Origin of the sequence: Roseovarius sp. (assembly GCF_965228755.1) — a bacterium.
GTDB lineage: Bacteria > Pseudomonadota > Alphaproteobacteria > Rhodobacterales > Rhodobacteraceae > Roseovarius.
In genome coordinates, this window is the sequence record NZ_CBDDIG010000005.1 from 1336999 (window position 1) to 1452341 (window position 115343).

Sequence of the window (115343 nt, forward strand, 5' to 3'; positions counted from 1 at the left end):
TGCGATCACGACGGCGGGCCAGCAGGGTCAGCGGGGTTTCCGTTGGCTGGCAGCGTGGGCGAGACGCCGGATGCACGGCGTAACTCCGGTGTCGTGACAGGCCGGCGTGGTCGAACGTCGCCGGGGCCTCGCTGAACCCCAGGGCGCGATTCTCGGCATCCGCCACCATCCGCTTGAGCGCGTCGCGCCCTGTCGGGGTAATGCGGTACCGCGACACGCGGCCGGGGTCATCGCAGGCGATCCAGCCCGCCAGCGCCATCGCCTCGGCCGCGGCGTGGTCGACGACAAGACGGCGCACGGTGCCGCCATCGTCGCTCTCGGCCACGACCACCGCCTTGTCCATTTCCGCGGCCACCGCCAGAACCGCGCCCGGTTCGCACAGCAACCGCAGAACCCGGCGCGCCTCCTGCGACAGCTCGTCCATCGAGGGGACGACCGGATCGGCCTGCGCCGCCCTCGCCTCGGCGGCCAGAACACGACGGCCCAGGCGACTGAGACCTTGATCGACGAGGATATCCTCGCGCCGTGCTTCCAGGGCCCGCACCTGCCGCAGCACGGTCGAGGCATGAACGCCGGCTTCCCGTGCCAGCGCACGGATCGGCTGACCTGTTTCCGTGTGAAGAAGATAGGCGAGCGCCTCTTTCGGCACCCAGCACGGCAACTGTTCCGCGATGTCGGCGGAAGGCGAGACATGTGGCATGCCGTCTCCTCCTGATATCTGTCGGCAACACCTGGCCCATGCCTGCGGTCATCCGCAGAACCGGCCCGAGTAAAGGCGCCATGTGTTACCGGTTGGTTAACTAAGAACGGTTCGGTCATGTTTGTTGCGAATTGGTAAACAAACGGAAACGCAACCGTTCGGTGATCAACTCGCCGGCGCAACACCAGTTTGGGTTGTGCCAGATTGCTCCGTCCAAACGTCAACCTGCCTGGACCGGAGACCGCCATGACCAGTTTCGTACCCGACCTCGCCCACCTGCGGCGCCCTGCCCTTCTGATCGAGGCCGCACGCGTCGGCGTGGTCACCTATTCTCGCGAACGCACCCTTCGGCGCCACCTTGGCGACCTGCACCACCCTGCCAGCGAGGCGGTGCTCGAAACCCTGCTCGAGATCGAGAACGAGTTGAACCAGATGCGCAGAATCGGCAGCGCCGGCTATTCGCCGGCGCGCCATGTCGATGTGGTGATCGCGATCCTGGGCGAGGTGCGCCTGATGCACGCCGCCGCCCGGAAAGATCAGGAGAAGGCGTCGGGCATCGAGGCCTTCTTCTCGGTCACGAAGGCGTCGAGCGCTTCCGAGATCGCCGGGTCGAGCGCCGGCTGCTGATAGTTCGAAAGCGTCTGCTTCACCTTGATGTTGGCCAGCGCCATCGTGTCCCGCTCGCCTTCTTCGGCCCATTGCTCGAACGGCTTGTAGTCGAGCAGGTCCGAACGCCAGAAGGATCTCTTGAAATTGGCCTGGGTGTGGGCGCAACCAAGGTAATGGCCGCCGGGTCCGACCTCGCGGATCGCGTCCATCGCCTGGCCGTTCTCGGTCATGTCGACGCCGCGCGCCATGTTCTGCAACGCGCCAAGCTGGTCGGCATCCATCACGAACTTCTCGAAGCTGGAGACAAGCCCCCCTTCCAGCCAGCCGCAGGAGTGCAGCATGAAGTTGACGCCCGACAGAAGCCCGAGGTTGAGGCTGTTGGCCGACTCGTAGGCCGCCTGTGCATCGGGCAGTTTCGAGCCGTTGAACGACCCGGCCGAGCGGAACGGCAGGCCGTAGCGCCGCGCCAGTTGCCCTGCACCATAGGTGATGAGCGAGGCCTCGGGCGTGCCGAAGGTGGGCGCGCCGCTGTTCATGTCGATCGAGGTCACGAAGGCGCCGAAGATGACCGGCGCGCCGGGGCGGATGATCTGCGAATAGGCGATCCCGGCCAGCACCTCGGCCAGAACCTGGGTCAGCGTACCGGCCACCGACACCGGCGCCATCGCACCGCCGACGATGAACGGCGAGATGATGCAGGCCTGGTTGTTGCGCGCATAGACTTCCAGCGCGCCCATCATCACCTCGTCGAAGGTCATCGGCGAGTTGATGTTGATCAGCGAGGTCATGACCGTGTTGTCGCGCACGAAATCCTCACCGAAGAGGATGCCGCACATGTCCACGCTGTCCTGCGCGCGGCTCGGGTCGGTGACCGAGCCCATGAAGGGCTTGTCCGACAGGGTCATGTGCGCCTTGAGCATGTCGAGGTGGCGCTTGTTCACCGGAATGTCGGTGGGTTCGCACACGGTGCCGCCCGAATGGTGCAGCCAGCGGGACATGTAGCCCAGCTTCACGAACTTCTCGAAATCCTCCATCGTCGCATAGCGGCGGCCGTGGTCCATGTCGCGCACGAAGGGCGGGCCGTAGACCGGGGCGCAGACAAGGTTGCGCCCGCCGACGACGACACTGCGCTCGGGGTTGCGGGCGTGCTGGGTGTATTCGCCGGGGGCGGTCTTGATCAGATCCCGCGCCAGGCCGCGCGGAATGCGCACCCGTTCGCCGTCGACATCCGCGCCCGCCTCGCGCCAGCGCTCCAGCGCCTTGGGATTCTCGACGAAGTTGACGCCGATCTCCTCGAGCACGGTCTCGGCATTCTGTTCGATGATGTCGAGCGCTTCTTCGTTCAGCACCTCGAACAGGGGAATGTTGCGCTCGATATACTTGGCGGTTTCGATACTGACCGCCGTGCGTTCCGCGCGGCGGGCGGCACCGCCGCCACCGCGGCCTCGTCTGCGGGCTGCTGCTTCGCTCATTGAACAGGTCTCCTTGGTCCCGACTCCGGCACGCGACGGCGCCGTTTGCCCGCTTTTATCTTCAACAATCTGTCGCACACGGCGGATTTGCGGCTTTGCCCGGCCAAAACCGACATCTGCGATCGAAATTGCGCAGACCCGCAGGTGTTGGATGCGGTCGTTTCCACCCCGAACGCGGTCAAGGCGGGTTTGACACCTCCGCGCGAACGCAGGTCTTGCGCGCAAGCGCCGCCCGCCATACTAGGCAAGGTATGAGCCAGACACCGCACGACCGCCTCCTCATCATCGACTTCGGCAGCCAGGTCACCCAGCTGATCGCCCGCCGCCTGCGCGAACTCAACATCTACTGCGAAATTCATCCGTTCCAGCAGGTGACGGATGCGTTTCTCGACGAATTCTCACCAAAGGCCGTGATCTTCTCCGGCGGCCCGGCCTCGGTCATAGACGAAGGGTCGCCCCGCCCGCCGCAAAAGGTCTTCGACCTGGGCGTCCCGATCCTCGGTATCTGCTACGGCCAGCAGGTGATGATGCAGATGCTGGGCGGCAAGGTCGAGCGCGGCGACGGCACCGCCGAGTTCGGCCGCGCCTATGTCACCCCCTCGGATGAGCGGCTGCCTCTGCTCGACGGCTGGTTCGCCTCCGACGACAGCCGCGAACAGGTCTGGATGAGCCATGGCGACCACGTCTCGGCCATCGCGCCGGGCTTCGAGGTCTACGGCACCTCGCCCTACGCGCCCTTCGCCATCACCGCGGACACGAAGAGGAACTTCTTCGCCGTCCAGTTCCACCCCGAGGTGCACCACACCCCGAACGGCAAGACCCTCTATGCCAATTTCGTCAAGCTGGCCGGTTTCACCGGCGACTGGACGATGGCCGCCTATCGCGACGAGGCCATCGCCAAGATCCGCGAACAGGTGGGCGACCGGCGGGTGATCTGCGGCCTCTCCGGCGGGGTCGACAGCTCGGTCGCCGCCGTGCTCATTCACGAGGCCATCGGCGACCAGCTCACCTGCGTCTTCGTCGACCACGGTCTCCTCCGGCTGGGCGAGGCCGAAGAGGTCACGACCATGTTCCGCGACAACTACAACATCCCCCTCATCCATGCCGACGAGTCGGACCTGTTCCTGGGTGAGCTTGAGGGCATAAGCGACCCGGAACAAAAGAGAAAAACCATCGGCCGGCTTTTCATCGACGTGTTCCAGAAACACGCCAACGAGATCGAGAATGCCGATTTCCTGGCCCAGGGCACGCTCTATCCGGACGTGATCGAGTCGGTCTCCTTCTCGGGCGGCCCGTCGGTGACGATCAAGTCGCACCACAACGTGGGCGGCCTGCCGGAGAAGATGGGCCTGAAACTGGTCGAACCGCTGCGCGAACTCTTCAAGGACGAGGTGCGCGCGCTTGGCCGGGAACTGGGCCTGCCGCAAAGTTTCATCGGCCGCCACCCCTTCCCCGGCCCCGGCCTCGCCATCCGCTGCCCCGGCGAAATCACTCGCGACAAGCTCGAGATCCTGCGCAAGGCCGACGCCGTCTATATCGACCAGATCCGCAAGCACGGGCTCTATGACGAGATCTGGCAGGCGTTCGTCGCGATCCTGCCGGTGCGCACCGTGGGCGTCATGGGCGACGGGCGGACATACGATTACGCCTGCGCCCTGCGCGCCGTGACCAGCGTCGACGGCATGACCGCCGATTACTATCCGTTCAGCCACGACTTCCTCGGCGAGACGGCGACCCGGATCATCAACGAGGTGAAGGGGATCAACCGCGTCACCTACGACATCACCTCGAAACCGCCGGGCACGATCGAGTGGGAATGAGCCTCCGCCGCTACACGGGCAACGTCTCGCCCTTTCACGGGCTCGCTTTAGGCGCGCTGGATTATTGGCGCCGGTTCAAACGTCTGCTACGCACGGGCCAGTGACTCGTGTCGCGGCGGCGCCGCGGCCATACTTCCCGGCCCCTTGCGGCGCAACTCCGGCTGAACCATGAAGATACCCTGCCCCTGCTCCGGGCCACCTGATTTGCAGCGTTTCCGGACAGGTCCGGCCTGAGCCATGGCCGTCTATCCCGATCCGAACGGGCCGACCGAGGCCGATACCGCGCATGTCCTGCGCGCGGCGCTCTGGATGCTGGGTGCGGTGGTTTCGTTCTCGACCATGGCCGTGGCCGGGCGGGCCGTCAGCTTCGAGCTCGATACATTCGAAATCATGATGTACCGCAGCCTTGTCGGCTTCCTGATCGTCATGATCGTCGCTCCCGCGGCGGGCACGCTGACGCAGGTCAGCCTGCGCAAACCGCAGGTCCAGCTTCTCCGGAATATCTGCCATTTCACGGGGCAGAACCTCTGGTTCTACGCCATTACGCTGATCCCCCTCGCCCAGGTCTTCGCCCTCGAATTCACCTCCCCGCTATGGGTGCTGGTCCTGTCGCCCCTGCTGCTTGGAGAGAAGCTGACGCGCATGCGAATTGTCGCGGCGCTCATCGGCTTCATCGGCATCCTGATCGTGGCGCGGCCAAGCCCGGAAACCCTGAATGTCGGCACGCTCTCGGCCGCGGGTGCGGCCATCGGGTTCGCCGGCTCGATCATTTTCACCAAACGCCTGACCCGAACCGAAACGCTGACCTGCATCCTGTTCTGGATGACGCTGACCCAGACGTTTTTCGGCCTCGCCTGCGCCGGGTTCGACGGCGACATCGCCTTGCCCTCTGCCGTCTCCGTGCCGTGGCTGGTGCTGATCGCGCTGGGCGGGCTGACCGCGCATTTCTGTCTGACCACCGCCCTTTCCATCGCTCCGGCGACCCTGATCACGCCGGTCGATTTCCTCCGGCTGCCCCTGATCGCGGTCATCGGATTGCTTGCCTACCAGGAGCCGGTCGACGTCTTCGTGATCCTCGGGGCCGCCCTGATCTTCGGGGCGAACTACCTGAACCTCTGGTTCCAGACGCGAAAAAAACATTCCTCCGGGTAAAAAGCGTGACAAATATGTTGCGGGCCGGCCACCGTCACGGCACCGACATATCTCTGACGCCGCGTCAAAATTGATTAAGTGCGCGAGGATGGTAGCGTGAACTCAATTTCCGGAGGAGAGCACATGCAAAAATTGACCTCGACAGCCGCAGTACTCGCGCTGAGTGCAGGCACCGCCACGGCAGGCGGCCTCGACCGCAGCTATACGCCCATCGACCAGATCTTCGAACAAGGCAGCTTCGCCGAAGTCTCGTACGGGTTCACCATGCCCGACCTGACCGGTGTCGATTTCGGTGGCAATGCCATTGGCAATGTCGGGAACGATTTCGGCGTTCTTGGCTCTGCCGTGAAGTTGGATTTCGGCGATCGGCTGACCTTCGCGGTCATCGCCGACCAGCCCTATGGCGCGGATACGGTCTATGGCGGCAACCCCGCCACGACCTTCCTGGGCGGCACGTTCGCCAAGGCAGACACGGCCTCGCTCACAGCGATCCTCAAGTACAAGATCACCGACCGCTTCTCGGTCTACGGTGGCCCGCGCGCCGTCAAGGCCGACGGCACCATCCGCCTGTCCGGCCAGGCCTATGCCGCTGCCGGGCTGAGCGGTTACACGGTCCGCTTCAGAAGCAACAACGGCACCGGCTACGTCATCGGTGCGGCCTATGAAATTCCGGAATACGCCCTTCGCGTGTCGGGCACCTACCACTCGGCCGTCGACCTGCGCATGGGTACCGTCGAGAATATCCCGGTGACTGCGGGTGGTACCGGCACCCCGGTCGGCACCGGCATCACCAATGTCGAAATTCCGCAATCCTTCGAACTGGCGGCACAATCGGGCATCAACAAGAACACGCTGGTCTTCGGCTCGATCCGTTGGGCGGACTGGGAAGCCTTCACGCTGAACCCGCCGAGCCCGGTGCCGAACCTGGCCCAGCTCGACAGCGTCACGACCTACGAGATCGGCGTCGGTCGCCGCTTCTCCGAACGGTTCTCGGGCAGTGTCGCAGTCTCCTACGAAGCCGGCGGCAGCGACAGCCTCGTCTCGCCGCTCGCACCCACCAACGGGCAAACGGCGATCTCGGTCGGCGGCAAGTACAAGGTCACCGATCGGATCGATATCTCCGGTGGTGTGCGTTACACTTGGCTGGGCGACGCCCTCCCGGAAATCGGTACGCCCGACACACCGGTCGGCAGCTTCACCAACAACAACGCCGTCAGCGTCGGCCTCAAGGTCCGGGTGGCGCTCAACTAAGCCTCGCCAGACCTGCAAGTTTCCAGAACCCCGCCCCTTTCGGGCGGGGTTTTCCTTTGGGTGGGTGCGTTCCACGCGCTTTGTGGTTTGACCCCTGCCCCGGCTCTGGCTACCAAGCCAGACAGAAAGGGACCACACCATGATCTACGCCTCTGCCGACGAGTGGTTGAACGCACCCCGCAAGCGCGTGCTGGTCTACGGCATGTCCGGGCTCGGCAAGACCTACCTGTCGAACATGCTGCGCGATGCCGGCGACTGGTTTCACTACTCGATCGATTACCGCATCGGCACCCGCTACATGGGCGAGTTCATTACCGACAACGCCAAGGCGCACGCGATGAAGGTGCCCTTCCTGCGCGACCTGCTGATGAGCGACTCGATCTATATCGGCTCGAACATCTCGTTCCACAATCTCAAGCCGGTCTCGGCCTATCTGGGCAAACCCGGCGACCCCGAAAAGGGCGGCATGCCCATCGACGAGTTCCGCCGCCGGCAGGAACAGTTCCGCCGTGCCGAGGTCTCCGCCCTTCAGGACACCGCTTATTTCATCGACCGGGCTCAGGCGCTCTATGCCTATCCGCATTTCATCTGCGATACCGGCGGCTCGATCTGCGAATGGGTCGATGGCGACGACCCGAACGACCCGCTGCTGACCGAGCTTTCCGAGCGCTGCCTGCTGATCCGCATCGAGGGCGACGAGGCCCATACCGAGGAGTTGATCCGCCGCTTCGACAAGGCGCCGAAACCGATGTGCTACCAGCCCGAGTTCCTCGATCAGGTCTGGTCCGACTACCTTGACAAGAAAGGCTGTGCCGAGGACGAGGTCGACCCCGATGCCTTCATCCGCTGGACCTATGCCAAGGCGCTCGCCCACCGCAAGCCGCGATACGAGGCGATGGCGAAATGGGGCATTACCGTTTCCGCCGACGAGGTCGCCGCGCTGCGCACCGACCGCGACTTCGAACAACTCGTCGCCAAGGCCCTTGAGCGCACCGGCTGATCCCCTATCTAACCCGTTCCCGCACCGACCTTCAGAAAGACCATACCCGCCATGCCCATCAAAATTCCCGCCGATCTGCCCGCCTATGACGTGCTGACGCGCGAGGGCGTGATGGTCATGAGCGAAGACCACGCCTCGCGCCAGGATATCCGCCCCCTGCGGATCGGCCTGCTGAACCTTATGCCCAAGAAGATCCAGACCGAGAACCAGTTCGCCCGGCTGATCGGCGCCACGCCGCTGCAGATCGAGCTGAGCCTCATCCGGATGACCGAACACCAGACGCGCAACACCGCGGCCGAGCACATGGAAAGCTTCTACCGCCCCTTTGCCGAGGTCGAGGCGACGGGAGAGAAGTTCGACGGGCTGATCATCACCGGCGCCCCGATCGAGCATCTCGCCTTCGAAGAGGTCACCTATTGGGACGAGCTGTGCCGCGTCTTCGACTGGACCCAGACCAACGTGCAATCCACCTTCGGCGTCTGCTGGGGCGGGATGGCGATGATCAAGCACCTGCACGGCGTCGAGAAACACATGCTCGACCACAAGGCCTTCGGCTGTTTCCGCCACCGCAACATGAAGCCCGCCTCGCCTCTGCTGCGCGGGTTCTCCGACGATTGCGTGATCCCGGTCAGCCGCTGGACCGAGATGCGCAAACCCGAGATCGACGCAGCCCCCGGCCTAACCACCCTTCTGCACTCCGAAGAGGTCGGTCCCTGCCTTGTCGAGGATCCCGGCCACCGGGCGCTCTATATCTTCAACCACCTCGAATATGACAGCGACACGCTCAAGCAGGAGTATGACCGCGACATCGCCGCAGGTACGGCCATCAACGTGCCCTGCAACTATTACCCCGACGACAACCCGTCGCAGATGCCGCTCAACCGCTGGCGCAGTCACGCCCACCTGCTTTACGGCAACTGGATCAACGAGATCTACCAGTCGACACCATTCGACCTGAATGCCATTGGCCGTTAAGATCCTCGCCCTATCCGCCCTCGCGCTGGTCGTGTTCTGGGCCGTGGTCCAGTACCGCGCAAGGGTCGAGGAAGCGCAGGCCGAAGCCTCCCATCCGCCCGAGGGGCAGGTGATCGAGGTGCAGGGCCACGACGTGCATGCCGTGGTGATGGGCAGCGGCCCCGACCTGGTGTTGATCCACGGGGCCTCGGGCAACACGCGCGACATGACCCTGTCGCTGGCCCCGCGCCTGGCCAGGGAATTCCGCGTCTTCGTCTTCGACCGGCCGGGGCTGGGCTACACCGACCGGATCGACTCCTCCGGCGCAAGCATCGCCCAACAGGCGGACCTGCTGTCAGCCGCCGCCACACAGCTCGGGGCCGAAAAACCCGTCGTCGTCGGCCATTCCTACGGCGGCGCCGTCGCGCTGGCCTGGGCCGTCCATCACCCTGACAACCTTTCGGCTCTCGTCACCCTCTCCGCCGCGTCTCACACCTGGTCCACGGGTATCTCGACCTATTACAAGCTGCTGTCGCACCCGGTTCTCGGGCCGTTGCTCATCCCGATGATCACCGCCTTCGTTCCCGAAACCCGCGTGGAACAGGCCGTCGGCGCCGTCTTCACCCCCGATCCCGTGCCCGAAGGCTACATGGACCATTTCGGCCCCGGCCTGACCCTGCGCCGGCAAAGCCTGCGCGCCAATGCCCTGCAACGGGCCAACCTGCTGGACGAGATCCGCTCGCTCGTCCCCCACTACCCGCAGATCGACGTGCCCACCGAGATCCTGCACGGCACGGCGGATGACACGGTGGGCCTCTCGATCCACTCCGAGCCGCTGGCCAACGCCATCCCCGATGCCCGCCTCACCACGCTCGACGGCGCCGGCCACATGATCCAGCATTCCGAGGAAGACGCCGTGGTCGATGCCATCCGCCGCGCAGTGCAACGCGCCGGATTGCGCCCGGGCGGCTGAACGGCCATATTATACTGAAAAAACAGGGAGGCACGCATGGAGCTGCCATTCGACGGGGCCATCACGGAATTTTTCGAGCAGCACGCCCCGGCAGAGGTCCGGAACGCCATCCGGCGCGCCGACAAGGACGACATACTTTCCCCCAGCTACCCGTATTCCGAGCGCCTGCCGAAAAAGCACTACGAGAAGGATCTCGAGAACCTGCAGGTCGAGCTGGTCAAGCTGCAGGCTTGGGTCAAGGCCACCAACGCGCGCGTCGTCCTTGTCTTCGAAGGCCGTGATGCGGCTGGAAAAGGCGGTACGATCAAGCGCTTCCGGGAATATCTTAATCCTCGTGGCGCGCGCATCGTGGCGCTTCCCAAACCCTCCGACACCGAACAGACGCAATGGTATTTCCAGCGCTATGTCGACCACCTTCCCGCCGGCGGCGAGATCGTGTTCTTCGACCGAAGTTGGTACAACCGGGGCGTCGTCGAAAAGGTCTTCGGTTTCTGCTCCGATGCCGAGCGCGAACGGTTCTTCGGCCAGGTCAACGCGTTCGAGGAGATGCTGGTCGAGGATGGCATCCACCTCTTCAAGTTCTGGCTCAATGTCGGCCGCGCCGAACAGCTCCGCCGCTTCCTCAAGCGCGAAAGCGACCCGCTCAAACAGTGGAAGCTCAGCCGGATCGACGTCGACGGGCTGTACAAGTGGGACGAGTATTCCGCCGCCATCTCCGAAACGCTCGAGCGCTCGCATTCCGCCCACGCGCCATGGACGGTGGTCCGCTCCGACGACAAGCGCCGCGCCCGTGTCGAGGCGATCCGCCGCGTGCTGCTTGCCCTCAACTACGACCGCAAGCACGCCAAGGCGCTGGGATCGCCCGACCCGCAGGTCTGCGGGGGCCCGGACATCTGGGATGGGTAAACGCGGCTATCACCACGGCAATCTCAGGCAGGCCCTTGTCGAAGCCGCGCTCGACCTGATCGAGGAAAAGGGCCCCACCGGCTTTACCCTGTCCGAGGCCGCCAAGCTCGCCGGCGTCACGCCGGCCGCCGTCTATCGCCATTTCGCCGGCCGCGACGACATGATCGCCGAGGCCGCCCGGCAGGGCTACGAGATCTTCGCCGACGTGATGCAGTTCGCCTATGACAAGGGCCAGCCCTCGGCCCTGGCCAGTTTCGAGGCGACCGGCCGCGCCTACCTCGCCTTCGCCCGCAAGTATCCGGGCCACTACATCGCCATGTTCGAAAGCGGCATCTCGGTCAACCGCACTCCCGAACTGGCCGCCGTGGCGGGCCGTGCCCGCGCCGTGCTGGAACGCGCGGCCGAGGCGCTGAGCCAGCACATCCCGCCGGAAAAACGCCCGCCGCCCTCGATGTTCTCGGCCCATGTCTGGGCGCTCTCTCACGGCGTGGTCGAGCTCTTCGCCCGCAACTCCCCCGGCACGCAAAGCCCCTTCCCGCCCGAGGACCTGCTCGAATCCGGCATCGGCATCTACCTGCGGGGGCTCGGCCTCATTCCGCCGGACGGCTGAGCGCCTCCAGCACCAGCGGCGCCAGCCGCTCGGCTCCGATTTCCGAGACGTGGTCATCATCCATGTAAAGCGAATCGCCCCCGTCGAGCCAGGCGAACCGGTCGCCATCGGCGAAAGCCTCGTCCAGCGTCAGCACCGGCATACCGTACTCCGCCGCCACTTCGGCCACGATCTGGCGCACCGTCTGCTGCAGGCGATCGCTCGCCTCGCGCGTCACGAAGCTGTCCTCGAACCGGCGCCGGGCCTCCTCTTCCTCGAGCCCCAGAAGCATGGCGTTCTGCACGAGGATACCGGGAATGAGCCGCTGTTGGGGTATCTGGGATACGACCATCACGCGGATGCCGGCATCGGCGAAGTACGCGTAGGTCTGGCGCAGTCCGGCCTCGAAAGCCGCCACGTGGTCGGACTGTGTCAGGAACCCGGTATCCGTGTCGGACACCAACTCGTATTTCGGGTCGGTGCCGTCGTAATCTCCGCTGACATACAGGCTCCATCGCGCGATCAGCACCACGGTATCCACCTCTGCCTCGACAGCCTGCCTCGCAAACCGCGCAACAGACGCCCGGCAGGTCCGCGCCAAGCCATCCCCGCGCGGCAGTTGAACCCCGAACAAGGGCGGACAGGCGTTCTCGTCGCCCAGCAGCACTGTCATGTCCAGCGCCTCCGAGGCCGGCTTGAATGCCGGCAGGATCACCCGCGAATGGCTGTCCCCCATGATGGCAATACGTCGCGTCGGGTCATCCGGCACATAGGCCGGGCACAGGTCTCGCGGTACGGAGTTGCCCCCCCCGATACAGATCGTCTTCGCGGTAGGATGATAGGTTGTCTGTTCATGAAGCTTCGAAAGGAAGGCCGACGCCTCGAAATCGATCCTCGAGGGAAACCCCTCCTTCGCCTTCGCCCAGAAACCGAACGCGGCAAAGGCCACGATCCCTACAAGGCTGGTCGCCAGCATCCCGCGCCGTGTCGGCAGGACCAGTGGCGCCTTGCCCCTGAACGGCTGTTCAATAAACCGCCAACTGATCCAGGCCAGCCCCAGCGCCAGGCCGGCCAGAAGCATCATCGCCCAATCCGGCACCTCTTCGGGATAGCGGATGCGGGCAAAGGCAAAGATCGGCTGGTGCCACAGATAGGCGCTGTAACTGATCAGCCCGACGCCCACGAAGGGCCCGAACGACAGGAGACGCGCGGTCACCGTCCGCGCATCGGCAAACAGGATGATCAGGCAGGTGCCCACCACCGGAACCAGCGTATAGAGCGACGGAAACGGCAGCGCGGCGGTGAAGAACACCGTCGAATAGAGGATCATGGCCAGCCCCAGCCCGGCCAGCACCTCGCTCTTCATCTGCGACCGCTGATAGAGGATGGCGGCGCACACCGACCCGGCCAGCATCTCCCACAGCCGCGAGGGCGTGAAATAGAAATTCTGGCTGGGATAATTCCGCCACCCCCACTCGGCCACCGCCAGCGACGCCAGCGCCAGCAGCGTGAAGCCGATCAGGTATTTCGCCTTCCGGAACTTGCGCAGGCAGAACAGCACCAAGGGAAACAGCAGGTAATACTGCTCCTCCACCGCAAGGCTCCACGTGTGCAACAGCGGCCGCAGATCGGCGTTGAGGTCGAAATACCCGCCATGCTCGAGGAAATGGATATTCGAGATGAAGAGCGCGGCAAAGGCCAGGCTACGGGCGAAATCCTCGAATGGATATGGCGGCACCCACATCCACGCGAAGGGAATACAGGCGATCAGCACAAGGAACAGGGCCGGCAGGATCCGCCGCGCCCGCCTTTCGTAGAAGCTCAGCACCGAATAGGTGCCCCGCTCGCGCTCGTCGATCAGGATGGTGGTGATCAGGTAGCCGGAAATGACGAAAAACACGTCGACCCCGACGAACCCCCCGCTCCAGAAGGTCAGCCCGGCATGGAACAGGATCACCGGCAGCACGGCCACCGCCCTCAGCCCGTCGATCTCGCGCCTGTATTTCACGCCTGCCCGCTCTCACCGTGTCATCCGCGCCCGTATAGGAGCGGGACGCACCCAAGGCAAGCCGGCCTTTACGACATCAAGCCCCGAAAAAGAAAAGCGCGGCCGAAGCCGCGCTTTCCCGAAGATATATCGAACCGGTCAGCGCTTCGAGAACTGGAAGCTGCGGCGGGCCTTGCGGCGGCCGAACTTCTTGCGTTCCACCACGCGGCTGTCGCGGGTCAGGAAGCCCGCGGCCTTCAGCGCCGGGCGCAGGGCCGGATCGTAAAGCTGGAGTGCTTTCGAGATGCCGTGCTTGACCGCACCGGCCTGGCCCGACAGGCCGCCGCCGGTGACGGTTGCCATCACGTCGAACTCGTCCTCGACACCGGCCACCGAGAACGGCTGGCGCAGGATCATCTGCAGCACCGGGCGGGCAAAGTACTTGTCCATGGTTTTGCCGTTCACCTGCACCTTGCCGGAGCCCGGCTTGATCCAGACACGAGCGACCGCGTCTTTCCGCTTGCCGGTCGCGTAGGAGCGGCCAAGCTCGTCGCGCACGGGTTCGCGGGAAATGGTCTCTTCTGCGGCGGGGGCGCCGGTGCCTTCAGCGACGGCTTCCAGCCCTTCGAGGGATTTGATTTCTTCGGTCATCAGTATGCCACCCGGGTGTTCTTGGAGTTCATGGTCTTCACGTCCAGCACTTCGGGCTTCTGGGCCTCGTGCGGGTGCTCGGCGCCGGCATAGATGCGCAGGTTGGTCATCTGCTGGCGGGCCAGGCGGTTGCCGGGCAGCATGCGCTTGACGGCCTGCGCGACGACGCGCTCGGGGTGCGCCCCTTCCAGGATCTGACCGGTCGTGCGCGACTTGATGCCGCCCGGATAGCCTGTGTGCCAGTAGTTCGGCTTCTCGCGCTTCTTGCCGGTCAGCTGAACCTTGTCGGCATTGATGATGATCACGTTGTCGCCCATGTCCATGTTGGGCGTGAAGCTCGGCTTGTGCTTGCCGCGCAGGCGCGTGGCGACGATCGACGCGAGACGGCCCAGAACGACGCCCTCGGCATCGATCAGGATCCATTTCTTGTCGATATCTGCCGGTGTCGCAGAATAGGTCTTCATTGGATGTCTTCCCTTTTGGGGTGATATTCGATCCGCGCTTTCTACGCGAAAGCACGTCACAGTCAAGCGCATGTCATGCGAATAAATTAAGCATTATCAATGTCTTGCAAAATAGGTATTATTTTACCCCACCCTCACAGGTCCACATTCACCGGCGGCGCGGCCAGAAGCCCCGACATGGTCGCCAGCGCCGCCTCGAACTCGGCCTCCGACAGGTTCGGGTTCAGCCCCACCCGCACCGCATGCGGGGCCCGCCCCTCGGGCAGCGAAAACTCGTCCGCCGCCTTGATCCGGATCCCCCGGTCGCCACAAGCCCGCGCAAAGCTCGACGCCCGCCAACCCTGCGGCAGGCGCAGCCAGATGAACGGCACGTCGGGCCGCCACTGGATGTCCCACTGGCCAAGGATGTTCACCGCCGCCTTCACCCTGTGCAGCGTCCGCGTTTCGGCCATGGCGCGGAACCGTTCGGCCTCGCCCGAGGAGATCAGCTCGGCGCAAAGGTCGAGGATCGGCTGCGGCAAGCCGTAGAAGGTCGACTGCGCCACCTGCCTCGCCCGCCCCGCCTGCTCTTCCGGCGCGATGACGAAGCCGAACCGAAGCGCCGCCGACACCGCCTTGGTCAGAGACGAGATGTACCAGCCCCGCTCGGGGCACAGCGCGCGATAGTTCGGAATATCCGGCCGGGTGATGCAGTGACAGTCATCCTCGATGATCTGCACCTGGTACTTGCGCGCCAGCCGCGCGATCTCCTGTCGGCGGGCCAGCGTGGTGCGGGTCGTGGTCGGGCTCTGCACCTCGGCAGCGGTGATCAGCACCTGCCCGCCATGCCGGCGCAGCGCCTCCTCGAACCGGTCGGGGCGGATGCCCTCGCCATCCATCTCGATTCCCACGATCTCGGCCCGCAGCAGCCGCGCGGCATGGCGCCAGCCGGGATAGGCCAGCTCCTCGGTCATGATCACCGGCGTCGTCCCGTGCAGCACGGTCTGCAGCACCACGTTCACGGCGTTCTGCGCCCCAAGGCCCAGGATCACCTCGTCCGGCCCGAACCGCCCCACCCGCTCCGGCTCGACCCAGCCGACTACCGCGTCACGCGCCTCGTAATCGCTTTCCGGCGTGGGATAGTCGATCATCTCGCCGCCGTCGCGCGCCGCGATCGCGGCCATGATCCGCCGGATCACGGCATCCTGCCCGCAATTCGGCACCCGGATCGCCCGGAAATCGAGGCCTTCGGCCGATTTCGGATGGATAAGCGGTTGCGGGGCGGGGTCTTCCGTGACCATGCCGCCCGACACGAAGGTGCCGCGCCCGACCGCGGTTTCCACCAGCCCCTCCTCGGCGGCCATCTTGTAAGCCCGGGCCACCGTGCCGGGCGTAATGCCAAGCTGCCAGGCCAGTTCGCGCACCGGCGGCATCTTGTAACCCTGATCCAGAAACCCCGAACGGATGGCCGTTCGCATGGATTGTATTAACACAATGTACTTGGAATCGGAGCTATCGGCGAAATTCGGCGGCCAAATTGTATCAGTCACAATGTTTCCCTCGCGGAAGCACTCGGCAATTGTTACGTTACCCTTGCATAACGCAGGAATTGTACCAACACAATAGAGGAGTCCGCCATGTCCACCCTGACACATTCGGATCGCATGGTTCCGTCGCATCTGCCCCGCCGCACCCGCCGCGTGTCGTTCCTGACCGCAGGCCTGGCGCGCGTGGTCGGCACCGCGCTCCTCTGGCACCAGCGCCATCGCACCCGGACCCAGCTCAAGCAGTTGCCACCGTATTTGTTGCGTGACGTGGGCCTCTCCCCCGACGACGTCCGCATCGAAAAGAACAAACCGTTCTGGAGGCCGTGACAGTTCCCCGTAACGTGCCTCTTCCTGCTGGGCCGGAGCCATGTCTCCGGCCCCTTTTTTTGGTCAGTCGCCGTCGAGCGTCCCGAACAGTCGATACTGCGTCGTATCGTCATAGACCGTCAGCGACCACGCATCGAACGAGCGCGCGGTAATGCACCGGTTCCCCTGCCCCGACAGGACAAGCTCGGCCTCGGTCGCGCCCCCGTTGGCGAAATCCCCGGTCCCCGCCACGGAACCCCGAAAGCGCAGCTCGGTGTAAAGCGCCGTCTGCCCCTCGCCCGTCAGCGCCGTATCGGCCCCGAACCAGGTATAGGCGTCAGGCCAGGGAAAGGTCAGCGTCCCGTCCCCCTCGCCAAGCTCGAACACCATCCCGTTCTCGCTCGCCTCGAAGGTCACCGGGTAAGTCGGCTGCGGGTTCTCGACCCCCTTCACGCACTCCATTCCACAGGCGGTCAGGTACAAGCGTGCCGGGCTGGTCGGCGCCAGCCGGCTGATCTCCTTCACTTCCCAGTTGCCGCGAACGACATCCTGTTCGAAGCGGGTGCCGGGATCTGCGCAACAGGCACAGGCGAACGCCGCCCCCGGCAAAAGCGCGGGCACAAGCGTGGAAAGGGCTACCATACGTCTCAGCATGGTTTCACTCTTTCGGTGGAATCGAATATGTCAAGCTCGCCCGCGCCACCGGGTCCGTTCCGCCGTCGGAAAAGATCAGAACTTCCCCCACCGCCAGCACCCGGCCCAGCTTCAGCAGCCGGCACTCCGCGATCAGGTCGGTATTCGCCGCGGGCTTGCGCATGAAGTCGATCGAGCAATTCGTCGTCACCGTCATGCCCTTCGGCCCGATCATCCCGAGAATGGCGATATAGACCGACACGTCCGCCAGCGAAAAGACGGATGGCCCCGACACCGTGCCCCCCGGCCGCAGATGCGCCTCCGATACGTTCAACCGCACCCGAACCCGCATCTCGCCCAGCTCCTCGATGGTGAACTGTCCGTCCACCTGCGGGAACACCTCGTCGAGGTAGGCGGCGATCTCGCCGGCGGTCATTTTCAGGCTCATGCTTTTCTCCCAGGGCGTTGGGCCTTAAGAAGGATCACAACGTCATGGGAGAGACAAGATGCCAATTCTCATCCGCGAAGATCAGGGCGCCATCGCCCGGCTGACTCTGAATGCCCCCGAAAAGCTCAACGCCCTGTCCGACGCGATGCTGGCCGCCCTGCAGGAGGAATTCGACGCCCTCCGCGACAACCGCTCCATTCGCGCGGTGATCCTCGGCGGTGCGGGCAAGGCGTTCTGCGCCGGCCACGATCTGAAAGAGATGACCCAAGGCCGGCAGGCCGAGGATGGCGGCAAGGCCTATTTCGCCGATCTCTTCACCCGCTGCTCCAAGGTCATGACCGCCATCCGCTCCCTGCCCCAGCCGGTCATCGCCAAGCCCCACGGCATCGCCACCGCCGCGGGTTGCCAGCTTGTCGCCTCCTGCGACCTCGCCGTCGCGGCCCACGGCACGCGCTTCGGCGTCAACGGCGTCAACATAGGCCTCTTCTGCTCGACCCCCATGGTCGCGCTCAGCCGCAACATCCCCCGCAAGCAGGCCTTCGAGATGCTCACCACCGGGGAGTTCATCGAGACCGACCGCGCCATCGCCCTCGGCCTGATCAACCGCGCGGTGCCCGAAGACCAGCTCGACACCGCCGCCACCGAGCTGGCCGACACCATCGCCGCCAAGCTCGGCAGCGCCGTCAAGATCGGCAAACAGGCCTTCTACCAGCAGCTCGAAATGGGCCTCGACGACGCCTATGCCTACACCCGCGACGTGATGGTCGAGAATATGCTCGACCGCGACACCGAGGAAGGCATCGCCGCCTTCATCGAGAAACGCCCGCCGGAATGGACGCAGTAAGCTACGGCTTTGCGGGAAAACCACTTACGAACAAACGCTTAAACATTGTTTCCGCCTGAACGTCGAAGTTTTTCGACATTTGCCCTGTTTTTGCCGCAATTCATTAAGTACCCTTTTTGATTGTATATTTCGGGGATGTATTCGTGCGTAAGGCTTGGATGTTCACCGGGCTATTTTGCCTGTCCGCCGGCGCGCTCACCGCGTCGGACCTGCCGGCGCCCGCCCGGCAAGACAGCTTCCCGATCCCCTCGGCCGAGGCCGTCCTGCTGGGCCGCGACCTGTTCTTCGACCCGATCCTGTCGGGCAACCGGAACATCTCCTGCGGCACCTGCCATCACCCCGCACTGGCCAGCGGCGACGAGATGTCACTCTCCATCGGCGAAGGCGGCATCGGCCTCGGCAAGGAGCGCGTCCCAGACCCCGCGAACCTGCCTCGCGCCCGCGTCCCCCGCAATGCACCGGCGCTCTTCAACCTTGGTGCGGCGGAATTCACCACCCTCTTCCACGACGGCCGTGTCCAGCTTGACCCGAATGCCCCCTTCGGCATCAGGATGCCCCCCGACTTCCCCCTCGAACGCGCCGCCGCCGGCCCGCTCGCGGCACAGGCGGCCCTGCCCGTCACCTCGCATGACGAAATGGCCGGCCAGCCCGGCGAGAACGAGATCGCCGACGCCGTGACAGCCGGCCACGTTCACGGCCCCGACGGCGCCTGGGCCATGCTCGCAGGCCGCGTCGCCGCAATCCCCGAGTACCGCCAGCGTTTCGCCTGGCTCAACGGCCATGACGACCCGCTCCACATCACCGATATCGGCCGGGTGATCGGCGATTTCATCGCCTTCGAATTCCGCTCCGTCGACAGCCCCTTCGACGCCTTCCTGCGTGGCGACAACACGGCGCTCTCCAACGACCAGCGCCGCGGCATGTCGCTCTTCTACGGCAAGGCCCGATGCGCCACCTGCCACAGCGGCCTCTACCAGACGGATCACGGTTTCCACGCCCTGGGCCTTCCCCCCATAGGCCCCGGCAAGGGCCATGGGCCGGGCGGCTATGCCGACCGTGGCCGCGCCGGCGTCACCGGCCGGCAGGAAGACCTCTACAGCTTCCGCACCCCCTCGCTGCGCAACGTGACAATCACCGCGCCCTATGGCCATAACGGCGCCTATACCGAGCTGGAGGACATCATCCGCCACCACCTCGACCCGCTCACCTGGCTGGCCCAGTACAAGGTCGACAAGGCCCTCCTCCCCAAGGTGGAAACCGACATCCCCGATACCGCCGCGCTTGACGATCTCGACGAAATGCTGCGCATCGCCATGTCGGTCCGGCTCGAGCCGCTATACCTCCGCGAGGACGAGATACAGGCGATCGTCGCCTTCCTCGCCGCGCTCGAAGACCCGCAGGCCGGGCGCGGCCGCCTCGGCGCTCCCTACACCGTCCCCTCCGGCCTTCCCGTCGATACCGGCCCGATGGACCACGGCACGGCCTCCTCCGATTACTGACCCTTTCCAAACGCCGCCCGATCGCCTAGATCGCTCGTCATGGACAAGACCCTTCACATCGTCGGCGGCGGAATGGCCGGATCGGAAGCCGCGTGGCAGGCCGCCCGCATGGGCGTCAACGTGGTCATCCACGAGATGCGCCCGACGGTCGGCACCTTCGCCCACCGTACCGGCGACTTGGCCGAGATGGTCTGCTCCAACTCCTTCCGCTCGGATGACGACGAACAGAACGCCGTGGGCCTGCTGCATTGGGAAATGCGCGCGGCGGGCGGGCTGATCATGGAAATGGCCGACGCTCACCGCCTTCCGGCGGGCGGCGCGCTGGCCGTCGACCGCGATCCCTTCGCCCGCGCCGTCACCGACCGCCTGCGCGCCCACCCCAATGTCAGCGTCCAGACCGGCGAGGTCACTGATCTGCCCGAGGACGGCCAGTGGATCTTCGCCACCGGCCCGCTCACCTCGGAAAAGCTGGGCCAGGCCATCGCCCGCGCAACCGGCTCTACCGCGCTCGCCTTTTTCGACGCCATCGCCCCCATCGTCTATTTCGACACGATCGACATGGAAAAGGCGTGGATGCAGTCGCGCTACGACAAGGGCGAGACCGAGGAAGAGCGCACCGCCTACCTCAACTGCCCGATGGACCGCGACCAGTACGAGGCCTTCATCGACGCCCTGCTCGCCGCCGACAAGACCGAGTTCCACGAGGGCGAGACCGCCCAGTATTTTGATGGCTGCCTGCCGATCGAGGTGATGGCCGAACGCGGCCGCGAAACCCTGCGCCACGGGCCGATGAAACCCGTGGGCCTCACCAACCCGCACCAGCCCGACATCAAGCCCCACGCCGTCGTGCAGCTTCGCCGCGACAACGCGCTCGGCACGCTCTACAATATCGTGGGCTTCCAGACCAAGATGAAGTACGGCGCGCAAACATCTGTTTTCAAGATGATTCCGGGGCTCGAAAACGCCGCCTTCGCCCGCCTAGGCGGCATTCACCGCAACACCTTCCTCAACTCGCCCACGCTACTCGACAACCAGATGCGCCTGCGCGCCCGGCCCAACATCCGCTTCGCCGGCCAGATCACCGGCGTCGAGGGCTACGTGGAATCCGCCGCCATGGGCCTGCTTGCCGGCCGCATCGCCGCCGCCGAACTCCTTGGGCAGACGCTCCCCACCCCGCCGCAGGACAGCGCCATGGGCGCCCTCATCCACCACATCACCGGCGGGGCCGAGGCCAAGACCTTCCAGCCGATGAACGTCAATTTCGGCCTCTTCCGTCCCATCGACGGCCTCAAGGGCGGGCGCCGCGGCCGCCGCGACCGCTACAAGGCCTATACCGACCGGGCGAAATCCGCTTGGACGGACTGGCTCGTGCAATGCCCACTGGACGAACGCGAAGCCGTGTGATCTTCTTTCCCCATGGGTGAGAAGTTTCTGGATCGCGTCTATGGCGAGTCCTCCCCCGAGGACACTCAGGCCCTCTACGATGCGTGGGCCGCGACCTATGACGCCGAAATTGCCGAGAACGGCTATGCCACGCCCGGCCGGGTGGCCGAGGCGATGTTCAGGCACGTCCGCGACTCCGACGCCCCGATCCTCGATTTCGGCTGCGGCACCGGCCTCTCGGGCCTCGCGCTGAAACTCGCGGGCTTCACCACCATCGACGGCATGGACCCGAGCCCCGAAATGATCGACGGCGCCCGCCGAAAGGGCGTTTACCGCACCCTTTCCGTGCTCGATGTGAAAGACACCGCCCCGGTTCCGAAAGACGCCTATCACGCCATCACCGCGACCGGCGTGATAGGCACGGGCGCCGCGCCGGCCTCGACCTTCGGGATGCTGATGAAGGCCCTGCCCAAGGGCGGGCTCCTGGGCCTCAGCCTCAACGACCACGCCCTCGCCGACCCGCGCTTCGAAGGGGCCCTGAACGAGTGGCTCGACTGCGGCGCCGCGCATCTGCGCTTCAAGAAATACGGGCCACACCTCCCCGGCCTGAACTTGAAGTGCAACGTCTACATCATTGAAAAAGCGTGAATTTCGCCACCCGCTTCGCCCCGTCGCCGACGGGTCCGCTGCATCTGGGCCATGCCTACTCCGCGCTGCTTGCCCATGACATGGCCACCGCCGCCGGCGGCACTTTCCACCTCCGCATCGACGACCTCGACCAAAGCCGCAGCCGCACCTGCTGGGAGACGCAGATCTACGACGATCTCGCCTGGCTCGGCATAAACTGGCCCCAGCCCGTCTGGCGACAGTCCGACCGCCTCCCCACCTACCGCGCCGCCCTCGAACGTCTCTGGCAACGCGGCCTTCTCTACCCCTGCACCTGCACCCGGGCCGATATCCGCGCCGCCGCCTCCGCCCCGCAGGAAGGCGCGCCGCTGCACGGCCCCGACGGGCTGATCTACCCCGGCACCTGCCGCCCCGACACGCCGCCCCCCGGCCCCATGCCCGACACGCCCTTGCGCCTCGACATGCGCCGGGCGCTCGCGGCCGCGGGCACCCCCGTCGCCTTCTCCGAAACCGGCTGCGGCCCCGACGGCGAAACCGGGCACATCGCCCCGCCGGACATGGTCGCCAATGTCGGCGACGTGGCCCTCGCCCGCCCCGGCATGGGCGCCTCCTACCACCTGTCGATCGTCTGTGACGACGCCGAGCAGCAGATCACCCACGTCATCCGCGGGCAGGATCTCATCTCCGCCACCCAGATCCATGTCTTGCTGCAACGGCTCCTCGACCTGCCCACGCCGGTCTACCACCACCACCGCCTGATCCGCGACGACACCGGCAAGAGGCTGGCCAAGCGCGACGACGCCCGCGCCATCGCCACCTATCGCGACGAAGGGAAAACCTCGGCGGATATCCGCGCCATGGTCGGCCTCTGAGCCAAACGAAAAAGGCCGGCGCAACCGCCGGCCTTTCCGTCATCCACAAATGGACGGGGCCTAGCCCACCTTCACATCCGTCCGCGCCTCGCGCAGGGCCGAAAGCTCCTCGGCCACCAGGAACGCCAGCTCCAGCGCCTGAGAGGCATTGAGCCGCGGATCGCAGGCCGTATGATACCGGTCCGAAAGATCCTCTTCCATCACGGCCCTGACCCCGCCGGTACACTCGGTCACGTCCTGCCCGGTCATCTCGAAATGTACGCCGCCCGGCGTCGTGCCCTCGGCCCGGTGGACGCCGAAGAACTCCTGCACCTCGCGCAGCACCGCGTCGAACGGCCGGGTCTTGAAACCGGTCGCCGACTTGATCGTGTTGCCGTGCATCGGGTCGCAAACCCAGACCACGTTGGCCCCTTCCTCGCGCACCGCCTTGATCAGCCGCGGCAGGTGCTCGCCCGCCTTGCCCGCCCCGAACCGCGCGATCAGCGTCAGCCGCCCGGCCTCGTTCTCGGGGTTCAGCGTCGCCATCAGCCGCTTGAGATCGTCGGTCTCCATCGTCGGGCCACACTTGAGCCCGATCGGGTTCAGCACGCCCCGCGCGAACTCCACATGCGCGCCGTCCGGCTGCCGCGTGCGGTCGCCGATCCAGATCATGTGGCCGGAGCCTGCCAGCCACTTGCCGGAGGTGGAATCGAGCCGGCACAGCGCCTCCTCGTATTCCAGCAGCAGCCCCTCGTGCGAGGTATAGAAATCGACCGATTGCAGCGTCGGCGCATTGGCGCTGTCGATGCCGGCGGCCTTCATGAAATCCAGCGTATCGCTGATCCGGTTGGCCATGTCGCGATAGCGCTCGGCCTTTTCGCCCTCGGCAAAGCCCAGCGTCCAGGCATGCACCTGGTGAACGTCGGCATAACCACCGGTCGAGAAGGCTCGCAACAGGTTCAGCGTCGCCGCCGCCTGGGTATAGGCCTGCAGCATCTTCTGCGGGTCGGGAATGCGCGCCTCGGGGGTAAAGGCCAGCTCGTTGATGATGTCGCCGCGATAGCTGGGCAGCTCCACGCCGTTCACCACCTCGGTCGGCGCCGAGCGCGGCTTGGCGAACTGCCCGGCCATCCGGCCCACCTTGATCACCGGCACCTTGGCGCCGTAGGTCAGCACCATCGCCATCTGCAGCATCACCTTGAAGGTGTCGCGAATGGCATCCGCCGAGAACTGGTCGAACGCCTCGGCACAATCGCCACCCTGCAGCAGGAAGGCCTCGCCCCGCGCGGCCGCGCCAAGCTGCCGCTTGAGCCTGCGCGCCTCACCGGCGAAAACCAGCGGAGGAAACTGTGCCAGCCGGGCCTCGACCGCCTGCAGCGCCTCGGCATCCGTGTAGTCCGGCATCTGCACCCGGGGCTTGTTGCGCCAGTCGGATTTGTGCCAATCGGTCATTTTCTCTCTCCGCAATCAGAAAACGAGGCCTGTCTATACAGGAGCCTCCCCCACGAGGCCAGAGATGAAGTGTCGCCGACATGTCGTTTTTGGTGTATGACGGTCTTGTCAATTGCGACAGTTTCGTGAAATGACGCAAATCCATGACGCCACGTCGCGGAGATTCGTCGCCATGCAGATTGAGACTGGCAAAGTCGAGGTGAAGGCGCAGGGTGCGCCCCGGCGGTTCGTCTTCGTTCTTCTCGAAAATTTTTCGCTGCTCAGCTTCGCCGCGGCGCTCGATTGCCTGCGGATTGCCAACCGCATGGCTGACCAGACGCTCTACACTTGGGTGACGACCGGCGAGTCCGGCGATACCGTCGCCTGCTCGGCGGGCACGCGGTTCCATCTCGACATCCCGCTCGAGGAACTCGGCCGCGACGACACCATGCTGATCTGCGGCGGCACCGACATCCAGCAGGCCACCACCAAGAAGCTGCTCAACTGGCTCCGGCGCGAGGCACGGCGCGGCCTGCGCGTGGGCGGGCTCTGCACGGCCAGCTACGTGATGGCCCGCGCGGGGCTGCTCGACGGCAAGAAGGCCACGATCCACTGGGAAAACCACGACAGCTTCACCGAGGAGTTCGACGAGGTGGAACTGACCAAGTCGGTCTTCGTCGTCGACGGCAACCGCATGTCGACCGCCGGCGGCACCTCGTCGATCGACCTGATGCTCAAGATCATCGCCGACGAACAGGGCGACAAGCTGGCCAATGCCGTGGCCGACCAGATGATCTACGCCTCGATCCGCACCGACCAGGACACGCAGCGCCTGTCGGTCCCCACCCGGATCGGCGTGCGTCACCCCAAGCTCTCACAGGTCATCCAGATGATGGAGGCCAATATCGAGGAACCGATCAGCCCCGCCATCCTCGCCCGCGACGTGGGCATGTCGACCCGCCAGCTCGAACGGCTCTTCCGGCGCTACCTCAACCGTTCGCCGAAACGCTATTACATGGAGCTCCGGCTGCAGAAGGCCCGCAACCTGCTGATGCAGACCGACATGACGGTGATCAACGTGGCGCTGGCCTGCGGCTTTGCCAGCCCCTCGCACTTCTCCAAGTGTTACCGCTCGCACTACAACACGACGCCCTACCGCGAGCGCGGTTCCCAATCCACGCGCCTCTCAGTATAAGATACTGAATTCACTTACAAAATACCCGACCCCGCTTTCTTTAAAGAGACCTCAGCGAAACGCACGCCTCTCTCGCAGGTGGATGTCCGAGGTGGTTCTGATGCGGCTACCGCTTTGGCCAGGGCTCTGTCGGGGTTTTCGGTCGACCCGGCCTGTGAGGCTTCGGGAGATAACCATGGTCGCTCAGCCGTAAAGGGTTCGGAACCGCGCGCCCTTCCACAGGTTCCAGCCGACGGCGGCCAGCCCGGTCAGGATGCGCATCTTCGCAAGCCCCAGGAACCGGGTCCGGCGCAGGCCCCAGTGCCGCTTCCAGTGCCCGAAGATCGCCTCGACCCGGGCACGGGTGACCCCGATCTCGACGTTGCGGGCCTTGTCCTGCGGGCCCAGCCGCTTGTGCTTCGCGCCGCGCTGCTGCACCCGGTCGGCCATGCCCGTCCGCGCCACCAGCGCCCGGCTGCGCGGGCTGGAATAGGCCCCGTCGGCATAGAGCGCCGCCTCGTCGCCCACCACCAGATCCTCGAGGCTGTCCACCTCGGCCCGGTTGCCGGGGCTCACCGCCACCCGCCGCACGAACCCGTCCTCGTCGGCATTGACGAAGGCCTGCCAGCCCCAGACCGCCCGCCGACGGCCCTTCACCGTCAGCTTCACCGCAGAGCCCGCCTCCGGGTCGCGGCGGTCGTAGCCGCTCTGCGCCGCCTCCACCACGGTCGCGTCGATGATCGCGATCCGCCCCTCGGCGAGCACCACGCGGGCGTCCTCCAGCATCGCCACGACCTCGGCCAGAACCGCCTCCAGCCGGTCGCCCAGCCGCGCCCGGAACCGCCCCAGCGTCGAGGCCTCGGGCACCCCCTGGTCCAGCTCCAGCCGGCAGAACTTGCGGAACAGGAGGTCCCGCGCCAGCTGCGCGGAAAGCTTCACGTCGCTCAGGTCGTACCACAGCCCCAGCAGCAGCGCCCGAAAGAGCGTCTGCGCCGGATAGCCCGGCCGCCCCGTCTGCCGCCGCTCCTCGCCCCGCGGCAACAGCGCCTCGATCCGGGACCAGTCGATCACCTCCTCCACCGCGTCCAGCGCCCCAAGCGCGGGATGCTCGAACAGCTCATGGGAGGCGAAAAGGGCGGGCTGGGTGGTGAAGCTCTGTCTCATGGCCAATCATACCACTTCGACGGAAACAGAAGAATCCTCAAAGTTTCGCTGAGGTCTCTTGAAAGAAAGCGGCCGAAATCTTTTAAAGATTTCGCCACCCCTCAAGGCGTCACCCGGTAAAGCGCCCCCTGGCCCACCGACAGGAACCAGATCGCCCCCGCCGGCCCTTCCGCAATGTCCCGCACCCGCGCCGTCTCCGGCCCCTCGATGCGCTCGACCTCCTCCAGCGGGTCGCCGGACAGCCGCGAGATCAGGTTGAACTTCAGCGAGCCCACGAAGAAATCCCCCTCCCACTCGGGCCAGAGCTTGCCGGAATAGATCATCATCCCCGACGGCGCGATCGACGGATCCCAGTAGAAGGCGGGCTGCTCCATCCCCTCCTTGTGCGTCCCCTCGCCGATCGTCTTGCCGGAGTAGTGCACCCCGTAGGAAATCACCGGCCAGCCGTAATTCGCGCCCTTCTCGACACGGTTCACCTCGTCACCGCCCTTTGCCCCGTGCTCGACCACCCAGAGCTGCCCGCCGGCATCTAGCGCCGCGCCCTGCGGGTTGCGGTGACCGTAAGACCAGATCCCGGGCCGGGCGCCGTCTTCCGAGGCGAACGGGTTGCCGTCGGGAATCGACCCGTCCTTGGCGATATGCACGACCGAGCCGTTTTCGCGCGACAGGTCCTGCGCCGCGGGCCGGTCGCCGCGCTCGCCCACGGTCACGAACAACGTGCCGTCCGGCGCCTCGACGATCCGCGAGCCGAAATGCCGGCCGCCCTCGGACCCCGGCGCCATCTCGAAGATCACCTCCCACTTGCTCAGCCGCGCCCCGTCCGGCGACAGCTCCGCCCGGGCGACCGCCGTGCCGGCCCCGCCCTCTTGCGGCTTGGCGTAGCTGAAGAACAACTCCCGCGTCCTGGCGAAATCCTCCGGCACCAGGACGTCGAGCAATCCGCCCTGGCCGCTGGCAAAGACCTCGCCCACCCCCTCGACCGGGCGCTGGCCCTCATCGCCGATCAGCAACAGCCGTCCGGCCCGCTCGGTCACCAGAACGTCGCCACCGGGCAGAAACCCGATCGCCCATGGCTCGTTCAGCCCGTCGGCCACGGCCTCGACCGTCAACGCTCCCGCGCTGCTGTCGAGCGCCGCGGCCGGCCCCGCCAGGCCGCACAGGAAAGCGGCAATCCCGCCCTTGATCAATTCGCGCATGTCCTTGCTCCTTTCACCGGATACCCCCTGAAAACTGGGGCGTGATATGGCTGCGTCAAATCGGGTTTCGTCGCGTCCGCCTCACCATATCCACTTGCTTTTCCATGCCAGTCAAATAGGCTCGCCTCCCAGAACGCACCGTTCAACTGGGAGACAAAGACATGAAGAAACTACTCGCGACGACCACGGCACTCGCTCTGGGTGCGGGCGCCGCCTGGGCACAGGACAACGAGGTCAAGATCGGCATCATCCTCGGCTTCACCGGCCCGATCGAATCCCTGACCCCGCACATGGCCGCCGGCGCGGAACTGGCGATGTCCGAAGTCACCGAAAGCGGCAAGCTGCTTGACGGGATGACCGTTACGCCGGTCCGGGCCGACAGCACCTGCATCGACGCGGGCGCCGCCACCGCCGCCGCCGAACGCCTGATCACCTCCGAAGGGATCAAGGGCATCATGGGGGCCGACTGCTCGGGCGTCACCGGCGCGATCCTGTCGAACGCCGCCGTGCCGAACGGCATCGTGATGATCTCGCCCTCCGCCACCTCGCCGGCGCTCTCGACGGCCGAGGATGACGGGTTGTTCTTCCGCACCGCGCCCTCCGACGCGCGCCAGGGCGTCGTGATGACCGAGATCCTGATGGAGCGCGGCATCGAGGAAGTGGCCGTCACCTACACCAACAACGACTACGGCAAGGGCCTCGCCGACAGCTTCGCCGCGGCCTTCGAGGAAGCGGGCGGCACCATCACCATTAACGCCGCGCACGAAGACGGCAAGGCCGACTACTCGGCCGAGGTGGGCGCGCTGGCCTCCGCCGGCGGCGATCGCCTGGTGGTTGCGGGCTATGTCGACCAGGGCGGCAGCGGCATCGTGCGCTCGGCGATCGATTCCGGCGCCTTCGACAGCTTCCACTTCCCCGACGGCATGATCGGTTCGCAGCTGGAAGAGAATTTCGGCTCCGAGGTCGACGGCTCCACCGGCCAGCACCCCGGCACCGACAGCCCGGGCGTGGCCAAGTTCGAGGAAATGGTTGGCGACAGCTTCCAGGCCACCTCGCCCTTCGCACCCGAAAGCTATGACGCCGCGGCGCTCATGATGCTCGCGATGCAGGCGGCCGGTTCGGTCGAATCCGCCGACTACAAGGAACACGTCATGGACGTGGCCAACGCCCCGGGCGAGAAAATTTATCCCGGCGAGCTGGCCAAGGCGCTCGAAATCATTGCCGAGGGCGGTGATGTCGACTATGTCGGCGCGACTGCGGTGGAACTGATCGGGCCCGGTGAATCGGCCGGCAACTACCGCGAGATCGAATTCAAGGACGGCGCGATCACCACGGTCAAGTACCGCTGATCTGACCGCCGAGGGACAAAGAGCAAGACCGGCTCCGGGCACGCCCGGGTCCGGTCCAACAAGGCAAGGGGCAAAAGACCCCGGGGGACATACATGATCGTCGTCGATGACGTTCACAAGCACTTTGGCGGTTTCCACGCCGTCGATGGCGCGACCATGACGATCCAGGAAGGTTCGATCACCGGGTTGATCGGCCCAAACGGCGCCGGAAAAACCACGCTTTTCAATGTGATAGCGGGCGTTCTTCAACCGACCTCCGGCCGCGTCACCATGGCCGGAGAGGACATCACCGGCCTGCCGCCGCATGATCTTTTCCACAAGGGCCTGCTGCGCACCTTCCAGATCGCACACGAGTTCAGCTCGATGACCTGCCGCGAGAACCTGATGATGGTCCCCGGCGACCAGTCGGGAGAGCGGCTCTGGAACACCTGGTTCGGCCGCAAGCGCATCGCCGACGAAGAGCGCGCCCTGCGCGCCAAGGCCGACGAGGTGCTCGAATTCCTGACCATCGAACATCTCGCCGACCACAAGGCCGGCCAGGTCTCGGGCGGTCAGAAGAAGCTGCTGGAACTCGGGCGCACCATGATGGTCGACGCCCGCATCGTCTTTCTCGACGAGGTCGGCGCCGGGGTGAACCGCACCCTGCTCAACACCATCGCCGACGCGATCGTCAAGCTGAACGAGGAACGGAACTACACCTTCGTGGTGATCGAACACGACATGGATTTCATCGGCCGCATCTGCGACCCGGTGATCTGCATGGCCGAGGGAAAGGTGCTGGCCGAGGGCACCCTGGACGAAATCAAGGCCAACGAGCAAGTGATCGAGGCCTATCTCGGGACGGGACTGAAGAACAAGGACATGATGGGGACACAGGCATGAAACAGTACTTCAAGGCACTCGCACTATCCGTGGGACTGGCGGCGGCATCGACCGCCGCGGCACAGGCGGCACCGACCGACGATTGCGAACAACTGACCGACCGCATCGAATTCTGCGGCGAATCCGGCGGCTGGTCACGGCTCGGCCGCGCCGTGGCCGAGGCCACCGCCGTCTACAAGCGCGGCGACAACACCATCGGCAAGCTGATCGTCGAGATGACCGGCACCAAGGCGCTGCGCGACAAGGACGTGCAAACCGCGATCCTGGACAAGGTCTCGGGCCAGATCAAGAAATTGGGCGGCTCGCTCGACGTGATCGCGCTCAAGGGCGGGATGATGAACCGCCCCGCCGGCACGATCCTCTACAGCTATGAAACGCAGGGCACCGAAGTTCTCTTCCTGCATTCCTACATGGTGCAGAAGGGCATGGTGATGCAGTTCATCACCGTGGCGCCGGGGGTCACCGACGATGCGATCGCCCGCGCGACCCACCGCACCTTCCTGTCGGGCTTCACCATCTCCGACCCCGGGGTCGCGCTTTGAGCGGAACCAACCCCTACCAGGATGACCGGGGCAACAACGACCGGTCCATCGCCAACCCGGACGGAACGGGCGAGATCCCCCGGCGCGAGGGCGGCGACGCCCGGCCCGCGCCGGGCCACGCGCCCTTCCTGGTCGGCGAGGCGATGACCGGCGGCTACGGCAAGTCGGGCCCCGACATCCTGCACGACTGCACCATCGCCGTGGACAAGGGCGAGATCGCGGTGATCGTCGGCCCCAACGGGGCCGGCAAGTCGACCGCGATGAAGGCCGTCTTCGGCATGCTCGACCTGCGCGAAGGCCATGTCCGGCTGGATGGCGAGGACATCTCGCGCCTCAGCCCGCAGGCCCGCGTCGCCAAGGGCATGGGCTTCGTGCCGCAGAACAACAACATCTTCACCTCGATGACGGTCGAGGAAAACCTCGAGATGGGCGCCTTCATCCGCACCGACGACATCTCCGGTACGATGAACCAGGTCTACGACCTGTTTCCCATCCTGCGCGACAAGCGGCGCCAGGCCGCGGGCGAATTGTCGGGCGGCCAGCGCCAGCAGGTCGCCGTGGGCCGGGCCCTGATGACCCAGCCCAAGGTGCTGATGCTCGACGAGCCCACCGCCGGCGTCAGCCCGATCGTGATGGACGAGCTCTTCGACCGCATCATCGAGGTCAGCCGCACCGGCATCCCGATTCTGATGGTCGAACAGAACGCCCGCCAGGCGCTCGAGATCGCCGACAAGGGCTATGTCATGGTGCAGGGCCGCAACGCCTATACCGGGACCGGCAAGGAACTCCTCGCCGACCCCGAAGTCCGCAAGAGTTTCCTGGGGGGATGAGAATGCATCGCATCTTTGCCGCTCTCGCCATCCTGGCCGCCGTCGCCGGCTGCCGCGGCGCGGGCACCGAAACCGCACAGGCCACCCCGCAAGCCGGCCACGCCCAGACCGTCGCCGCCCTCGGCAACGCCTATATCTGGAACTGCCGCCTGCAAAGCAACCGGGGCAATCCCGACTGGCAATTCCTCCTGCAACGGGTCGGCCGCGACAAGTTCAGCGTGGTCATCATCGAAGCCGGCAGCCGCCAGGCCCGCCCGATCGAGAACCTGCGCGAGGACGACGCCGCCCGGGTCTACTTCCTCCGCGACGGCAGCCGTATCCTCGTCGCCTCCGACGGCGAGGCGCGCGGCGAAGGACAAGGCGGCTCCAAGGGCGCCGAATACACCTCCGGCACCTGCGCGCGGGGCGGACAGCCGACATGACCACCGCCCGCCGTTTTCCACAGATACCGGCCACGATCCGGGCCAAGGGACTGTCAGATATGTGCAATTTTCTCCACAGGCATGTGGATAGAACCGTGAATAACCTGTCGACACGTGACGGGTCACGACAGGAACAGGAAGACGACATCGGAACACATGAGGCCCGGATCTGATGGACATCCTCAACGCCATCGTCGCGCTCTCCAACTTCGTGCTGATCCCCGCCATCGCCTATGGCAGCCAGCTCGCCCTCGGCGCGCTCGGGGTCACGCTGATCTACGGCATCCTGCGCTTCTCCAACTTCGCCCATGGCGACACCATGGCCTTCGGCACCATGGTCACCATCCTCGTGACCTGGTGGTTCCAGTCCTTGGGCCTGAGCTTCGGCGTCCTGCCCACCGCGCTCCTCGCCCTGCCCCTCGGCATCGCCGCCTGCATGGCGCTGGTCCTCGCCACCGACCGGATGGTCTATCGCTTCTACCGCGAACAGAAGGCCAAGCCGGTGATTCTGGTGATCGTCTCGATCGGCGTGATGTTCGTGCTGAACGGCCTCGTCCGCTTCATCATCGGGCCGGGCGACCAGCGTTTTGCCGATGGCGAGCGCTTCATCATCAACGCCCGCGATTTCAAGGAAATGACTGGCCTCGACGAAGGGCTCGCCTTCAAGACAACGCAGGGCATCACCGTCGTCACCGCCGTGATCGTCGTGGCGCTGCTCTTCTGGTTCCTCAACCGCACCCGCACGGGCAAGAGCATGCGCGCCTATTCCGACAACGAGGACCTGGCCCTGCTTTCCGGCATCAGCCCCGACCGCGTGGTCATGGTGACATGGCTGATCGTGGCGGCGCTGGCCACCGTCGCCGGCACGCTCTACGGGCTCGACAAGAGCTTCAAGCCCTTCACCTATTTCCAGCTCCTCCTGCCGATCTTCGCCAGCGCCATCGTCGGCGGCCTGGGCAGCCCGGTCGGCGCCATCGCCGGCGGCTTCATCATCGCCTTCTCCGAGGTGTTCATCACCTATGCCTGGAAAAAGGTGCTGGAATATCTCATGCCCGAAAGCCTTGAACCCTCGGGCCTCGTCCAACTCCTCTCCACCGATTACAAGTTCGCGGTCAGCTTCGTCATCCTCCTGATCGTGCTTCTCTTCCGGCCCACCGGCCTCTTCAGGGGGAAAGCGGTATGAGCGAACCGATGAAAAACGCCGCCATGTTCGTCTTCGTGGCGGCCCTGATCCTGATGACGGGCTTCGCGCAAAGCTGGTCCACCGCGCTTCTCATCCTCAACATGGGGCTGATTTCGGCCATCATGGCGCTGGGGCTCAACCTGCAATGGGGCTTTGCCGGGCTCTTCAACGTCGGCGTCATGGGCTTCGTGGCCCTGGGCGGCCTGGCCGCCGTGCTGGTCTCCATGCCCCCCACGACCGAGGCCTGGGCGGCGGGCGGCATACGCCTGATCTCCGGCCTTCTGGTCGGCGCGGCGGTGATCGTCGCGGCGGCGCTGACCTTCAAGTACATGAAGAAATCCAAGCTGCGCGGCCTGATCGTGCTGGTCATCCTCGTCGGCGGGTTCTTCCTCTACCGCGCGGTGTTCGATCCGGGCGTCGACGCGGTCGAGGCGGTGAACCCCGCCGGCACAGGCTATCTCGGCGGGCTCGGCCTGCCCGTGCTGCTGGCCTGGCCCGTGGGCGGACTGCTGGCGGCGGGCGCGGCCTGGATCATCGGCAAGTCGGCCCTCGGCCTGCGCTCCGACTACCTCGCCATCGCCACGCTTGGCATCGCCGAGATCATCCTCGCCATCCTCAAGAACGAGGACTGGCTGGCGCGCGGGGTCAAGAACGTGGTGGGCCTCCCCCGCCCCGTCCCCTACGAGGTCGACCTCCAGACCGACCCGGCCTTCATCGAGAAGGCCGCCGGGATCGGCCTCGACCCGGTCACCGCCTCCTCACTCTACATCAAGCTCGCCTACGGCGCGCTCTTCGCCGTCGTCCTCGCCATCCTGCTCATCCTCGCGCAGCTTGCGCTCAAAAGCCCCTGGGGCCGGATGATGCGCGCCATTCGCGACAACGAGGTCGCGGCCGAGGCGATGGGCAAGGACGTCACCGCCCGCCACCTGCAGATCTTCATCCTCGGCTCCGCCTGCTGCGGCATCGCCGGCGCGATGATGACCACGCTCGACGGCCAGCTCATCCCCACCTCCTACCAGCCGCTGCGCTTCACCTTCCTGATCTGGGTGATGGTGATCGTCGGCGGCTCGGGCAACAATTTCGGCGCGGTGCTGGGCGGCTTCCTGATCTGGTTCCTCTGGGTGCAGGTCGAACCGATCGGCCTCTGGCTGATGCAGACCATCACCTCACCCCTGCCCGACGGCAGCGCCCTCAAGGACCACCTGATCGGCAGCGCCGCGCATATGCGGCTCCTGACCATGGGGGTGATTCTCATCCTCGTGCTGCGGTTCAGCCCACGGGGCCTGATTCCCGAGAAATAGGGGACGAAACCGCCCGATCCGGGCGGTTTCCACGATCCCTAAAATTCGACCGGTTTCCATCCCGGCACCAATCCGGCCCCTGCCGCCGATTGAAAACCGCGGCCAGCAGGATTATGGCGAAATTGTGATCGCCCGGCAAAATCGCCACATTCCCGCCACATTTCGATCCCAAGACAGGGGCCAGACCGTGGGCAAAGCCGTTATCCATCCGGCCCCGCGCCCATGACACGCAATGCCCTGAAAGGCGGCCCCGATGATCAAATGCCTGAACACCTTCCGCCGCGACGAGACCGGCTCCGCCAGCACCGACTGGGTGATGCTCACCGCAGGCGTGGTGATGCTGGCCATGACGGCGGTAACGGCGGTCAAGGCCGGATCGGTCGAGGTGGGCGACGGCATGGTCACCAATATCACCGTCTCGAATGGTGACTGATCCCCGCGGCACCACGCCACATGCCCCTCGGCCCCGCAGGCCACATTAACGCCAGATTCATGCTGCAGTTTCGTCAAAACAGACGCCGGCGCGACGCGCGGCGGCTGCCAGACCCGAATTCACAGCATTGGGCTCAAGGGATGGCCGACATGATCAAACGGTTCAATACCTTCCTGGAAGATGAAAGCGGCGCGGTGACGGTCGACTGGATCGTGCTCTCGGCGGCCGTGGTCGGCCTCGGCATCGCGGCGGTCAACACGGTCGAACTGGGGGTAACCTCCCTCGCCTCCGACATTGCCACCGCCATCGGAACCAAGACGGTCGACAACGGCAACTAGGACTGATCTCCGCCACGCGCCGCCCCGGTGGCCGCCGGGACACGACCGCGCGATCACCCGCCCTTCAGCGTTGCCATTTCCCGGGTTTCCGCTACCCTTGCCGCTGCGCCATCGCCTTGTGACGGGCGCCCCGGGGAAACGTAGATGGCCGTATGGAAACAGCTCCTGTTGCTCTGCCTGCTGGGCGGGCTCGGCTATGGCGGCTGGTGGGTCTATCAGGAACACTACGCCCCGCCCGAGGAAGCCGCTGCCGAGCGCCCCAACGCCCCCGCCCCGGTCGAGATCGTGCCCGCCGAACGCCAGGTGCTCGAAACCACGGTCGAGGCGGTCGGCACCACCCGCGCCCTCCAGTCGGTCGAGATCGTGCCCGAAGCCGCGGGCCGCATCGTCGAGATCACCTTCACACCCGGCGACCGGGTCGAGAAGGGCGAGGTCCTCGTCCGCCTCGATGACGCCATCCAGCGCGCCGACCTGGCCGAGGCCGAGGCCCGCTCTACCGAACAGGAACAGGTCCTCGCCCGCGCCCGGCAGCTTCGCGAAACCAACGCCATCTCGCAGGCCACGCTCGAGGAATCCGTCGCCCGCCTGGCCGAGGCCGGCGCCCAGCTCGACCGCGCCCGCCGCCGGCTGGAAGACCGCACCATCACCGCCCCCTTCGCCGGTGTCGTGGGCCTCACCGAGGTCGATCCCGGCGCCCGCGTTAGCGAGGGCGACCTGATCACCCGGCTCGACGACCTCTCCGAGGTCATCGTCGAGTTCGCCCTGCCCGAAACCCTTTTCGCCCAGGTCCGCACCGGCCTCTCCGTCACCGCCACCAGCGCCGCCTTCCCCGACCGCACCTTCGAGGGCCGCATCGCCGCAGTCGACAGCCGCATCGACCCGGTCAGCCGCGCCTTCCTGACCCGCGCGGTCATCCCCAACCGCAACAGTGTGCTGCCGGCGGGCATGTTCATGTCCCTCACCCTCACCCTCTCGGAATCCGAGGAACTGGTCGTGCCCGAGGCCGCGATCATATTCCAGGCGGCCGAAACCTACGTCTTCACCGTCACCGACGGCACCGCCCACCGCGTGCCCGTCCGAACCGGCCAGCGCCGCGCCGGGCTCGTCGCCATCGAGGGCGGGCTCGAGGAAGGCACCGGCGTCGTCGTCCGCGGCCTCCAGCGGGTGCGCGACGGCGCGGCGGTCAGCGTCCTGAACGAAGCGGATGCCGCCGGCACCGCCGCGACCGAGGGCGACTCGTGACGCTCCCCGACATCGCGGTCCGCCGCCCGGTGCTGGCAGCGGTGGCAAGCCTCCTGCTGTTGGTCTTCGGCCTCGCCGCCCTGCGCACCATTCCCGTCCGCGAACTGCCGGATGTCGATAACGCCGTCGTCTCCATCGACACGATCTATCTCGGCGCCGCGCCCGAGGTGATCGACACCGACATCACCGAACCCATCGAAGGCGCGGTCGCCGCCATCAACGGCCTGCGCTCGATCAGCTCCGAAAGCCGCCAGGGCCGAAGCCGCATCACGCTGGAATTCGAAACCGGCCGCGATATCGAACAGGCCGCCAACGACGTGCGCGACGCGGTGGGCCGCGTCTCCTCCCGCCTGCCGGAAGAGGCGCAAGACCCCCGCGTGATCAAGAGCGACGCCGACGCCGACCCGGTCATGCGCCTCGCCGTCACCTCCTCTCGCATGACCACGGCCGAGATCACCGACTATATCGACCGCTTCATCTCCGACCGGCTCGCCACCATCGACGGGGTCGCCAACCTGCAGATCTACGGCGAGCGCCCCTTCGCCGTGCGCATCTGGCTCGACCGGCGCGCGCTGGCGGCCCGGCAGCTCACCGTGGCCGATGTCGAATCCGCGCTCCGGCGCAACAACATCGAGCTTCCCGCGGGCGAGGTCGTGTCAGAAGACCGCCAGCTCTCCGTCCGCCTCAACAGCCGCCTGCGCAGCGTCGCCGATTTCCGCGACGTGGTGCTCGACCGGGTGGCGGGCTACCCCGTCCGGCTGGGCGACGTGGCCCGCGTCGAACCGGGCGTCGCCGACGACACCACCATCGTGCGCACCAATGGCAGCGACGCGGTCGGCATCGCCATCCTCCGGCAAAGCCAGTCGAACACCCTCGCCATCTCCCAGGGCGTCCGCGAGGAAATCGAGCGCCTGCAACCCACCCTCCCCGAAGGCATGGACATCATCATCGGCTCCGACGACGCGCTCTTCGTCGGCGCCTCGATCCGCGAGGTGCTGATCGCGCTCTTCATCTCGCTCGGCCTCGTCGTGCTGGTGATCCTTCTCTTCCTGCGCTCCTTCCGCGCCACGCTGGTGCCCTTCGTGGCGATCCCGGTCTCGCTCATCGGCTCCTTCATCCTGATCGGCGCATGGGGGTTTTCCCTCAACACGCTCACGCTGCTGGCCATGCTGCTCGCCATCGGCCTCGTGGTCGATGACGCCATCGTCGTGCTGGAAAACATCCAGCGCCGGATCGAGAACGGCGAAAGCCCGCTGGTGGCCAGCCTGCGCGGCGCCAAACAGGTCACCTTCGCGGTGATCGCCACCTCCTTCACCCTCATCGCGGTCTTCGTGCCGCTGTCGTTCATGCCCGGGCAGGTCGGCCGCCTCTTCGTCGAATTCGGCTGGGTCATGGCCGGCACCGTCGCCATCTCCACCTTCGTGGCCCTCTCCGCCTGCCCGGCGCTCGCCTCCCGCGTGCTGAAATCCGGCAGCGGGGTCAAACGGGAAAACGGCCAGCTCACCGGCATCCAGGCCGGGTATTACCGGCTGCTCCAACGCGCGGTACAGATGCCGCTCGTCGTGTTGGCGCTGGCCCTCGCCGTCACCGGCGGCGCCGCGCTCTTCTACGAGGGGCTGCCCCGCGAACTGGCCCCCTCGGAAGACCGCGGCGTGGGCTTCATCCCCCTCACCTCGCCCCAGGGCAGCACGGTCGAACACACCGACCTCGCCGCCCGGCAGGTCGAGGCGATCCTCGAACCCATGCGCGAGGAGGGGCTGATCGACACCGTTTTCACCTTCACCGGCTGGGGCAACCGGGCCTGGCGCTCCTTCGTCGTCTTCCGCCTCGTCCCGTGGGAGGAACGCACCGTCGCCATTTCCGAAGTGGTGGGCCGGATCGTGCCGCAGATGAGCCAAGTCACCATCGCCCGCGGCTTCCCCGTCACCCCGGCGGGGCTCGGCCTGCGTGGCAACTCCACCCCCGTGCGCGTGGTCATCGGCGGCCCGGATTTCGACAGCGTCAAGGAATGGTCGACCACCCTGCTTGAACGCTCGGAATCCGTCCCCGGCCTCGTGAACCCGGAAATCAACTTCGAGGAAAACCTCCCCCAGCTCGACGTCAGCATCGACCGCAACCGCGCCGACGACCTCGGGATCTCCATCGACACCATCGCCAACACCCTGCAGACCATGCTCGCCTCGCGCGAGGTGACCACCTTCGTCAGCCGCGGCCGCGAATACCCGGTCATCCTGCAAGCGGCCGAGATCGACCGCGAAAGCCCCTCCGATATCGACAACCTCTTCATCCGCGCGGGCGACGGCGAAACGCTGGTGCCGCTCGGCGCGCTGGTCTCGATGAACGAGAACGCCGCCGCCCCCTCGCTCCGCCGCTTCGACCGGCTCCCCTCGATCCAGCTTTCGGGCACCGTGGCGCCCGGCCACAACCTCGGCACGGTGCTGGAAGGGGTCGAGGCCGTCGCCGCCGACATCCTGCCCGCCTCCGCCAAGCTCGGCTACGAGGGCCAGTCGCGCACCTTCAAGGACACCTCCGAAGGCGTCGGCATCGTGCTGGCGCTGGCGTTGCTGATCGTCTTCCTCGTGCTGGCCGCACAATTCGAAAGCTTCGTCCACCCGCTGACCATCATGCTGACCGTCCCGGCGGGGCTGGCCGGGGCGATCTACGCCATGGCACTCGGGGGGCTCTCGCTCAACGTCTACTCGCAGATCGGGATCATCCTGCTGGTGGGGCTGGTGGCCAAGAACGGCATCCTCATCGTCGAGTTCGCCAACCAGCTCCGCGACGAGGGGATGAAACGGCGCGAGGCCGTCCTGCGCGCCTCGGCCCTGCGCCTGCGGCCGATCGTGATGACCGTGCTGTCCACCGTGCTCGGCGCCCTGCCCCTCGTCATCGCCACCGGCGCCGGCGCCGAAAGCCGCGCGGCCATCGGCACGGTGATCATCGCGGGGCTGCTGCTCGCCAGCGTGCTGATGCTGGTGGTCACACCGGTGCTCTACGACCTGCTCGCCCGCTTCACCAAGCCCCGCGGCGCCTTCGAGCGGCTCATCAACCGCGAGCTCTCCAAACCGGCAACCCAGGCCGCGAACGGGTGATTTGAGTATTTTCAGAAAGATGAACGGCACAGTAGCGCCCCCTTTCATCTTTCCCCAAATACTCCCGCCGGAGGCGTCCCCAAATCAGCCACCCTGCCCCTTCGCCGGCAAGCCGGGCGCCCACCGCTCCACGTCCCGTGCCAGCTTGTCCAGCAGCCGCGTCAGCACCTCCACCTCTTCCGGCTCCAGCGTCTCCAGCATGACGCGCTCCGCCTCGGCAAAGCTTGCCATCACCCGGTCATGCACCGCCTGCCCGTCGTCGGTGATCGCCAGCACGTTCCGCCGCGTATCCACCGCATCCCGCGTCCGCGTGACGTATCCCTTCTCAACGAGGGAAGAGACCGCCCGGCTCACCGTGTTCGAAGGCTGCTCGGTGATCTCGCAGATATCCCGCGCATTCAGCCCCGCGCGGAAGTTCAGGCACATCAGCACCGTCAGCTCCGGCCGGATCAGCCCGGTCTCCCGTTCCATCCGCCGCATCAGCGGCTCGCGGTAGAAATTGATGATGAACGCCATCCGGTATCCCACCGGAATGGACGTGCCATCGAGGATATCCATCAGCTTGAGCATGACCGCGGCCTCCTGACCTGCTAGGCTAGGACAAAAAAGGGGATTGCTCCAGATGGAAATATATAGTTCCATATGGAGGAATATCTGGCAAGGGAGGCACGGCCGGAAATGGAGGAGGAGAATGGCAGCCTTTGGGCGCAGGCCCTGCTGCGCGGGCTTTCGTGGCTCGTCATCGTCCTTATGCTGGGCATCGTCCTGCAGGTCGCCTGCAACGCGCTCGACATCAACCCGCTGGCTCGGTTCGCCACCGCCCTGCCGCTCCTCGGCAAGGCCATCACGCTCAACACCCTGCTCGACCTGCAATGGCACCTGCTGGTGATCACCGGCCTCCTGCCCGCCGGGCTGGTCTGGCTGAGCAATGCCCATGTGCGGGTCGATTTCTTCTACCAGCCCCGCAGCGACCGCACCAAGGCCCGCATCGACCTGGCCGGGAACCTACTCTTCGCCCTGCCCTTCCTCGTCATGATCCTGCCCGCCGCGTGGGATTTCACCACCCGCGCCTGGCGCTCCGACGAAGGCTCCGCCTCGGGCGGGCTGAATGACCTCTGGCTCATCAAGGCGTTCCTGCCCCTCGGCATGGCGCTGCTTGCCCTGGCGCTCGCCGTCGAATCCCTCCGCCTTCTCCGGCGCGCGAAATGAGCGAAACCGCCCTGCCCCTCGCCATGGCCGTGCTCACGCTCGCCGGCATCCTCGCCGGCTACCGCGTGGCCATGGTGCTCGCTGGCGCCGCCGCGCTCTTCATCCTCGTTTCCGACCTGCCCACCGCCTATTTCAATCTGCTCACCAGCCGGATCTACGCCAACGTCCTGTCGAACTGGCTGCTCGTCGCCATCCCGATGTTCATCTTCATGGGGCTGGTGCTGGAAAAATCCGGCGTCGCCGAACGCTCGCTCCGCGCGGCGCAACAGGCGCTCGGCGGCAGCGCGGCGGGCATGGGCATCTCCGTCCTCGTCATCGGCGTCCTGCTCGCCGCCTCCTCGGGCATCGTCGGCGCCTCCGTGGTGCTGCTGGCGCTGCTCGCCCTGCCCCGCCTGCAGGAAACCGGCTACGACAAGCCCACCTCCGCCGGCCTCATCGCCGCCTCCGGCACGCTTGCCATCCTGATCCCGCCCTCGGTCATGCTGATCGTGCTGGGCGACCAGCTCCAGACCCCGGTGCCCGACATGTTCGCCGGCGCCATCGGCCCGGGCCTTCTCCTCGTCGGCGTCTACGCCATCCTCGTCGCCATCCGCTCCCGCGGCCTTCCCCGCGCCCCCCGCCCGGAAGGCCGCACCAACCCGCTCCGCCTGCTCCTCGACCTCGGGCCGCTGGTGACGCTCATCGTCGTCGTCCTCGGCTCCATCATCGCCGGCTACGCCACCCCAACCGAGGCCAGCGGCCTCGGCGCCTTCGGGGCGATCCTCGTGACCCTCCTCTACCGCCGCTTCGACCTCGCCACCATCATGGCCGCCGCCCGCCAGACCGTCACCACCACCTCCATGGTCCTCCTCGTCATGATCGGCGCCACCTGCTTCTCCGCCGTCTTCAAGGCCATCGGCGGCGACGACATGGTGGAAACCGCCATCACCGCCTTCGGCACCGACCCTTTGACCGTGCTGGCCGTGGTCATGGGGGCGATCTTCCTGCTGGGCTTCGTCCTCGACTGGCTGGAAATCACCCTCATCCTCATGCCGATCTTCGCCCCCATCGTCGCGGGCCTCGACTTCGGCAACGGCCTTTCGGGCGACGCGCTGCTGGTCTGGTTCGGCATCCTCGTCGCCGTCAACTTGCAAACCTCGTTCCTCACGCCGCCATTCGGCTTCTCGCTCTTCTACCTGCGCGGTGCCGCCGGCGGCCAGCTCACGACAACCGACATCTACAAGGGCGTCCTGCCCTTCATCCTGCTTCAGCTTCTGGTGCTGGGGCTGCTCATCGCCTTCCCCGTCATCGTCACGGGGCTTATCTGAACCACTAGGGAGGAAACCATGAAACACACAATGAAAGCGGCCGCGCTGGCCGTGCTGGCGGCCACCGCCGCCCAGTCCGAAAGCTACACGATGCAAAGCGCCTTCGGGCCCCTGCCGGTGCTCGACCCGGCCGCCAAGCGCTTCGTCGAGAACGTCTCGACCCTGACGGGCGGAGAGGTGGAGTTCGACTACCTCCTCGACGGTGAGCTGTCCCCCGCCTTCGAGATCTTCGACAATGTCAGCGCCGGCGCCATCGACGCGGGCTTCAGCTTCGCGGGCTACGCCGCCGGCAAGGAACCGGCCGCCGCGCTCTTCGGCTCCATCCCCTTCGGCGGCGAGCCCACGCAATACATCTCCTGGCTCAACCACGGCGGCGGGCTCGAGCTCTGGCGCGAAATCTACGAGCCCTACAACCTCGTGCCGATGGCCTGCGGCGTCATCCTGTCCGAAGCGGGCGGATGGTACACGAAGGAAATCAACACCCCCGAAGACCTCAAGGGCCTCAACATCCGCATCGGCGGCCTGGGCGGCGAGATCCTGTCGAAGCTCGGCGCCAACGCCATGTCGCTCCCGGCGGGCGAGATTTCCACCTCGCTCGAAACCGGCCGGCTCGACGCGACCGAGCTCAGCTTCCCGCTGGTCGACAAGCTTCTGGGCTTCGACCAGGTCGCCAAGAACTACTACTTCCCCGGCTGGCACCAGCCCGCGGGCTTCATCGAGTTCTACATGAACAAGGACAAGTGGGACGCCCTCACCGACGCGCAACGCAAGGCGATCGAGGTCTCCTGCAACGAGGTCAGCCTCTGGGCCCTCGGCCACGCGGCCGGCGCCCAGGGCCCCGTGCTGCAGGAATTCCGCGACAACGGCGTCAACGTCGCCCGTTTTCCCGACAGCGTGATGGAGGCCCTGCGCACCGCCGCCGACGAGGTCTACGCCGAACGCTCGGCCGAGGACGAGATGTTCAAGCGGGTCATCGACAGCTACCGCGCCTATGGCGAAGGCTACCGCGAATACCAGGCCCTCTCGGCGCTGGACTGATCCACTTTCCCCGCCCGTGCCACACCGGCGCGGGCGGGCCATCACCTTCGGGAGACCTCGCATGCGCCGCCCCGTGACGTTGCGCGATTTCGGCAGCTACACCGCCGGCGGCCGACTGCACCGGGTCACCGAGGGGCAACCGCGCGACCTGCCCGTCACCCGCGATGTCACCCTCACCTTCGACCCGAGGGGCACCTTCGCGGTCGAACACGCCTACGTGCAGTATTTCATCCCCGAGCCCCGCCGCGACGCGCCGCCTGTCGTGCTGCTGCATGGCGGCGGCATGTCCGGCACCGTGTGGGAGGGCACCCCGGACGGCCGCCAGGGCTGGCTCCAGATGCTGCTGGCACAGGGCTACGAGGTGCATGTCATCGACAACGCCGAGCGCGGCCGCGCCGGGTTCATGCCGGGGCTCTGGCCGGGCGAGCCGGTGCTGCGCTCGCTCGAGGACGCCTGGCACCTCTTCCGCATCGGCCCGCCCGAGGGGTTCGCGGCGCGCCGCGCCTTCCCCGGCCAGCGCTTCCCGAGCGACAGCCTAACGGCGCTCGCCGCCACCTTCGCCCCCCGCTGGCTCTCCACCGCCCCGCAGCAGGCCGCGGCAGTCAAGGCGGTACTCGACCGGCTGCCCGCGCCCATCCTCATCGCCCATAGCCAAGGCGCCGAGCCCGCCTTTGAGGCCATCGCCCAGGGCGCACGCCTCTCCCACTTGGTCCTCCTCGAACCCTCGGCCGAGCCCGACGAGCCTGCCCCCCTGCCCGTCACCCTCGTCACCGGCGACTACCTCGACATCAACGACCTCTGGCAAGGCCGCGCCGCCGCCTGGGACCGCTTCGAGGCCCAGCTCCGCCACGCCGGCGCGCCCCTCCACCGCCTCGCCTCCGGCTCCACCCTGCCACCCGGCCATTCCCACCTGCCCATGCACGACCACGGCCACGACACCGTGCTCGACGCCATCCTCGCCACCCTCGATCCCTGACCCCCTAGGTTCCGGTGGCACACCCGCCTTCCGCCCGCTATGTCGATGGCACCCCGCCCTCAAACGAGACAGCACATGACCCGAGAAGAGCTTGACGCCATCCTGCCCGATTTCCCGAAATCCATGGGCGTGACCCTGACCCGTGGCACCCCCGACTGCATCGAGGGCACCCTGACCGTCGAGCCCCGCCACGCCAACCGCAACGGCGTGATGCATGGCGGCGCGATCATGGCCTTCGCCGATGCGCTCGGCGGCTCGGCCGCCGCCATCAACCTCGCAGAGGGCCAATCCACCACCACGCTGGAAAGCAAGACCAACTTCCTCCGCCCCATCGCCATCGGCGAAACCGCCACGGCCCGCTGCGAGGCCCTGCATCGCGGCCGCCGTACGACCATCTGGCAAACCACCGTCCTGCGCCAGGACGGCAAGCCCGCCGCCATTGTGATCCAGACACAGATGACGCTTACTTCGACGTCCTGACGCCGCCCCGATGAAACCTTGACGCCATTTTCCGCGTTATACCCCGCCGAAGGCCCGATGTGTCGCCCCGATTGACCGGCACGCGGCCAAAAACCGAACCTGCCATTGCCTCTGTCAAAGAGCGCACCAATATAAACGTGTCATCGTAGTTACCGAAGCGAGTTGAAGCCGATGCCGTCACCGACCGAGCTGCCGCCCGCCCTGGGCGACTATATCCGGAACTCCGGCATCGCGCTGGCCGTCTCGACCACGAAGGGCGATGCACCGCTGATCGCGGTGAACGACGCCTTCTGCACCCTCACCGGCTATGCCGAGGAGGACGTGACCGGCCAGAATTGCCGCTTCCTGCAAGGCGCCAACACCACCGAGGAAGAGCGCCTGCCCCTGCACGATTTCGTGCACGGACGGGGCGCCGACAACGGGCGCTTCCCGATCACCAACTACCGCAAGGACGGCAGCGAATTCCGCAATTTCGTCTTCATGTCCCGCCTTTTCGACGGCGACGGACAGGCCAGGCTGATCCTCGCCTCGCAGTTCGACATGACCTCGGCCATGCAACGCTCGGAGGTCTCGAAGAACGACGCCCGCCTATCTCAGGCGCTGACCGATGTCGAACAGATCGGCCGGGAATACGGCTACGCGATGATGGGCTCTGCCCAGCTCATCGCCGACTCGGTGGCGACCCTCGCCCGCATGTCCTTCTCGGATTCCCGTTAACCCCGGCACCCGGCTTGTCATCATGAAAGATTCCGAAGAAGAAGAGCAATCGTCGAACGCAACCCCGGCAGAGGACCGGAGCCGCCTCTGCGTGGTGGGCATCGGCGCCTCGGCCGGCGGCCTCGAGGCGATCCGCGAAATGCTGACCGAGGCACGGCCCGGCAGCAACCTCGCCTATGTCGTCATCCAGCACCTCGACCCGAACCACGAAAGCCTGCTGGCGGAACTTTTGGCCCGGCACACCGAGCTGACCGTCCGGCAGGTCTCCGGCGGCGAGAAGGTCGAGGCCGGCAACGTCTACATCATCCCGCCGGGGCACGGGCTGTCGATCAAGGACGCGGTGCTCAACCTCACCGATTTCGCCCAGCCGCGCGGCCTGCGCAGGCCGATTGACGATTTCTTCGAAAGCCTCGCCCTCGACCAGGGCCGTTTCGCCGCCTGCGTGATCCTCTCGGGCACCGGCGCCGACGGAAGCGCCGGCCTGCGCGCGATCAAGGAACATGGCGGCCTCTGCCTCGTGCAGGATCCGCGCACCGCGAAATACGAGGGCATGCCGACCTCGGCCCAGGGCACCGGGCTCGTGGATTTCGTCCGACGGCCGGGCGAGATCGTCAATGCCATACAGCAATTCTACGCCCATTCCTTCGTCGACACGGTCGACCGGAATCTCGCCAACACGGTCGAGGAAAACCTCAAGGACATCTGCGGCGTCGTGCGCAACTTCGTCGGGCACGACTTCTCGGGCTACAAAAAATCCACCCTCGTGCGCCGGGTCCAGCGCCGCATCCAGGTGCTCGACCTCGCCGATGCCCACGCCTATCTCCAGCATGTCCGGTCCGACCCGCTCGAATGCGAAGTGCTGTTCCGCGACCTGCTGATCAACGTCACCCGCTTCTTCCGCGATCCCGAGCATTTCGCCGCGCTGCGCGCCAAGGCCATCAAGCCGATGATCGAGAATGCCGGCAACGAGGATGAAATCCGCGTCTGGATACCGGGCTGTTCCAGCGGCGAAGAGGCCTTCTCGATCGCCATGATGTTCGCCGAGGAACTCCGCGAACAGAAACGCGCCCCCAAGGTCCAGATTTTCGCCACCGATATCGACGAACAGATGCTGCGCATCGCCCGCGAGGCCTCCTATCCCCAGGCGGCGCTGGCCGACATCCCCGAAGAGATGCGCGACGCCTATACCATCGCCCGCGACGGCCGGTTTCAGGTCTCCTCCCGCATCCGCGACATGATCCGCTTTTCCGTGCACAGCATCGTGCGCGACCCGCCGTTCTCGAATATCGACCTGCTGTCCTGTCGCAACCTGCTGATCTATTTCGGCGACCAGTTGCAGAACCTCGCCCTGCCGATCTTCCACTACTCGATCAAGCCCGGCGGCACCCTCTTCCTCGGCCCGTCCGAAACCGTCGGCCGTCACGACAATGCCTTCCGGCAGGTCGATCAGTCGGCGCGCATCTTCCAGCGCAACGAGGGGCGTCCGGAATACCCGCTGCACCTGCGCGGCCAGACCCGGCCCGAAGCCCCCCGCCGCCCCGGCCTGCGCGAAGATCACACGACCTCGCTGCAACCCGACTGGCGCGAGGATGACGCGGTCCAGCGGATCCTCGCCACCTATGCCCCCGCCACGCTGCAGGTGACGACCTCGGGCGAGATCCTCAAGACCACGGGCCGCCTCGGCAAGTATCTCGACTACGGCACCGACCAGGAAACCAACCGGTTCGCCCCCTCCATCGCCCGCCCCGGCGTGCGCGAGGCCGTGTCGGCCATCATCCGGCAGGTCGGCAAGAACAAGAGACGCACGATCTCCCGCGATCTCGTCGCCAAATCAGAATTCGGCCAGCAGGCCTTCGACCTGATCGCCGAGCCGCTCGACGACGGCTCGATCCTGCTGATCCTGCGCGACCGCGACCGCTTCGAAACCTTCGAGGACGAGGATTTCGACGATCTCGCCCCGATGGACAGCCACGTCCAAAGCCTCGAGGACGAACTGCGCAGCACCCGCGTCCGGCTGCACACCACGGTCGAGGAGCTCGAGACGGCGAACGAGGAGCTGAAAAGCTCCAACGAAGAAATGATGTCGATGAACGAAGAGCTCCAGTCGACGAACGAGGAGCTTTCGACCGTCAACGACGAGCTGAAGAGCAAGGTCGACGAGCTGTCCATCGCCAACGCCGACCTCAGCAATTTCTTCGCCTCCACCGCCCTGCCCCTCGTGGTGATCGACGCCGACATGTCGATCCGCAACTTCACCGAGGCGATCCAGTCGATCTACCCCTTCCGCGGCACCGACCGCGGCCGCCCGCTCAGCGAGGTCACCAGCAGCCTGCGCAACAACGAAGAGGTGCTGAGCGCCGCCAAGAACGTCATGCGTGACGGCGAGGTCCGCTACATGCGGGTGACCGACCGCCCGGAACAGCGCACGTGGTCGCTGGTCGTCACGCCCTACCAGAACCGCAATGGCAACGTTGACGGGGCCACCCTCGTCTTTACCGAGGTCACCGACGCCCTGCGCCTCGAAGAGGCGCTGAAACACGAAGGTGAACGCCTTCGCCTGGCGCTTGATGTCACCGCCCTCAGCGTGTGGGAATACGACCCCGCGGCGGACGAGCTGAAGCTCGACGAGACCGGCCGCGCCCTGGTCGCCTCCGAACATGCCGTGCTCAACCTCGGGGACTTCCTCGAAACCGCCAGCGCCACCGATCGGCAGGCCCTCGAGAGCGCCTTCCGCAACGCCGACGAACAGGGCGACGCCATCGACCTGACCGTCTCGGCCCCCCACCGGGACGGCGGCAAGCGTTTTGTCCGCGTCGTCGGCCGGCGCATCAACGGCCATCGCGCCGCCCGCATTCTCGGCGTGCTCTTCGACGTCACCTCCGAGGAAGAGGCCAAGACCGTCCGCGAGATGATGCTGCGCGAGATGAACCACCGCGTGAAGAACATGTTCTCGGTCATCTCGAGCATGGTGCGCATGGCCGGCCGTTCCACCGACAGCATCGACGATCTGGTCGAGGGCGTTCAGGCCCGCATCAACGCGCTGGCCCGATCCCACGACATGACCCAGCGCTCTCGCACCGGCAAGCGCCTCCGCCTCGAGGACGCGATCCGCGCCGCGCTAGAGCCCTACAGCGGCCAGGCCGAGACCAGCATCACCGGCCCCAGGGTCCTGCTCACCAGCCAGGAGCTCACCTCGCTCTCCCTGCTGCTGCATGAATGGGCCACCAACGCCGCGAAATACGGCGTGCTCGGTCACACGACGGGCCGGCTGGATGTGACATGGAAGACGCACGATAGCGGTTCCGTGGAATTGATATGGAACGAGATCCACGATCGCAGAGTTATTCCTGACGACAACGGGACCGGGTTTGGCTCTACATTGGTCGAGCTTGCAGCCGCGCAGCTTGGCGGAAGCGTAACGGTTTCGTTCAACGACAATGAACGTAAAATGACTTTGGTGTATGAGCCCGAAAACAATGAATGAGAAAAAAGATCGAGCAACGGTGCTTGTGTGTGAAGATGAATTCGTGGTCGCGTTGGACCTCAAACTCCTGATAGAAGAATTCGGCTTCGAGGTGATGGGCCCCTTCGCGAAACGGTCCGATGCCCTCGAGATACTGGAAAAGGACCTCCCCGACGTGGCCCTTCTCGACGTGCGCCTGAAGGATGGCGAGGTGTTCCCGCTGGCCGACAGGCTCGTCGACCTCGGCGTGCCGATCGTCTTCCACTCCGGCCACATCTTCGAGGAAGACGTCCGCAACCGCTACCCCGGCGCCGAGACCTGCCAGAAACCGGTCAGCGCCAAGCACCTGCGCACCACGCTGGAAAACGCCCGCTGAAAGGGTCGTTCCTCTATCGGAACGGCCCGATGCAGTAACGGCGACTGGTAAGCCGGGAACGGGCTGGTAGCGCAATGTCCGCTTTGTGTTCTCCTCACCGGCGATGAGGAGAGATTCCACGGTGTTGTAGCAGGTACACCCGAAGCGCAATCGACCGAAAGCCGCCATTCACTGACAGTTCAAGATGCTGCACAGTCGCAGCACTCTTTGCGGTCATTCGCGGCAGGCGCGAAACGGAGCATTCGACGAACTGGAAGTGTTCGGCATTCACTGACATTCGCAATCAGTTGTAGGGCGTCTGCATTCTCCGATCGGCTATACTCAAACAGCGCCGCAAGGGGTTCAATGGATTCTGCTCCTAGTCAGTTTCGACATAAATCATGTTTAACCGACCAGGGTAATCGAACCGTTCCACAAGATCAAAGGCATCCCTGACCGCAACGACCACGTACTCTAACAGGACCATTTGCTCCTGCTTGGTCAGGTTCTTTTCTGTGATGATATTCATCGGACCAGAGTGTAATAGTCGGCTAGAGAGGCGATAGAGATAGTCGTATTGACTTTCTAACCCGACCGATTTTGCTGCCAGTCGCCACGTGATCTTCTTGGAAAGTTTATCGAATTTTGAATCGCTACCCGACCATGTGCGAAACACTTTGCGATGAGCCTCGATCTTGTCCTTCCATTTGAGTATTCTCGGAATCTCTTTTTCGCGCAAAAGGTGTATCTGGTAGGTGTATCCATTGAATTTTGAAGCTGCTGCATAAAGAGAGAACGATCTTCTGACTTGCTGGTCGAGGGCTTCTCTGAGCCTGTCGTACTTTGTGATGATCGTAGTTGTGTCGCCGTCTATGCTTTTTGCTTCAGTAACTTCTGCTATCATCGAATTCGTTATAGTTTCATCATCCACTTGAGCCTGCTCAAACAGTGCGATTTCGCTCTCTAACTTCTGCAGCAAATCGGAAATGTCATCGAGGTCTTCTTTCAGGAAAATTCCATAGAAGCGGCCGCCCCACTCATACCTTTCTTCAAAAAGCTTTAGCCACACAATATTTTCGAATAGGTTCCGCGCCGCCGATATAAGTTCGAGTGATGACGGCAGGCGCTCCTTTGGCAATAATGTATTTTTTCAATCGTTCCGATGTGAGCTCGCAGTATCCACTCGAACTCAAGTCGCTGTGGTTCAGCCTTCGCGCACGCTTCTAGCTCTAGGCCCTTCAAAGCTCCCTTGGTCAGGGAAATGACTACTTCAGACTTTTCTTCAATTATAGAAAAAAACTCACTGAGAAGTTTCTGGGGAGTTGTTGCCGGATAGTTCATCTGGCCCTCTGTCTGCCTTGGATCTCTGAACTGTGCGTTCGTACAAATTATGATTGCCGGAAAATCAGGCGATTGAAAGGTTAGTGGGGCCGATAGACTGCATCATCCGAAATTCAAAAGTGTCATCTGTGAATGCATGAGCGTTGCCAATGTCTGCTTACGCGGGTGGGTGCTCGATAACTTGCGAGTGCGGCGAATGCCAGTTCCCCGCCCCCTGAGCTCATCACCTCCGTCCCCGACACCATCCCCCGCGCCCCTCCGAACACCCCTTCGGGCTCCGCCTGTCTGCCACGGCTCTGTCCCCAACGGCCACTGCCCCCGCACCATCACCAGCTGACCACGCCGCTCCCCTCGAAAAACGGCCCTGCAGGACACCCGGACTCCCAAGCCGGTCACAGGCCGGAACCGCAAGGACCACCTCAAGCCCATCCCGCTCATTCGTCAGGACGCAGGAAAGCCTGGTCCCGGGGCTTGTTATCGGTCTCCGCCTGTGCATTGCTGAAATCTCCAGAGATTGTGGAGAAAGCCGTATAATCGACCCTGCCTTGCTGCTCACCTATTCGTTGATCGTTCTCGGCTTCGTTTTCATCCCCGGGCCCGCCACCCTTCTGACGGTCGCCCGGGCCACGACGTCCGGCACGCGGGTTGGTATCGCGACGGGTGCCGGTATCACGGCCGGAGACGTCCTCCACACCATCATGGCGGTGGTCGGCATCTCGGCCATCATCGCCGCGTCGGCCACTCTCTTCACCATCGTGAAATACCTTGGGGCCGCGTACCTGGTGTTCCTTGGGTTGAAGGCGATCTTCGAGAAGGCGTCGGTCGACCTTGGCCAGGGCCGCGTTCCGATCACGGCACCGCAAGCCTTCAGACAGGCGATACTCGCCGAGGTGCTGAACCCCAAGACCGCCCTGTTCTTCCTCGCCTTCCTGCCGCAGTTCGTCGCCCCCGAAAAAGGCTACGTGGTCGTACAGCTTACCATCCTCGGGATCATCTTCGCGCTGATCGGCTTCCTCAGCACGATCGTCTACTCCGTCGCAGCGGGTGGCCTGGGCAACTTCCTCCGCCGCAACCCGACGGTTCTCAAGTGGCAGGGCAAGGTCGTCGGCAGCATCTACTGCGCGCTCGGCATTCGTCTCGCCTTGCAGGAGCGCTGAACCGGCCTTCCGCCACAGGCCGCCGGCCCGTCCCGTAGGGCCATTGCCCCCCGCCACGTCACCAATCGAAAAGGCCGCTCCCACCAGGGGAACGGCCTCCACTCGTCCTGCACCAATCGCTCACCCGATCACGAGAACCACCACCGCTCCACGCAGCGCTCGCCATCCATGTCCCAGTTCGACGCGAACGTCTCGGGCAGCCCGACCTTGTCGCGCGTCCCGAAGACATAGGAGGCGAACATCGGCGCGATCAGCCCGCCATCGTTGCTCAGGATCTCCTGCATCTCGTAATACATCGCCTTGCGTTTCTCTGTATCGAGCTCCGCCCGCGCCGCGATCAGCAGCTCGTCGAACCGCTCGTTGGCCCATTTCGTCCCGTTCCACGGCACGCCGCTCTGGTAGGCGGTCGAGAACATCAGGTCCTCCACCGGCCGCCCGCTCCAGTAGACGGCGACGAAGGGCTTCACGTTCCACACATCCGTCCAGTACCCGTCATTGGGCACCCGCACCGGCGTGATGTCGAGCCCCGCCTCCCTGGCCGAGTTCTGGTAGAGCGTCGCCGCATCCACCGCCCCGGCAAAGGCCGCATCCGCCGCCATCAGCTCCACACTGACATTCTCCATGCCGGCCTTCTTCAGGTAGTGGCGCGCCTTGTCGGGGTCGTATTCCCGCTGCTCCATCTCGGAATTGTGGAACCGCTGCCCCTGCCCGATCGGGTGGTCGTTGCCTACCGCGCCGTAGCCGAACAGGATCTTGTCCACCAGCTCCTGCCGGTTGATCGCCCATTTCAGCGCCAGCCGCAGGTTCACGTCCGTATAGGGGTCCACATCGCACATCATCTCGAAGGTGAAATGCTGCGTGCCGGGCACCGAATGCACGTTCACGCCCGGGTTCTGCTTGATCCGGTCCACGGTCTTCAGGTCCATCCGGTCGATCGCGTCGAAATCCCCGGTGATGAAGCCCGAGGTCCGCGCGTTGGTATCCGTCACCGCGATGATCTCGGCGGAATCGAAGAACGCCCGGTTGTTCAGGTCCCAGTGATCCTCGTAGCGCGACAGGTCCGACCGCACACCGGGCTCGAAATTGTCGAGCCGGTAGGCCCCGCACCCGATCCCGGTCTTCCAGTCGACGGCGCCGTCCTCCGACATGCCGATCGGGATGTGGTAATCGCTCATCACGAAGGGGAAGTCGGCATTCCCCGCGTCCAGCTCGAACACGACCCGGCTGTCGCCATCGGCCCGCACATCCGTCAGCGCCGCCAGCAGCGGCTTGGCGGCCGAGGTCGAATCCTCGCCCCGGTGATGGTTGACCGAGGCGATGACGTCCTCGGGCGTCACGTCCTTGCCGTTGTGGAAGGTCATGCCCTTGCGCAGGTCGAACACCCAGGTCTTGCCGCCATCCGCCGGCTCCCAGCTTTCGGCCACGCCCGGCGTCAGGCTGCCGTCCCGCGCCACCTCGGTCAGGTAGCCGTGGAAGGTCTGCAGCAGGTTGACCATGTAGCCGTTCTCGGCCGTGCCGGGGTTCATCGTGTCGGTGGTCTGGCCGTGCCCCTTGCCCAGCTTGAACGTGCCGCCCTTCTGCGGGGCCGCCGCCTGCGCCATGTCGGCCAGGCCCGTCGCCGTCGCCGCGGTCATGCCGGTCGCCAGCAGCGCGCGCATGAACTGCCGCCGGTCCATGTCGCCGGCCATGAATTGCGTTCTCAGACGATTGATATGTCTCTCTTTCATTTTGTTCTCCCTGTTGGTTTTGCTGTTATTTTTCTTGTCGTCGAAGTCTCAGCCCGGCGCCCGCCGAAGCGATTGCGCCATGCAGTGAATGCCGCCGCCCATCATGGTGAACATGTCCATTTCCGGGTCGTAGACCTTGAACCCGTTGGCCCGCAGCTTGGCGTTCAGGTCTTTGCTCGCCGCCGGCGACAGCACCCGGTCATCGCCCAGCGACATCACGTTGCAGCCAAGCGCCATCGTGTCCTTGAACCCCACCGGGATCAGCTCGAACCCCTTCGATTTCAGCCAGTCCACCACGTGCTCCGGCGTCGTCTCGAGGCAGACAGCGGCGCATTTCGGCGCGATGACACAGACCATCAGGTCGATATGTACGTAATAGGGGTCGATATAGGCGTAATGCACCTCCCACCCCTCCTTCTCGACCCAGCCGCCGATCTGCCTGGCCGACACCTCTTCACAGCGCATGCCGGTATAGCCGATCAGCACCGCGCCCGGCTCGACGATATGGAAATCGCCGCCCTCGAAATTCCCGGCGCTCACCATGTCGTAGATCGGAATGCCCGCCTCGAGGTAGAACCGCAGCGCGGCGGAATACTCGCCCCGGCGGCGCGGGTTGGCCATCTGGGTGATCACCGCGCCCCACGGCGTCATGAAGCTGGAATCCCGCGCATAGACCCCGTATTTCAGGTGCTCGTCCTGCGGCATCGTGTGAATGGTCACGCCCGCATCCTCGTAGGCCTCGCACATCTCGCGATACTGCCGCACGGCGGCCTGGTGATCCCACGCGCGCCCCGTCCGCGCGGTCTCGCGGTAGATCGAGCTGAAGGCAGTGTTGTCCATGTGCCCGAAGGTCTCGACCGGGCCCAGCAGAACGTCCTGCAGCACCCCGTATTCCGAGTCGATCCCCCAGTTCTCCAGCGGCTGCGTGCCGCCCCCGGGCTGGCGCGCCTGAAGCGGCAGCGAAGCGTGTGTCTTGTCCTTGGGCATGGCGTCTCTCCATTGGTTGTCACCCACAAGGATAGAAATGAGTCAATCTTGGCAAAAGAGAGTATTTTTGCTTAAGCTGATGATCTGAACTTGTTGATCGGAGCGCGCCATGAAGATCGGTGACAACTGGGTGTCCCTCAACGCCCTGCAGACATTCCAGGTCGCCGCCCGGCATCAGCACATGGGCCGCGCGGCCGCTGAACTCAACGTCACCCAAAGCGCGGTCAGCCACCAGGTCCGCGCACTCGAAACCTCCCTCGGCGTCACGCTCTTCGACCGCCGCGGCCGCCGGATCGAGCTCAACCCGGCGGGCGAACGCCTTCTCAGCGCCATCGAGCAGGGCTTCGCCGGCATATCCTCGACCGCCCTGTCGCTCTCGACCGATGCCTTCTCGGGCCAGCTTTCCCTCGCCGTGCCCGTCTCGCTCATGGTCGAATGGCTCAACCCCAAGCTGACGGAATTCCTCGGCCGCTTCCCCGGCCTGTCGCTGAAACTCAGCTACGCCGAACGCACGATGACCTCGCTCCCGGCGGATGTCGACATGGCGGTGGTCTACGCCGCCCACAGCTTCCCCGGCTGCACCGTCACCCCCTTCATGCACACCGCCATCTTCCCGGTCTGCGCCCCCGACCTGATGCGGGGCCCCCTGCCGATGAACCCCGACATCCTGAAACGCGCCACCCTCATCCACGAGGATGACGGCGATATCTGGTCCCAGTGGTTCGCCAGCCGCGGCCTCGAACAGTTCCGCCCGGAACGCGAGATCCACGCCGGCTCCCATCACGACGCCGTGGCCTTCGCCCGCAACGGCGCGGGCTTCGCCATGACCGACTGGTTCCTCGGCGGCGAGGCCCTCCGCGCCGGCCGGCTGGTCCAGGCCTTCGGACCGCGAGAGCTGGATTACGACGCCTATTACATCGTCACCCGCGTCAACCAGCCCCCCAACAGCCCCGCCGCCGCCCTGTCCGAATTCCTGGTCCGCGAAGCCGACACCTTCAACCCCGGCCCGATCTGACCTGCCGGGCTCCGGCCACGCCACCTCACAAAAAAATAAGAAATATTGAAACTATTCCCCCTCCGATCCGTGACTCCGCATCGTGGTAACAGGATCATTCCGGGAACAAGTCATAATGGTACAACAGGGTAAAACATCACTGGTCAGGCTCCTCAACGGCTCGGCCAGCGCATTCGTCATGCTTGCGGCAGGGGCGGCCTATGCCGACGCCACCGCCCCGTGCAACACGGGCGCAGGCACCAACAGCGTGGAATGCGGCGTGAACAGCACGGCAGACGGCGACTTCTCCGTCGCGGTCGGCGACCAGTCGACCACCGACGCCACCGCCACCGATGGCGTCGCCATCGGCTCCGAAGCCTCGGCCACCGGCCCCTCGACCACCGCGATCGGCGGCGAGACCGTCGCCACCGGCCCGGGCACCACCGCCGTCGGCTGGCAATCGCAGGCCACCGCCGAACGCGCGCAAGCCTTCGGCCACCTCGCCACCGCGCAAGGCGAACGCTCGCTCGCCGTCGGCGAGAACGCCGACGCCCAGTCGGACAACTCGACCGCCATCGGCAACGAATCCATCGCTAACGGCATCGATTCCATTGCATTGGGCGACACCGCCATGGCCAACGGTCCCTCGACCACTGCGGTCGGCGGCGAAACCGTCGCCACCGGCCCCGGCGCCACCGCCATCGGCTGGCAGTCCCAGGCCACGGCGGAACGCGCCCAGGCCTTCGGCCACCTGGCCACGGCCCAAGGCGTCCGCTCCCTCGCAGTAGGCGAAAACGCCGACGCCCAAACCGACAACGCCACCGCCATCGGTAACGAGGCCATCGCCAACGGCATCGATTCCATCGCATTGGGCGACACCGCCATGGCCAACGGTCCTTCGACCACTGCGGTCGGCGGCGAAACCGTCGCCACCGGCCCCGGCGCCACCGCGATCGGCTGGCAGTCGCAGGCCACGGCAGAACGCGCCCAGGCCTTCGGCCACCTGGCAACAGCCCAAGGCGTCCGCTCCCTCGCGGTCGGCGAGAACGCCGACGCCCAAACCGACAACGCCACCGCCATCGGTAACGAGGCCATCGCCAACGGCATCGACTCCATCGCCCTCGGCGACACCGCTTCGGCCAACGGTCCTTCGACCACGGCGGTCGGCGGCGAAACCGTCGCCACCGGCCCCGGCGCCACCGCCATCGGTTGGCAATCCCAGGCCACCGCCGAGCGTGCGCAGGCCTTCGGGCACCTGGCAACGGCCCAAGGCGTCCGCTCGCTGGCCATCGGCGAAAACGCCGACGCCCAGACCGACAACTCGACCGCCATCGGCAACGAGGCCATCGCCAACGGCACCGATGCCATCGCGCTTGGCGACACCGCCATGGCAAACGGCCCCTCCACCACCGCCCTCGGCGGCGAGACCACGGCGATGGGCCCCGGCGCCACCGCCGTCGGCTGGCAGGCCACCGCCTCGGCCGAGCGGGCACAGGCCTTCGGCCACCTCGCCACCGCCTCCGGCGTCCGCTCCACCGCCGTCGGCGAAGGCGCCACCGCCTCGGGCGAGGTCTCGCTCTCCTTCGGCAACCTCGCCATGGCCAGCGCGACCAACTCCGTCGCCATCGGCAACGGCGCCATGGCCACCCGGGCGAACCAGTTCACCATGGGCAACGCCCAGAACACCTACACCATGCCCGGCGTCGCCTCGGCCGAAAGCACCGCGGCGCAGGGCACGCCGGTGGGCTACGTCACCGCCGACGCCGACGGCAACCTCGCCGTCGACCGTTCGGTCATGCCGTCGGCCGCGCTCAGCCGGCAGGTCCGGTCGAACAGCGCCGGCATCGCCAACAACAGCCGCCGCATCTCGAACAACGAGGAAGGCATCGCCATGGCGATGGCGCTCAGCACCCCCTACGTGCCCACCGACCGCAGCTTTGCGCTCTCGACCAGCGTCGGCATGTTCGAAGGCTCGAGCGCGATGGCCGTCAACATGGGCTTCCGGGTCAGCCCCAATGTCCAGCTTGACGCAGGCGTCACCCACGGTTTCAATAACAGCCAGACGGGCGGCCGCATTGGTGTAACTTACTCTTGGTAGGCCTTGCGACGATAAGAATGGCCAAGGCGCCGCGGACAGTATCCGCGGCGCTTTTCGCCCTCCTCCTGCTGGCCACCCCCGGCCTTGCGCAGGAGCAGGTGGAACGCAGCTTCGCCACCGCCCTAGTCCGCGACGTGCTGACGGCGGTGCATCACGGCAACCGCACGGGCAACTACACCGTGCTGCGCGACTACGCCGCCCGCGATTTCGGCGCCGCCAACAACGCCACCCAACTCGCCGCCCGCTTTGCCGAGCTGCGCAATACCGGGCTCGACATGCTGCCCGTCCTCGTGGTGGAACCGAAGATCCTTCAGGCCCGGATCGCCGCCGGCAACGACCAGATGCGCCTCACCGGATATTTCCCCACCCTGCCCCGGCATTTCAGCTTCGACCTCGTCTTCCTGCAGGAACGCGGCCGCTGGCGGATGCTCGACGCTTCGGTCGGTGCCTTCGACCCGATCGAGGCACCCGAACCGCAAGCCGAGGAGCCAGCGGCGGACGCGGAAGAGAGCAACGAGTAATACGACCTACGGAAGAAACTGTCATGCGCCCGGAACAAAGCCGCGCCTAAGCGCGGCGCCGGGCGAGCGGTCGTTCATTGAGGCGCCATTGGTTCGAGCCCAATGGACGACGCCGCCCCGACGGGCAGGCGCTTTGGCGAGGTAGCACCACGTTCATGGGCAAGACGTACCCGGCACCATAAAGCGCATGCCAACACCGTTGCAGCGCCTCCCCACGGGCCGGCGCTCGCCCGGCGGAATCAACGCATAACCAACCACCAACCCTACCCCTCCCCGCTGATCCGCCGCCGCATCATCCGCTCATAAACCCCCGGCGCCAACCGCCTGACCCACCAAGACAGCCGCGCAACGCGCCCCACCGGGATGAACGCCCGCCCCCGCGCCACGCCGCGCAGGATCTCCTCCGCCGCATCCTCCGGCGTCATGTAATCCACCCCGTCCGCCGCAGAGCCGGGCCGCACGATCCCGTCCGCCCCGCGCGCCGCATTGCCGATATTTGTCGCCACGAAGCTCGGCGCCGCGATCAGGCAGCGCACCCCATGCGCCATCTCCTCCGACCTGAGCGAGCCAAAAAACCCCTCCAGCGCGTGTTTCGACGCCGCATAGGCCGTGCGGTTCTTCAACGGCGCGAACCCCGCAGCCGAGGAGATCGCCAGATGCACCCCCCCGCTCTTTCGCACCGGCCCCAGGAACGCCCGCGCCATCGCCACCGCCGCGAAATAGTTGATCTCGAACACCCTCCGGTGGCTGGCCTCGTCACTTTCCGCGAATGGCCCGATCTGCGACACGCCGGCGTTGTAAATCACCATGTCGATCGACGGCCGGGCCGCGATCACCTCCGCCGCCGCCCGCGCCAGCACCGCCGCATCGGTCAGGTCCACCTCGACCGGCGTCCGTGCTTCCGTCGCCTCCAGCCCCGCGATATCCCGGTCCATCAGCACGCAATGCCAGCCCTCCGCTTCCAGCCGCGCCGCCAGCGCCCGGCCAAGCCCGCCATTGCCGCCCGAAATCACCGCCGTCCTCACAACCCCGCCTCCCGTCGCCACAGCTCGAACACCTCGGCCGAGCTCAGCTCGGGCACGTAGCCGAACACCTCCTTCAGCCGGTCATTGGCCAATACGGGCCGATATTGCAGGAACCGCACCTGCTCCGGCCCGTATTGCGTCAGCCCCAGAGGCCGCCCCACCGCTAGCGCCGCCTTCAACGCCGCGGCCGGCAGCCGCAGCACCGGCTTGCCCAGCCGCCGGGCCAACTTGTCCACCGACAGCCACCCGTCTCCCGCCACGTTGTAGATCCCCGCCGGGCCATCCGTCGCCGCGCGCTGCAGGATACGCGCCAGGTCCCGCGTCCAGATGAACACGAACGGGCTGTCACAGCCCCGAATGGCCAGCAGCCGCTTGCGATGAAACAGCGCCGTGATCTGGTTCTCGACACCCGCGCCCAGCACCGTCCCAACTCGCAGCACCACCTGCTCCAATCCCGGATGCGCCTCCCGCGCCTCCGCCAGCATCTCCTCCACCTGCCGCTTGTGATCGGCATAGGCGAACTCGACATTCCCCCGGCACGGCGCCTCTTCCGTCAGCGGCACCGGGTTGTCGGCGTGATACCCATAGGCTGCCCCCGAGCTCGTTACCACCAGCCGCCTCACCCCGTGCCGAACGCAAGCCGCCAGCACGTTCCGCGTGCCCGTCACATCGACCGCAAAGGCCTGCTCCCGCGTCATCCCCTGCGGCGGCGTCACCACCGAGGCCAGGTGCACCACCACCTCCGGCCGCACCTCGCCGATCACGCCATCCGGGTCGCCCCCCGTCACATCCATCCGCCGGAACGCCACCCCCTCGGGCAACGCCCCCCGCGCCAGATCCGTCGCCACCACGTCACCGGCGGGCAACGCCCTGACCAGCGCCCGCCCCACCATCCCGGCCGCCCCGGTGACCAACACCCCGCTCACCTCGCCGCCTCCGTCCGCGCCATCACCGACGCCAGCGCGATCCCCGAAATCGCGTGCCAGATCCCCCAGAACGCCGCCACCACGGCCATGCCGCCCAGCCCCCCGAAGAACCCGAAGATCAGCACCAGCCCCAGCCCCGAATTCTGGATCCCCGTCTCGATCGTCACCGCCCGCCGGTCGAATGCCGACAGCCCCGCCAGCCACGCCGTCGCATACCCGCCCGACAAGGCCAGCGCGTTATGCAGCACTACCAGCCCGGCAATCCCACCCGCATAGGCCAGGAACTGCGCCCAGTTCGCCGCCAGCGCCACCGCCACGAACCCCACGAAAATCGCCATCGACAGCCATTGCAACGGCCGCCGCAACCGCGCCGTCACCCCCGGCCGCCGCGCGTTCAGCGTCACACCCAGCACCAAGGGTAGCACCAGCATCAGCCCCACCGTCACCGCGATCCTGACCGGGTCGATCTCCGTCGCCCGCAAGATCTCCGCCGACGGGCCGTATAGGCTCCCCCAGAAGGCAATGTTCAAAGGCGTGAGCAAAATCGCCCCCACCGTCGCCACCCCCGTCATCGACACCGACAACGCCGCGTTCCCCCCGGCCCGATGGGTGATGAAGTTCGAGATATTCCCCCCCGGACACGCCGCCACCAGCATCAGCCCCAGCGCCACCGACGCCTGCGGCTGAACGACAAGCACCAGCAGAAAGGTCAGCACCGGCAACACCACGAATTGCGAGACCAACCCCACCACCAGCGGCTTCGGCGCCCGCGCCAACGCCTTGAAATCCCCCGGCTTCAGATCGATGGCGATGGAGAACATCACCACCGCCAGTATCGCGTTCAGCAAGGTCAGCGACCCCGCCGAGAAATCGAGCACCGCCTCGTCGATCATGCCCCGGCCCCGCCCAGCCGCCGGATCCACTGGCCAACCGCCTTGCGATAGGTCGCCTTGTCCACGTAATAGGCCATCCTTGGCAGGTCGATGTAACTCATCCCCCCCGTCGCCCGCTCGAACCCGCCGGCCTTGGCCTTCTGCAACGCCCGCGCCTCCTCCGATCCTGCCCTCAGCCCCTCGATATACCGCACCACCATCTCCGCCTGCTCGTGCCGTCCCTGCCAGCCCAGCCCCGACGCCTCGACCATACCCAGCACGAAAAGATCATCCCGCTCCGGATGCATGCAGTTGAGGTACAGATGCGGCGCATCCCCCGTCCAGTTCAGCAGCCCGTCATCGATGAACGGGTAATCCAGCTTGTACCCCGTCGCCGCCAGAACCATGTCATACTCGCCACTGGTCCCATCCCGGAAATGCACGGTCTTCCCCTCGAACCGCGCCACGTCGCCCCTGATCCGCACATCCCCATGCCCGGCGTGATACAGGATCAGCGAATTCACCACCGGGTGGCTCTCGTACAGCCGATAATCCGGCTTCGGAAACCCGTATTTCTGCGGGTCTCCCACGAACCATTTCAGGATCGTCCCGTCCACGATCCGCTTCAGCGCCATCGGCAGCCTGATCGCGCCCCCCAGCGTATCCGCCGGCTTGCCGAAAATGTACTTGGGCACGAAATGATAGCCCCGCCGCATCGACACGTCACAGGACAGCCCGTGATGGATCGCATCCACGGCAATGTCACAGCCCGAATTCCCCGCCCCGATCACCAGAACCCGCTTGCCGTCGAACTGCCCCGGATACCGATACGCCGACGAATGGATCAGCTCTCCGGTGAATTCCCCCTCGAAGGCCGGCATGTTCGGCGTGCTCAGCGTGCCGTTGGCGATCAGAACGCCGCCAAACTCTTCCGTATGCTCCCCCTCGGCATCCCGCCACGTCACGCGCCAGCCCTCGCCCGACGCCCCCAGCGGCTCGCAGGACAGCACCTCCGCCCCGAACCGGTAATGCCGGTACAGGTCGAACCGTTCGGCAAACTCCCGGAAATACCGCTTCATCTCGCGATGCGACGGGTACTCCGCCACCTCGTCGCGCATCGGGAAATCGGTGAACTCGGTCATCCGCTTCGAGGAAATCAAATGCGCCGTCTCGTACATGGTCGAGCGCGGGCCCTCGATATCCCAAAGCCCGCCGACATCATCGTTCAGCTCGAACCCCTGGAACCCGATCCCGTGCTCGGCCAGCAGCTTGGCCGCGGCCAGCCCCATCGGCCCGGCCCCGATCAGGGCAAACCTGTCGCGCGCATCACTCATGATGTCCTCCCATGTCGCCCTTAACTTGAACATCTGTTCAACTTAAGGCAAGATGTTTTCATGACTCCGGAACAAACCTTTGACAGCGCACGAAAAAGAGCTCCCTCCAGGCGGGCGCTGGCCACGCGAAAGCGGGTGCTCGACGCGGCCGAGGCCGTCTTCGCCGACCGGGGATTCGACGGCGCCACCATCCGCGACATCGCCGCCGCGGCGGGCGAGCCCGTGGGCACCATCCACCACCACGGCGGCGGCAAGGAGGCGCTCTTTCACCGCACCGTCGCCCGCCGCGCCGAACCGCTCTCAAAGGCCCGGCTCGATGCCCTCTCCCGCCTTCGCGAGGGCGGCACACTCACGCTCGAAAGCCTCCTGTCGGCCTTCATGCGCCCGTTCTTCGACCTCTCGCAACTGGACCCCGGCTGGCGCCACTACGCCCGTATCGTGGCCTTCGTCTCGACAGACGACCGCTGGCGCGGCCTCGCGGCGGAATGTTTCGACCCCACCGCCGAAATCTTCCTCGCCGAACTCCTTGCGCTGCGGCCCGACGCCACCCGCCGCCAGGTGGCCGAGGGCTTCGTCTTCTCCGTCTCCGCCATGCTGGCGCTGCTCACCTCGCAGGGCCGGATCGCCGCGCTCGGCCACGCCCCGGCGCCGGAGGCCGACCAGATCGACCACCTGATCCGCTACTGCGCCGCGGGTCTCGCCGCGTGACGGGATGGACCACGCCACACGCATGCTCTAAGACCACCCGCAAATCACCTGATCACAGCAGGCCCCTCATGAGACACGCCCTGATCGCCGCCTTCCTCGCCGCCGCCGCATGCACCCCGCAAGAATCGCCCTCCGTCTCGCGCGACACCGGCCGCGCCATCTTCGCCGAGAATTGCGCCTCCTGCCACGGCTCCGCCGCCCGGGGCGACGGCCCTCTCGCCGCCGGCCTGAATACGCCGCCCGCCGACCTCACCAGGATCGCCAGCCGCCGCAACGGGGTCTGGCCATCGCTGGAAGTCATGTCGATCGTCGACGGCTATACAAGGCGCACCAACCCGCGCGACGGCATGCCGGTCATCAGCGGGCTGACCAAGGGGCCGCTGGTCGATTTCGACACCGGCAACGGGATCACCAAACAGGTGCCCGCCCGGCTCGTCGCGGTTGTGACCTACCTCGAAAGCGTCCAGTCGCCGCCGCCCACCTCCTACGTGCCGTGACCGCGGCACCCCGCCGCCGGGCGGGGGCCATTGCCCTGCCCGTCCAAGTCCCTATGTCCCCTGCATGACCTCCACACCGCGCGACAGCCGCCCGCCCCCGCCACAGGCCAGCCAGATCGGCGCGCCCGGATTCCTCTGGGCCCTCGTCGGCATCATGGCCGCGATCGAGCTGGTGCTCAGCCTGTCGGATTCCGGCTATATCGGCGCAACCGGCCTGCGCTGGCAGGCCTACGCGCTCGGCGCCTTCTGGCAGCCGGTCTTCGCGGGCACCATCCCGCCCGCCTGGCCCGGCCAGACGGTGGCGATGTTTCTCACCCACGCCTTCCTGCATGGCGGGCTGATGCACCTCGCGCTCAACTCGGTCATCCTGCTGTCGCTGGGCAAGTTCGTCACCGCCCGCGTCGGCCCCGCCCGGACCCTGGCGGTGCTGTGCCTCTCGGCCGTGGGCGGCGCGCTGCTCTTCGGCCTGCTGGCCTTCACCAACGCGCCGATGATCGGCGCCTCGGGGGCGGTCTTCGGCCTCGTCGGGCTCTGGCAGGCCAACGAGTACTACCTCCGCCGCCGCCACGGCCTGACCCTCAAACCGGTCTTCACCGCCATCCTCGGGCTGGCCGCCGCCAACGTCGCGTTCTTCGTCATGCTCTCCGGCGGCTTGGCGTGGGAGGCCCACCTCGGCGGCTGGCTGGCGGGCGGGCTGGCCGGGCTGGTCCTGCTGCGGAACCGGTAAGGCACGGCCTGTCGCACCGACGCAATACCGACAAAATACCGACGTTATACCGACGTTGGATTCTCGACCGAACCGATGGCCCGACGGGCGCACATGGCACTACTGATTTCCGGCTCGCGGCGCAGGCGGTCAGTGCCGCCGAAGTATGGCCTGCCCTATGCCAAGGTTTACTAGCCGCACAAAGCAGCGGGTTGTAACGTGACCAAACGCACTGCCCTTGCAGCAAAGGACCGCAAGCATGCCCGCAGGCCTCATCCCCGGCCTCCACCACGTCACGTCGATCTGTGGAGCGCCCCAGGAAAATTACGATTTCTATGCCGGCTGCCTCGGGCAGCGCCTGGTCAAGAAGACCGTCAACTTCGACGCGCCCGATACCTATCATCTGTATTACGGCGACGAGGCCGGCACGCCCGGCACGATCATGACCTTTTTTCCCTTTACCGATGCCGGCCCCGGCCGAGCCGGGCCTGGCATGGCCAGCGCTGTCGCGTGGCGGCTGCCGAAGGCGGCGTTCGACGACTGGATGCTGAAACTCGCCGAAGAAGCGCAGGACTTCGAAGGACCGGCAGAACGTTTCGGTGAACGGTTCATCACCCTGCGCGATCCCGACGGCGCGCCGGTCGAGCTAATCGAAAGCGACATCGACGGCGACGCGCCGGACGGCTTCCACTCGGTCACGCTGTGGGAACGGAACCCCGAGCCGACCGCGCGCCTGCTGGTCGACCACTTCGGCTTCGCCCAGACCGGAACCGAAACCCACGGCGGTGTCGAGCGGCTGCGTTTCACCGCCGAGGGCGGCGGGCGCGGATCTGTCATCGACATCGTCCGCTCGGACGCCCCCGGCAGCGGGCGCAACGGGACGGGTACTGTCCATCACGTCGCCTTCCGCGCCGAAACCGACGAGGTGCAGGCGGCTTGGCGCGAGCGGCTCAGCGCGGCGGGCTTCGATGTTACGCCGGTGATCGACCGGCAGTATTTCAACGCCATCTACTTCCGCGAGCCGGGCGGCGTCCTGTTCGAGATCGCCACCGATCCGCCGGGCTTCGCCGCGGACGAACCGGCCGAGACCATGGGGCGCGCGCTGATGCTGCCGCCGCGATACGAAGCCATGCGCGACCGGATTGAACGGATGTTGCCGGCGCTGAGAGTGCCGGAATGACCGCGCAGGGCGGCGCCCCCGCCCACCGCGCCACGGCCGGTCTGGTGCTGCTGCACGGCCGGGGCGCCGCCGCGCACGGCATGATCAACTTCGCCGAGGGTCTGGCCCTACCCGAAGTCGCCATGATCGCGCCGGAAGCGCCTGACCGGTCCTGGTGGCCGACAAGCTTCATGGCACCGATGGAGGCACTTGGACCCTGGCTCGAACCGGCGCTCGAGGCGGTGGATAGGGCAGTGTCGGCGCTCACTTGCGCCGGTTTGCCCCGCGCGTCGATCTCGGTCTGCGGTTTCAGCCAGGGCGCGTGCCTCGCACTCGAATACGCGGCGCGCTCGGGCCTCGGGCTGTCAGCCGTCTTCGCCTTCACCGGCGGGCTTCTCGGCACTGCCGATGCGGACGGCGCGCCGACGCCGGCGCTATATGGCTTCACGCCGAAGCGCTTCGATTACGACGGCCGCCTCGACGGGCTGCACATGGACATGAGCTGTCATGATCGCGACCCTCACATCCCATTGGCAAGGTTCCACGAGAGCGAGAAGGTGCTTCGACACCTCGGCGCAAGGGTCACGGCGCGGATCGAGCCGGGGGCGATCCACAGCATCACCGAAGGCGATGTCGTGGCGCTCAGATCCCATCTGAACGTGCCGCCTGAAGCCTCCACCGCCCAGCGACGCTGACAAACCGGTTGCCGACGAGCGGACCGGCTGCGGACAGGCACACGACCGCGGGCTACCGCCGGCTTTCGTCTTTCTTCATGCCCATCAAGTAGATGGGGCGGGATTGATCCGCGGTCTTCCGGGTACGGCGGTATTCCGACGGGGTCGTGCCGGTGCCCCGCAGGAAGGCGCGCGAGAAAGCCGCTTGGGACGTGAACTGACAGACCTCGCTGATCTGACTGATCGGCGTGTCGGTCTCGCTGAGCATCTGACATGCCAGGTCGAGGCGCAGCTCGCTTATGTATCGGTGCGGCGGCAGGCCGGTTGCTGCTTGGAAGGCACGGGAAAAATGGTGACGGCTCAGGCAGGCGACGTCGGCCAGATCGCGGACGGAAATCCGCGTCGCGATATGGGCGTGCATGAATTCGACGACCCGGTTCAGACGGCGGGCGTCGAGCCCCGCGCGTTCCGGACGCGGCGGCCGGTGCGACGCGGAACTGTAGGACGCGGCCAGATGCGCCGCGAGGCTCCCGGCCAGGCTTTCGACCAGCATCTGCCCGCCGGCCGTCTCGTCAATCAGTTCCTGCAGGATGCGGAAGCAGATCTGGCGGACGAGCTCGTCCTCGACACCCGCAAGATACGCAATCTGCATCGGCGATGCCGTGGCCAGGCCATCGACCTCGGACAGCATCGCGAACTGGTCCCGTGGGAGATAGATGTGCAGGACCTCGGGAATGTCCGCCGACAGGTCGATTTCCTCTTCCTGCACCCCGATCGGGCAGAACCAGAGGGTCCTGTCGCGCGCGACGGTCTGCTGCCAGCTCTCGGTGCGGCGACGGACGACAGAGGCCGATCCCCTGACGATCATGGTGACTTCGAGCTGCGTCGGCGGCGGCGGCAGGATCTCACCCTGCGTGTGGCTGCGCAGTTCGGCGCAGAGGTTCTGCCAGGGTCGGTCGTGCGAGTCGGCAAGAAGCCCGCCCTGCCGGAATTTCCGGGCGCCGAATTCATGAAGCGAAGGCGCGTCCACGATCGTTTCCTCCGATGGCTGGACTTCCGCGACCGGCGGCCCGGATCGAACCGCGCGCGCCGAGTACGGCACACACGGTCAAACCGAAGTCACCTGCGGCAAAGACAAGTGTACCAAGCGGGGTTATTTTCCGGAAGATCGATTTCCAATCTCTGGCGGGGCCAACTTGGCAATGACGGACGCGAACGCTGCAATTCATGTCATCGACGACGATCACCTTGTGCGGCGTGCCCTGACGTCGCTTCTGCGATCGGCGGGCTTTGACGTTCGCACCCACGAGACGACAGACAGCTACCTCGCAACGCCGCGCGAGAACAGGCCGTCCTGCCTTCTGCTCGACGTGCGTCTCAAGGGCGCGAGCGGGCTTGATTTCCAGGCCCAACTGGCGACCCTCGGCGTCACTGTGCCGGTGATCATCATGACCGGCTTCGGCGACATCCCCATGTCGGTGCGCGCGATGAAGGCGGGGGCGGTCGATTTTCTCACCAAGCCCTTCCGCGATCAGGATCTCCTGGACGCCGTGACCATCGCTCTCGCCCGCGAAAGCCAGCGACGGTCGCAGGAGGGCGAGCGGGCCCGGATGGTCGATCGCTATCGCACCCTGTCCGAACGCGAGCGGCAGGTTATGCGGCTTGTCACGGAAGGCCTGATGAACAAGCAGGCGGCGTTCGAGCTGGGCCTCAGCGAGATCACGATCAAGTTTCATCGTGCTGCGGCGATGCGGAAGATGGGGGCCCGGAACCTCGCGGAACTTGTCCGCATGGCGGGGCAGCTGAGTATCGAGGATCGGGTGTAAACGTGCCGCCATTGGCCTCACCTTTCCACCGCGCGATGGATGAATCGCAAAAGCTCCTCGGAGGAGAAAGGTTTGCCGAGAAAACACAGGGCCCCCTGACGATTAGCTTGGTCGCGGACCGCCGGATTTGGATAGGCAGTCATGACGATGATGGGCAGATCCGGGAACTGCCGTCTTATCTCGAGTTGCAGGCCGAGCCCGTCGAACCCCGGCAACTGGATGTCGGTCAGAAGGCAGTCGGGCCTTCCCTCCGGCAGAGCAGCGATGAAGGCCTCTGCGTGGTCGTACTGGTTCACGCGATACCCCTCGGCCCGCAAGAGGCTCGACAGCCCGATCCGGACCTTGGGGTCGTCATCAACGATGCTGACGAGCGGTCGTACACTTGTCCGTTCGATGTCCCGCCTCCCGGAAAATCGTGCACTTGGATAGTCCAGATTGACCGCTCCGATCCCGCCCGGCAACTATGCGAAGGTTCAGGAGTGCGGCCGCCCGGGGCGTGCTATGATGCCGACCGGTCGCGGTCGTCAGCGTAGCGTTCGGGGAATCATGCGTCAGGTTTTCACCCTGTGGCCAAGCGAGGGCTCCGCGAAACCACAGCGACGCCTCGCACCGAACGGTTTTCCCGCCTGGGCGCACGATCCGGGAACCCGGCGAAAAAGGTCGCGCTGGACAGGATGGGACAGCCTGATCCTGGTCCTGTTGGCCCTGCCCGTCATCGGCTTGGCCGTGCTTCCTGCCAGCCCTCTTTCAGTGATCAGCCTGACGCTGTGTCTACTGGCTATCGCGCTGCAAGCCTTGGCCATCGGCCTCTGCCGCGCGGCGCGCGAGCGACTGCAGGAAAGGCTTGCGGAAGCGGACCGCTGGAACGAGATCCTGTTCCAGCGCGCCGGCGTTTCGCTCTGGCACGAGGATTGGTCGGCGGCGAGGAACGCGGTGATCCGCCTGCTCGAGAGTGGCGTGACCGACATGCAATCCTACTTCGCGCAGCACCCCGACGAGTTGCGCGCCATTCGGCGCAACGTGACGATCACCGACGTCAATGACCACGCGCTGCAGCGGGCCGGGGTTGGCTGCAAGGAGCAGATGCTGGGGTCGCTCGAGTCACTTCTGCCAGATACCGACCATACGTTCATCCAGTGGCTGATCGCCTTCGCCGGAGGGGCCACGATTTATCGGTCCGAGACCCACATCACGATGCCGGACGGCAAGGAAGTCGACACGCTTTTCTTTGCCGAGACCTCAGCGAAACGCACGCCTCTCTCGCAGGTGGATGTCCGAGGTGGTTCTGATGCGGCTACCGCTTTGGCCAGGGCTCTGTCGGGGTTTTCGGTCGACCCGGCCTGTGAGGCTTCGGGAGATAACCATGGTCGCTCAGCCGTAAAGGGTTCGGAACCGCGCGCCCTTCCACAGGTTCCAGCCGACGGCGGCCAGCCCGGTCAGGATGCGCATCTTCGCAAGCCCCAGGAACCGGGTCCGGCGCAGGCCCCAGTGCCGCTTCCAGTGCCCGAAGATCGCCTCGACCCGGGCACGGGTGACCCCGATCTCGACGTTGCGGGCCTTGTCCTGCGGGCCCAGCCGCTTGTGCTTCGCGCCGCGCTGCTGCACCCGGTCGGCCATGCCCGTCCGCGCCACCAGCGCCCGGCTGCGCGGGCTGGAATAGGCCCCGTCGGCATAGAGCGCCGCCTCGTCGCCCACCACCAGATCCTCGAGGCTGTCCACCTCGGCCCGGTTGCCGGGGCTCACCGCCACCCGCCGCACGAACCCGTCCTCGTCGGCATTGACGAAGGCCTGCCAGCCCCAGACCGCCCGCCGACGGCCCTTCACCGTCAGCTTCACCGCAGAGCCCGCCTCCGGGTCGCGGCGGTCGTAGCCGCTCTGCGCCGCCTCCACCACGGTCGCGTCGATGATCGCGATCCGCCCCTCGGCGAGCACCACGCGGGCGTCCTCCAGCATCGCCACGACCTCGGCCAGAACCGCCTCCAGCCGGTCGCCCAGCCGCGCCCGGAACCGCCCCAGCGTCGAGGCCTCGGGCACCCCCTGGTCCAGCTCCAGCCGGCAGAACTTGCGGAACAGGAGGTCCCGCGCCAGCTGCGCGGAAAGCTTCACGTCGCTCAGGTCGTACCACAGCCCCAGCAGCAGCGCCCGAAAGAGCGTCTGCGCCGGATAGCCCGGCCGCCCCGTCTGCCGCCGCTCCTCGCCCCGCGGCAACAGCGCCTCGATCCGGGACCAGTCGATCACCTCCTCCACCGCGTCCAGCGCCCCAAGCGCGGGATGCTCGAACAGCTCATGGGAGGCGAAAAGGGCGGGCTGGGTGGTGAAGCTCTGTCTCATGGCCAATCATACCACTTCGACCGAAACAGAAGAATCCTCAAAGTTTCGCTGAGGTCTCTTGCCGGATTACCCGCGAACATGAGGGATTTCGAAGACATACTCGTCGCAGACATCGACATTACCGACTACAAGGAGACACAGGCCCGTCTGGCCCGCGCCGAGCAGAACCTCGCTCGCGCCTCACGGATCAGCACAGTCGGCGCGCTTACCGCGTCGATCACCCATGAGGTGAACTCCTCCCTCGCCGCCATCGTCTCGAGCAGCGAAGCCGCGCTGCGCTGGCTGTCGCGCGAGACGCCGGACCTCGAAGAGGCGGCAGGCGCTCTGCAGAACACGCTGTCCGCGGCCTCGCGCGCGATGACGGTCGTGGATCGGACGCGGGCCTTCCTTGCGAACGCACCTGCCTCTGCCACTGCGAGCGATCTCGCGACCATCGTGCAAGACAGCGTGACCCTGATCGACCGCGAGCTGCGGATGCACGGCGTGGCCGTGCATCTCGACGTGCCAGATGGCCTGCCGCCAATTCAGGCGGACGAGGTGAACATCCAGCAGGTCATCGTCAACCTGATGATGAACGCGGCGCAGGCGATGTCGGAACAGCCCGTTGCGACGGCTCCTGGCGCACGTGACCTGTCGGTCTCGGCGCGGGAGCGCGGCGACCGGGTCGTCGTGACCATACGAGACTCCGGCCCCGGTCTGCCGGAGGAAGATCTGCAGGTCATCTTCCAACCCTTCTACTCGACCCGCCAGGGCGGGATGGGCATGGGGCTGGCGATCTGCAAAAGCTGTATCGAGGCGCATGGCGGCCGGATCACCGCGCAGTCCGCGGAGGACGGCGGCGCGATGTTCCAGTTCGATCTGCCCTTGGCGACCCGCGCACACGATGAGGCGCCTATCCCCTCTCGTGCCAAGGGATAGGGCTTCCAAACCTTCGTATAGGTCCCCGGCAGAGGCCCCGCTGGTACCGTCTTCCTACCGCACCTGACGATGCGACGGAGACACCGATGACGCCCCTCGACCGCTCACTCCCCAAAGCTCCCCAGCGGTCCCCGCGCGTCGGCATGGCCGCGACCCTTCCCTTTTCCCTCCCTCGAAGGGTCGCGGCCGACACGGTACGGCAGACCGCTCAATACCGCGGCCTCACCGTGCCTCTCGCCGCGCAGGTGCCGGCATCGAACACGCGGTGCAGCCAGGCCGCCATCCCTTTTCCCGAACAACCGAGGACCAGCCGATGACTACCGCCATCCCCGCTCTTCGCCAGCTCACGCGCCGCGAGGCGATGATGTTTGGCGCGGCCGCTCTTGCCGCGCTGGCCACGGCGCGGGGCAGCTTCGCACATACTTCCACCTCAACACAGGATCGTCCAACCATGGGATACGTTACCACTGCCGACACCACCGAAATCTTCTACAAGGACTGGGGCCCGCGCGATGCGCAGGCGCTGGTGTTCCACCACGGCTGGCCACTGACGGCCGACGACTGGGACGCGCAGATGATGTTCTTCCTGGCCGAGGGCTTCCGGGTCATCGCCCATGACCGGCGCGGTCACGGCCGCTCGACCCAGACCGACACCGGCAACGAGATGGACACCTATGCCGCCGATGTCGCCGCGCTGACCGATGCGCTGGATCTGCAGGGCGCCGTTCATATCGGCCATTCCACCGGCGGCGGCGAGGTCGCCCGCTATGTCGCGCGCGCCAAGCCGGGCCGCGTCGCCAAGGCGGTGCTGATCGGCGCCGTGCCCCCGATCATGGTCAAGACGGAGGCCAACCCTGGCGGCCTGCCACTGGAGGTCTTCGACGGGTTCCGGGCGGCCCATGTCGCCAACCGTGCGCAATTCTTCCGCGACGTGCCCGCCGGGCCGTTCTACGGCTTCAATCGCCCCGGGGCCGAGGTCAGCGAGGGCGTCATCCAGAACTGGTGGCGTCAGGGCATGATGGGCGGGACCAAGGCGCAATACGATTGCATCAAGGCCTTCTCGGAAACCGACTTCACCGACGACCTCAAGGCCATCGAGGTGCCGGTCCTCGTCCTGCACGGCGACGACGATCAGATCGTGCCATACGCCGACTCTGCGCCGCTATCGGCCGCGCTTCTGCAGAACGGGACGCTGAAGACCTATCCCGGCCTCGGTCACGGCATCTGCACGATCAACGCCGATCTGGTGAATGCCGACCTGCTGGCGTTCATCCGCGCCTGACCTCTCACCCCCGGATCGGAACCTGCCATGGACTCTCCTTTTCTGACTCACGCAAACGGGGCTCCCGTCGTCGACAATCTGAACATTCAGACCGCCGGCCCGCGCGGTCCCGCCTTGCTGCAGGACATCTGGCTGCTGGAAAAGCTCGCACATTTCGACCGCGAGGTGATCCCCGAACGCCGGATGCATGCCAAAGGGGCGGGAGCCTATGGCAGCTTCACGGTGACCCGTGACATTACCCGGGTCACCCGGGCCCGGCTGTTTGCCGCGGTGGGACAGCGCACACCGGTATTCGTGCGCTTTTCCACCGTGGCAGGCGAGCGCGGCGCCGCCGATGCCGAGCGCGACATCCGCGGCTTCGCGGTGCGGTTCTATACCGACGAGGGCAACTGGGACCTCGTCGGCAACAACACCCCGGTCTTCTTCTTCCGCGATCCGCTGCGCTTCCCCGACCTGAATCACGCCGTCAAACGCGATCCGCGCACGGGAATGCGCAACCCGGACAGCAACTGGGATTTCTGGACGCTCCTGCCCGAGGCGTTGCATCAGGTGACCATCCTGATGAGCGACCGTGGCATTCCTGAAACCTATCGCCACATGCACGGCTTCGGATCGCACACCTTCAGCTTCGTCAATGCCTGCGGCGAGCGGAGCTGGGTCAAGTTCCACCTGCAAAGCCGGCAAGGGATCAGGACCCTGACCGATCAAGAGGCCGCGGTCCGGATCGGCGCAGACCGCGAGACGCACCAGCGCGACCTCTTCGAGGCGATCGAGACCGGGCGGTTTCCACGGTGGACGCTCTTCATACAGACGATGAGCGAGGCGCAGGCACGCCGGCACCGGCACAATCCCTTCGACCTGACGAAGGTCTGGCCGAAGGCCGAGTTTCCCCTGATCGAGGTCGGCCTGCTGGAGCTGAACCGCAATCCGGACAACTTCTTCGCCGAGGTCGAACAGGCCGCCTTCAGCCCGGCCAACATCGTGCCCGGGATCGGCTTCTCGCCGGATCGGATGCTGCAGGCGCGGCTCTTTTCCTACGGCGATGCCCAGCGGTACCGGCTAGGCGTCAACTTCCCGCAGATCCCCGTCAACAGGCCCGTCTGTCCGGTCCATTCCTATCATCGCGACGGCGCAATGCGGGTCGATGGCAATGCCGGCGCGACCCCGGCGTACTATCCCAGCACCGGCAACGAATGGGCCACTGGACCGGACCTCTTCGACCCTCCTCTGGCCCTCGACGGCGCAGCCGCGCATTGGGATTACCGCACCGAGGACGATCATTTCGAGCAGCCCGGTGCCCTCTTTCGCCTGATGAGCGGGGCACAGCGCCAGCTGCTGTTCGAGAATACCGCCCGCGCCATGGCCGGCGCCCAGGCCCACATCCTTCAGCGCCACGTCGACAATTGCAGCCGTGCCGACCCCGCCTACGGCGCGGGCGTGGCGGCGGCCCTCGGGATTGATCGTCCCGCCGAGGCCGCTCCGGGGGCAGAACGATGACGTGCGTATCGCCCGGCGCACGGCAGACCCGCATTTTCCCTCCCCACTCCTTCACCGAAAGCGACCCCTCATGACCCGCAGCATTCTCGCACCCCTTCTCGCCGCCCATCTCGTCAGCCCGAGCCTCTCCTACGCCGACACCGCCTCGCCGGAAGCTGGTTCCGTGATCTTCCCCTCCTTCGACCTTGTCGAAACCGAGATCGTGACAAGCGGCGACACCGCCGTCTTCAGAAGCCGCGTGCGCGGCGAGGCCGGCGTCGACATCCCCGACGCGACGGGGCAGTTCGCGGGTTCGGAGGTTTTCGCCTATGTCTGGCCCACCGATCTCGACAGCGCCGACATCGGCTTCGACGCAGGCCAGGGTATCGTCGCGCTGGCGGTCACGTTCCACCCCGATTTCGACGACGCGGCCCATGGCGGCGTCAACCGCCACATCTGGCATCCGCACTGGGTTGTCCTGGCCACCGATGACGACTGCGGAGCAGGCCTGAAGGTGATCGACATTCCAGAGGGCGCGACGCCCAGGGTGCCGCCAACCTGGCCGGGTGTGCCGCTTCTGATCGACAGCCCCGACTATCCCACGGGGTTCCAGGGCGACACTGTCGAGGTGACCGTCCCGCTCGACCTGATCGGCGGCAGGGTCGTCGCCTCGGGCGACGGGATCACCGCCGGACTGAAGATCAACGCGAACCTCCACGCGCCCCTGCTTTGCGTCGATTCCTCGCCCCTTGTCAGCGCGTCGGCTTCGGCCGTCCCTGCGCCGCCGGTCTCGCCCGCGGCGACGGAGCCGCCGGCCCGTCGCGACGCGTCCCCCTGCGCCGCGGCCTGTGCTGCCACGCTGTCGAAGACGGTCGGCGACATCACCTATGCCTACCGCTCCCTGGGCACGCAAGGCGAACCACCGCTGGTCCTGCTCAACCGGTTCCGCGGGACGATAGACGAGTGGGACCCCGCCTTTCTCGACCGCCTCTCGACCGCCCGTCACGTCATCGTCTTCGACAATGTCGGCGTCGCGCGAACCGATGGCCGCTCGCCCGAGCGACTAGTCGGCTGGGCCGAAGGAGCCGCTGCCTTCATCGAGGCGCTGGGCTACGATCAGGTCGACCTTCTGGGCTTCTCGTTCGGCGGGCTCGTCGCGCAGGAATTGACCCTGCAGCGTCCCGACCTCGTGCAGCGCCTCGTCATCGTCGGCAGCGGCGCCGGCTATGTCGAAGGCGCGAACCTGAGCGAGCAAGCGATCGAGGTCGCGACGCGGCCGGTGAATTCGGACGAGGATTTCCTCTACCTGTTCTTCCGGGACACGCCGACAAGCCAGGCGGCCGGACGGGCTCACCTGGCCAGATTGCGCGAACGCGCCGACGCCTTCGACCGCGTGGTCAGTCCCGAGTCGTGGATGGCAATGCTGTCTGCTGGCAGCGATGTCGGCACGGCCGAGACCTCGCTGCTCACCCGGGTCGGGGACATCACCCAGCCCGTGCTGATCGCCAACGGGGTCGAGGACGTGATGATCCCCACCTACCAGTCCTTCGCTCTGGCCCAGGCGATGCAAAATGCCCGCCTCGTGATCTACCCCGACTCCGGACACGCCTTCATGTTCCAGTTCCCCGAAGCCTTGGGCGACGAAGTCATCCGCTTCCTCTCCGACCCGGCGTGACAGCCATCACACCTCCGCACACCACCTCTTGCCCCCAACTCAACGGAGCACGGCAATGTTAGAAGAAGATTTCCAAAGCGCTGAGGGCACCCGGATTCACATGCGAACCTGGAAGGCGTCGTCGCCGCCACGCGGTGTCGTCGTGATCTGCCACGGCCTGAACTCCCACAGCGGACAGTACCAGTGGGTGGCGAGCAAGTTCGCAGCCCAGGGCCACGAGGTTTTCGCACTCGACCTGCGCGGACGCGGCCTGTCCGATGGCGAGCGCTTCTATGTCGATGACGTCGCCAGCTATGTGGATGACCTGCGGGGCCTTGTGGCCATCGCACGGCAACGGCTGCCCGGCCTGCCGATCTTCCTCCTTGGACACAGTGCCGGTGGCGTCGTCTCCTGCAGTTACTGCCTCGATCATCAGGAGGAGATATCAGGCCTGATATGTGAAAGTTTCGCCTACCAGGTCCCGGCGCCCAGCATCATTCTGGCCGCGATCAAGGGGGTCAGCCACGTCGCACCGCGGCTTGGTGTCCTGTCCCTGAAGATGAAGGACTTCACCCGCGATCCGGAGGTGCTGGCCGCGCTCGAAGCCGACCCGCTGACCCGTCACGAGACCCAACCGGCGGCGACGGTGGCGGCGCTGGTGCGCGCGGACGAGCGGCTGCACGACTCGTTCGGTCGGATCACCCTGCCGGTGCTAATCCTGCACGGCAGCGCCGACAAGGCGACCGCGTGCCAGGACAGCCGGTTCTTCCACGACCACGCCGGATCCCGCGACAAGACGCTGAAGATCTACGAGGGCCATCTCCACGACCTCTTGGCCGACATCGGCCGCGAGTCGGTGATGGCGGATATCTCCGACTGGATCGCGGCACGAGTGCCGAAGTCCGCGGCCGCGTAGCCGGTCATCTGCACCCCGCGTCCGACCGGCGGGCCGGCCGGACCCGCCCAATACCTGCGCCGCGTGTCCGCCACCGCCGCGCGCCACGGTTTCCCTGATCGGTGGCCCCCAACCTTCACGGAGAAAAAACAATGCGTTCGTTCCGAAACCTGTTGTCTGCCGCGTTTGTCTGCCTGCTGGGAAGCGGCATTGTCGGTCTCCCGACCGGCCTTGCCGCACAGCATGCCCAGACCGCCAAATCGAGCGTCCTTCCCACCGGCGGTGGCCAGTCGCTCCTCGATCCCTCGGACACCGTGATCCTGCTTCTCGACCACCAGGCAGGCCTGTTCCAGACGGTCAAGGACATCGATGTGGACGACCTGCGCCGAAACGTCGAAATGCTCGCCAAGCTGGCGACACTGCTCGACATTCCCGTAATCACGACCGCCTCCGAGCCCGGCGGCCCCAACGGACCGCTCATGCCGGAGATCCACAGCTTCGCACCCCACGCAGTCTATGTGCCGCGCAACGGCGAGGTGAACGCCTGGGACAACGCGGATTTCGTGGCCGCCGTCGAGGCCACCGGCCGCAAGACCCTGCTGATGGCCGGCGTCTGGACCAGCGTCTGCGTCATGTTCCCGGCGCTGGACGCGAAGGCCGCAGGCTATGATGTCTACGCGGTCATCGACGCGTCGGGCGACCCGAGCGAGATGGCATCCCGAGTGTCCGTCGCCCGCTTCGCCCAGGCGGGCGTTGTCCCGACCACGACCAACGCCGTCCTCTCTGAAACACACCGCACCTGGAACAGGCCCGAAGCCGCGGACCTCGCCCAGCTCTACGCCCTGGTCGCTCCGAATTACTCAGCGGTGATCGAGAGCTATGTCCGGGCACAGGAAAGCAATAACTGAACCCCGAACACGGATACCTGAGTGACGAGTTGCGCCCTCCTCGCGCGACTCGTCACCGCCGTGCGGAAACGCGGATGCCCGGCGCGTGAACGAGATTGATCTCAAGTCTCGATAGCTGCTCGAGGCTACGCTGATTGGTTCAGAGAAGCATTGAACAACAAAGTGATACGCCGCTGCGTCTCAGCCCGATAGTAGCGCAAGACGGTCATCCGATGCGAGGCTGCAAACGCCGCAATCGGATCGCAAGAACGCTTTCGCAGGGGCAAGTGGCGGAGAGATAGAGACTGTACTCGAACGTTCTCCGTCTTATGTACCTTACGCAATGGCGAACGGATCGTCCACGACGCCAACCAGGGGCATAAGGAACTCGCCATCATCGGGATCGAGAGCTTCTGCATAAAACTGGTCCGTCGCTTCGATGGCTTCCTCTATGCTCTGCTGCGTTCCATCGAAGAGTTCCATGACTTCAGAACCATTGCGACCGTTCGACATGCCCTTGATGACGGCGAAGTAGGTGCCAATGTCCACCTTGTTGTTGAGATAATCGACGTCCGATCCTTGCGCGCCCCCGAGCAGGTCTAAAATGAAAGTCTCTTTCTTGAGGGCGCCGGAATTCAAATGCCCCAACCAGAAATCGAAGCCTCCCTGATCGGGAAGGCGTCCGAGCACGTTGTTGTATACATTCTCGAGGAAAATCTCGTTGGAGGATCCGTCCGGATAGAGAGCCTTGGTTTCGGCCGCAGTACTGAACAAGGCTGCGATTTCTTCAAGGGACTGACCATCGGCGTAGGCCGTAGCCCAAAAATAAAGGCCCATGGAGTCAGGGGCGCGGTTGAAATACGCGATGTAGAGTTCGATCAGGTCTCCAAACTGTTCCTCGCTCAAATTCGTCGGACCACCAAACATCTCAAGGTTCATTGGGTTGCCGCCAAGCGCCGGGATTTCGGTCTCGAAGTCCAGGAACTCGATATCGATCAACTGGTCAGTCCCGTTGCCGTCTGCCCGGCGGTCAGCAAGCGTTGCACTCGTTGGGCTGAGCGTCAGCGTGTAGCTGGCCTGATCGCCCGAATAGATCGCAGTGTCGCGACCGGGACCACCGTCTAAACTGTCGGCTCCAATACCGCCCTCTAGGATATCACCACCTACACCGCCAAAAAGGGTATCATTACCTTGAAGGCCTTTCAGAGTGTTGCCCGCATCGTTTCCGATAATTCTGTCGGCCCCACTTCCACCGGTAGCATTCTCGATTGTGACGCCAAAAGCGATATCCATAAGACCCAGGCTGCCATCTGGCGAAATGACATACGAAAATCGACCTGCGCCTCCTTCTTCTACCTTTAATGTCGCGGCGCGCAGATCGACTACGGCGTCAGAAATTACTCTCGAATAATCCAACACATCGATACCACCAGCATCCCAGATAGTCTGCTTAACAATTTTGGGCTGGTAAGTGCTATCGCCCTTGTTCCAATCTTCGTTGGCGCCATACATTGCTTGTAACGATGCGATGTCCAAGGTCCCGTAACTATCTCGGGATGCCACAATTGGTTCGCCTGTAATGCTTCTAGGCTCGCTGTCCGGTCCAATTCGAGTACCAATTGCCATCATAGTGTAATTGTTGGAGTTCAATGAAAAATACCCGGGGTCGTGTAGGTTTCCAACTCCCGGGAGTGTTTGACCTTCAAATGGATGATAAAGGCCCAGCGCGTGACCTATCTCATGTCGGACCAAGAAATCATTTTGGTCAACGTAGGGCGCGAAAAATACGGTAACCACTGGTTCGTTGGAATTCGGATACTCTGCCCATCCTGCCGCACCGCCAAGCTGACTATCCTTTGCAAACTTTATGTCGGCGTTTTCCACAGATACCAGTTTAAAACGTAAATCAGTGAACGATGAGACTTCGGCAAAAACCTCTTCAACAAGTTCTATTTCATCTTCATTCCAACCAACGGCAATACCAGAACCGCCGCTACCTTTCACGACTGGATACTTGTCTCCCTCAGAATAAAACCCGAAGGTGATTGTCTTTTTCGTCCATCCGTTCTCGCTTCCCAATGCGCTCACTAGTGGGTTGCCGGAAACGCTAATATTGGTAGCTCCAATAAACATAGAATCCTAGTCGTTCCAGTTCAAAACCGCGCGCCCCAACGGATATCCAAGTGCTACTCTGCCTTCCAGCCGTCCAACTACCTGCAAACGAAAACAACATCCTTTTTGCTACGTGATCCGAGTTTCCAATCACCCTGAAATGACCAGTGACCATTTTGGTTTTTTCCATAGATCACATTTGAAAGCGTAGCCTGATCAATAAAAATCGTATCGTCCTGCATGTAGACATTGGAGGCTGTGTATCTGGGTGTCCAGTAAGCAACGGGCTGCCCTCCCGCCACCTTAATGGTACCTGTGGTACCATAGAACCTTGCGTCGTAGTTACAATCTGCCATCTGTGCAGAAACAACAGTCCCCAGAAAGCCGAATGTCATCGCAAGAAAAAATACAGTTTTCACAATCTTTCCTCATTGCATGAAACTTGGTAGGCTTAGAAGTTATCATAAATGCAACTGATTCTCAATGAAGGCTGGCCGAAGACCTTCATTTGACCAGCCTGAACGATAAGAGTACTCCGGTTTTCCTTCACTTGTGCCCTATGAAGACAGCATCGCGGCGGCGCCCGGTGACTTTTTTTAGAGGCGCGCATCCGGCTCCGTAACCGACGCATGGCTGGCGTTCGAGCGTTTCTCGCCCCATAAGTTCACTTCGTCGTTGCGCGTCTTGCCGGGCGTATCGGGCATTGGTTGGGTCTCGTTCTGCTGGGGCTGGTCGATGTTGGCGGAGGTACTCGTCGGCCGGTGTTGGTCGCCCGCCGGGATCGTACTCCCCGGTAGTGTCCAGAGTCTTTCGCACTTTCATCATGCGACGACGGCTCCTTGGGTTTGCTCCGCGAATAGCGGGGTCATGTTCATGTACTTCCGTGTCGACCACTGGGTTCCAGCGATGTGACGCAGACGGGCGGCGGCGAGGTTCAGGCAGGATTTACCGTCCGGGAAGGCGCCGACGACTTTCGTGCGCCGCCTGATCTCGCGCATGATCCGTTCCAGCGGGTTGTTGGTTCTTAGCTTGATCCAGTGGCTGTCTGGAAAGCCGTAATAGGTCAGCGTCTCGTGGCCGCTCTCTTCCAACAGCTCTGCCGCTTTCACCAATCTCATGGCGCGCAAATCGGCGATCACCGCCTGCATCTTCTCGGCCGCCGCCTTGCGGTCCTCCTGGGCGTGGATCGCCTTCAGCATTTTGCTGATATCCCGGACCTTGCCCGACGGCACCAGGCTGAAGACGTTGCGGTAGAAATGAACGACACAGCGCTGCCATTGGGTGTCCGGCAGGACCTCGGTGGCGCTCTCCACCAGCCCCCGGCAGGCGTCGGATACGATCAGCTGCACGCCCGAGAGCCCGCGATCCACCAGATGGCGCAGGAAGGCCGACCAGCCGGACTTGTCCTCCTTGGGGCCTTCCATGATGCCCAGGATCTCTCGGTAACCGTCGGCGGTGACGCCGATGGCCACCAGCAGCGACACGTTGCGCACCTCACCGGCCCAACTGCGCTTCATGACAATGCCATCGAGGAAGACATACGGGTGGTCGCCCTCGATTTTCCGGTGCCGCCAGTCGTCGATCTTGGCGTAGATCTTCTTGTTCAGGTTCGAGACCGTGCCGGGGCTCACCCGCGTGCCCCAGAGCGCCTCGGTGATGTCTTCCACTCGGCGCACCGAGACGCCCGCCAGATACATCTCGATCAGCGCCTCCTCGACCGAGCTTTCCCGGCGCTGGTAGCGCTCGATGATCGCCGTCTCGAAGGTCTGCCGGCGCAGCTTCGGCACCTTGAGCTTCACCGATCCGGCCTTCGTCTCCAGCGAACGCTCGTAACTGCCCGCCCGCGTGTCCTTGCGGCCTTCGCTCCGCTCATACCGGCCGGCCCCGCACAGCCGGTCCGCCTCGGCATCGAGCATCGCATTCAGCGCTTCCTCCACCGTGCCACGCACCATCTCGCCAAGGTGGTCGCGAATGCGCGCCTCGTCGATCTGTATCACTTGCCCCATCGCATTGGGCTTCTCGTTCTCGTCCATTCTCAGCTCCTCTCAGCCAGTCTGAAAGGAACCGCCATCCAAATCAAATGTGCGAAAGACTCTGTACGTTATCTACTCCCCCGGTGCCGCCCTGCCGTCCTTCGGCTGAAAGCTCTTCATCGAGGCCCACGCCTCGACGGCTGCCGTCCAGCGATGATGCTGGAGTTGTTTGGACGGAATGATTGAGCAACTTCAATTCGCCGGCAAAGCCCTATGCTACAGCAAACGGATCGTCCACGACGCCAACCAGGGGCATAAGGAACTCGCCATCATCGGGATCGAGAGCTTCTGCATAAAACTGGTCCGTCGCTTCGATGGCTTCCTCTATGCTCTGCTGCGTTCCATCGAAGAGTTCCATGACTTCAGAACCATTGCGACCGTTCGACATGCCCTTGATGACGGCGAAGTAGGTGCCAATGTCCACCTTGTTGTTGAGATAATCGACGTCCGATCCTTGCGCGCCCCCGAGCAGGTCTAAAATGAAAGTCTCTTTCTTGAGGGCGCCGGAATTCAAATGCCCCAACCAGAAATCGAAGCCTCCCTGATCGGGAAGGCGTCCGAGCACGTTGTTGTATACATTCTCGAGGAAAATCTCGTTGGAGGATCCGTCCGGATAGAGAGCCTTGGTTTCGGCCGCAGTACTGAACAAGGCTGCGATTTCTTCAAGGGACTGACCATCGGCGTAGGCCGTAGCCCAAAAATAAAGGCCCATGGAGTCAGGGGCGCGGTTGAAATACGCGATGTAGAGTTCGATCAGGTCTCCAAACTGTTCCTCGCTCAAATTCGTCGGACCACCAAACATCTCAAGGTTCATTGGGTTGCCGCCAAGCGCCGGGATTTCGGTCTCGAAGTCCAGGAACTCGATATCGATCAACTGGTCAGTCCCGTTGCCGTCTGCCCGGCGGTCAGCAAGCGTTGCACTCGTTGGGCTGAGCGTCAGCGTGTAGCTGGCCTGATCCCCGGAGTAGATTGCGGTGTCGCGACCGGGACCACCGTCGATCAGGTCGTTGCCTGCGCTACCAGTCAAGGTGTCATTAGACCCAAGACCCCGCAGCGTGTCGTTGCCGTCACCAGCGGTCAGGACATCAGGGTCGGGCGTACCGGTGAGGACTTGCGGTTGCGGCGCATCTGTGATCGCAACCGCGGCGCTGGTGAGCTCTTCCCGTGTGTTGCCGCCATCCAGATAGGTCACATGGACCGAGAGCTCGAAACCGACATCATCCGACGTCACCTCGTAAGTTGTGTCAGTGGCATCCACGATGTCCAAGCCATCCCGGCGCCATTGGTAAGTTAGCGTGTTGTCGCGAATAGTGTCCGGCTCGTTAATGCCGCTGATATCCACTGTGAGTGTCTGACCATCTTCTGCAAGACCGGTGATCATCACGTCGCCGCTGGGGGGGGTATTCACGTAAACGCCCACGCTGCTACGGACACCTGTGCCGCCGAATTCATCCTCGTACGTGAAGCGCGGCGATATGTAATAGCCCCTGTCATCCTCGGTCACGGTGTAAGTTGCTTGGTGAGCACCGGGTATACGCTCGACGGTCTGGAATGACTGGTTGAGGCGGTACCAACCCCAAGTGATCGATCCTTCGACGATGCCGTCCTCGTCGGTGATGTCTGATCCATCCGCCGTCAGCGTTTCGCCGACAGCCGGTGTGCCCGTCAGTACGATAAAGCCCTGGATTGGGTCGTTGACATTCTCCACCGGTGCCGTCGGTGCGCTCGTCACGCTCTCCGGAGTTCCAAAGGTGTCGGTGTAGCTGTAGACGACCGTGATTTGCTTTTGGACGTCGTCCTGGGTCAGCGTATAGCTGGAGCCTTCCGCCCCTGGAATGTCGATGCCGTCCCGCTGCCACTGGAAAGTCTCCGTGGCAGGATCAATGCCGTCGTCGTCACTCACACCGGAGACGTCCGCTGTCAGAACCTCGTCTTCCTTGGCAATCCCTTCAATCAGAAGACTCCCCTCCGGTTCGACGTTGTCAGCAAAGACGATATCGTTTTGGGAGAGGGTTTCAGGAGTGACGTTATCGCCCTGGATCGTTAGCACAGTACCGTCGGAAAATGTGATTATGGCACTGCCGGGGGCGGCGTTTTCAACTGCGTCCTCGGCGTCTGACCGGTCGAACGCCGAAAGATCAATCGTATCCAGCCCTAGCTCGAAATCGGTAATGGTATCCTGACCGTCACCCGGCGAGAGGACGAATGTATCCGCCCCGTCTCCACCAGTCAGCGAGTCGTTTCCGCCCCCGCCATTGAGGATATCGTTACCATCGTGGGTCCGAATTTCGTCGTCCCCATCGTCGCCGAACACGAGATGGTCGCCGGACACATCTTGCAGGTAGATGACATCGTTCCCGGAACCGCCGAGGAAGTTGTAGGCCTCCGCGTTACTGATCTTCAGCTGCTGCGACCAGTTCGATCCATCCCAATTCCCGCTCGTCGCAAGGAGGTTGCCAAAGCGATCATCATCGAAGCGGACGCCCGACGTGTAGGCCGACATGTCCACCGTCACGCGGTCAAAGCCATCGCCCAGGTTGAGGGATGTTCTCTGCACGTCGATGGTCGCGTCCATCACATACGTGATGTCATCGTCACCACTGCCCGAGGTGAAGCTGAAAATCTCGACGCCGGTGATGGTTGTGCCGTCAATAAGAGAGAGCGTCGTGTCAGACCCGCCATCGAAGGTAAACGTGAAGGCCTGTGTTGCCGAGGACCGCACAAGATTAAGACGGTCGATTCCTGATCCGCCATCGATTGCATCAGCGCCGCCTTCGCCAGCATCAATCGTGTCGTTACCCGCACCGCCGCGCACGACATCGTTTCCCTCGCCCGCACTCAGATTATCATTATCTGCACCGCCATCGATGATATCGTTTCCGGCGGCACCGTTGATCGTGTCATCGCCCGCACCGCCGAATAGCTTGTCGTCGCCGCTGCGATACAGGGTTGAGATGTTGTCGTTGCCCGCGCCACCCAGGAAATTGAAGCTCTCCGCGCTATGAAGCGTCAGCCGGTGACTGCCATCTACAGTCTCCGCGACATGGTATCTGTAGGTGGCAGGAAACCCCGAGCGATAGGCGGAAAACGTCACGTCTTCCGAAAACGCCGAGAAATCCACCGTCACGCGGTCCGTTCCGTCGCCAAGTGACAGCGATTGGGTGCCTTCGATCACGGTGTTCATCACATAGGTGATGTGGTCGTTTTCCGCGCCTGCAGTGAAATCGAGATGCTCGATATCGGTGATCGTGGTGCCATCGATCAAGGAAAGCGTCGTGTCAGACCCGCCATCGAAGGTAAACGTGAAGGCCTGTGTTGCCGAGGACCGCACAAGATTAAGACGGTCGATTCCTGATCCGCCATCGATTGCATCAGCGCCGCCTTCGCCAGCATCAATCGTGTCGTTACCCGCACCGCCGCGCACGACATCGTTTCCCTCGCCCGCACTCAGATTATCATTATCTGCACCGCCATCGATGATGTCGTTTCCGGCGGCACCGTTGATCGTGTCATCGCCCGCACCGCCGAATAGCTGGTCGTCGCCGCTGCGATACAGGGTTGAGATGTTGTCGTTACCCGCGCCACCCAGGAAATTGAAGCTCTCCGCGCTATGAAGCGTCAGCCGGTGACTGCCATCTACAGTCTCCGCGACATGGTATCTGTAGGTGGCAGGAAACCCCGAGCGATAGGCGGAAAACGTCACGTCTTCCGAAAACGCCGAGAAATCCACCGTCACGCGGTCCGTTCCGTCGCCAAGTGACAGCGATTGGGTGCCTTCGATCACGGTGTTCATCACATAGGTGATGTGGTCGTTTTCCGCGCCTGCAGTGAAATCGAGATGCTCGATATCGGTGATCGTGGTGCCATCGATCAAGGAAAGCGTCGTGTCAGACCCGCCCTCGAAGGTAAACGTGAAGGCCTGTGTTGCCGAGGACCGCACAAGATTAAGACGGTCGATTCCTGATCCGCCATCGATTGCATCAGCGCCGCCTTCGCCAGCATCAATCGTGTCGTTACCCGCACCGCCGCGCACGACATCGTTTCCCTCGCCCGCACTCAGATTATCATTATCTGCACCGCCATCGATGATGTCGTTTCCGGCGGCACCGTTGATCGTGTCATCGCCCGCACCGCCGAATAGCTGGTCGTCGCCGCTGCGATACAGGGTTGAGATGTTGTCGTTACCCGCGCCACCCAGGAAATTGAAGCTCTCCGCGCTATGAAGCGTCAGCCGGTGACTGCCATCTACAGTCTCCGCGACATGGTATCTGTAGGTGGCAGGAAACCCCGAGCGATAGGCGGAAAACGTCACGTCTTCCGAAAACGCCGAGAAATCCACCGTCACGCGGTCGTCACCATTGCTGAGATCGAGCGATTGATCGCCTACCACAGGCGCAACATAGATCAAATCGTCACCGTCCGTCGGAGTTCCCCCCGGAGCGACATCGTCGTTGTCGATAATCGAGAACGTCGCGGCGGCAACGTATTCGGAGGGCGAAGGGTTGATCACGGTTTGAACGATGACGCCGAATGTCTCATCCAATTCAGGCACGGAATCTCCGGAGATCGTGACCATTACGTCCGTTGAAAGCACACCTGCGAGGAAGGTCACGGGAACATCGAGTAGGCCAGTGTAATCGCCGTCGTTGATTGCTCCGAACGTCTGCACGGTGCTGACGTAGACGGTTTGCTCTGACGATGCGTCCGGGCGTGTGATCGTGAAGGTAATGGTCGCGCCGTCTTCCTCGGTCAAGGACTGAACCGACGGCGTGATCGACCATGTGGACGGAGAAACGCCGGCAGATGTGGTCTCAATACGCAGCGTGTGGTTCGGATCGTTTGCGCCGGGACCAAGAATAAAATCGACCAGCGCGCCTTCGGGCAGCACGCCGATGGACGCGACTGTCTGCCACCCTGAACCGCCGCCGGTGCCATCGACATCAACCTGGAGGAAGGAAGTCTGGCCATCCGGGCCGACGACGATACGAACGAAGTCATCCGGGTCCGCACCACCCTGGTAAGCGGCCCCGACCAGTGCGGACAGGTCAATCCGGTCGCCTTCGGTGAAGCTGTAGGAGCCTGTGTCGCCGGAATTATAGTCGAGGATTGCGTCGAAGTCAGAGGAGGCAGTGGAGTCTATGACGAACGTATCCCGCCCGGAGCCTCCGGTCAGGTTGTCGGTGCCAGCTCCGCCCGACAGAAGATCGTTTCCGCTTCCACCGTCTAGCTGATCGTTGCCGATCTCGCCAAAGATCGCGTCGTTGCCTTCATCGCCGAAGAGCTGGTCGTTCTGGGATTCCGTGGTTTCATTGCCGCCGTAGATCGTGTCGTTGCCACGGTTGCCATGAATTATGTCGTCGCCGTCCTCCCCCAAAAGGCTGTCGTTATCGAGCCCTCCGTCGATAAGATCGCTGCCTCCTCCACCATAGATCGTATCGTGACCGTTAAGTCCGAAGACTATCTGATCATCAGCGCCGGGCCGGATATCGTTTGCGGCGGCATCCGCGATGTATACCTCGTAAGTTCCAAAGCGCTCAGCCGCTTCGCTCGCAAAGTATGCGGGGTGAATGATCTGTTGTGCCTCAAGAGTCAACGACCGATAATTCGGATCAAGTTCATCCGCGGGGCCAGCCCCTTCTGTCGGTCCGAACAGATGCCTGACCGTGTCCAGATAGACTGCTCGATAGTGCTCTTCCAATGACAGATCGCTAGACAAGCTCAAGAAAACTGAAAGTTCGATGCCAATTTCTTGAACTGCGAAGTAGTCTCCAAATACATCGACTACCCAGTCATCGGTGTGCTCAATTGCCAAAAACCTACCATCAAAGGGGGTAACGAAATCAGATATCCCAGGCGAACCGAATGAAATGCCAATAATGTCTTGGAACGGGACACCGTACTGGTTCATGAACACTTCAGCAGCTGCGCCACCGAGGCTATGCCCGGTAACAAGAGGCTTTTCTAAGGATAGAGCATCTTCATTCTCGTAGTAAAATTTCCAGAAGGCATCTCGAAGAATTTGAAACTTATCGTAGTATCCAGAGAAATCGGTAAAACGACCTTCAATATCGTCGCGGATATCTCCGAGTTCAGCGGGGTTTGTACCCGCGAAAGCAAATGCTAGTGTTCCATCTTTGTATGCGATGAAACCTTGCGCATTCTCGAAGTTATAGAGGTAGTCGCTATCGGATGTGTCGGCCCCGAAAAAGCTTGGGTCTAATCCAAGCTCTGGCGCGCCGACTGGCTGCCACCCTTCGGATATCAGATAATTGACCAGATCGACCGAAGTTTCTGCATATGCAGCGACAGAAAGAAATGCTGCGTCGCGGATGTCATCCGCACAAATAGTCGGCATAGAAATATCTCCCAGTTCAAATTCTTCGCTAGCTGGCTACCCCTTGTCAATGGCTATGAGGTCTAGTTTACAGTCGGGAGCCATGCCGGAATCTGGGCGCGGCGTGAGCAAGCGGCGAGGTTTGTGGTATCTTTTTCGGCAACCCCGTCGGTGAATTTGATGCCTTCAATGACCAACGAAACCTGTTTGGCGCCATTCAGGCGGCGCCAAGTCTTTGCGGCGGCCTGAACAAGCTTGAAGAACATCAGCTTCACTGTCTTCTGCGACAGCACCCCCTTGGTTCGCACGGTCCGGTGCCGAACGGTGGCGAACACGCTTTCGATCGGTTTGCCCGTTCGCAGTTTATCCCAGTGGTCACCCGGTAATTGGCAGAAGGTGAGCAACGCTTCCTTGTCCTTCATCAGTCAGGTGACCGCCTTTTCGTAATTACGCCAGGACTTCTTGGCGAAGCTGTCCATGGCGACTCCGGTTGCGCCAATCGGCCTTTATCTGCCTTCCCGCCTCGCGCATAGCGGCGATGAGGTCAACCGACCGGCCGAGGCGCGCCCACAGGTTCCGAACGCCCAACACATTAATCAGTCCCAATGACTTCACCAAGATTCTTCAGGCTTTCATTGGTCGAGAGCACCTTCCGATGCGCATCGAGTGCGTTCGAAAGAGCGTTTTGGGCCTTGATCTTCAGCGCTTCGGAAAGGCTGAGGGACGCTATGTCTGTGGACAGGTTCAATTAATTGGCCCCATTTTTTACGCGATGAATGGAACCACAATTCAGAAGAGATCCTTGAGAGTTTTCCCATCCCTGCTGCGGCGCCAACTCTGAGGTCCGCTGCAATTCCCATCCTTGATCACACCGCCAGCCATGCTCGCGCTTTGGAAGAGGTGATCGTGCGAGAACCGATACAGGTCCGGGTCAGCGTCTGGGATGAGGACACCCTGCCGAACCAGACTGTCCCTCTCTTCACGATCCCGCTTCACACGAGGGGAGCCTTCCCGCATCGCCGTCGAACCCTTGCGGACAAGGAAGCCACCGGCCTCGGGGCGACCATAGGCCTGAGCCTTCTGCGAACGCGTTACAAACCAGTCGTTCTCGCTCATGCATTTGCTCTTTCGTTACGTTTGAATACTGGCAGAGCGCAGAGGGTGTTCACCAACTGCATCTGCTCGACGGTTTCACATTTCGCCTCGCGCAATCGCGGCGCACCGAACACCAACACCAGCCCCTTGGCGCGCGACACGGCCACGTTGATCCGGTTGAGGGAGAACAAAAAGTCCATACCGCGCGGGGTCTCCTCGGCGGATGAGGCCGTCATGGAGACGAGGCAAACCGGCGCCTCCTGTCCCTGGAACTTGTCGACCGTACCCACGCGAATGCCTGGCGGTAATGCCTCACGAAGGGCGTTCACCTGCGCATTGTAAGGCGCGACCACGATAATATCGGACTGGCGCATTGGACGCGTCGTGCCGTCCTTCTCAGTCCATTCGCCTTGCAGGAGATCGGTGGTCGCTGCCTTGATCGTGGCGACTTCCTCCGTTGACACTTGCGCATTTCCCTCATGCCTGACCGGAACCCAGAACGCCCCTGCCTCCGGGAACCGAGCACTGCATACGAGCTGGATTGCCGTGTCAGGGTGGCTGGTCAGCCGTCCCTCATAGACCTGATCGGAAATGAAACGGCAGACGTCTGGATGCATTCGGCGCGAGACAGGCAGGAAGATGCCGCGGTCCGGCGGCACCGTCGCGTGGTCGCCCAACATCCATTCCAGGCATGAGAGGTTCGCGGGTTCGGGATGCGCCCCCTGGATCACCTGAGGCAGCTGGCGTGGATCGCCGACCAGCACGATGTTGCGCGCTGCTCGTCCCATGGCGACCATGTTGGCGAGACCGACCTGTCCCGCCTCGTCCACGAAGAGCCAGTCAAAGGCCTGTGCGTTTTCCTCTCGGGAAAAGAACCATGCCGTGCCGCCGACAACGTGACCGCCGTTTGCGGCTTCCTCATTACTCCGCGTTCGATGAACGGGACTGTCTTCGGGGTAACCATCTTCGTCGCTGGACACCTTGTGCACCAGCTCGACATCTATCGGCAGGTCCTGGTCCTCAAGGGCGCTGACGCAACCCATCAGCACGTTGCGAATGGCCTCATGGCTGTTGGAGGACACGCCGACCCGATGACCCTTGCGCACCAATGAGAGGATCGTCCGCGCCGTCACATAGGTCTTGCCGGTACCCGGCGGCCCTTGGATCGGCAGCACGGTTTCGTCCATCAGCGCGACGGCGTCACACGTCCCCGCAACCGGTTCCACATCACCGATGATGTCACCACCCGGGCCGGTCAGCCGCGGCGGGCGGGCCGACAGCAGGTCATCGACTGCACGGTAGGCGCACGCTCCACATTGATCGGCGATAACATCACTCAGGGCCGCACTGATGACACCGGTGTTCAAGGGCGGGTTGGGGTGAAGGTTCAGGCGATCTGTCAAAAGGTCCGCGCGAGCGTTGCCGACTTTCAGCGTGATCCGCCCCTGCGCCGGATCCAATTCCTCGACCGTCACCGTTGCAATACCTTCGGGTATCGGGACGCTCGCGGTTCCGCCCTCGCGTAGCTTGGTTTCCTGCGGCGGGTATTGGTATTGGCGCGCGGTGGAGCGCATTATCGGAAAGGGTTTGCCGACGGCGCGTAATCCTGCCAGCGCATCGAGATCGTCGATAAGGTCCTCTTCTTCGCGCCCGAGACTGTCGAAAATCGCCCACCAAGCAGGCTTTGCCTCGCGCTTGTGAAACAGGCCGAGGTTGAACAGCATGTCCTGCCGCGCTTCGGGCAAGCCTGACGCGGAAAGTCGCTCGCGCAGGGCCAACGCCGCCTCATCCTCCTCGACCTCCTTTTCGCTGGCATCCAGGTCAAAGGTGGGCCACGGTCGCTCGGGCCGGATGGTGACGAGCCAGTCGCGCAGTTTCTCGGTCGAGACGCAGTCGATGCGGTTGTAGTCCTCGATCTCGTCTAGGATCATCTGATCGCCGGTTTCGCGCCATTCTTCGTAAGCGACGACCGAACCACCGGCCGTCGTCACCTCGCCCTCGCGGGCAATGTCGTAGAACGCCTCCATCGATTTGATCGAGTAGTTGGGCTCGGATGCGATCACGCCACCGCGGACGACGCCGTAGAGATCGACGAACCGCCGCTCGCGCAGGAGCCGGTCGAGAAATGCCTCGCCGATCCCGTATTTTGTGGTCAGGCGGCGCAGGGCGGTGATTTCGTAGGGCGCATAGTGGTAGATGCGCGCAGTCGGGTAGGCATCCAGTCGGGCCCGGAAGAAAACGAACAGATCCGATAGCGCCCGCGCCTCCTGCGCATGATCATGGGCCCAGAGCGCGTGGAAGCGCTCACCGTCCCAGACCCCGTGCAGGTATTCGAGCCCTCCCTCGTAATAGGGGTCACCCTCAATATCGTAGAACAGATCGCCCGGTTGCGTTTCGGGCAACAGGTCGAAGCCCTTGCCGGGGTCATGGTCGCGCAACTCGTGGCGCGGTGGGCCAGTCTTGCGGGCGTGTTGCAGGCGGGCCTGCGCGCAAAGCCTGCCCAACGTCGGCGAGGCCATGCCGCGCACGGGGCCGTCATGTCCGGCCAGACCGGCCATCGTGGTGATCCCGGCGGCCTCCAGCTTCTTGACCTGACCTCGCGTGATATTAGCCACCGTGAACAGGCTGTCCTCGGCCTGCCAGACGTTCTCGCAATGCCCGGCCCAACGGCACAGAGCGCAATCCGCACACGGGATGGGCCGCGTCGGCTCGGGCGCGCCCACAAACCGTTCAAGCCGGTCGCGGGCCATGCGCGCATAGGCGGCGTAATCGGCCAGCCGCAGCGTGGTGCGCGTGCCGTCGCCGAGGTCGAGATGCGCATGTTCCGGGGCCGTACCCTGGATCTCGGTCAGCAGGTCGGAATAGAGAACAAGTTGCAGCACATGCTTGGGATGGGCGCTGCGCTTGAGCTTGGTGTCGGCCACCTCGTAGCTGAACAGGCCAAGATCAGAGGGCGTCTCGACCCGTTCGAGGAAATCCGCCCAGCCGCCCCACCGACCTGACAGAAGCGCGCCTTGATAGACCACGTCTGCGCCCCCTGCCAGTGCGTCGCGAGTCTCCTTGGCAGCGCTGTCGAGATCACGTTCGTCAATCTCCACAACGCGCCGCCTGTCTGCTTTCAACCCCTCCAGATGCGCCGCCTCATGCGCCTGCCCCTGATCCTGCAAGAGCGCCGCATCGGCGCTATCCTCGCCCGGCTCCGGCCCCTCGCCCCGCAGATAGGCAAGGTCGAGCGTGGTAGCGTGCCGGCACCCGGTGAAGCGGGCGAGGTCGGTGGCGGAGAGCAGGAAGTGGCTATCGAAGTAGCGCATCAGGCTTGGGTCGCGTCACGGTAGGCTTTTTGAACGGCAAGCCAAAATCTTCTCATCAGATTAATGTGGTCGTGGTCGGTCAAAAGCCAGGGGTCGTCGTGATCTTCGTCCCTCAGTTGCGAGAAATCACCGCGGTTGATGACGTCTTGAAACGCACGCCGAAAATATGGGTCATCGAAATCAAAGGGCGGGGGCGGAGTTGGAGCGTCAACCCTCTGATAGACGATATGCGGATCCGAATCTTCTTCTGCGAAATAGTCCTCTTCAAAGTCTGATGAAAAAAAGAAATATGGCCTTGCGTTCTCTTCCATTCCGGTACCGTCATCGAGCACCTGAAAACAGCAAATCCATTTACCCATTATTCCATTATTATCATCGTCTGAAATCCTCAGAAAGCTCCTGCCGTTACCAGCAACTTCTCTGTCATGAACTTGCCCACCGTTACATGTATACCAACTCAACAAGATCAAGCCGTCTCGATCAGGGTCGTAATCCAAGACAGTCCCGGCTGGAGCCTCAGCTTGAAATTCGACTGGCAATTTTGCGCGACGGCGCCATAGATCTTCGGCACGCTCCAATGCTTGTTGATCAACCTCAACGCATCCTGGTTCGTCCCACAAGCTGCAAAACCAATTCTGTGCCTCTTGCCACTCGGGCGAACCCGCAGGGAAGAATGATCCGGCCTCAACAAGACCGGCGGGACTGCCTGCACGACCAATCCCGTTGCTGGAGGCATTGGCTGATCCGACAACCAAGCCTTCCTCTGAGAGATAAGTTTTCGCGTGTAGGCTTTCCTTGAATTTGAGCAATTCGTTTTCTGGTGCGCCAAGCTGTCGAAGGGTTAAGGGATTCGTCCCACCCATGCTGATGTCGCAAATGATCTTCACATCATCTCGTTGTGCAAACTCTCCGCCAAAGACTTCGTAAGCGGCACCTGTCCCCCAAAATGCAACAGCACATCGTGCATCGCGTCCGCGCGCGACTTCCCTGATCCTATTGCTCAAACCATCCCCAGACAAAAACTCAGGCATGTTGATTGCTCCCTTCTCGCTGTGAGTTTATCGTCAAAGCCCGCTCCAGAATCTCCCCATACATCTCCCGCAACGCCTCCGGCGCCAGCACCTTCACCCGATCGCTCCAGCGGAACAGGTGCCAGCACATTTCCAGCAGCCCGCCCGCGCGGAAGCGGACGGTTAGGCTTCCGTCGGGCTCTTCCTCCATCTGCTGAGTAGGGTGGAAAAGGAACTGTCGCGCCTCTGCCGCAGCCTCGGGAGTGAAACGCCAGACAACCTCCTGCAGCTCCTCCTGGAAGATGCCGAAAGATCGCGACAAGTAAGCCTGCAGGTCGAACTCCTCGGGCCGCTCGAACACCTCGTCGCTCAACTCGATCCGCGCGAACCCCGCCAGCGCGAAGAGACGCACGTCGTCCTGATATTCGCTCCAGGCCACCAGATACTGCCGCCCCTCGCCCATCAGCATGGCCAACGGCCCGAGCCAGACATCGCGGCTGAGCTTGCCGCTGGCGCGGGCGCGGTGGTCCACATTGACCCAGACCCCAGCAAGGATGGCGTCGCGCAGGGTATTCAGGATCTCCGGCGCGATGCGTTCACGCGGGCCGGGGCGCAGGGCAACACCGTCCGCCTCAAGCAGGGCCGCGATGTCGGGCGCAAGGCGGTTTCGTGTGGGCGCTGGCATGGCGGCCTGCAAGCGGTCGGCCAGCACTTCGAGGCCGGTCGCCGTTGCCTCATCACCTTCGCGCGCTGCCAATTCGCGCGCGCGGTGCAGCGTGGTAATGTCCTCTGCCGTGGGCTGCGTCATCCCTCCAAGACAACGCCCAGGCAGACGCCAGCGCTTTTCACCGCCCGGCTCGCCCCGTTCCTCGATCTGTGGAAGAGCATCGCGCAGCGCGTTGCGCATTCGCTCAGCCGTGCTGCGCGAGACTTCAAATTGTCCCATGATATCGGCCAGCGACAGCCCTTCCGCCGAGCCCTGCATGCGCAGGGCCAACGTGATCAGGTCAGACGTTCGAGCGTATCGCATCGGGGCCTCGCTTCTAATCCAATGCTGGACGGAAATGCCCCTCGTTTCAACCATGCCGGAAGCCGACAGCCGCCCGTGCTCCCGGCTTGGCCACATGCTCGCGCTCGAGTTCCTGTAACAGCGTCTCCGGGTCGTGGATGTTCAACACACGCGCGCGTTTGGCTACGACGGCGAAATCACCTGGCGTCAAGAGTTCGAGCGCGGCCAGATCGCGTGGCACATCTAAGCTGAAGAATTGCCGGAAAGCGCGTTCTCGCTGTTCCTTTGTCAGCGGCAGGAACGTTGCTCTGAAGGTGAACCGACGAAGTGCGGCTGTGTCCAACCGGTCCGGCATGTTGGTCGTGCAGGCAAAAGGCTGCGGATGGCTCTCCATCCATGTCAGCATCTCGTTGACCTGGCTCACCTCCCAGCTGCGCTGGGCACCTTCGCGCGAAGCAAGGAAGCTGTCGGCCTCATCGAAGATCAGGAAAGCCTTTTCCTGCCGGGCTTCCGCGAATGCCTCCGCAATCCTAGCCTCGGTTTGACCAACGAATGGGCTTATTAGGTCAGAGGCCCTTTTCTGCACGACCGGCAGACCCATCGTCTCGGCCAAATGCCTGGCAAACGCGCTCTTGCCGGTACCTGGCGCTCCGGAGAGGCAGAGCGAGACCTCACGTGGCGCGATCGGTCCTGAGAGCCGGGTCAAGATGGTGTCCAAGTCGACGTCGGTGTGAGCCAGCGCCGGGTCGAAGGGCGCCTGCTCCTTTTTGACTGGAGCAGGCTCGCGTCCGCCACGCACGGCTTTCGCCGACGCGCAAACTGCAAGTCGCAAATCAGACGTGCCTCCGCCTGCCAGCTTGGCCGCACGCAAAGCATTCGCGGCTAACGCCGGCGGATCTTCAACCTCGCGCGCCAGCTGCGCCTGCGTGGCCGGGTCCAGTTTCATGCGGTGTTTCTCCGATAACCGCGCCCACACACGGACACGAACTTCCTGCGGCGGACGTCGAAGCTCCATCGCAAAAGTCATGCGACGCAGCATTGCGGGATCGCAGTCCGAGATGTCGTTGGTCGTCCAGAGTGTGGGCACCGGGTTCGTTTCCAGCAGCCTGTGCAGATGAACTTTCGAGCCACCACGGCGCTGGTTTCCGATAAAAAGACCGCTCGGCTGATCGAACAGATCTTCCATCTCGTCGAAGAGAACCAGCGCGTCTTTCCGGCCAGCCAGCAAACGTTGGCCCAGGCGGAGTTGTTCTTGACGTTCTGAGCGGGACGGTTCTTCACCATCGTCATCGGTTTCGCCGACGGCGAACAGTTGCGCATCGAGGCGCGCTGCCAGAACCTTGCATAGTTCGGTCTTGCCGGTTCCGGGCGGGCCATAGAGCAGCAGATTGACACCCGGCGCCTTACGCTTCATTGCGCCCTTAAGCAGGCGTTCCGCGAAGTCCCTCTCTTCGCGGAGATGGCTGAAATCCTCCCATGTCGTTTCTGCCGTTGTCGGAGAAGAGAACAAGCCGTTCAGGATGTCCTGCAGACCACGAGCAGGTGCTTCCAACGAACGGGCGAGCCGGGAATTCGGTGACAGGCCATAATTGCTGTGTCGACCCTGTTCACGCGAGATAAGCCCGGACGTCATCAACCGGCCCTCCGCGCGCATCGCCTGGCGGATTTGGGAGGCTCGGTGGCCGATCAGGCAGGCAACGGCCTGATCGATGGGTAGGCGGGCATCATCCACAAGCTTGTCTATCAGGCTTTCGAGAGGTCCGCCCTGTGCAGCACGCGCAGATAGGGCAAATATATCGGCTTCAACTGTGTTGAGGCCAAGATAACTGGAAAGGGCGGTACTATTGCGAGCCAAAGCATCGGGCCTCGCACGGCGCAGTCGGGTACGCTCGCGTTTCAACCGGCCTTTCAAGTCCAACCATTCATCACGCGCAAGATGTGTATGTGAAAACGGCGACGTACCAGGGTCCCAGTCGAAGCCAAGCGGGTTGCGTTCAAGCCAGTCTGAAAGTTCGACGGCAACCTTGCTTCGATGCGAGAAAGCATCCGTGATCCTCAATGCACAGGTGAGAAGTAGATGGGTTTCGAATCGCGTCATGTCTTGTCCTCTTTCGTGATGAGGACAACGTATCTCGCAGACACGTCATATACGGACGCACCTAGATCGCTGGTCTTTCGTTATCGGCCGCAGTGTCCCCTTGGGCTCCCCAGGCTTGCCGTTACGCAGGATCAGCAGGCTCTCCACCGGCACACGCTCGGACGGCACGTCGCCGCGGAGGGAGGTGTCAGGCAGCGCCAAGAAACGCGCATGCAGCGCGGCGAGGATGGTTTCGCGGGTCGAGTGCATTGGTTCTGATTTCTTGGCCAACGCGAATTGCGCCAGGATACTCCCATGGCAAGATAATTGCCTATCGGGAGTGACGATTGGCAATCTATGGGAACCTGACCTGTCTTCCCGGACAAAGTCTCAGATGCCAGATCGCCGCTACTTTTAAAGGAACTTCAGCGCCGCGCGGAGACGATCAAAAAGTGTCGGCTCCACTAGCCCGGCAACAACGCCCAGAAGCAAAGCCCATGGCGCGGATGTAAGCTGGACCGAGAGTGTCTGATTGATACGTTCGAAGCCTTCGAAGTGCAGAAGGAAAAAGTTGAGCAGTATCGACAGCATCACTATATACAAGATTTGCGCGCGGACGCGGTCCAGAATGTGCGCCTGCCGCGTGAGATCCTGACCTTCTGAAACACGCAGTACGGCAACGCGGAAGAACAGCCAACCAAAGGCGAAGCCGGCCATCGTGAAGCCACTCCAGCCTATAGTGAGAAGCACCGAATTCGCGGCTAGGTCGAAGCCGCGGGGCAAGGCGTTCCACGGTGCAAATGGTTTGATCCAAATCCAGAAGGCGCCAAGCGCGAGACCAAGTAAAAAGACGATCGAAGCAATACACAGCGCATGTCCTAAAGCCTTGGCACGGCGCTGCTCAACAGCATTGTGGAGGGTCCGCACTGCGCCGTTAAGGTTGGTGATCACCTCTCGATCGCGGCCCGCAGTCAGCGCGCGCGTTGCCGTTGCGGCAAGACGATGGCAAAGGTCTTCGGCGTCGTCGCGGGGCATCTCGGCAAGCGCGCGGACCGCAAGGTCGCTGGCGTCCTGCCAAATCTCGAACGCCTCTTCGTGCAGCGGTTCACCTTGCTCTGTGTGCAGTTTTAGTTTCTCAAGTTCGAAAAAAACCTGCATCACTGGCCCTTAATTGGCGATGATCTCGGCGTGGATCGCGGAAAACGGCTGACCTTCGAAGCCAATACCCACTGCGAATGGAACTATCGCTCCGGTTTGACCGTCGGCAAACCCGGCCTGGTTGATGACTTGCTGCGCCTCGCCCGCCTCGAAGACTTGATCGGCCAGTACAAATGGTTTGCCTTCGTCGAGCTGGCTGATGTCTTCGAAGCCGCCGGGCAAAAAAAGCAATTCCAGAGAGTCGAGCGTGCCGAATTCCTGAGCCAGCGACAAGGCTTCGCGATCTACGCCAAAATGACCAAGCCAAAACCGCAGCGTCGACGTGGCCAGACGCGTTTCAATGTCGAGCGCCGAGCGCAGGCCGTAACTAACCGGGATGTACGGGCCATCATACCCCTCTAGTGTTTCGCCTTCGGCCAATTGAGTTAGAGCGTCGATATCTGCCGGCAGCCAGCCTGCGGAATAGGAAAAAATCAGAAGTTCCTCACCACCTTCCGGCGACGCGCGATAGGCTTCGAGAAAGTCATCTAGCGCCGAGGGGTCCTGAAGCGCGTCGGGAAGGCTCATCCCTACGAGGTCGAGCGGAGTGGCCTGGACGGGAATCGGCGCTGAACCTAGCGCTCCAGATTGCCCTACCGGACCTGAGGCAAAAAACAATGTGTCGATTTCTTCCTCATCGCCATAGTTCGGCGACGTCCCGAACTCGATCCTGCGTCCGCCAGCATCTGTATCTTCGTAACGCTTCTTGGCCTTGGCCGTCCAAAGCTGCCCTGCAGCAGCGTAATCTACAAAAAGGTTTTGCGGATCGGGGCCATGCCATTTGACGTAAACCGGGAATTCGTCGTGATTATTCAAGATGCAATAGACGGTTTCACGGGCACCGTCACGATGCCGGATGACGCCAGATTCGAAGCTGAAATCGATGCGTTCCCGCGTGATTGGCTCGTCGCCCTCAATGTAATCGTGCAGGCGGAATTCCGAACGGTCGCAGACCTCGGCGCCGGTTTCGCTGGCAGTTGTTAAGAGTACGAACATCAATACAAAGCGCATAATGCTATCCTTTTAAGTGATATGATGTGGTAGCGATTCTAACATCGCGCGATGCAGTGGTCGACACAGTTCAAACAGACCGTTTCCTCTGTCAAACCTTTGCCATTGAAGTTGTGCGGCTCTCCACCCAGTTCGCCACGATCAGCTTTGGCACGCTGTCATGTGCCCACTCGGCATCGCGATCAAGGTCGAGATGCTTCGGCAGCTTGACCCGCGGGACCAGAAAGAAAATGGCCTCGGTGACCTGGTTGCGGTCCTTCTTAGAGCGCGACGCCAATGCCCGGCGACCTCGATCGGGATCGTCAACCAAAGCCCCTCCTTCGAACGGAGCAGCGGGCCGGTATCGTGGGCGTCGAGGATGGCGGGCGCCTTCGACCAGGCCAGCGTCGCGGCGTTCAGGCTCTCGCCGGTCTTCAGCAGGATCGAGTGTGCTAACCACCACCCGGGTCCCGCGCCGGTGATCTCGCAGCGCCACGCGGTCTTGAGCCCGATTCCGGCCTCGCGCATTGCGAAGGTGACGGCCTTCTCGACCGTCTTCACCTCAGCGGCCATGGCGGTGATGGGGTCAACCGACCCGATCGAGACGCGCCAGAAGGTTCCGCACGTTCGACACATGCCACCGTCCACCGCGGCGGGTGAGCACACCCCGTGCGTTCAGCTCATCCGCAATCCGCCGCAGGCTCGTCACGCCCGCGGACTGCAACTCCCCGATCACCGGCGCCAACCCATACGCATATTCGTCTGCATTGTGGGCCACGGCCGCTCTCAGCGCCCCTCCACCCTTCCCGGCGCGCCTCAGCGCGGCCGCGCCATTGGGATTGCCCAGCTTCACCCCACGCGCCTTCGCCGCGGCCAGCGCCTCCCTGGTACGCCGCGAGATCGCCTCGCGCTCCTGCTGGGCTACCAGCGCCATGATGCCCACGGTCAGGTCATTGGCTTCGGGCATGTCGACGGCCACGAAGCGGACACCGCTGTCGCGCAGGGTGAGAAGGAAAGCCGCATTTCGGGAGAGCCGGTCGAGTTTCGCAATGACCAGAGTTGCCCCTCTCAGCCTCGCAAGTCCCAATGCTTCCGCGAGTTTCGGCCGATCTGTCTTGCGTCCGCTTTCGACTTCCGTGAAGCATCCGATGATCTGCGCATCGCGGGATGTGGCAAAATCCTCAATGGCCTTACGCTGCGCCTCGAGCCCAAGCCTGGAATGCCCCTGGCGCGCCGTCGAGACCCGCTCGTAGGCCACAAGCCTGAGATCCGCGTCAGCCCTTTTGACCATGTACAAACCTGCGTAACGTTGGTTGCGCAGTTGTGTACATCCGACGGCACCGGATTGGAACTCAATATCTTGATTCAAATACGAGAATCCAGTTCGTAGCAGGTGATCCCATCGCCTGGCTCCTCCGAATCTCGATCGTTGGCCGGTCGGTCCAGCGGCTTCTCGATGCGGTTTCCGTCCTGACCCTCGTAGACCACGACGAACTCGATCTTGTCCACGGGCTCCGGATCCGCCCCAAGCGGCATGTCGATCCGCCGCCGCGCCGATGGCGTCAGCCCGAGTTCTGGCATGTAGCGCCCCATCAACTCCAATTGCTTGTTGGCCACCGACAGCCAGGGCGATTGCTGCACGTGCCCGTTGGGCGTCTTGAGCAGAGTGGGCGTCTCGGCCAGCTTCTCCTCGGCCTCCACCCAGCGGGCATAGGCCTGGCAATAGGCCGCGAGCGCCGCGCGATCGGCCAGCGTGAGGATACCAGCCTCGTGGAGCGGCGTGGCCAGCCGCCGCCATTCCTTGCGCGCCACGTCGCTGAGATGCGCCGGGCACCGTAGCAGCGCGCCCATCGGCGTGTTGGCCAGCGTTCCGGCCTTCGGTGTGGGCTTGCGGCCGCGCATCGGGACCTCCTATGCCGTGTCGAACCAGCTGAAGGGGTTGTCCTCATCGGGCGTCTCCAGAGCGGAGACCTGCGAGCGCGATGACGGCGTGAAGCCGAACTCGGCCGCGTAGCGCACCATGTCCGCCATCGCCTTGTTCGCAGCACCGACCAGCGGGTTGTGGATCACGTTTCCAGCCTTGGTGCGGACGATGAGCCCCTCGGTCACGGCATCCTTCTCGGCCATGCGGGCGAGCGCCGCCTCCGCGGCGACCCACCGGCCATAGGCCTCTTGACCTGCCACGGGATTTTTCCTCCATTTGGAATTAGAGTCCGGCCCAACGAAGGGACGGACCATGAAGCGAACGAGATACACAGAAGAACAGATCATCGGCATCCTGACCGAGCATGAGGCCGGCGCGAAGTGCGCTGACTTGTGCCGCAGGCACGGTATGTCGGAAGGCACCTTTTATGCGTGGAAGGCGATGTTTGGCGGGATGACGGTTTCAGATGCCAAACGGCTGAAGGCGCTCGAAGACGAGAATGCAAAACTGAAGAAGCTCTTGGCCGAGCAGATGCTGGACACGGCGGCGATGAGGGAACTGCTCTCAAAAAATGGTAAGGCCCGCCACGAGGCGCGAAGCATTTGCGCATCTGCAGGTCAAGCTGGGCCTGTCGGAGCGGCGGGCCTGCCGCCTTGTCGGGGCGGATCGCAAGATGATCCGCTACCGTTCCTGTCGTCCCGCGGACACTGAGTTGCGGGGCAAGCTGCGCGATCTGGCGAACGAGCGGCGCCGGTTCGGATACCGGCGCCTGTTCGTGCTCTTGCGCCGCGCCAGCCGCCGGTCGCGCCCATGAGGTGTTCAGACTTCGCATTGCCGTCATTCGTCGGCGACGAGAGCCAAGAGAACCATGCAGGGTTGAATTCGCCCAAATAGAACGTTTCCACCAGCAATGTCACGGATGAGCGTTGTGGCTTCCGAATAGTTCAAACGGGCCATCGCGAGTGATTTTTCCAAAGCGGCCACCTGACCCTGCCAAAGTTCGACTGGACCAGCTTCGGGTGGTGATTGCCTCCGACGCTCCAAGGCCAGCTCACTATTTCTGATCTCTGATTGAAAATGGGCGCTTGCTTGCAAGGCGAAGCCTGCAAGTTCTTTTCGGACACCATTCAGGACCGACGCCTTGTGTTGCTCCACCTGTGAGGTGATCGCTGCCAACTGTCGAGATCGGATCACGTTCACAACCTCATGCTTCTCGAGAGGCACGAGTGGAGTTCTACCCTTGGCCAACGCATTGTTCGTGGACGCAGTTATCGGCTGCAGGCACAGGTCCACTTGATCAACTGTCAAATCCTGCCAGCCATCTCGTGCTTTCCAGGACCCAACTCGAGCGAACCTTGCTGGCGCCGCAATCCTGATCTTGCGCTGGAGCGCCTGAAACAGGGCTTGAAGCCCATAGCGGTCGGCGCTGAGCGCTCGCCTCTGCGCATCTGTCGGCGCGGATTCGAGGATTTCCTTTGCTTTGGGTGTCCAAAGTGGAGGAAGCAGTCCATCGGGAAATGGATCGATCTGCGCTGCGGAAATGATCACCAGTGGGCCAATCCCTCTTGCCGGGTGGCCTTCGGGCAACCTGACGCTCGTCTGCACAACTGGCTTTGCTGTTCCGAAACCATTGAAGCATGCGGCTGTGTAGCCGGCGACCAGACCATCGTGCAGCTCTGCCCCGTGATCGAAAAAGCGTAGCGGGCGTCCAGATCTTTCCCCATCTCCTGAACGCTCCCCATCGTCCGTGAAGACGATCTTCCGAGGCGGTGCAGAGATGTCCGCTCGACGATAGATGAACGGGACATGTCCCGACATCCAGTTCTCCCGCGACGCACCAGGTAGAGCGAAAGGGCTATCGCCCACGCGCCCTTTTTCGCCAACGCCATGATACCAGATCGTCTGGAACCCATAGTCATCGACCTTGTCACGTCGATACCCGATGTCGAAATCGCGGGAAGCAATTATTGACTTCAGCCATGCACCGATTGCTCGCTCTTCTCGCCGTATTGGTGTATCCGTTGCGCGCGAGAGTTCAGAAAGCATCGCCGGCGCTGGACAAGGCTTCTGAAGCCACTGATCGAATTCATCAGCTGCCTGTTGATGGGTGAAAGGGTTTGCTTCCTTGAAACGAGAAGGCAGTCCGGTGCCGTTTCCCGTAAGTGGAGCAAGCGAAAGGGCTGCCTTGCGCCCGATAGCAGCACGTCCCAGCACTGTCTGAAGCTCAGCCAGTTCTGAGGGTGAAAGTGGTGGCAGCGGAGCGTCGAATACACCAAGTGCCGCGACCGTGTCGGCAATCGCGGCTTCCTGAGAACCTTCGATCAGGATGCGCCAGATATCGATGACACGTCTCGAGCCTTTTCGGTCGCCCGTGGGGCCAAGACGGTCCACCCGCCCGATCAGCTGATCGATACCATCGATTTCCCAAGGCAAAGAAAAAAAGATGATCCCTTGGGCCACGTGGTGAAGGTTCAGCCCTGCTTGCACCCAGTCGCCGACGAGCAGAAGGCGGCTCTCGCCGGACAGCAACGGTGCAAGCGTTTCCTGGATTTCGCGAAGATTGGTAACCCCTTCGACATCCGTCGCTGCAGGGCGCCGAAGCACTGAGATGCCATCTGATAGGAAAGGGAAATACCTTGGAAGCGCTGCGCCCAGCATGTCGATGGTTGGATTGTCTCCACAGACAATGATGAAGGCGCGATCCTCGTCATGGCACCATTGCTCCGAAAGGATATCGAGCAATGCTTCGAGGCGACTGTCACCGGGATCTTCGAGTAACTTGAGGCGTGCGGCTTCTGCCAGCTGAGCGAGAGGTCCTCCCCGTGTCGCAAGTTCTGTCAGAACCGTCCGCGCCGCTCTCGCGCTGCGCTGCAGGGCGCGTGCAGCTGTCCAGGCAGGTCCTTGGATGCCTTCGGCTGGATCTGCGTCCGCAAGTACCAAGGCAGCGATCTCATGCCGCATTCGCTCGAAAGTAAGTGGTTGCAGCCGAACCTCATGATTGCGTCTCTGCGGCAGATGTTCGCCCCATTCGGAGCGACCGTTCCTTATGATGCGCCGTGCCGCTCCCGACTGCACAAAGCCCTGGGTCCAGTCTTCAGGGCTATCCGATCCGTCAATAGCCGCAATTGTCGCTGCCTCGCGGTCTTGAAGAATGTCAGCTACGGTGCGGCCCTTCATCCGCGCAAGTGCGGCAGCCTCCGGCTCGATCATTCGCAAGATCGGTTCGCGCCAGGCAGGATCGCCGAGTCTCGGAGTGGCGGATAGGACAAGAACTTGCCGGAACTCGTCCGCTGCCTGCGAAATGGCTTGAATCGCGTCTCGCGGCATCGTTTGGGGCTCGTCAACGATCAATAAATCGAACACAGCAGGATCCGCGCTTAGTGTTCGCGCACCCTGTCCAGGACGTGTCATCAGATCGCGTGGACGCGCTAACGTGACTGGCGACAGTTCGTCCTGAATGCCATCTCCGATCGAACCGGCGATAGCCGGCATCACGTGGCCTCGTATCCAGCACTCCTCCTGCCACTGCGCCAACAGATTGTCCGGCGCAATCACAAGTGTTCGGTGTGCGGAATGTTGCCAGCGCAGGGCATTCACGATCATCAATGCCTGCACGGTCTTGCCGAGTCCCACCTCATCCGAAATCAAGTGACGAATGTGGGAGTCTCCAAGAACCCGGCGTACAGTTGCAATCTGGTGGGGCAATGGGTCAGCGGCGACCCCGAGGGCGCCACCCAGACCAATATCGAGAGCCGAAACCCTTCGCCGCAACGCCTGTATGCAATTCACGAATCTAAGGTAGTGGTCCATCAGATGGCACTCCCGTTCGGCAGGTCTCCGAGCGCGAGTTTGCGTCGAAGCGCAACATAACGAACGGCTCTGCTAGTTCGGATGTCCGAAAGTCCCTTTGCCACGAACTCTCGCCAACCTTCTGTTTCCACCATTGCCTTCGGTGAAAGCCACAGCTGCAACATGGTTCGGATTTCGGAACGTCCGAGCCAACGGAGCCCGGGTCGTCTGGAGGCGTCAACATGGGTAGAGTCAAGAAGATCGACCAAGTCGTCCTCCGTAAGCTCGCTATAAAAGGGCTTGATAAGTGCCGACCACCTCGCCTCCGGCAGAATGAACGGGCGGAACATCGGAAGCAGCGGGATTTCGCGCGAGCGTTCCAGCGCATCGCGCCATGAGTCTGCGGGACGGACCATGTCCACTTCGTCGAAGGCTTCAATACCGTCCGCTTCCAATTTCTGTCGCAAGTCTTCATATGCATCGATAACCGCAAGATCGAGTTCTCCCGCCAGATCTTCAGTCCACTGCAACAGCGCTTCCGAGATGTCCGGCACAGCTTCTCGAAGGCGGACGGCCAGTCGCTCTCGCAGAAATTCCTGATCGTGAGCGTTCTCAATATTCGGTAAGTCCTCGCCTGAGACCAAGCCAAGGGCGTCGGCACAACGAAGAAGCGCGCCATGCGGGGAAAGAATCGAGAGATCGATACCTGTTTCCAACCTGCGCCATCTCGCTCCGCAAAGCTGCTCGATCAACGCAGCTTCAAGCTCCTCGACCACCGACCATCGTTGCCAGTTTCCAAGAAGGTCATTCGCTTCTGCAAGTTGCCACGCAACATTCGCGCGAGCCAATTCGATTATTCCAACGCCATCCTCGTTTGACGTCGGTTCCCGAAGTAATGCAGGAAGTGACACTCTCCTGCGATCTCCCAGGCCAAGCCGAGTGGACTCCGATCCGGAAAGGATCAGGCCCGCCGTCAGCGCCTCGTGGTCGGCCGCATCCGGCAGTACCAGCCGGGTTCCTCCCGGGCTGCGGTCCCCTGCTGCCCCAAGAAGAGGCGCAACGACCGTCGCCGTGATCGAAGGGATCGCTCCTGCGTCTTCGCCGCTCCTTGTCCACTCGCCCGTCTCCCCGTCATAACGTATCTCGCGGCGAACCGGTGGAAGCGAAAACACCTTCTCCAGAAGACCCTCGGCTTCGACATGCAGTCGCAAGCCGTTTTCGTTTGCTCGCTGCCCAGCCAACTTTGTCTGGATTTCATACAGCACCGGAGAACGTCCCGTTAGCCTCGCCGGAAGCCGGTCGATCACACCTCGAGCCACGAGCGCCGGCTCGTTCGGGGAAACCACTCGAATGCGGATCGGAACAGCCTCAAGCGCAAGGGGAGCAGTCACTCTGATCTCAAGTCGGCCTGTCTCGAGATCGGAGACATTTGCGTTGGCCGGCAACAATTTCACCATGGCCGGTTCAATGTCCGGCGGCTCTACTACTTCGAACTCCAGCCTGTCGAGTTCTCGACCTTCGGCCAGTTCGATCAGATGAAGACCAACATCCGGTCTGATTGCCTTCCAATCGGTGCCGCCGATACTCAGAGGATCGCCTGAGGTCACCGCTCCATCGAGAAGGAATTCAGCGTCCGCCACTCCCCGCTGCGATACCAGAACCGGAAAGTCATCAATGAACCTGCTTGAAGCCCCGGGCGCAGGCAATCCAGCAAGCCGCAGAGTTGGAACGCGGTCCGCTATCACAAACCCGCGGCGACGCAAGAACTCGATATCCGAGGGGTTGGATGTTTCGAGGGTCCGCGTTTCGACGTTATCGTCCTCACCTGCATGAATGAGCTGCAGGATCCTGGATTCGGGCTGAAGCTTTTCGCCTGGAAAAACGGCGTGAGCTGCAAGGCCATTGGACTCGACAGCGAAATACTCCGGTTCAAGCGGCTGCAAACGTTCCAAAGTGGTCTTTGCAATTCCCTCACCAAGATCGACAGCGTCGTCGCGGCGCAACGGAGATATCGGGAGAGGAGCAATATTCTTCAGGACGATTTCACCACCAGCAAGGAATGCGCGAAGCGAGATCACATGAATCCCGTCAACCGCCCGTATGCGGTCGCCATGTATGCGCAAAGCGGCGATCACTTCATCTCGCAGCTGGGCCGGCAAAGTTGGCCCACGAATGCCCAGATGTCTTGGCTCGTCATCCCTCAGCGCAAGAAAATAGCGGGATGCCGCAATCTGGGTTAGGCGTGCCGTTCTCCTTGCGACTGTCTTCCTTGCCTCGGTGATTGCTCGAAGCGCACCCCAATCCTTTCGGATATCCCGGTCGACTCTCGCGAGAAGGCTCCCAGTCAGCCAGCCTTCCAACTCAGGGGCAAGTAGCCTGCGCATGACCTCCAAGGCAACATCCCTTTGAAGGAGCCAGTTCTCGAAGCGACGACTTGCATGCCCCGCTGCAAGCGCTCTCAGGTAGTCGAGCAGCCGGTCCGTATCATCGGCTGAGACTCCTGCCCTGACAGCACGTCTGAGGGCGTCTGTAAGTTGGGGCTGAATCTCAAGAGGCACCACTGAGTTGCCGATCGGCCATGAGATATGAGGGAAATGGCGTTCCCACGGGCTGTCGCCGGGTCGCGCGAGGCGAATCTTGCTATGTCCGAGCTCGAACAGCCGAGACAGACCGTAACGGAATGCAGGCCCCGCCTCTACCCCGAGTTCTTGAGAGAGTACCGGCCAGAAATCGGTTCCGGTGCCGCGGTATCGGTACCCCACCTCCGTTGCGATCACCAGCAACGGAAGATAGTTCCACGACCACACTGCTCCCGCGAGTTGCGGATCCTCCTCAATCTGTCGCGAGACCGTCCTTCTCAGTTCTTCCAGCGCTGGCTCGTCAAGCGCGTGCTCGATAGCAAATACCGGCAGTTGGCCTCGTGTCTGAGCAAGTCCAACAAAGCGCTCGGCGAGCGCCTGATGTTGGTCGGTCAGCACATTCGCACCATGCATTTTTCCATCCGAGTTCGTACAAGGTCGCGGAACACGACCGCCGCAAGAACAGTCCGAGGCAATCACCTCAAGGTTGACTACTAACTATCAGAACGTCAATCATAATTGGGAGGTGTAAAGAGGGGTGCTGTGTGACTTCTGAAACTGCGCTTGCGCCCGGCCGGTACGTGCCAGACCTACCGACCAACGGCAGCACAAGAGCCATCGCAAATCTGGTCCGGCGCATCGTCCATGCGCGCCGTGGGCTAAGCCGCGCCGAAGTTGTGAATTGGGTTTTGCAGTTCTTGGATAACATGGACCGCGTTGACGCCACAGTCCGAGTAACCGGAGTGATCGACGTGCTGTGCGAGTTGAAGGACATTGGCTACGGCACGGTGCGCGACGAGCCAGTTCTGGTCACCCTGCCGGAGCGTCGGGTCGCACTGCCGGACGGCACGATCGTAGCCCTCGGCGATCATGGCATCTCCGTTGGAACAGGTTCCGAAGATCTGTTTCCCGAAGTCACTGGCGGCGCGACCGAGAGCCTGGTCGAAGTTCTTGCGTCATTTGATGACCCCGTTTCCCTAATTGGCAACCACGCCATTGAGCCCATCGGGAGATGGACTGGAGACGGCAAGATGCCTGCTGCACTGCGCAGAGCACTTTCGCTCAGCGGAACCTTCGACCCAGTCGAGCAGAAATGGTCGATCAGCGAAGAGAACGCCTCCTTCCTCAATGAATGGTTCGGCCTCGCACCCCTCGATTCTTCGGGTCTGGTCGCTGTGCCCGATGAGACCCAGCTTCGCGTGGCGAAGGCTCCTGCTGGACTGAGAATGGTGGTCGAGGCTGGCCCCGGGAGCGGTAAGACCCATGTGGCCTGTGAGCGTGTCATCTCCCTTGTGGAGGGAGAGGGTCTCGCCCCTTCGCGTATACTGTTACTCAGCTTCACGCGCATCGCGGTTGCAGAGCTTCGAGACCGTATCGGTCACCGCCTGGGCGAATTACCGAACGCCGCCGCGCTACAAGTCAGGACGTTCGACTCTTTCGCAGCGCGGCTGCTTGCAAATGCTGGTTTGGGCTCTTCAGGCGGCCACGAAGCAGGCATTCGGGCTGCGACAAGACTGATGAGATCGGATAACCCACTCATTGCAGATGCACTTGGTCAACTGGAACACGTGATCATTGATGAAGCGCAGGATCTCGTCGGCGACCGCAAGGAGATGTGCGAGGCGCTTCTTGCGTTGCTCGATCCCGCCTGCGGTATAACGGTCTTCGGGGATTTTGCACAATCGATCTACGGCTTTCAGCGCAGGGGCACATCGGGTTCCACATTGCTCGCAGAAGTCGCGAAGCGCGCCGATTTCACGTGCGATCAGCTTGGGCGCGACCACCGCACCCGGACGGGAGCCTTGAAGGAAATGTTCTCCTCAGTTCGCGAGACATTGAGAGGCGATCCAGTGGGTTCACGGGATGGCTACTTTCATGTTCGAGAGCAGATCAGGAGCGCTGCAGTTGAGAATGACATAACAGGGTTTTCGTTTCATCCGTCTACAACAGGCGGCCTGATCCTGACACGAAGCCGTCGAGGCCTGTTCACTGCTGCCGAACAAATGCGCGCTGCTGGCAGAAGCTTCCGGCTCCGTCTCCCCGACCGCCCAACCAGAATTGAGGCATGGATCGGCGCACTTCTGGGCGGTCTTCCGGCCACGACCCGAATGTCGCAGAATGACTTTCGTTCCCTCCATGAGGCACTGAGCCCGGCGCCATGGCGGAAAGTTGAGGAGTGCTGGGAGATCCTGCTCGACCTCGATGCTTCGGGTCGAGATATGATCTCTGTTGGCAACATCGCCGAAGGTCTTGAGGATCCACCCATTAATCTCCTCAGTGATCATGAGGGGAGCTCGGGACCCTTGCTCTCGACGATCCATGCGATCAAGGGGAGAGAAGCCGACAGGGTCATGCTGCTGCTCATGCGGGCACCGTACGGTGACCGTGTTGACTGGGCGGAGGAAGCGCGCACCTTGTACGTTGGAGCAACCCGCGCAAGCACGGAACTGCGGACAGGGTGGATCAGCCCGAGAAAATTCTACAAGATCGGGGACCCGGAACGCTACTGGGCCGCGCATCCCGATGATAGGTTGATCGAGATCGGACTTGAGGGAGATCTCGTCGACTGGGCCGAGTTCGTGCGTTCGGGCCATGTCTTCGACGAGGCGGAAGCGATCTCGAGCATTTGGCGTGCGTCGAACGATGAACCGAGAGTGGCGGCCTATCCCGATACAGACGGACGTCTGGTTCTGAGAATCGGAGAGCACGACGGAGCCGCGATGGGGTGCCTGTCGCATGGCTTCATCGACTTGATCCAGGCGCTACGAAAGGTCGAGCCGGATTCCGCGCTTCCAGAAGTGGTCGCGGGAATTTCCGTCGTTGGAGCGACTACGGTTGTAGTGCCCGGGCGGTCCGGAGAGGCCCCGAGCCTTGCGCTCATGCCACTGCTTGGCGGCTTTGGCAGCATTCCTCGCTGAGCGATAATCTTGATGTCTGGAGAATTTAAAATGATTGATGCGCGCGACACGCTCCTGGAACGGATGAAGGTCGATCTCATCGGCCCGGAGTGGCCGAACGAACTGATCTCGGATCGACCGACTGATCGATACCTTACCGGAATCCTGTTCCCGCCTCGCACGACGATTTCGCCGGAAGATGACGACGAAGCGAGCGATGCCGACGATGCGGAGTCGGTGGGGACCGCGCTGGATGGGGTCAAGGCAGCTTCGGCATTCCGACCAAGTTCGGCTGGTCTTTCCTTTGCCATCCGACCAAGCGGTTCGGCGCCCAGATTGCGGCTTCGGGTGGACGGGGCTCGTTACAGGTCTGAAAGCGCGGCCGAAGATAGCGCCGGTCCAGACAGGAAGCGGGCGCAGAGTTGGCGGCGAGATCCTCAATTCGCCGAGGTGCCACTTGAACTCGCGGAACTGCGCGAGCACTCGGCCCCCGTCATCAGCCTTGAAAGCAACGGGCTTTCTGGAACATCCTTGCACTGCCGGATCGCCCCTTGGGGTGATATTCTGCTCGTGACGCTCGCCGTGACAAACGACGCGAGGCCGACCGAAGAAAGAAGTCGCGCAGCCAACGAAGAAGCAGCGCTTTTTCAGTTTTCGCTGAGTGTAGAATGCGAAGCCGATTGCAAGTTCGTTCCAAAGCCGGACAGGGCCGGATCGGCGAGCGACGAAGATGATGCCCGTTCGTCCGCCTTGCTGTATCGGGACGTCCAGCAATTCGCAGTGGGTCACACGTGTTCCGCGACGTGGGACGAGCCCGTTGATGGGACGGTACGCCAAGTGAGGACCAGCTGGTTTCCGGAAGCCACCGTCCATGTCGTCAGCGCGGAAGGCGATGCCGAGTTTCGGCAGGGCGAGGCTCGGTTGCCGCTTGCGGCGTCATGGCTTGCATCCGAAGACGCCCCCGGTCTCGTCGCAGGACTGAAATCGTTCGTTGCCGCCTACGCACAATGGGTTGCGAGGATGGAAGGTGCAGCGCTCGACATGCCGCAGGAGCATGTCAAGCAGGCACAAGTGCATATGCAGCGCTGCCGAACCGCTGAACAGCGGATGCGATCTGGTATTGCGCTCTTGGAGTCGTCACCCGAGGTGCTGACCGCGTTCAGGCTCGCGAACACCGCTCTCGCGCTTCAGTACTCATGGCGCATCAATCCACAGCCTCCCGAACTGATCTGGCGCCCGTTTCAGCTCGGTTTCGCGCTTCTGTGTCTGGAGTCGATCGTAAACCCCGACTCCAGCGATCGCGAGACGATGGATCTGCTTTGGTTTCCGACCGGTGGTGGAAAAACCGAGGCCTATCTTCTACTGACAGCTTTCACGATCTTCCTGCGTCGTCTCCGGGCAGCGGGGAACCCGAGCGGCGCGGGCGTGACAACGTTCATGCGCTACACCCTCAGACTTCTGACCATCCAGCAGTTCGAGCGCGCAGCTGCTTTGATCTGTGCCTGCGAGATGGTAAGGCGCGGCAAGATCAAGCTGCGAAATGTCAACCTGCCCGCACACTTCGCTACGGATATGCCGATTTCCCTCGGACTTTGGGTCGGAGAAGGTGCCACACCAAACACGGTTTTGCAGGCGGAGCAGGTACTCGGTACGGAGGCGGAAAGCTCGCCGGCTCAGTTGCGCAGTTGCCCATGCTGTCGTGAAGTCCTCGACTGGAAGATCTCGCCGGACAAAAGCCGTGTGGAGGTACGTTGCCTGACGAAGTCATGTGACGTGGGGCAGGAATTGGCATTGCTCCCGATCTGGACCGTTGACGAGGATGTCTATCGAGAGCGGCCGACATTGTTGATCGCCACGGTCGACAAGTACGCGCAGATCACGAGAAATCAGAAAACTGGTTGCCTGTTCGGCATCGGAACGGCGGCGAACTCCCCGGAACTGGTGATACAGGATGAACTCCACCTGATATCCGGTCCCTTGGGCAGCCTCGCTGGGCTCTATGAGACCGCGATCGATGAATTGTGTCGCTCAGGAGCGGGCGTAAGGGCAAAGATCATCGGATCAACGGCAACAATCCGCAGAGCAGAAGATCAGATCAAGGCACTGTTTGACCGCAGATCCTTTCAGTTCCCCCCGCCTGGGCTGGATCACACCAATTCGGGTTTTGCGATCGAAAATCGTGACGTGCCGGGCCGTCGCTATGTTGGCATCTCGACAGTCGGTCGCTCGGCCAAATTCACTCAACAGGCTGTCGCGGCATCTTTGCTTCAGGCGGCTACCGACGCGACGTTACCGGAAGACAGACGCAACGGATACTGGACCCTCGTCAATTACTTCAATTCTCTGAGGGAGCTGGGTGGCGCACTCGTTCTAATGCGTGATGACGTTGCGCGCAGTATCCGGGATTACGCCGGACGCAGATCGGGTGAGGTCGAACGCGACGCAGGGATGCAGATCGAACTCACCAGCCGTGTCCGTTCCAGCGACATTCCGAAATATCTCAAGGATCTTGAGCGCGCCTGGAGCGATCCCGACCACGTCGACATCGTTCTGGCGAGCAACATGATCTCGGTGGGGATGGATGTTTCCCGGCTGGGCCTGATGGTAGTCAATGGTCAGCCAAAGACAATTGCCGAGTACATCCAGGCCACCAGCCGGGTTGGCAGAAGCCAGCAGGCGCCAGGGCTTGTGATCACCTTGTTCAATGCGGCCAAGTCCCGCGATCGCAGCCGATACGAGACCTTTGCCAGTTGGCATCGAAGTCTCTACCGGGATGTGGAAGCGACGAGCGTGACCCCCTTCGCCCCGCGTGCGCGCGACCGCGCACTTCATGCTCCGTATGTCGCAATGGTGCGCCATCTGGTTCATGGGATGGAGAATCCGGGCGCAATCGAACACCATCAAAGACAAGCTGAAACACTCCTCGAAACCGTAATTGCCCGCATCGAGCGGATTGATCCCGTCGAGGCAGATGCTGCACGCACGCAACTAAACTCGTTCCTTGACGACTGGTTCGACCGACAGGGTCTGAAGGACTATTGGCAAGACTACGGAGAAGCTCTTCTGACTTCGGCGGAAGCGGCAGCGGAGCGTGGGAACAAGGCACGCTTTGCCGGGCAGAAGCCGACCCCGAACTCGCTGCGTTCCGTTGAAGCTTCGGCATCGTATGTGCTTTTGGAAGGTGGATCGGACAGGGGGACAGCACAATGAAGCCGATCGGCAAAATTCGCCGGAGTCAGGTTCTGACGGGCAATGGCCCTGGTGCGATCATCGACTTCAGAGGTGAGAACGGCGCGCCTGTCTCCGTGGTGGCGGCTGGCCTTGAGGCCTGGGATCAACTGGCTATCAAGAAGGGGCTTCTGAACGATCAACGCATTCATCATGAGCCACTTCAGGCGAGGCTCGAGGTGAACGGGTTCAGATTACCTCCTGTCGGAGACGAAAAAGTCGGCAGGGAAAAGCGACCACGCCTTTTGCCCGCGTACAGGTTCCCGGATTGGCATGTCTGTCCGAAGTGCAACCTCCTTCAGCGTAGCCGCTTCTGGAGTTCCGAGATCGGGAAACCTGAGCTTTGGTGCCCTTCCTGCAGTTCCGGGCGAGGCAAGCGCATCAAGAAGTTATATGCAGTACCGGTCCGCTTCATCGTGACGTGTCCGGCGGGACATCTTCAGGACTTTCCTTGGATGTCATGGCCGAAGCACGCCAAATTCTGCTCCCGCAAGAAGCCTCTCAAGCTCATCGGGGAAGGCGCCGGGTTGAAGGGGCTTAAGGTACATTGCACCGAGTGCAAGTCCGAACGCGACTTGGACGGTGCCCTGTCCCCCAGCGCGCTGGGCAAGATTTCATGCGACGGCAGGTCACCGTGGCTCAGGAAGCAGCCAGAAACCTGCAATCATGCGCCAGTTGCCATTCAGCGTGGTGCATCGAACGCTTATTTCCCCGTAATTGATTCCGCGCTTGACGTGCCGCCATTCGGTGGTTCCTTCCGGGACATGCTGGAGGATTTCTGGCCGGACATCATTGCGCTGGACGACAGGGCGCAGCTTCCCGACTTCGTGCGGAAACGAATCCTTCCCGTGTGGCCCGAGCCTGACACGAAGCCAGAAGATTTGACCGCGCGGATACTGACCCTGCTGACAATGCTGGACAACAAGACCGGCGACCTGCGTCCCAACGAGCACCTGATGCTCTGCTCGGGCGGCCCCGACGGAGAAGAGTTCCCAGAGTTCCAGATCTCGCCTCAGGTGATCCCGAGCGATCTGAAGGGCGTTCTGGACCGTGTAGTCTCGGTCGAGAGGTTGCGCGAAGTCCGAACTCTCAAGGCATTCACCCGCCTCAGCCCGGTGGAGGCCGCTGACAACAGCGCTTTCGTGGCTCCGCTGTCCGAGAAGAAGTTGAACTGGCTTCCGGCAATCGAGGTCCGCGGTGAAGGCATATTCATCAACTTCGACGAGACAGCCCTACGTACTTGGGAGAACGACCCGAACGTAATCGACAGGGCTGCAAAAGCGCATCAGGCCGCCGAGCGTGCGTGGCAAGACCACAACGGCAGCGATCGCCCCTTCCCCATGACGATCTCGGCGAGGTTGCTCCTGATACACACAACGGCCCACGCGCTGTCGGAGCGCCTGTCACTCGACAGCGGGTACTCGACTGCGTCCATCCGAGAGAGGTTGTACGTCTCGCGAGGTCCCGGCGGGATGTGCGGATTTCTTCTATACACGTCCGCACCGGACTCCGATGGAACACTGGGCGGGTTGTCACGAAAGGGCCGCACCAGCGAGATTGGCCCGATCCTGCTCGCCGCACTGCGGGACCTGGAGTGGTGCTCTTCGGATCCGCTTTGCAGCAGCGGCATCCTCTCGCTTTCAGAAGGATCTGGATCCTCGGCCTGTCACTGCTGCACCTTTCTTCCGGAAACTTCATGCGAGCATTTCAACCGCCACCTTGATCGCGGCATGCTGGTCGGAACACCGGCGAACCCTGAACTCGGTTTCTTCCGCAAGCTTCTGGATGGAAGGTCCTGAAGATGGCCCGCATGTATCCAAGGGAACTGCCACGTCATGTTCTTGACAATCCGAAACTGTCTTCGGAGGTCCGCGTCTACGAATGCATGAGGGACAAGCTGCCAGGGGATTACAACTGCTACTATTCGCGCTCCTGGCATGAAGCGGATCGCGACGGTGCCGAGTTCGACGGAGAAGCGGATTTCATCATCGCGCATGCGGAACACGGGTTGCTGTTTCTCGAGGTAAAGGGCGGGAGGGTGAGCTGCCGCGAAGCCAACGGACAGTGGCTCAGTGAGGACCGTGACGGGTTCAAGTTCCGGATCAAGAATCCTTTGTCGCAGGCACGCAGCAGCAAGCACCATTTCCTGAAGCGCCTTAATGCAAGTCGGGCGCTGAGCGGTCGTTTCGTCAGAGCACGCCATGGCGCTATCCTTCCCGGCAGTGCCCGACCTAGACGAGCGCTGGCACCAGATGCGCCGCTCGAGATCATCGCGTTCGGGGACAACATGAAAACCCTCGACCGCTGGATTGTCCGTCGGATGACGGAAGGCGACGACCATCGCGAAAGCGCTTTGGGATTGGATGGCCTGAGAGCGCTGGAAAAGCTACTTGCGAGCCATTTCGAACTCAGGGCCCACATCGGCATCAGCCTCGCCGACGATGCTAAAACCATCGAGCGGCTCACCGCCGAACAGTCGTGGATCCTCGACTCGCTCGCAGACAACAAGGAAATGGCAATTTCGGGCGGTGCGGGCAGTGGAAAGACCGTGCTGGCCGTTGAAAAGGCCACAAGATCGGCCGCTGACGGGCGACTTACGCTTCTGACATGCTACAACGCGCCGCTGGCCGCCCATCTTCGAACGATCTGTCAGGGAAATGAAGGCCTCGTGGTAGCCAGTTTCCATGCGCTTTGCCGAGCCCTCGCACAAAAGGCTGGCGTCGAACTGCCCTCTGATGGAGACCAATCGGTGTTCGACCACCTTCTTCCCGAGGCCCTTGTGGAGGCGGTCAGCAACAACCCCGATCTCGGCTTCGATACTGTCATCATCGATGAGGGACAGGATTTTCGAGATTCCTGGTTGCACGCCCTGCGCCTCACCATCAACGACCCGGAGACCGGCGGATTCTATGTATTCTACGACGACAATCAGCGCCTGTTTTCTCCGGAAAAGGGGTTCATAGATGCTCTCCCGGCGTCGTCCATCGCACTGAC

95 protein-coding genes and 4 pseudogenes (2 of these 99 only partly in view) are annotated in these 115343 nt (G+C 63.5%); 56 read left to right on the forward strand and 43 right to left on the reverse strand.

From position 1 onward, the window contains the following. Positions 1-700, reverse strand: the 5' portion of a protein-coding gene (locus tag ACO07J_RS10170) for a DUF6456 domain-containing protein (protein ID WP_422028711.1). It extends 371 nt beyond the left edge of the window; the window shows 700 of its 1071 coding nt (coding positions 1-700); the start codon lies at positions 698-700; its stop codon lies beyond the left edge, outside the window. A 246-nt stretch (positions 701-946) separates the two neighbouring features. On the opposite strand from ACO07J_RS10170, the gene ACO07J_RS10175 reads away from it, so the two are divergent. Beyond that, a complete protein-coding gene (locus ACO07J_RS10175) occupies positions 947-1327 on the forward strand; it encodes a DUF6477 family protein (protein WP_422028712.1) in 381 nt (126 codons plus the stop codon). On the opposite strand, the gene ACO07J_RS10180 is transcribed toward ACO07J_RS10175, so the two are convergent. Next, entirely contained in the window at positions 1237-2781 is a 1545-nt protein-coding gene (locus tag ACO07J_RS10180) for a trimethylamine methyltransferase family protein (protein WP_422028713.1), read from the reverse strand. The genes ACO07J_RS10175 and ACO07J_RS10180 overlap by 91 nt on opposite strands. A gap of 251 nt (positions 2782-3032) precedes the next feature. On the opposite strand from ACO07J_RS10180, the gene guaA reads away from it, so the two are divergent. The 8 genes from guaA (at position 3033) to ACO07J_RS10220 (ending at position 11447) form a co-directional block, all read left to right on the forward strand. Next, positions 3033-4601, forward strand: a complete 1569-nt coding sequence (guaA, locus tag ACO07J_RS10185) for a glutamine-hydrolyzing GMP synthase (protein ID WP_422028714.1) — start codon at positions 3033-3035, stop codon at positions 4599-4601. Between the two features lie 237 nt (positions 4602-4838). After that, positions 4839-5753 (forward strand): DMT family transporter, encoded by a 915-nt coding sequence (locus ACO07J_RS10190; protein WP_422028715.1) that lies wholly within the window; start codon positions 4839-4841, stop codon positions 5751-5753. 123 nt (positions 5754-5876) lie between these two features. After that, the gene (locus ACO07J_RS10195; RefSeq protein ID WP_422028716.1) at positions 5877-7004 is read left to right on the forward strand and encodes an OmpP1/FadL family transporter; all 1128 of its coding nucleotides are present in this window, start codon (positions 5877-5879) and stop codon (positions 7002-7004) included. A 139-nt stretch (positions 7005-7143) separates the two neighbouring features. Continuing rightward, positions 7144-8004: an ATPase gene (locus tag ACO07J_RS10200; RefSeq protein ID WP_422028717.1), complete on the forward strand. Its 861-nt coding sequence runs from the start codon at positions 7144-7146 to the stop codon at positions 8002-8004. Positions 8005-8055: 51 nt separating this feature from the next. Next, positions 8056-8979: a homoserine O-acetyltransferase MetA gene (metA, locus tag ACO07J_RS10205; protein WP_422028718.1), complete on the forward strand. Its 924-nt coding sequence runs from the start codon at positions 8056-8058 to the stop codon at positions 8977-8979. Then, entirely contained in the window at positions 8963-9931 is a 969-nt protein-coding gene (locus ACO07J_RS10210; RefSeq protein ID WP_422028719.1) for an alpha/beta fold hydrolase, read from the forward strand. The genes metA and ACO07J_RS10210 overlap by 17 nt, the downstream gene beginning before the upstream one ends. 36 nt (positions 9932-9967) lie before the next feature. Further along, positions 9968-10837, forward strand: coding sequence for a polyphosphate kinase 2 (gene ppk2, locus ACO07J_RS10215; protein WP_422028720.1), 870 nt, complete (start codon positions 9968-9970; stop codon positions 10835-10837). Beyond that, positions 10830-11447, forward strand: a complete 618-nt coding sequence (locus tag ACO07J_RS10220) for a TetR/AcrR family transcriptional regulator (protein ID WP_422028721.1) — start codon at positions 10830-10832, stop codon at positions 11445-11447. The genes ppk2 and ACO07J_RS10220 overlap by 8 nt, the downstream gene beginning before the upstream one ends. Here the strand turns inward: ACO07J_RS10220 and ACO07J_RS10225 are convergent. The 4 genes from ACO07J_RS10225 to ACO07J_RS10240 form a co-directional block, all read right to left on the reverse strand. Next, on the reverse strand, positions 11428-13434 hold the full coding sequence (locus ACO07J_RS10225; RefSeq protein WP_422028722.1) for an acyltransferase family protein: 2007 nt from the start codon (positions 13432-13434) through the stop codon (positions 11428-11430). The genes ACO07J_RS10220 and ACO07J_RS10225 overlap by 20 nt on opposite strands. A 138-nt stretch (positions 13435-13572) precedes the next feature. Further along, positions 13573-14064: a 30S ribosomal protein S9 gene (gene rpsI / locus ACO07J_RS10230; protein WP_300895371.1), complete on the reverse strand. Its 492-nt coding sequence runs from the start codon at positions 14062-14064 to the stop codon at positions 13573-13575. Continuing rightward, on the reverse strand, positions 14064-14528 hold the full coding sequence (gene rplM, locus ACO07J_RS10235) for a 50S ribosomal protein L13 (RefSeq protein WP_422028723.1): 465 nt from the start codon (positions 14526-14528) through the stop codon (positions 14064-14066). The genes rpsI and rplM overlap by 1 nt, the downstream gene beginning before the upstream one ends. A gap of 134 nt (positions 14529-14662) precedes the next feature. Next, entirely contained in the window at positions 14663-16057 is a 1395-nt protein-coding gene (locus ACO07J_RS10240; RefSeq protein ID WP_422028724.1) for a PLP-dependent aminotransferase family protein, read from the reverse strand. Positions 16058-16144: 87 nt separating this feature from the next. Between ACO07J_RS10240 and ACO07J_RS10245 the strand changes: the two genes are divergently transcribed. Next, positions 16145-16381, forward strand: a complete 237-nt coding sequence (locus ACO07J_RS10245) for a DUF1127 domain-containing protein (protein WP_422028725.1) — start codon at positions 16145-16147, stop codon at positions 16379-16381. Positions 16382-16444: 63 nt separating this feature from the next. On the opposite strand, the gene ACO07J_RS10250 is transcribed toward ACO07J_RS10245, so the two are convergent. Then, positions 16445-17014: a hypothetical protein gene (locus ACO07J_RS10250; RefSeq protein ID WP_422028726.1), complete on the reverse strand. Its 570-nt coding sequence runs from the start codon at positions 17012-17014 to the stop codon at positions 16445-16447. 4 nt (positions 17015-17018) lie between these two features. Further along, on the reverse strand, positions 17019-17441 hold the full coding sequence (locus ACO07J_RS10255) for a PaaI family thioesterase (protein WP_422028727.1): 423 nt from the start codon (positions 17439-17441) through the stop codon (positions 17019-17021). Positions 17442-17499: 58 nt separating this feature from the next. Between ACO07J_RS10255 and ACO07J_RS10260 the strand changes: the two genes are divergently transcribed. The 5 genes from ACO07J_RS10260 to gluQRS all read left to right on the forward strand — a co-directional run bounded on the left by ACO07J_RS10260 (position 17500) and on the right by gluQRS (position 22666). Further along, positions 17500-18285, forward strand: a complete 786-nt coding sequence (locus tag ACO07J_RS10260; protein ID WP_422028728.1) for an enoyl-CoA hydratase — start codon at positions 17500-17502, stop codon at positions 18283-18285. 143 nt (positions 18286-18428) lie between these two features. Beyond that, complete coding sequence (locus ACO07J_RS10265) at positions 18429-19784, forward strand: cytochrome-c peroxidase (RefSeq protein WP_422028729.1); 1356 nt, start codon at positions 18429-18431, stop codon at positions 19782-19784. A 39-nt stretch (positions 19785-19823) separates the two neighbouring features. After that, positions 19824-21188: a methylenetetrahydrofolate--tRNA-(uracil(54)-C(5))-methyltransferase (FADH(2)-oxidizing) TrmFO gene (gene trmFO / locus ACO07J_RS10270; protein ID WP_422028730.1), complete on the forward strand. Its 1365-nt coding sequence runs from the start codon at positions 19824-19826 to the stop codon at positions 21186-21188. Between the two features lie 12 nt (positions 21189-21200). Further along, on the forward strand, positions 21201-21815 hold the full coding sequence (locus ACO07J_RS10275; protein WP_422028731.1) for a class I SAM-dependent DNA methyltransferase: 615 nt from the start codon (positions 21201-21203) through the stop codon (positions 21813-21815). Next, positions 21812-22666 carry a tRNA glutamyl-Q(34) synthetase GluQRS gene (gene gluQRS / locus ACO07J_RS10280; RefSeq protein ID WP_422028732.1) on the forward strand — a complete coding sequence of 285 codons (855 nt, stop codon included), beginning with the start codon at positions 21812-21814 and terminating at the stop codon, positions 22664-22666. The genes ACO07J_RS10275 and gluQRS overlap by 4 nt, the downstream gene beginning before the upstream one ends. Positions 22667-22726: 60 nt before the next feature. Here gluQRS and ACO07J_RS10285 read toward each other — a convergent pair whose 3' ends face one another. Then, positions 22727-24097, reverse strand: a complete 1371-nt coding sequence (locus tag ACO07J_RS10285; RefSeq protein ID WP_422028733.1) for a class II 3-deoxy-7-phosphoheptulonate synthase — start codon at positions 24095-24097, stop codon at positions 22727-22729. Between the two features lie 172 nt (positions 24098-24269). Here ACO07J_RS10285 and ACO07J_RS10290 point away from each other — a divergent pair, with 172 nt between their 5' ends. Then, positions 24270-25271 (forward strand): GlxA family transcriptional regulator, encoded by a 1002-nt coding sequence (locus ACO07J_RS10290; protein ID WP_422028734.1) that lies wholly within the window; start codon positions 24270-24272, stop codon positions 25269-25271. A gap of 183 nt (positions 25272-25454) precedes the next feature. On the opposite strand, the gene ACO07J_RS10295 is transcribed toward ACO07J_RS10290, so the two are convergent. After that, a complete protein-coding gene (locus ACO07J_RS10295) occupies positions 25455-26414 on the reverse strand; it encodes an IS5 family transposase (protein WP_422028735.1) in 960 nt (319 codons plus the stop codon). Positions 26415-26515: 101 nt separating this feature from the next. Beyond that, entirely contained in the window at positions 26516-27610 is a 1095-nt protein-coding gene (locus ACO07J_RS10300) for a PQQ-dependent sugar dehydrogenase (RefSeq protein ID WP_422028736.1), read from the reverse strand. 161 nt (positions 27611-27771) lie between these two features. Between ACO07J_RS10300 and ACO07J_RS10305 the strand changes: the two genes are divergently transcribed. From ACO07J_RS10305 to ACO07J_RS10355, 11 genes are all read left to right on the forward strand, one after another. After that, positions 27772-28959: an ABC transporter substrate-binding protein gene (locus tag ACO07J_RS10305; RefSeq protein ID WP_422028737.1), complete on the forward strand. Its 1188-nt coding sequence runs from the start codon at positions 27772-27774 to the stop codon at positions 28957-28959. 93 nt (positions 28960-29052) lie between these two features. After that, the gene (locus ACO07J_RS10310; protein WP_422028738.1) at positions 29053-29841 is read left to right on the forward strand and encodes an ABC transporter ATP-binding protein; all 789 of its coding nucleotides are present in this window, start codon (positions 29053-29055) and stop codon (positions 29839-29841) included. Continuing rightward, complete coding sequence (locus tag ACO07J_RS10315) at positions 29838-30383, forward strand: hypothetical protein (protein WP_422028739.1); 546 nt, start codon at positions 29838-29840, stop codon at positions 30381-30383. The genes ACO07J_RS10310 and ACO07J_RS10315 overlap by 4 nt, the downstream gene beginning before the upstream one ends. After that, on the forward strand, positions 30380-31213 hold the full coding sequence (locus ACO07J_RS10320; RefSeq protein ID WP_422028740.1) for an ABC transporter ATP-binding protein: 834 nt from the start codon (positions 30380-30382) through the stop codon (positions 31211-31213). Before ACO07J_RS10315 ends, ACO07J_RS10320 begins: the two co-directional genes overlap by 4 nt. A 2-nt stretch (positions 31214-31215) precedes the next feature. After that, positions 31216-31635, forward strand: coding sequence for a hypothetical protein (locus tag ACO07J_RS10325; RefSeq protein WP_422028741.1), 420 nt, complete (start codon positions 31216-31218; stop codon positions 31633-31635). A 172-nt stretch (positions 31636-31807) separates the two neighbouring features. Then, positions 31808-32818 (forward strand): branched-chain amino acid ABC transporter permease, encoded by a 1011-nt coding sequence (locus ACO07J_RS10330; RefSeq protein ID WP_422028742.1) that lies wholly within the window; start codon positions 31808-31810, stop codon positions 32816-32818. Further along, positions 32815-34119 (forward strand): branched-chain amino acid ABC transporter permease, encoded by a 1305-nt coding sequence (locus ACO07J_RS10335; RefSeq protein ID WP_422028743.1) that lies wholly within the window; start codon positions 32815-32817, stop codon positions 34117-34119. The genes ACO07J_RS10330 and ACO07J_RS10335 overlap by 4 nt, the downstream gene beginning before the upstream one ends. 253 nt (positions 34120-34372) lie before the next feature. After that, the gene (locus ACO07J_RS10340; RefSeq protein WP_422028744.1) at positions 34373-34552 is read left to right on the forward strand and encodes a hypothetical protein; all 180 of its coding nucleotides are present in this window, start codon (positions 34373-34375) and stop codon (positions 34550-34552) included. Between the two features lie 149 nt (positions 34553-34701). Then, on the forward strand, positions 34702-34890 hold the full coding sequence (locus tag ACO07J_RS10345; protein ID WP_422028745.1) for a Flp family type IVb pilin: 189 nt from the start codon (positions 34702-34704) through the stop codon (positions 34888-34890). Between the two features lie 144 nt (positions 34891-35034). Beyond that, on the forward strand, positions 35035-36132 hold the full coding sequence (locus tag ACO07J_RS10350) for an efflux RND transporter periplasmic adaptor subunit (protein ID WP_422028746.1): 1098 nt from the start codon (positions 35035-35037) through the stop codon (positions 36130-36132). Further along, positions 36129-39224 (forward strand): efflux RND transporter permease subunit, encoded by a 3096-nt coding sequence (locus tag ACO07J_RS10355; protein WP_422028747.1) that lies wholly within the window; start codon positions 36129-36131, stop codon positions 39222-39224. Before ACO07J_RS10350 ends, ACO07J_RS10355 begins: the two co-directional genes overlap by 4 nt. Before the next feature lie 84 nt (positions 39225-39308). Here ACO07J_RS10355 and ACO07J_RS10360 read toward each other — a convergent pair whose 3' ends face one another. Continuing rightward, positions 39309-39794 (reverse strand): MarR family winged helix-turn-helix transcriptional regulator, encoded by a 486-nt coding sequence (locus ACO07J_RS10360; RefSeq protein WP_422028748.1) that lies wholly within the window; start codon positions 39792-39794, stop codon positions 39309-39311. 72 nt (positions 39795-39866) lie between these two features. Between ACO07J_RS10360 and ACO07J_RS10365 the strand changes: the two genes are divergently transcribed. From ACO07J_RS10365 to ACO07J_RS10400, 8 genes are all read left to right on the forward strand, one after another. Continuing rightward, positions 39867-40433, forward strand: coding sequence for a TRAP transporter small permease subunit (locus ACO07J_RS10365; protein ID WP_422028749.1), 567 nt, complete (start codon positions 39867-39869; stop codon positions 40431-40433). Continuing rightward, a complete protein-coding gene (locus ACO07J_RS10370) occupies positions 40430-41740 on the forward strand; it encodes a TRAP transporter large permease (protein WP_422028750.1) in 1311 nt (436 codons plus the stop codon). Before ACO07J_RS10365 ends, ACO07J_RS10370 begins: the two co-directional genes overlap by 4 nt. An 18-nt stretch (positions 41741-41758) precedes the next feature. Next, on the forward strand, positions 41759-42778 hold the full coding sequence (locus tag ACO07J_RS10375; protein WP_422028751.1) for a TRAP transporter substrate-binding protein: 1020 nt from the start codon (positions 41759-41761) through the stop codon (positions 42776-42778). 61 nt (positions 42779-42839) lie between these two features. Beyond that, positions 42840-43754 (forward strand): hypothetical protein, encoded by a 915-nt coding sequence (locus ACO07J_RS10380; RefSeq protein ID WP_422028752.1) that lies wholly within the window; start codon positions 42840-42842, stop codon positions 43752-43754. Positions 43755-43829: 75 nt separating this feature from the next. Then, complete coding sequence (locus tag ACO07J_RS10385) at positions 43830-44234, forward strand: PaaI family thioesterase (RefSeq protein WP_422028753.1); 405 nt, start codon at positions 43830-43832, stop codon at positions 44232-44234. 171 nt (positions 44235-44405) lie between these two features. After that, a complete protein-coding gene (locus ACO07J_RS10390; protein ID WP_422028754.1) occupies positions 44406-44951 on the forward strand; it encodes a PAS domain-containing protein in 546 nt (181 codons plus the stop codon). Positions 44952-44973: 22 nt separating this feature from the next. Then, entirely contained in the window at positions 44974-48435 is a 3462-nt protein-coding gene (locus ACO07J_RS10395; RefSeq protein WP_422028755.1) for a CheR family methyltransferase, read from the forward strand. After that, positions 48428-48790 carry a response regulator gene (locus tag ACO07J_RS10400; protein WP_422028756.1) on the forward strand — a complete coding sequence of 121 codons (363 nt, stop codon included), beginning with the start codon at positions 48428-48430 and terminating at the stop codon, positions 48788-48790. The genes ACO07J_RS10395 and ACO07J_RS10400 overlap by 8 nt, the downstream gene beginning before the upstream one ends. Before the next feature lie 358 nt (positions 48791-49148). On the opposite strand, the gene ACO07J_RS10405 is transcribed toward ACO07J_RS10400, so the two are convergent. After that, positions 49149-49907, reverse strand: a complete 759-nt coding sequence (locus tag ACO07J_RS10405; protein ID WP_422028757.1) for a hypothetical protein — start codon at positions 49905-49907, stop codon at positions 49149-49151. A 748-nt stretch (positions 49908-50655) separates the two neighbouring features. Between ACO07J_RS10405 and ACO07J_RS10410 the strand changes: the two genes are divergently transcribed. After that, a complete protein-coding gene (locus ACO07J_RS10410; RefSeq protein WP_422028758.1) occupies positions 50656-51267 on the forward strand; it encodes a LysE family translocator in 612 nt (203 codons plus the stop codon). Positions 51268-51395: 128 nt separating this feature from the next. On the opposite strand, the gene ACO07J_RS10415 is transcribed toward ACO07J_RS10410, so the two are convergent. Further along, a complete protein-coding gene (locus tag ACO07J_RS10415) occupies positions 51396-52994 on the reverse strand; it encodes an ABC transporter substrate-binding protein (protein ID WP_422028759.1) in 1599 nt (532 codons plus the stop codon). Between the two features lie 48 nt (positions 52995-53042). Further along, a complete protein-coding gene (locus tag ACO07J_RS10420; protein ID WP_422028760.1) occupies positions 53043-53981 on the reverse strand; it encodes a dimethylarginine dimethylaminohydrolase family protein in 939 nt (312 codons plus the stop codon). 109 nt (positions 53982-54090) lie between these two features. Between ACO07J_RS10420 and ACO07J_RS10425 the strand changes: the two genes are divergently transcribed. From ACO07J_RS10425 to ACO07J_RS10435, 3 genes are all read left to right on the forward strand, one after another. After that, on the forward strand, positions 54091-54996 hold the full coding sequence (locus ACO07J_RS10425; protein ID WP_422028761.1) for a LysR substrate-binding domain-containing protein: 906 nt from the start codon (positions 54091-54093) through the stop codon (positions 54994-54996). A gap of 115 nt (positions 54997-55111) precedes the next feature. Continuing rightward, positions 55112-57073 (forward strand): YadA-like family protein, encoded by a 1962-nt coding sequence (locus ACO07J_RS10430; RefSeq protein ID WP_422028762.1) that lies wholly within the window; start codon positions 55112-55114, stop codon positions 57071-57073. Between the two features lie 17 nt (positions 57074-57090). Continuing rightward, positions 57091-57594: a hypothetical protein gene (locus ACO07J_RS10435; RefSeq protein WP_422028763.1), complete on the forward strand. Its 504-nt coding sequence runs from the start codon at positions 57091-57093 to the stop codon at positions 57592-57594. A 263-nt stretch (positions 57595-57857) separates the two neighbouring features. Here the strand turns inward: ACO07J_RS10435 and ACO07J_RS10440 are convergent, their stop codons facing one another. The 4 genes from ACO07J_RS10440 to ACO07J_RS10455 are packed head-to-tail and all read right to left on the reverse strand — an operon-like array spanning position 57858 to position 61751. Beyond that, positions 57858-58619 carry an SDR family NAD(P)-dependent oxidoreductase gene (locus ACO07J_RS10440; protein ID WP_422028764.1) on the reverse strand — a complete coding sequence of 254 codons (762 nt, stop codon included), beginning with the start codon at positions 58617-58619 and terminating at the stop codon, positions 57858-57860. After that, complete coding sequence (locus ACO07J_RS10445) at positions 58616-59545, reverse strand: SDR family oxidoreductase (protein WP_422028765.1); 930 nt, start codon at positions 59543-59545, stop codon at positions 58616-58618. Before ACO07J_RS10445 ends, ACO07J_RS10440 begins: the two co-directional genes overlap by 4 nt. After that, positions 59542-60438: a bile acid:sodium symporter family protein gene (locus ACO07J_RS10450; protein WP_422028766.1), complete on the reverse strand. Its 897-nt coding sequence runs from the start codon at positions 60436-60438 to the stop codon at positions 59542-59544. Before ACO07J_RS10450 ends, ACO07J_RS10445 begins: the two co-directional genes overlap by 4 nt. Next, entirely contained in the window at positions 60435-61751 is a 1317-nt protein-coding gene (locus ACO07J_RS10455; RefSeq protein WP_422028767.1) for a flavin-containing monooxygenase, read from the reverse strand. Before ACO07J_RS10455 ends, ACO07J_RS10450 begins: the two co-directional genes overlap by 4 nt. A gap of 60 nt (positions 61752-61811) precedes the next feature. Between ACO07J_RS10455 and ACO07J_RS10460 the strand changes: the two genes are divergently transcribed. The 5 genes from ACO07J_RS10460 to ACO07J_RS10480 all read left to right on the forward strand — a co-directional run bounded on the left by ACO07J_RS10460 (position 61812) and on the right by ACO07J_RS10480 (position 65516). Further along, positions 61812-62459, forward strand: a complete 648-nt coding sequence (locus ACO07J_RS10460; RefSeq protein WP_422028768.1) for a TetR/AcrR family transcriptional regulator — start codon at positions 61812-61814, stop codon at positions 62457-62459. Between the two features lie 68 nt (positions 62460-62527). Then, on the forward strand, positions 62528-62956 hold the full coding sequence (locus ACO07J_RS10465) for a c-type cytochrome (RefSeq protein WP_422028769.1): 429 nt from the start codon (positions 62528-62530) through the stop codon (positions 62954-62956). Between the two features lie 64 nt (positions 62957-63020). Further along, a complete protein-coding gene (locus tag ACO07J_RS10470) occupies positions 63021-63683 on the forward strand; it encodes a rhomboid family intramembrane serine protease (RefSeq protein ID WP_422028770.1) in 663 nt (220 codons plus the stop codon). 238 nt (positions 63684-63921) lie between these two features. Then, complete coding sequence (locus ACO07J_RS10475) at positions 63922-64842, forward strand: ring-cleaving dioxygenase (RefSeq protein WP_422028771.1); 921 nt, start codon at positions 63922-63924, stop codon at positions 64840-64842. Further along, positions 64839-65516, forward strand: a complete 678-nt coding sequence (locus tag ACO07J_RS10480; RefSeq protein ID WP_422028772.1) for an alpha/beta hydrolase — start codon at positions 64839-64841, stop codon at positions 65514-65516. Before ACO07J_RS10475 ends, ACO07J_RS10480 begins: the two co-directional genes overlap by 4 nt. A gap of 52 nt (positions 65517-65568) precedes the next feature. Here the strand turns inward: ACO07J_RS10480 and ACO07J_RS10485 are convergent, their stop codons facing one another. Further along, complete coding sequence (locus ACO07J_RS10485; RefSeq protein WP_422028773.1) at positions 65569-66525, reverse strand: helix-turn-helix domain-containing protein; 957 nt, start codon at positions 66523-66525, stop codon at positions 65569-65571. A 172-nt stretch (positions 66526-66697) separates the two neighbouring features. Between ACO07J_RS10485 and ACO07J_RS10490 the strand changes: the two genes are divergently transcribed. Next, the gene (locus tag ACO07J_RS10490; protein ID WP_422028774.1) at positions 66698-67321 is read left to right on the forward strand and encodes a response regulator transcription factor; all 624 of its coding nucleotides are present in this window, start codon (positions 66698-66700) and stop codon (positions 67319-67321) included. A gap of 17 nt (positions 67322-67338) precedes the next feature. Here the strand turns inward: ACO07J_RS10490 and ACO07J_RS10495 are convergent, their stop codons facing one another. The 3 genes from ACO07J_RS10495 to ACO07J_RS10505 all read right to left on the reverse strand — a co-directional run bounded on the left by ACO07J_RS10495 (position 67339) and on the right by ACO07J_RS10505 (position 69652). Beyond that, complete coding sequence (locus ACO07J_RS10495) at positions 67339-67782, reverse strand: response regulator transcription factor (RefSeq protein WP_422028775.1); 444 nt, start codon at positions 67780-67782, stop codon at positions 67339-67341. 310 nt (positions 67783-68092) lie between these two features. Beyond that, positions 68093-68368, reverse strand: a complete 276-nt coding sequence (locus ACO07J_RS10500) for a hypothetical protein (RefSeq protein WP_422028776.1) — start codon at positions 68366-68368, stop codon at positions 68093-68095. 324 nt (positions 68369-68692) lie between these two features. Next, positions 68693-69652 carry an IS5 family transposase gene (locus ACO07J_RS10505; RefSeq protein ID WP_422028735.1) on the reverse strand — a complete coding sequence of 320 codons (960 nt, stop codon included), beginning with the start codon at positions 69650-69652 and terminating at the stop codon, positions 68693-68695. Positions 69653-69730: 78 nt separating this feature from the next. On the opposite strand from ACO07J_RS10505, the gene ACO07J_RS10510 reads away from it, so the two are divergent. The 6 genes from ACO07J_RS10510 (at position 69731) to ACO07J_RS10535 (ending at position 76785) form a co-directional block, all read left to right on the forward strand. Next, complete coding sequence (locus ACO07J_RS10510; protein WP_422028777.1) at positions 69731-70570, forward strand: sensor histidine kinase; 840 nt, start codon at positions 69731-69733, stop codon at positions 70568-70570. A gap of 451 nt (positions 70571-71021) precedes the next feature. Then, entirely contained in the window at positions 71022-71852 is an 831-nt protein-coding gene (locus ACO07J_RS10515; RefSeq protein ID WP_422029759.1) for an alpha/beta fold hydrolase, read from the forward strand. 27 nt (positions 71853-71879) lie between these two features. Then, positions 71880-73349, forward strand: coding sequence for a catalase (locus ACO07J_RS10520; protein WP_422028778.1), 1470 nt, complete (start codon positions 71880-71882; stop codon positions 73347-73349). Between the two features lie 70 nt (positions 73350-73419). Further along, complete coding sequence (locus ACO07J_RS10525) at positions 73420-75003, forward strand: alpha/beta fold hydrolase (protein ID WP_422028779.1); 1584 nt, start codon at positions 73420-73422, stop codon at positions 75001-75003. Positions 75004-75058: 55 nt separating this feature from the next. Beyond that, the gene (locus ACO07J_RS10530) at positions 75059-75898 is read left to right on the forward strand and encodes an alpha/beta hydrolase (RefSeq protein ID WP_422028780.1); all 840 of its coding nucleotides are present in this window, start codon (positions 75059-75061) and stop codon (positions 75896-75898) included. A gap of 131 nt (positions 75899-76029) precedes the next feature. Further along, positions 76030-76785, forward strand: coding sequence for an isochorismatase family protein (locus tag ACO07J_RS10535; protein WP_422028781.1), 756 nt, complete (start codon positions 76030-76032; stop codon positions 76783-76785). 315 nt (positions 76786-77100) lie between these two features. Here the strand turns inward: ACO07J_RS10535 and ACO07J_RS10540 are convergent, their stop codons facing one another. The 18 genes and pseudogenes from ACO07J_RS10540 to ACO07J_RS10625 form a co-directional block, all read right to left on the reverse strand. Beyond that, complete coding sequence (locus ACO07J_RS10540; protein ID WP_422028782.1) at positions 77101-78897, reverse strand: DUF4214 domain-containing protein; 1797 nt, start codon at positions 78895-78897, stop codon at positions 77101-77103. A gap of 77 nt (positions 78898-78974) precedes the next feature. Continuing rightward, complete coding sequence (locus ACO07J_RS10545) at positions 78975-79295, reverse strand: hypothetical protein (RefSeq protein WP_422028783.1); 321 nt, start codon at positions 79293-79295, stop codon at positions 78975-78977. A 95-nt stretch (positions 79296-79390) separates the two neighbouring features. Beyond that, positions 79391-79659, reverse strand: a pseudogene (locus ACO07J_RS10550) (IS5/IS1182 family transposase); the annotation flags it as partial. Between the two features lie 38 nt (positions 79660-79697). Further along, entirely contained in the window at positions 79698-80882 is a 1185-nt protein-coding gene (locus tag ACO07J_RS10555) for an IS256 family transposase (RefSeq protein WP_177208397.1), read from the reverse strand. 238 nt (positions 80883-81120) lie between these two features. After that, positions 81121-87264 (reverse strand): DUF4214 domain-containing protein, encoded by a 6144-nt coding sequence (locus tag ACO07J_RS10560; protein WP_422028784.1) that lies wholly within the window; start codon positions 87262-87264, stop codon positions 81121-81123. 62 nt (positions 87265-87326) lie between these two features. Next, a pseudogene (locus tag ACO07J_RS10565) lies at positions 87327-87668 on the reverse strand (hypothetical protein); the annotation flags it as partial. Positions 87669-88032: 364 nt separating this feature from the next. Further along, on the reverse strand, positions 88033-88359 hold the full coding sequence (locus ACO07J_RS10570; RefSeq protein ID WP_422028785.1) for a DUF4357 domain-containing protein: 327 nt from the start codon (positions 88357-88359) through the stop codon (positions 88033-88035). After that, complete coding sequence (locus ACO07J_RS10575) at positions 88356-91649, reverse strand: TM0106 family RecB-like putative nuclease (RefSeq protein ID WP_422028786.1); 3294 nt, start codon at positions 91647-91649, stop codon at positions 88356-88358. The genes ACO07J_RS10570 and ACO07J_RS10575 overlap by 4 nt, the downstream gene beginning before the upstream one ends. Next, positions 91649-92680 (reverse strand): phospholipase D family protein, encoded by a 1032-nt coding sequence (locus ACO07J_RS10580; RefSeq protein ID WP_422028787.1) that lies wholly within the window; start codon positions 92678-92680, stop codon positions 91649-91651. Before ACO07J_RS10580 ends, ACO07J_RS10575 begins: the two co-directional genes overlap by 1 nt. Then, positions 92673-93689: a helix-turn-helix transcriptional regulator gene (locus ACO07J_RS10585; protein WP_422028788.1), complete on the reverse strand. Its 1017-nt coding sequence runs from the start codon at positions 93687-93689 to the stop codon at positions 92673-92675. Before ACO07J_RS10585 ends, ACO07J_RS10580 begins: the two co-directional genes overlap by 8 nt. 46 nt (positions 93690-93735) lie before the next feature. After that, complete coding sequence (locus ACO07J_RS10590) at positions 93736-95766, reverse strand: AAA family ATPase (RefSeq protein ID WP_422028789.1); 2031 nt, start codon at positions 95764-95766, stop codon at positions 93736-93738. 393 nt (positions 95767-96159) lie between these two features. Further along, a complete protein-coding gene (locus ACO07J_RS10595) occupies positions 96160-96903 on the reverse strand; it encodes a hypothetical protein (protein WP_422028790.1) in 744 nt (247 codons plus the stop codon). A 9-nt stretch (positions 96904-96912) separates the two neighbouring features. Beyond that, positions 96913-97953, reverse strand: coding sequence for a hypothetical protein (locus tag ACO07J_RS10600; RefSeq protein ID WP_422028791.1), 1041 nt, complete (start codon positions 97951-97953; stop codon positions 96913-96915). A gap of 91 nt (positions 97954-98044) precedes the next feature. Continuing rightward, on the reverse strand, positions 98045-98263 hold the full coding sequence (locus ACO07J_RS10605) for a hypothetical protein (protein ID WP_422029790.1): 219 nt from the start codon (positions 98261-98263) through the stop codon (positions 98045-98047). A 17-nt stretch (positions 98264-98280) separates the two neighbouring features. Beyond that, positions 98281-98568 (reverse strand): annotated as a pseudogene (locus ACO07J_RS10610) (DUF6441 family protein); the annotation flags it as partial. Next, the gene (locus ACO07J_RS10615; protein ID WP_422028792.1) at positions 98519-99301 is read right to left on the reverse strand and encodes a recombinase family protein; all 783 of its coding nucleotides are present in this window, start codon (positions 99299-99301) and stop codon (positions 98519-98521) included. The pseudogene ACO07J_RS10610 and the gene ACO07J_RS10615, both read right to left, overlap by 50 nt. After that, the gene (locus ACO07J_RS10620) at positions 99298-99834 is read right to left on the reverse strand and encodes a phage terminase small subunit P27 family (protein ID WP_422028793.1); all 537 of its coding nucleotides are present in this window, start codon (positions 99832-99834) and stop codon (positions 99298-99300) included. Before ACO07J_RS10620 ends, ACO07J_RS10615 begins: the two co-directional genes overlap by 4 nt. 9 nt (positions 99835-99843) lie before the next feature. Then, on the reverse strand, positions 99844-100116 hold the full coding sequence (locus ACO07J_RS10625) for a P27 family phage terminase small subunit (RefSeq protein WP_422028794.1): 273 nt from the start codon (positions 100114-100116) through the stop codon (positions 99844-99846). A 52-nt stretch (positions 100117-100168) separates the two neighbouring features. On the opposite strand from ACO07J_RS10625, the pseudogene ACO07J_RS10630 reads away from it, so the two are divergent. Further along, positions 100169-100646 (forward strand): annotated as a pseudogene (locus ACO07J_RS10630) (transposase); the annotation flags it as partial. A 47-nt stretch (positions 100647-100693) separates the two neighbouring features. Here the strand turns inward: ACO07J_RS10630 and ACO07J_RS10635 are convergent. Then, positions 100694-103666 (reverse strand): SNF2-related protein, encoded by a 2973-nt coding sequence (locus ACO07J_RS10635; RefSeq protein WP_422028795.1) that lies wholly within the window; start codon positions 103664-103666, stop codon positions 100694-100696. After that, on the reverse strand, positions 103666-106638 hold the full coding sequence (locus ACO07J_RS10640) for a hypothetical protein (protein ID WP_422028796.1): 2973 nt from the start codon (positions 106636-106638) through the stop codon (positions 103666-103668). The genes ACO07J_RS10635 and ACO07J_RS10640 overlap by 1 nt, the downstream gene beginning before the upstream one ends. Before the next feature lie 329 nt (positions 106639-106967). Between ACO07J_RS10640 and ACO07J_RS10645 the strand changes: the two genes are divergently transcribed. The 4 genes in view from ACO07J_RS10645 to ACO07J_RS10660 are tightly spaced (at most 30 nt apart) and all read left to right on the forward strand, a layout consistent with a single transcriptional unit that may run on beyond the window. Beyond that, complete coding sequence (locus ACO07J_RS10645) at positions 106968-109142, forward strand: UvrD-helicase domain-containing protein (protein WP_422028797.1); 2175 nt, start codon at positions 106968-106970, stop codon at positions 109140-109142. 30 nt (positions 109143-109172) lie between these two features. Beyond that, complete coding sequence (locus ACO07J_RS10650) at positions 109173-112331, forward strand: helicase-related protein (RefSeq protein ID WP_422028798.1); 3159 nt, start codon at positions 109173-109175, stop codon at positions 112329-112331. Next, the gene (gene drmB, locus ACO07J_RS10655) at positions 112328-114148 is read left to right on the forward strand and encodes a DrmB family protein (protein WP_422028799.1); all 1821 of its coding nucleotides are present in this window, start codon (positions 112328-112330) and stop codon (positions 114146-114148) included. Before ACO07J_RS10650 ends, drmB begins: the two co-directional genes overlap by 4 nt. A 2-nt stretch (positions 114149-114150) precedes the next feature. Continuing rightward, positions 114151-115343, forward strand: partial view of an NERD domain-containing protein gene (locus tag ACO07J_RS10660; RefSeq protein ID WP_422028800.1) — the 5' portion only. It continues 484 nt past the right edge of the window; 1193 of the gene's 1677 nt are visible here — the first part of the coding sequence; its start codon is at positions 114151-114153; its stop codon lies beyond the right edge, outside the window.

Excerpts from the sequence above, each read along its gene's own strand:
- ACO07J_RS10175 (WP_422028712.1), top strand. The coding sequence starts at position 947 with ATGACCAGTTTCGTACCCGACCTCGCCCACCTGCGGCGCCCTGCCCTT.
- ACO07J_RS10180 (WP_422028713.1), bottom strand. The coding sequence starts at position 2,781 with ATGAGCGAAGCAGCAGCCCGCAGACGAGGCCGCGGTGGCGGCGGTGCC.
- guaA (WP_422028714.1), top strand. The coding sequence starts at position 3,033 with ATGAGCCAGACACCGCACGACCGCCTCCTCATCATCGACTTCGGCAGC.
- ACO07J_RS10190 (WP_422028715.1), top strand. The coding sequence starts at position 4,839 with ATGGCCGTCTATCCCGATCCGAACGGGCCGACCGAGGCCGATACCGCG.
- ACO07J_RS10195 (WP_422028716.1), top strand. The coding sequence starts at position 5,877 with ATGCAAAAATTGACCTCGACAGCCGCAGTACTCGCGCTGAGTGCAGGC.
- ACO07J_RS10200 (WP_422028717.1), top strand. The coding sequence starts at position 7,144 with ATGATCTACGCCTCTGCCGACGAGTGGTTGAACGCACCCCGCAAGCGC.
- metA (WP_422028718.1), top strand. The coding sequence starts at position 8,056 with ATGCCCATCAAAATTCCCGCCGATCTGCCCGCCTATGACGTGCTGACG.
- ACO07J_RS10210 (WP_422028719.1), top strand. The coding sequence starts at position 8,963 with ATGCCATTGGCCGTTAAGATCCTCGCCCTATCCGCCCTCGCGCTGGTC.
- ppk2 (WP_422028720.1), top strand. The coding sequence starts at position 9,968 with ATGGAGCTGCCATTCGACGGGGCCATCACGGAATTTTTCGAGCAGCAC.
- ACO07J_RS10220 (WP_422028721.1), top strand. The coding sequence starts at position 10,830 with ATGGGTAAACGCGGCTATCACCACGGCAATCTCAGGCAGGCCCTTGTC.
- rpsI (WP_300895371.1), bottom strand. The coding sequence starts at position 14,064 with ATGACCGAAGAAATCAAATCCCTCGAAGGGCTGGAAGCCGTCGCTGAA.
- rplM (WP_422028723.1), bottom strand. The coding sequence starts at position 14,528 with ATGAAGACCTATTCTGCGACACCGGCAGATATCGACAAGAAATGGATC.
- ACO07J_RS10245 (WP_422028725.1), top strand. The coding sequence starts at position 16,145 with ATGTCCACCCTGACACATTCGGATCGCATGGTTCCGTCGCATCTGCCC.
- ACO07J_RS10250 (WP_422028726.1), bottom strand. The coding sequence starts at position 17,014 with ATGCTGAGACGTATGGTAGCCCTTTCCACGCTTGTGCCCGCGCTTTTG.
- ACO07J_RS10255 (WP_422028727.1), bottom strand. The coding sequence starts at position 17,441 with ATGAGCCTGAAAATGACCGCCGGCGAGATCGCCGCCTACCTCGACGAG.
- ACO07J_RS10260 (WP_422028728.1), top strand. The coding sequence starts at position 17,500 with ATGCCAATTCTCATCCGCGAAGATCAGGGCGCCATCGCCCGGCTGACT.
- trmFO (WP_422028730.1), top strand. The coding sequence starts at position 19,824 with ATGGACAAGACCCTTCACATCGTCGGCGGCGGAATGGCCGGATCGGAA.
- ACO07J_RS10275 (WP_422028731.1), top strand. The coding sequence starts at position 21,201 with ATGGGTGAGAAGTTTCTGGATCGCGTCTATGGCGAGTCCTCCCCCGAG.
- ACO07J_RS10285 (WP_422028733.1), bottom strand. The coding sequence starts at position 24,097 with ATGACCGATTGGCACAAATCCGACTGGCGCAACAAGCCCCGGGTGCAG.
- ACO07J_RS10290 (WP_422028734.1), top strand. The coding sequence starts at position 24,270 with ATGCAGATTGAGACTGGCAAAGTCGAGGTGAAGGCGCAGGGTGCGCCC.
- ACO07J_RS10295 (WP_422028735.1), bottom strand. The coding sequence starts at position 26,414 with ATGAGACAGAGCTTCACCACCCAGCCCGCCCTTTTCGCCTCCCATGAG.
- ACO07J_RS10300 (WP_422028736.1), bottom strand. The coding sequence starts at position 27,610 with ATGCGCGAATTGATCAAGGGCGGGATTGCCGCTTTCCTGTGCGGCCTG.
- ACO07J_RS10305 (WP_422028737.1), top strand. The coding sequence starts at position 27,772 with ATGAAGAAACTACTCGCGACGACCACGGCACTCGCTCTGGGTGCGGGC.
- ACO07J_RS10310 (WP_422028738.1), top strand. The coding sequence starts at position 29,053 with ATGATCGTCGTCGATGACGTTCACAAGCACTTTGGCGGTTTCCACGCC.
- ACO07J_RS10315 (WP_422028739.1), top strand. The coding sequence starts at position 29,838 with ATGAAACAGTACTTCAAGGCACTCGCACTATCCGTGGGACTGGCGGCG.
- ACO07J_RS10325 (WP_422028741.1), top strand. The coding sequence starts at position 31,216 with ATGCATCGCATCTTTGCCGCTCTCGCCATCCTGGCCGCCGTCGCCGGC.
- ACO07J_RS10330 (WP_422028742.1), top strand. The coding sequence starts at position 31,808 with ATGGACATCCTCAACGCCATCGTCGCGCTCTCCAACTTCGTGCTGATC.
- ACO07J_RS10335 (WP_422028743.1), top strand. The coding sequence starts at position 32,815 with ATGAGCGAACCGATGAAAAACGCCGCCATGTTCGTCTTCGTGGCGGCC.
- ACO07J_RS10340 (WP_422028744.1), top strand. The coding sequence starts at position 34,373 with ATGATCAAATGCCTGAACACCTTCCGCCGCGACGAGACCGGCTCCGCC.
- ACO07J_RS10345 (WP_422028745.1), top strand. The coding sequence starts at position 34,702 with ATGATCAAACGGTTCAATACCTTCCTGGAAGATGAAAGCGGCGCGGTG.
- ACO07J_RS10350 (WP_422028746.1), top strand. The coding sequence starts at position 35,035 with ATGGCCGTATGGAAACAGCTCCTGTTGCTCTGCCTGCTGGGCGGGCTC.
- ACO07J_RS10360 (WP_422028748.1), bottom strand. The coding sequence starts at position 39,794 with ATGCTCAAGCTGATGGATATCCTCGATGGCACGTCCATTCCGGTGGGA.
- ACO07J_RS10365 (WP_422028749.1), top strand. The coding sequence starts at position 39,867 with ATGGAGGAATATCTGGCAAGGGAGGCACGGCCGGAAATGGAGGAGGAG.
- ACO07J_RS10370 (WP_422028750.1), top strand. The coding sequence starts at position 40,430 with ATGAGCGAAACCGCCCTGCCCCTCGCCATGGCCGTGCTCACGCTCGCC.
- ACO07J_RS10375 (WP_422028751.1), top strand. The coding sequence starts at position 41,759 with ATGAAACACACAATGAAAGCGGCCGCGCTGGCCGTGCTGGCGGCCACC.
- ACO07J_RS10380 (WP_422028752.1), top strand. The coding sequence starts at position 42,840 with ATGCGCCGCCCCGTGACGTTGCGCGATTTCGGCAGCTACACCGCCGGC.
- ACO07J_RS10385 (WP_422028753.1), top strand. The coding sequence starts at position 43,830 with ATGACCCGAGAAGAGCTTGACGCCATCCTGCCCGATTTCCCGAAATCC.
- ACO07J_RS10390 (WP_422028754.1), top strand. The coding sequence starts at position 44,406 with ATGCCGTCACCGACCGAGCTGCCGCCCGCCCTGGGCGACTATATCCGG.
- ACO07J_RS10395 (WP_422028755.1), top strand. The coding sequence starts at position 44,974 with ATGAAAGATTCCGAAGAAGAAGAGCAATCGTCGAACGCAACCCCGGCA.
- ACO07J_RS10400 (WP_422028756.1), top strand. The coding sequence starts at position 48,428 with ATGAATGAGAAAAAAGATCGAGCAACGGTGCTTGTGTGTGAAGATGAA.
- ACO07J_RS10415 (WP_422028759.1), bottom strand. The coding sequence starts at position 52,994 with ATGAAAGAGAGACATATCAATCGTCTGAGAACGCAATTCATGGCCGGC.
- ACO07J_RS10420 (WP_422028760.1), bottom strand. The coding sequence starts at position 53,981 with ATGCCCAAGGACAAGACACACGCTTCGCTGCCGCTTCAGGCGCGCCAG.
- ACO07J_RS10425 (WP_422028761.1), top strand. The coding sequence starts at position 54,091 with ATGAAGATCGGTGACAACTGGGTGTCCCTCAACGCCCTGCAGACATTC.
- ACO07J_RS10430 (WP_422028762.1), top strand. The coding sequence starts at position 55,112 with ATGGTACAACAGGGTAAAACATCACTGGTCAGGCTCCTCAACGGCTCG.
- ACO07J_RS10435 (WP_422028763.1), top strand. The coding sequence starts at position 57,091 with ATGGCCAAGGCGCCGCGGACAGTATCCGCGGCGCTTTTCGCCCTCCTC.
- ACO07J_RS10450 (WP_422028766.1), bottom strand. The coding sequence starts at position 60,438 with ATGATCGACGAGGCGGTGCTCGATTTCTCGGCGGGGTCGCTGACCTTG.
- ACO07J_RS10455 (WP_422028767.1), bottom strand. The coding sequence starts at position 61,751 with ATGAGTGATGCGCGCGACAGGTTTGCCCTGATCGGGGCCGGGCCGATG.
- ACO07J_RS10460 (WP_422028768.1), top strand. The coding sequence starts at position 61,812 with ATGACTCCGGAACAAACCTTTGACAGCGCACGAAAAAGAGCTCCCTCC.
- ACO07J_RS10465 (WP_422028769.1), top strand. The coding sequence starts at position 62,528 with ATGAGACACGCCCTGATCGCCGCCTTCCTCGCCGCCGCCGCATGCACC.
- ACO07J_RS10470 (WP_422028770.1), top strand. The coding sequence starts at position 63,021 with ATGACCTCCACACCGCGCGACAGCCGCCCGCCCCCGCCACAGGCCAGC.
- ACO07J_RS10475 (WP_422028771.1), top strand. The coding sequence starts at position 63,922 with ATGCCCGCAGGCCTCATCCCCGGCCTCCACCACGTCACGTCGATCTGT.
- ACO07J_RS10480 (WP_422028772.1), top strand. The coding sequence starts at position 64,839 with ATGACCGCGCAGGGCGGCGCCCCCGCCCACCGCGCCACGGCCGGTCTG.
- ACO07J_RS10490 (WP_422028774.1), top strand. The coding sequence starts at position 66,698 with ATGACGGACGCGAACGCTGCAATTCATGTCATCGACGACGATCACCTT.
- ACO07J_RS10505 (WP_422028735.1), bottom strand. The coding sequence starts at position 69,652 with ATGAGACAGAGCTTCACCACCCAGCCCGCCCTTTTCGCCTCCCATGAG.
- ACO07J_RS10510 (WP_422028777.1), top strand. The coding sequence starts at position 69,731 with ATGAGGGATTTCGAAGACATACTCGTCGCAGACATCGACATTACCGAC.
- ACO07J_RS10515 (WP_422029759.1), top strand. The coding sequence starts at position 71,022 with ATGGGATACGTTACCACTGCCGACACCACCGAAATCTTCTACAAGGAC.
- ACO07J_RS10520 (WP_422028778.1), top strand. The coding sequence starts at position 71,880 with ATGGACTCTCCTTTTCTGACTCACGCAAACGGGGCTCCCGTCGTCGAC.
- ACO07J_RS10525 (WP_422028779.1), top strand. The coding sequence starts at position 73,420 with ATGACCCGCAGCATTCTCGCACCCCTTCTCGCCGCCCATCTCGTCAGC.
- ACO07J_RS10530 (WP_422028780.1), top strand. The coding sequence starts at position 75,059 with ATGTTAGAAGAAGATTTCCAAAGCGCTGAGGGCACCCGGATTCACATG.
- ACO07J_RS10535 (WP_422028781.1), top strand. The coding sequence starts at position 76,030 with ATGCGTTCGTTCCGAAACCTGTTGTCTGCCGCGTTTGTCTGCCTGCTG.
- ACO07J_RS10540 (WP_422028782.1), bottom strand. The coding sequence starts at position 78,897 with ATGTTTATTGGAGCTACCAATATTAGCGTTTCCGGCAACCCACTAGTG.
- ACO07J_RS10555 (WP_177208397.1), bottom strand. The coding sequence starts at position 80,882 with ATGGGGCAAGTGATACAGATCGACGAGGCGCGCATTCGCGACCACCTT.
- ACO07J_RS10560 (WP_422028784.1), bottom strand. The coding sequence starts at position 87,264 with ATGCCGACTATTTGTGCGGATGACATCCGCGACGCAGCATTTCTTTCT.
- ACO07J_RS10570 (WP_422028785.1), bottom strand. The coding sequence starts at position 88,359 with ATGAGCGAGAACGACTGGTTTGTAACGCGTTCGCAGAAGGCTCAGGCC.
- ACO07J_RS10575 (WP_422028786.1), bottom strand. The coding sequence starts at position 91,649 with ATGCGCTACTTCGATAGCCACTTCCTGCTCTCCGCCACCGACCTCGCC.
- ACO07J_RS10580 (WP_422028787.1), bottom strand. The coding sequence starts at position 92,680 with ATGCCTGAGTTTTTGTCTGGGGATGGTTTGAGCAATAGGATCAGGGAA.
- ACO07J_RS10585 (WP_422028788.1), bottom strand. The coding sequence starts at position 93,689 with ATGCGATACGCTCGAACGTCTGACCTGATCACGTTGGCCCTGCGCATG.
- ACO07J_RS10590 (WP_422028789.1), bottom strand. The coding sequence starts at position 95,766 with ATGACGCGATTCGAAACCCATCTACTTCTCACCTGTGCATTGAGGATC.
- ACO07J_RS10595 (WP_422028790.1), bottom strand. The coding sequence starts at position 96,903 with ATGCAGGTTTTTTTCGAACTTGAGAAACTAAAACTGCACACAGAGCAA.
- ACO07J_RS10600 (WP_422028791.1), bottom strand. The coding sequence starts at position 97,953 with ATGCGCTTTGTATTGATGTTCGTACTCTTAACAACTGCCAGCGAAACC.
- ACO07J_RS10620 (WP_422028793.1), bottom strand. The coding sequence starts at position 99,834 with ATGCGCGGCCGCAAGCCCACACCGAAGGCCGGAACGCTGGCCAACACG.
- ACO07J_RS10635 (WP_422028795.1), bottom strand. The coding sequence starts at position 103,666 with ATGGACCACTACCTTAGATTCGTGAATTGCATACAGGCGTTGCGGCGA.
- ACO07J_RS10640 (WP_422028796.1), bottom strand. The coding sequence starts at position 106,638 with ATGCATGGTGCGAATGTGCTGACCGACCAACATCAGGCGCTCGCCGAG.
- ACO07J_RS10650 (WP_422028798.1), top strand. The coding sequence starts at position 109,173 with ATGATTGATGCGCGCGACACGCTCCTGGAACGGATGAAGGTCGATCTC.
- drmB (WP_422028799.1), top strand. The coding sequence starts at position 112,328 with ATGAAGCCGATCGGCAAAATTCGCCGGAGTCAGGTTCTGACGGGCAAT.